At 61.6% G+C, this 114,734-nt stretch carries 97 protein-coding genes, 3 tRNA genes and 1 pseudogene (1 of these 101 running past the window's edge); 66 read left to right on the top strand and 35 right to left on the bottom strand.

Translation table 11 applies throughout. From position 1 onward, the window contains the following. The 9 genes from pstS to hutG all read left to right on the top strand — a co-directional run. A protein-coding gene (gene pstS, locus LOL23_RS13475) for a phosphate ABC transporter substrate-binding protein PstS (protein WP_237173737.1) crosses the window boundary here: on the top strand, positions 1-788 show its 3' portion. 256 nt of this gene lie to the left of the window's left edge; the window shows 788 of its 1,044 coding nt (coding positions 257-1,044); the start codon falls outside the window, past its left edge; its stop codon occupies positions 786-788. Between the two features lie 164 nt (positions 789-952). Further along, positions 953-1,891 (top strand): phosphate ABC transporter permease subunit PstC, encoded by a 939-nt coding sequence (gene pstC / locus LOL23_RS13480; protein WP_160978858.1) that lies wholly within the window; start codon positions 953-955, stop codon positions 1,889-1,891. A 14-nt stretch (positions 1,892-1,905) separates the two neighbouring features. Continuing rightward, entirely contained in the window at positions 1,906-2,766 is an 861-nt protein-coding gene (pstA, locus tag LOL23_RS13485) for a phosphate ABC transporter permease PstA (RefSeq protein ID WP_160978860.1), read from the top strand. 46 nt (positions 2,767-2,812) lie between these two features. After that, positions 2,813-3,589, top strand: coding sequence for a phosphate ABC transporter ATP-binding protein PstB (pstB, locus tag LOL23_RS13490; protein ID WP_160978862.1), 777 nt, complete (start codon positions 2,813-2,815; stop codon positions 3,587-3,589). A 566-nt stretch (positions 3,590-4,155) separates the two neighbouring features. Next, complete coding sequence (locus LOL23_RS13495) at positions 4,156-4,908, top strand: IclR family transcriptional regulator (protein WP_237173738.1); 753 nt, start codon at positions 4,156-4,158, stop codon at positions 4,906-4,908. A 47-nt stretch (positions 4,909-4,955) separates the two neighbouring features. Beyond that, positions 4,956-5,675, top strand: coding sequence for a transporter substrate-binding domain-containing protein (locus LOL23_RS13500; RefSeq protein WP_439652100.1), 720 nt, complete (start codon positions 4,956-4,958; stop codon positions 5,673-5,675). Next, a complete protein-coding gene (locus LOL23_RS13505) occupies positions 5,675-6,343 on the top strand; it encodes an amino acid ABC transporter permease (protein WP_160978868.1) in 669 nt (222 codons plus the stop codon). Before LOL23_RS13500 ends, LOL23_RS13505 begins: the two co-directional genes overlap by 1 nt. Next, complete coding sequence (locus LOL23_RS13510; RefSeq protein WP_305072133.1) at positions 6,340-7,128, top strand: amino acid ABC transporter ATP-binding protein; 789 nt, start codon at positions 6,340-6,342, stop codon at positions 7,126-7,128. The genes LOL23_RS13505 and LOL23_RS13510 overlap by 4 nt, the downstream gene beginning before the upstream one ends. Beyond that, positions 7,125-8,081: a formimidoylglutamase gene (hutG, locus tag LOL23_RS13515; protein ID WP_160978870.1), complete on the top strand. Its 957-nt coding sequence runs from the start codon at positions 7,125-7,127 to the stop codon at positions 8,079-8,081. The genes LOL23_RS13510 and hutG overlap by 4 nt, the downstream gene beginning before the upstream one ends. Before the next feature lie 75 nt (positions 8,082-8,156). Here the strand turns inward: hutG and LOL23_RS13520 are convergent, their stop codons facing one another. Continuing rightward, on the bottom strand, positions 8,157-8,567 hold the full coding sequence (locus LOL23_RS13520; RefSeq protein ID WP_160978872.1) for a DoxX family protein: 411 nt from the start codon (positions 8,565-8,567) through the stop codon (positions 8,157-8,159). 156 nt (positions 8,568-8,723) lie between these two features. Beyond that, positions 8,724-9,182 carry an AMP-binding protein gene (locus tag LOL23_RS13525; RefSeq protein ID WP_160978874.1) on the bottom strand — a complete coding sequence of 153 codons (459 nt, stop codon included), beginning with the start codon at positions 9,180-9,182 and terminating at the stop codon, positions 8,724-8,726. A 132-nt stretch (positions 9,183-9,314) separates the two neighbouring features. On the opposite strand from LOL23_RS13525, the gene LOL23_RS13530 reads away from it, so the two are divergent. Beyond that, the gene (locus LOL23_RS13530) at positions 9,315-10,085 is read left to right on the top strand and encodes a 5'-methylthioadenosine/adenosylhomocysteine nucleosidase (protein WP_160978876.1); all 771 of its coding nucleotides are present in this window, start codon (positions 9,315-9,317) and stop codon (positions 10,083-10,085) included. A gap of 110 nt (positions 10,086-10,195) precedes the next feature. Beyond that, entirely contained in the window at positions 10,196-11,842 is a 1,647-nt protein-coding gene (locus LOL23_RS13535; RefSeq protein ID WP_237173740.1) for an acyl-CoA synthetase, read from the top strand. Positions 11,843-12,011: 169 nt separating this feature from the next. Here the strand turns inward: LOL23_RS13535 and LOL23_RS13540 are convergent, their stop codons facing one another. After that, positions 12,012-13,316, bottom strand: coding sequence for an MFS transporter (locus LOL23_RS13540; RefSeq protein WP_160978880.1), 1,305 nt, complete (start codon positions 13,314-13,316; stop codon positions 12,012-12,014). A 146-nt stretch (positions 13,317-13,462) separates the two neighbouring features. Beyond that, positions 13,463-15,130, bottom strand: coding sequence for a GMC family oxidoreductase (locus LOL23_RS13545; RefSeq protein WP_160978882.1), 1,668 nt, complete (start codon positions 15,128-15,130; stop codon positions 13,463-13,465). Positions 15,131-15,351: 221 nt separating this feature from the next. Between LOL23_RS13545 and LOL23_RS13550 the strand changes: the two genes are divergently transcribed. From LOL23_RS13550 to LOL23_RS13560, 3 genes are all read left to right on the top strand, one after another. Beyond that, the gene (locus LOL23_RS13550; RefSeq protein WP_202411688.1) at positions 15,352-16,131 is read left to right on the top strand and encodes an IclR family transcriptional regulator; all 780 of its coding nucleotides are present in this window, start codon (positions 15,352-15,354) and stop codon (positions 16,129-16,131) included. Between the two features lie 123 nt (positions 16,132-16,254). Beyond that, entirely contained in the window at positions 16,255-17,442 is a 1,188-nt protein-coding gene (locus tag LOL23_RS13555; RefSeq protein WP_160978884.1) for a S8 family serine peptidase, read from the top strand. 14 nt (positions 17,443-17,456) lie between these two features. Then, positions 17,457-17,705, top strand: a complete 249-nt coding sequence (locus LOL23_RS13560) for a hypothetical protein (RefSeq protein ID WP_160978885.1) — start codon at positions 17,457-17,459, stop codon at positions 17,703-17,705. A 136-nt stretch (positions 17,706-17,841) separates the two neighbouring features. On the opposite strand, the gene LOL23_RS13565 is transcribed toward LOL23_RS13560, so the two are convergent. The 3 genes from LOL23_RS13565 to LOL23_RS13575 all read right to left on the bottom strand — a co-directional run bounded on the left by LOL23_RS13565 (position 17,842) and on the right by LOL23_RS13575 (position 21,714). Next, positions 17,842-17,918: transfer RNA gene (locus LOL23_RS13565), tRNA-Pro, on the bottom strand. Between the two features lie 168 nt (positions 17,919-18,086). Continuing rightward, positions 18,087-19,667, bottom strand: a complete 1,581-nt coding sequence (locus LOL23_RS13570; protein ID WP_160978887.1) for a TerC family protein — start codon at positions 19,665-19,667, stop codon at positions 18,087-18,089. A 163-nt stretch (positions 19,668-19,830) separates the two neighbouring features. Beyond that, on the bottom strand, positions 19,831-21,714 hold the full coding sequence (locus LOL23_RS13575) for an LTA synthase family protein (RefSeq protein WP_160978889.1): 1,884 nt from the start codon (positions 21,712-21,714) through the stop codon (positions 19,831-19,833). Positions 21,715-21,848: 134 nt separating this feature from the next. On the opposite strand from LOL23_RS13575, the gene LOL23_RS13580 reads away from it, so the two are divergent. The 3 genes from LOL23_RS13580 to LOL23_RS13590 are packed head-to-tail and all read left to right on the top strand — an operon-like array spanning position 21,849 to position 26,605. Next, positions 21,849-23,060 carry an ABC transporter substrate-binding protein gene (locus LOL23_RS13580; protein ID WP_160978891.1) on the top strand — a complete coding sequence of 404 codons (1,212 nt, stop codon included), beginning with the start codon at positions 21,849-21,851 and terminating at the stop codon, positions 23,058-23,060. A 51-nt stretch (positions 23,061-23,111) separates the two neighbouring features. Further along, entirely contained in the window at positions 23,112-24,968 is a 1,857-nt protein-coding gene (locus LOL23_RS13585) for an ABC transporter permease (protein WP_160978893.1), read from the top strand. Further along, complete coding sequence (locus LOL23_RS13590; protein ID WP_160978895.1) at positions 24,965-26,605, top strand: ATP-binding cassette domain-containing protein; 1,641 nt, start codon at positions 24,965-24,967, stop codon at positions 26,603-26,605. The genes LOL23_RS13585 and LOL23_RS13590 overlap by 4 nt, the downstream gene beginning before the upstream one ends. 208 nt (positions 26,606-26,813) lie before the next feature. Here LOL23_RS13590 and LOL23_RS13595 read toward each other — a convergent pair whose 3' ends face one another. Further along, positions 26,814-30,485, bottom strand: coding sequence for an indolepyruvate ferredoxin oxidoreductase family protein (locus LOL23_RS13595; RefSeq protein ID WP_160978897.1), 3,672 nt, complete (start codon positions 30,483-30,485; stop codon positions 26,814-26,816). A gap of 127 nt (positions 30,486-30,612) precedes the next feature. Here LOL23_RS13595 and LOL23_RS13600 point away from each other — a divergent pair, with 127 nt between their 5' ends. Further along, a complete protein-coding gene (locus tag LOL23_RS13600; RefSeq protein ID WP_160978899.1) occupies positions 30,613-31,536 on the top strand; it encodes a LysR family transcriptional regulator in 924 nt (307 codons plus the stop codon). 131 nt (positions 31,537-31,667) lie between these two features. Here LOL23_RS13600 and LOL23_RS13605 read toward each other — a convergent pair whose 3' ends face one another. Next, on the bottom strand, positions 31,668-32,975 hold the full coding sequence (locus LOL23_RS13605; RefSeq protein WP_160978901.1) for a phospholipase A: 1,308 nt from the start codon (positions 32,973-32,975) through the stop codon (positions 31,668-31,670). A 135-nt stretch (positions 32,976-33,110) separates the two neighbouring features. Here LOL23_RS13605 and LOL23_RS13610 point away from each other — a divergent pair. The 7 genes and pseudogenes from LOL23_RS13610 (at position 33,111) to LOL23_RS13640 (ending at position 37,380) form a co-directional block, all read left to right on the top strand. Next, positions 33,111-33,184: transfer RNA gene (locus tag LOL23_RS13610), tRNA-Arg, on the top strand. 246 nt (positions 33,185-33,430) lie between these two features. Continuing rightward, complete coding sequence (locus LOL23_RS13615; RefSeq protein ID WP_160978903.1) at positions 33,431-34,414, top strand: Bug family tripartite tricarboxylate transporter substrate binding protein; 984 nt, start codon at positions 33,431-33,433, stop codon at positions 34,412-34,414. A 9-nt stretch (positions 34,415-34,423) separates the two neighbouring features. Beyond that, positions 34,424-35,113 carry a 3-oxoacid CoA-transferase subunit A gene (locus LOL23_RS13620; protein WP_237173741.1) on the top strand — a complete coding sequence of 230 codons (690 nt, stop codon included), beginning with the start codon at positions 34,424-34,426 and terminating at the stop codon, positions 35,111-35,113. 2 nt (positions 35,114-35,115) lie between these two features. After that, complete coding sequence (locus LOL23_RS13625; RefSeq protein ID WP_237173742.1) at positions 35,116-35,826, top strand: 3-oxoacid CoA-transferase subunit B; 711 nt, start codon at positions 35,116-35,118, stop codon at positions 35,824-35,826. Then, positions 35,823-35,939, top strand: a pseudogene (locus LOL23_RS13630) (Zn-ribbon domain-containing OB-fold protein); the annotation flags it as partial. The gene LOL23_RS13625 and the pseudogene LOL23_RS13630, both read left to right, overlap by 4 nt. 72 nt (positions 35,940-36,011) lie before the next feature. After that, entirely contained in the window at positions 36,012-36,224 is a 213-nt protein-coding gene (locus LOL23_RS13635; RefSeq protein ID WP_237173775.1) for a PhlB family protein, read from the top strand. Then, a complete protein-coding gene (locus LOL23_RS13640; protein ID WP_160978909.1) occupies positions 36,214-37,380 on the top strand; it encodes an acetyl-CoA acetyltransferase in 1,167 nt (388 codons plus the stop codon). The genes LOL23_RS13635 and LOL23_RS13640 overlap by 11 nt, the downstream gene beginning before the upstream one ends. A 40-nt stretch (positions 37,381-37,420) precedes the next feature. Here the strand turns inward: LOL23_RS13640 and LOL23_RS13645 are convergent, their stop codons facing one another. Further along, a complete protein-coding gene (locus LOL23_RS13645; RefSeq protein ID WP_160978911.1) occupies positions 37,421-38,245 on the bottom strand; it encodes an IclR family transcriptional regulator in 825 nt (274 codons plus the stop codon). Between the two features lie 112 nt (positions 38,246-38,357). Here LOL23_RS13645 and LOL23_RS19020 point away from each other — a divergent pair, with 112 nt between their 5' ends. From LOL23_RS19020 to LOL23_RS13680, 7 genes are all read left to right on the top strand, one after another. Next, positions 38,358-38,648 (top strand): rubredoxin, encoded by a 291-nt coding sequence (locus LOL23_RS19020; RefSeq protein ID WP_305072135.1) that lies wholly within the window; start codon positions 38,358-38,360, stop codon positions 38,646-38,648. Positions 38,649-38,693: 45 nt separating this feature from the next. Next, positions 38,694-40,046: a Rieske 2Fe-2S domain-containing protein gene (locus LOL23_RS13655; RefSeq protein ID WP_160978915.1), complete on the top strand. Its 1,353-nt coding sequence runs from the start codon at positions 38,694-38,696 to the stop codon at positions 40,044-40,046. Next, positions 40,043-40,819, top strand: coding sequence for an HpcH/HpaI aldolase family protein (locus tag LOL23_RS13660; RefSeq protein ID WP_160978917.1), 777 nt, complete (start codon positions 40,043-40,045; stop codon positions 40,817-40,819). The genes LOL23_RS13655 and LOL23_RS13660 overlap by 4 nt, the downstream gene beginning before the upstream one ends. After that, entirely contained in the window at positions 40,816-41,589 is a 774-nt protein-coding gene (locus LOL23_RS13665; RefSeq protein ID WP_160978919.1) for an SDR family oxidoreductase, read from the top strand. Before LOL23_RS13660 ends, LOL23_RS13665 begins: the two co-directional genes overlap by 4 nt. Positions 41,590-41,634: 45 nt before the next feature. Next, a complete protein-coding gene (locus LOL23_RS13670; protein ID WP_160978921.1) occupies positions 41,635-42,609 on the top strand; it encodes a thiamine pyrophosphate-dependent dehydrogenase E1 component subunit alpha in 975 nt (324 codons plus the stop codon). Further along, the gene (locus LOL23_RS13675) at positions 42,602-43,612 is read left to right on the top strand and encodes an alpha-ketoacid dehydrogenase subunit beta (RefSeq protein ID WP_160978923.1); all 1,011 of its coding nucleotides are present in this window, start codon (positions 42,602-42,604) and stop codon (positions 43,610-43,612) included. Before LOL23_RS13670 ends, LOL23_RS13675 begins: the two co-directional genes overlap by 8 nt. Before the next feature lie 160 nt (positions 43,613-43,772). Then, positions 43,773-44,981 (top strand): FAD-dependent oxidoreductase, encoded by a 1,209-nt coding sequence (locus LOL23_RS13680; protein ID WP_160978925.1) that lies wholly within the window; start codon positions 43,773-43,775, stop codon positions 44,979-44,981. Here the strand turns inward: LOL23_RS13680 and LOL23_RS13685 are convergent. Both LOL23_RS13685 and LOL23_RS13690 read right to left on the bottom strand, forming a co-directional pair. Further along, positions 44,975-45,796: an HpcH/HpaI aldolase family protein gene (locus LOL23_RS13685; RefSeq protein ID WP_160978927.1), complete on the bottom strand. Its 822-nt coding sequence runs from the start codon at positions 45,794-45,796 to the stop codon at positions 44,975-44,977. The two genes, LOL23_RS13680 and LOL23_RS13685, sit on opposite strands and share 7 nt — an antisense overlap. 17 nt (positions 45,797-45,813) lie before the next feature. After that, entirely contained in the window at positions 45,814-47,361 is a 1,548-nt protein-coding gene (locus LOL23_RS13690) for a CoA-acylating methylmalonate-semialdehyde dehydrogenase (protein ID WP_160978929.1), read from the bottom strand. Positions 47,362-47,649: 288 nt separating this feature from the next. Between LOL23_RS13690 and LOL23_RS13695 the strand changes: the two genes are divergently transcribed. Next, entirely contained in the window at positions 47,650-48,588 is a 939-nt protein-coding gene (locus LOL23_RS13695; protein ID WP_160978931.1) for a LysR family transcriptional regulator, read from the top strand. Here LOL23_RS13695 and LOL23_RS13700 read toward each other — a convergent pair. Beyond that, positions 48,563-49,453: a sulfurtransferase gene (locus LOL23_RS13700; protein WP_160978933.1), complete on the bottom strand. Its 891-nt coding sequence runs from the start codon at positions 49,451-49,453 to the stop codon at positions 48,563-48,565. The genes LOL23_RS13695 and LOL23_RS13700 overlap by 26 nt on opposite strands. A gap of 188 nt (positions 49,454-49,641) precedes the next feature. On the opposite strand from LOL23_RS13700, the gene LOL23_RS13710 reads away from it, so the two are divergent. Continuing rightward, on the top strand, positions 49,642-50,829 hold the full coding sequence (locus LOL23_RS13710) for an acyltransferase (protein ID WP_305072136.1): 1,188 nt from the start codon (positions 49,642-49,644) through the stop codon (positions 50,827-50,829). A 17-nt stretch (positions 50,830-50,846) separates the two neighbouring features. On the opposite strand, the gene LOL23_RS13715 is transcribed toward LOL23_RS13710, so the two are convergent. Continuing rightward, complete coding sequence (locus LOL23_RS13715; protein WP_160978937.1) at positions 50,847-51,407, bottom strand: LuxR family transcriptional regulator; 561 nt, start codon at positions 51,405-51,407, stop codon at positions 50,847-50,849. Between the two features lie 98 nt (positions 51,408-51,505). Here LOL23_RS13715 and LOL23_RS13720 point away from each other — a divergent pair, with 98 nt between their 5' ends. The 6 genes from LOL23_RS13720 (at position 51,506) to LOL23_RS13745 (ending at position 58,298) form a co-directional block, all read left to right on the top strand. Continuing rightward, a complete protein-coding gene (locus LOL23_RS13720) occupies positions 51,506-52,684 on the top strand; it encodes a thiolase domain-containing protein (protein ID WP_160978939.1) in 1,179 nt (392 codons plus the stop codon). 3 nt (positions 52,685-52,687) lie between these two features. Next, positions 52,688-54,226 (top strand): class I adenylate-forming enzyme family protein, encoded by a 1,539-nt coding sequence (locus LOL23_RS13725; protein ID WP_160978940.1) that lies wholly within the window; start codon positions 52,688-52,690, stop codon positions 54,224-54,226. A gap of 55 nt (positions 54,227-54,281) precedes the next feature. Continuing rightward, a complete protein-coding gene (locus LOL23_RS13730; protein WP_160978942.1) occupies positions 54,282-55,373 on the top strand; it encodes a C4-dicarboxylate TRAP transporter substrate-binding protein in 1,092 nt (363 codons plus the stop codon). 144 nt (positions 55,374-55,517) lie between these two features. After that, positions 55,518-56,081, top strand: coding sequence for a TRAP transporter small permease (locus tag LOL23_RS13735; RefSeq protein ID WP_237173744.1), 564 nt, complete (start codon positions 55,518-55,520; stop codon positions 56,079-56,081). An 18-nt stretch (positions 56,082-56,099) separates the two neighbouring features. Beyond that, the gene (locus tag LOL23_RS13740) at positions 56,100-57,419 is read left to right on the top strand and encodes a TRAP transporter large permease (protein WP_160978946.1); all 1,320 of its coding nucleotides are present in this window, start codon (positions 56,100-56,102) and stop codon (positions 57,417-57,419) included. A 75-nt stretch (positions 57,420-57,494) separates the two neighbouring features. Further along, positions 57,495-58,298: an SDR family NAD(P)-dependent oxidoreductase gene (locus LOL23_RS13745; RefSeq protein WP_160978948.1), complete on the top strand. Its 804-nt coding sequence runs from the start codon at positions 57,495-57,497 to the stop codon at positions 58,296-58,298. Between the two features lie 73 nt (positions 58,299-58,371). Here the strand turns inward: LOL23_RS13745 and LOL23_RS13750 are convergent, their stop codons facing one another. Then, positions 58,372-59,619, bottom strand: coding sequence for a trans-sulfuration enzyme family protein (locus LOL23_RS13750; protein WP_237173745.1), 1,248 nt, complete (start codon positions 59,617-59,619; stop codon positions 58,372-58,374). A gap of 181 nt (positions 59,620-59,800) precedes the next feature. On the opposite strand from LOL23_RS13750, the gene LOL23_RS13755 reads away from it, so the two are divergent. The 7 genes from LOL23_RS13755 to LOL23_RS13785 all read left to right on the top strand — a co-directional run bounded on the left by LOL23_RS13755 (position 59,801) and on the right by LOL23_RS13785 (position 67,319). Beyond that, on the top strand, positions 59,801-60,505 hold the full coding sequence (locus LOL23_RS13755; protein WP_160978952.1) for a GntR family transcriptional regulator: 705 nt from the start codon (positions 59,801-59,803) through the stop codon (positions 60,503-60,505). A 66-nt stretch (positions 60,506-60,571) separates the two neighbouring features. Continuing rightward, complete coding sequence (locus tag LOL23_RS13760; RefSeq protein WP_160979322.1) at positions 60,572-61,894, top strand: malonyl-CoA decarboxylase domain-containing protein; 1,323 nt, start codon at positions 60,572-60,574, stop codon at positions 61,892-61,894. Further along, positions 61,885-62,694, top strand: a complete 810-nt coding sequence (locus tag LOL23_RS13765) for an enoyl-CoA hydratase/isomerase family protein (protein ID WP_160978954.1) — start codon at positions 61,885-61,887, stop codon at positions 62,692-62,694. The genes LOL23_RS13760 and LOL23_RS13765 overlap by 10 nt, the downstream gene beginning before the upstream one ends. 3 nt (positions 62,695-62,697) lie before the next feature. Next, positions 62,698-64,230 (top strand): malonate--CoA ligase, encoded by a 1,533-nt coding sequence (locus LOL23_RS13770; protein ID WP_237173747.1) that lies wholly within the window; start codon positions 62,698-62,700, stop codon positions 64,228-64,230. A gap of 73 nt (positions 64,231-64,303) precedes the next feature. Then, on the top strand, positions 64,304-65,299 hold the full coding sequence (locus LOL23_RS13775) for a TRAP transporter substrate-binding protein (protein ID WP_237173748.1): 996 nt from the start codon (positions 64,304-64,306) through the stop codon (positions 65,297-65,299). 218 nt (positions 65,300-65,517) lie between these two features. After that, positions 65,518-66,006, top strand: coding sequence for a TRAP transporter small permease subunit (locus LOL23_RS13780; protein ID WP_160978960.1), 489 nt, complete (start codon positions 65,518-65,520; stop codon positions 66,004-66,006). Beyond that, positions 66,003-67,319, top strand: coding sequence for a TRAP transporter large permease (locus tag LOL23_RS13785; RefSeq protein WP_160978962.1), 1,317 nt, complete (start codon positions 66,003-66,005; stop codon positions 67,317-67,319). The genes LOL23_RS13780 and LOL23_RS13785 overlap by 4 nt, the downstream gene beginning before the upstream one ends. A gap of 201 nt (positions 67,320-67,520) precedes the next feature. On the opposite strand, the gene LOL23_RS13790 is transcribed toward LOL23_RS13785, so the two are convergent. Beyond that, positions 67,521-68,987 carry a phospholipase D-like domain-containing protein gene (locus tag LOL23_RS13790; protein WP_160978964.1) on the bottom strand — a complete coding sequence of 489 codons (1,467 nt, stop codon included), beginning with the start codon at positions 68,985-68,987 and terminating at the stop codon, positions 67,521-67,523. A 388-nt stretch (positions 68,988-69,375) separates the two neighbouring features. Here LOL23_RS13790 and LOL23_RS13795 point away from each other — a divergent pair, with 388 nt between their 5' ends. After that, positions 69,376-69,786: a hypothetical protein gene (locus tag LOL23_RS13795; protein ID WP_160978966.1), complete on the top strand. Its 411-nt coding sequence runs from the start codon at positions 69,376-69,378 to the stop codon at positions 69,784-69,786. Between the two features lie 156 nt (positions 69,787-69,942). Here LOL23_RS13795 and LOL23_RS13800 read toward each other — a convergent pair. The 3 genes from LOL23_RS13800 to ypfJ form a co-directional block, all read right to left on the bottom strand. Continuing rightward, positions 69,943-70,018 (bottom strand) — tRNA-His (locus LOL23_RS13800). 487 nt (positions 70,019-70,505) lie between these two features. Continuing rightward, a complete protein-coding gene (locus LOL23_RS13805) occupies positions 70,506-70,712 on the bottom strand; it encodes a hypothetical protein (RefSeq protein ID WP_160978968.1) in 207 nt (68 codons plus the stop codon). A gap of 338 nt (positions 70,713-71,050) precedes the next feature. After that, positions 71,051-71,908, bottom strand: a complete 858-nt coding sequence (ypfJ, locus tag LOL23_RS13810; RefSeq protein ID WP_237173749.1) for a KPN_02809 family neutral zinc metallopeptidase — start codon at positions 71,906-71,908, stop codon at positions 71,051-71,053. Positions 71,909-72,030: 122 nt separating this feature from the next. Here ypfJ and LOL23_RS13815 point away from each other — a divergent pair, with 122 nt between their 5' ends. The 4 genes from LOL23_RS13815 to bamC all read left to right on the top strand — a co-directional run bounded on the left by LOL23_RS13815 (position 72,031) and on the right by bamC (position 75,533). Beyond that, entirely contained in the window at positions 72,031-72,657 is a 627-nt protein-coding gene (locus LOL23_RS13815) for an L-threonylcarbamoyladenylate synthase (protein ID WP_160978972.1), read from the top strand. A gap of 81 nt (positions 72,658-72,738) precedes the next feature. Beyond that, entirely contained in the window at positions 72,739-73,389 is a 651-nt protein-coding gene (locus tag LOL23_RS13820; RefSeq protein WP_160978974.1) for a site-2 protease family protein, read from the top strand. 114 nt (positions 73,390-73,503) lie between these two features. After that, positions 73,504-74,409, top strand: coding sequence for a 4-hydroxy-tetrahydrodipicolinate synthase (gene dapA, locus LOL23_RS13825; RefSeq protein WP_160978976.1), 906 nt, complete (start codon positions 73,504-73,506; stop codon positions 74,407-74,409). A gap of 8 nt (positions 74,410-74,417) precedes the next feature. Next, positions 74,418-75,533, top strand: coding sequence for an NlpB/DapX family lipoprotein (gene bamC, locus LOL23_RS13830; RefSeq protein ID WP_439652099.1), 1,116 nt, complete (start codon positions 74,418-74,420; stop codon positions 75,531-75,533). 111 nt (positions 75,534-75,644) lie between these two features. Here the strand turns inward: bamC and cysG are convergent, their stop codons facing one another. The 4 genes from cysG to LOL23_RS13850 all read right to left on the bottom strand — a co-directional run bounded on the left by cysG (position 75,645) and on the right by LOL23_RS13850 (position 81,789). Further along, positions 75,645-77,078 carry a siroheme synthase CysG gene (gene cysG / locus LOL23_RS13835; RefSeq protein WP_160978978.1) on the bottom strand — a complete coding sequence of 478 codons (1,434 nt, stop codon included), beginning with the start codon at positions 77,076-77,078 and terminating at the stop codon, positions 75,645-75,647. 133 nt (positions 77,079-77,211) lie between these two features. Next, complete coding sequence (gene cysI / locus LOL23_RS13840) at positions 77,212-78,957, bottom strand: assimilatory sulfite reductase (NADPH) hemoprotein subunit (RefSeq protein WP_160978980.1); 1,746 nt, start codon at positions 78,955-78,957, stop codon at positions 77,212-77,214. 23 nt (positions 78,958-78,980) lie between these two features. Then, positions 78,981-80,801: an assimilatory sulfite reductase (NADPH) flavoprotein subunit gene (locus LOL23_RS13845; protein ID WP_160978982.1), complete on the bottom strand. Its 1,821-nt coding sequence runs from the start codon at positions 80,799-80,801 to the stop codon at positions 78,981-78,983. Positions 80,802-80,892: 91 nt separating this feature from the next. Next, entirely contained in the window at positions 80,893-81,789 is an 897-nt protein-coding gene (locus LOL23_RS13850; RefSeq protein ID WP_160978984.1) for a LysR family transcriptional regulator, read from the bottom strand. A 102-nt stretch (positions 81,790-81,891) separates the two neighbouring features. On the opposite strand from LOL23_RS13850, the gene LOL23_RS13855 reads away from it, so the two are divergent. After that, the gene (locus tag LOL23_RS13855; RefSeq protein ID WP_160979326.1) at positions 81,892-83,235 is read left to right on the top strand and encodes a sulfatase-like hydrolase/transferase; all 1,344 of its coding nucleotides are present in this window, start codon (positions 81,892-81,894) and stop codon (positions 83,233-83,235) included. A 72-nt stretch (positions 83,236-83,307) separates the two neighbouring features. On the opposite strand, the gene tcuB is transcribed toward LOL23_RS13855, so the two are convergent. The 9 genes from tcuB to LOL23_RS13900 all read right to left on the bottom strand — a co-directional run bounded on the left by tcuB (position 83,308) and on the right by LOL23_RS13900 (position 94,626). Continuing rightward, a complete protein-coding gene (gene tcuB / locus LOL23_RS13860) occupies positions 83,308-84,456 on the bottom strand; it encodes a tricarballylate utilization 4Fe-4S protein TcuB (RefSeq protein WP_160978986.1) in 1,149 nt (382 codons plus the stop codon). After that, positions 84,443-85,867: an FAD-dependent tricarballylate dehydrogenase TcuA gene (gene tcuA / locus LOL23_RS13865; protein WP_237173750.1), complete on the bottom strand. Its 1,425-nt coding sequence runs from the start codon at positions 85,865-85,867 to the stop codon at positions 84,443-84,445. The genes tcuB and tcuA overlap by 14 nt, the downstream gene beginning before the upstream one ends. Before the next feature lie 136 nt (positions 85,868-86,003). Then, a complete protein-coding gene (locus LOL23_RS13870) occupies positions 86,004-86,930 on the bottom strand; it encodes a LysR family transcriptional regulator (RefSeq protein ID WP_160978990.1) in 927 nt (308 codons plus the stop codon). 64 nt (positions 86,931-86,994) lie between these two features. Further along, complete coding sequence (locus LOL23_RS13875; protein ID WP_160978992.1) at positions 86,995-88,197, bottom strand: cupin domain-containing protein; 1,203 nt, start codon at positions 88,195-88,197, stop codon at positions 86,995-86,997. Positions 88,198-88,286: 89 nt separating this feature from the next. Then, a complete protein-coding gene (gene mutS / locus LOL23_RS13880; protein ID WP_237173751.1) occupies positions 88,287-90,908 on the bottom strand; it encodes a DNA mismatch repair protein MutS in 2,622 nt (873 codons plus the stop codon). 215 nt (positions 90,909-91,123) lie between these two features. After that, complete coding sequence (locus tag LOL23_RS13885) at positions 91,124-92,524, bottom strand: heavy metal sensor histidine kinase (protein WP_160978994.1); 1,401 nt, start codon at positions 92,522-92,524, stop codon at positions 91,124-91,126. Beyond that, positions 92,521-93,192, bottom strand: a complete 672-nt coding sequence (locus LOL23_RS13890) for a heavy metal response regulator transcription factor (RefSeq protein ID WP_160978996.1) — start codon at positions 93,190-93,192, stop codon at positions 92,521-92,523. The genes LOL23_RS13885 and LOL23_RS13890 overlap by 4 nt, the downstream gene beginning before the upstream one ends. A gap of 51 nt (positions 93,193-93,243) precedes the next feature. Then, on the bottom strand, positions 93,244-93,552 hold the full coding sequence (locus LOL23_RS13895) for a high-potential iron-sulfur protein (RefSeq protein ID WP_202411689.1): 309 nt from the start codon (positions 93,550-93,552) through the stop codon (positions 93,244-93,246). 66 nt (positions 93,553-93,618) lie between these two features. Beyond that, positions 93,619-94,626 (bottom strand): YncE family protein, encoded by a 1,008-nt coding sequence (locus LOL23_RS13900; RefSeq protein ID WP_160978998.1) that lies wholly within the window; start codon positions 94,624-94,626, stop codon positions 93,619-93,621. 268 nt (positions 94,627-94,894) lie between these two features. Between LOL23_RS13900 and gorA the strand changes: the two genes are divergently transcribed. Further along, a complete protein-coding gene (gorA, locus tag LOL23_RS13905) occupies positions 94,895-96,244 on the top strand; it encodes a glutathione-disulfide reductase (protein WP_160979000.1) in 1,350 nt (449 codons plus the stop codon). Positions 96,245-96,293: 49 nt separating this feature from the next. Here gorA and LOL23_RS13910 read toward each other — a convergent pair whose 3' ends face one another. Both LOL23_RS13910 and LOL23_RS13915 read right to left on the bottom strand, forming a co-directional pair. After that, positions 96,294-97,973, bottom strand: coding sequence for a polyphosphate:AMP phosphotransferase (locus LOL23_RS13910; RefSeq protein WP_237173752.1), 1,680 nt, complete (start codon positions 97,971-97,973; stop codon positions 96,294-96,296). Between the two features lie 28 nt (positions 97,974-98,001). Further along, positions 98,002-98,391 carry an RNA-binding S4 domain-containing protein gene (locus LOL23_RS13915; RefSeq protein WP_237173753.1) on the bottom strand — a complete coding sequence of 130 codons (390 nt, stop codon included), beginning with the start codon at positions 98,389-98,391 and terminating at the stop codon, positions 98,002-98,004. A 288-nt stretch (positions 98,392-98,679) separates the two neighbouring features. On the opposite strand from LOL23_RS13915, the gene LOL23_RS13920 reads away from it, so the two are divergent. The 10 genes from LOL23_RS13920 to LOL23_RS13965 all read left to right on the top strand — a co-directional run bounded on the left by LOL23_RS13920 (position 98,680) and on the right by LOL23_RS13965 (position 111,668). Next, entirely contained in the window at positions 98,680-99,657 is a 978-nt protein-coding gene (locus LOL23_RS13920; RefSeq protein ID WP_160979002.1) for a Bug family tripartite tricarboxylate transporter substrate binding protein, read from the top strand. A gap of 298 nt (positions 99,658-99,955) precedes the next feature. Next, the gene (locus LOL23_RS13925; protein WP_160979004.1) at positions 99,956-101,188 is read left to right on the top strand and encodes a Zn-dependent hydrolase; all 1,233 of its coding nucleotides are present in this window, start codon (positions 99,956-99,958) and stop codon (positions 101,186-101,188) included. A 236-nt stretch (positions 101,189-101,424) separates the two neighbouring features. Beyond that, positions 101,425-103,014, top strand: a complete 1,590-nt coding sequence (locus tag LOL23_RS13930) for an ABC transporter substrate-binding protein (RefSeq protein WP_160979006.1) — start codon at positions 101,425-101,427, stop codon at positions 103,012-103,014. 230 nt (positions 103,015-103,244) lie between these two features. Further along, positions 103,245-104,834: an ABC transporter substrate-binding protein gene (locus LOL23_RS13935; RefSeq protein WP_237173754.1), complete on the top strand. Its 1,590-nt coding sequence runs from the start codon at positions 103,245-103,247 to the stop codon at positions 104,832-104,834. A 15-nt stretch (positions 104,835-104,849) separates the two neighbouring features. Continuing rightward, complete coding sequence (locus tag LOL23_RS13940; RefSeq protein WP_160979011.1) at positions 104,850-105,818, top strand: ABC transporter permease; 969 nt, start codon at positions 104,850-104,852, stop codon at positions 105,816-105,818. Beyond that, positions 105,815-106,762 carry an ABC transporter permease gene (locus LOL23_RS13945; protein ID WP_160979013.1) on the top strand — a complete coding sequence of 316 codons (948 nt, stop codon included), beginning with the start codon at positions 105,815-105,817 and terminating at the stop codon, positions 106,760-106,762. The genes LOL23_RS13940 and LOL23_RS13945 overlap by 4 nt, the downstream gene beginning before the upstream one ends. Continuing rightward, positions 106,759-107,787, top strand: a complete 1,029-nt coding sequence (locus LOL23_RS13950; protein ID WP_160979015.1) for an ABC transporter ATP-binding protein — start codon at positions 106,759-106,761, stop codon at positions 107,785-107,787. The genes LOL23_RS13945 and LOL23_RS13950 overlap by 4 nt, the downstream gene beginning before the upstream one ends. Continuing rightward, positions 107,784-108,881 (top strand): ABC transporter ATP-binding protein, encoded by a 1,098-nt coding sequence (locus LOL23_RS13955; RefSeq protein ID WP_160979017.1) that lies wholly within the window; start codon positions 107,784-107,786, stop codon positions 108,879-108,881. The genes LOL23_RS13950 and LOL23_RS13955 overlap by 4 nt, the downstream gene beginning before the upstream one ends. Then, a complete protein-coding gene (locus LOL23_RS13960) occupies positions 108,878-110,542 on the top strand; it encodes an amidohydrolase (protein WP_237173755.1) in 1,665 nt (554 codons plus the stop codon). The genes LOL23_RS13955 and LOL23_RS13960 overlap by 4 nt, the downstream gene beginning before the upstream one ends. A 7-nt stretch (positions 110,543-110,549) precedes the next feature. Beyond that, positions 110,550-111,668, top strand: a complete 1,119-nt coding sequence (locus LOL23_RS13965; RefSeq protein WP_237173756.1) for a CobW family GTP-binding protein — start codon at positions 110,550-110,552, stop codon at positions 111,666-111,668. Between the two features lie 8 nt (positions 111,669-111,676). Here the strand turns inward: LOL23_RS13965 and LOL23_RS13970 are convergent, their stop codons facing one another. Further along, positions 111,677-112,585 (bottom strand): LysR family transcriptional regulator, encoded by a 909-nt coding sequence (locus LOL23_RS13970; RefSeq protein ID WP_237173757.1) that lies wholly within the window; start codon positions 112,583-112,585, stop codon positions 111,677-111,679. 234 nt (positions 112,586-112,819) lie between these two features. Between LOL23_RS13970 and LOL23_RS13975 the strand changes: the two genes are divergently transcribed. Together LOL23_RS13975 and LOL23_RS13980 are read left to right on the top strand one after the other, a co-directional pair. Next, positions 112,820-113,650, top strand: coding sequence for an alpha/beta hydrolase (locus LOL23_RS13975; RefSeq protein ID WP_160979025.1), 831 nt, complete (start codon positions 112,820-112,822; stop codon positions 113,648-113,650). A gap of 103 nt (positions 113,651-113,753) precedes the next feature. Beyond that, complete coding sequence (locus LOL23_RS13980; RefSeq protein WP_237173758.1) at positions 113,754-114,728, top strand: Bug family tripartite tricarboxylate transporter substrate binding protein; 975 nt, start codon at positions 113,754-113,756, stop codon at positions 114,726-114,728. Positions 114,729-114,734: the final 6 nt, after the last annotated feature.

The raw sequence follows: 114,734 nt of genomic DNA on the forward strand, positions 1-114,734 counted from the left end.
CGCTGGAAAAGAACGCGCTGTTCCAGTTCCCGGCCATTGTTGGCGGCACGGTGCCCGTCATCAACGTCGAGGGCATCAAGCCGGGTGAACTGAAGCTGTCTGGCGAAGTGCTGGCCGACATCTTCCTGGCCAAGATCAAGAAGTGGGACGACGCCGCCATCAAGGCCCTGAACCCCGATTTGAAGCTGCCCAGTGCTTCCATCATCGTGGTGCACCGTTCGGACGGCTCGGGCACCACCTTTGGGTGGACCAACTACTTGTCCAAAGTGTCCGCTGAGTGGAAAGAAAAAGTCGGCGAAGGTAAAGCGGTAAAATGGCCCACCGGCCAGGGTGGCAAGGGTAATGAAGGCGTCGCCGCCTACGTTCGCCAGCTGAAGAATTCCATCGGTTATGTCGAGTACGCCTACGCCAAGCAAAACAACCTGGCCTGGACGCAGCTCAAGAACATGGACGGCAAGTTCGTGCAGCCTTCGCAGGAAGCCTTTGCCGCCGCAGCCGCCAACGCCGACTGGAAGAGCGCGCCGGGCATGGGCGTGGTGCTGACCAACGAGCCGGGTGCCGACTCATGGCCCGTCACCTCGGCCAGCTTCATCCTGGTGCACAAAAAGCAGGACAAGCCTGAAACCGGCCTTGAGGTCCTGAAGTTCTTCGACTGGGCGTTCAAGAACGGCGACAAGCTGGCACAGGAGCTCGACTATGTGCCGATGCCCGACAACGTCACCGAGCAGATCGCTGCTGGCTGGAAAGCGGAGATCAAGGGTGCTGATGGCGCTGCAGTCTGGAAATAACAGGCAGATCATCGCCTGAAGGTGGCAGACGGCGCCGGATGACGGCGCCGTCATTGTTATGTAAAAATGCGCCCTGGGCGGTAGCGGGCGTCTCCGCCCAGGGCATCCGCCCTTTGTTACATCGGTATTTTTGTAGTGGCCCTCAGCCAAATAAGAAAACGCACATGAAAGATAATCGCAACGCGTATATGGACTCGGTGTTCAGCGGTCTTACGCGTACCTTTGCGTTCCTGGTTTTCATCCTGCTGGGGGCTATCATGGTTTCGCTGGTCTACGGCAGCCGCGAATCCATCTCCGCGCACGGCATCTCATTTCTCTGGACCAACGAATGGGATCCGGTGCAGAACGTTTACGGCGCCCTGGTGCCCGTGGTGGGCACGCTGGCCACATCGCTCATTGCCCTGGCGATCGCGGTGCCGGTGTCCTTCGGCATCGCTATGTTCCTGACCGAGCTTGCGCCCACCTGGCTGCGCCGCCCGCTGGGCACCGCCATCGAGATGCTGGCCGCCATCCCCTCCATCATCTATGGCATGTGGGGCCTGTTCGTCTTTGTGCCGCTGTTCCAAGAATACATACAACCCCATGTCATCAATCTGTTTGATGGCATCCCTGTGCTGGGGCAAATCTTTGCCGGCCCGCCGTTCGGTATCGGCGTGTTCACCGCGGGGCTGATTCTCTCCATCATGGTGATTCCCTTCATCGCCGCCGTAATGCGCGACGTTTTCGAGCTTGTGCCGCCCATGCTCAAAGAATCCGCCTACGGTCTGGGCAGCACCACCTGGGAAGTGGTCTGGAAGGTTGTGCTGCCGTACACCAAGTCGGGTGTGATCGGCGGCATCATGCTGGGGCTCGGCCGGGCGCTGGGTGAAACCATGGCGGTCACCTTCGTGATCGGCAACGCGTTCAACCTGCCCGAATCCATTTTCTCGCCGTCCAATTCGATCGCCTCGGCGTTGGCCAACGAATTCAACGAAGCGGGCGGGATACAAAAAGCAGCCCTGCTCGAACTGGGCCTGATTCTATTCATGATCACCACTGTTGTGCTTGCGTTCTCGAAGCTTTTGCTGCTTCGCCTGGGCAAGAACGAGGGTACCTCCCACTAGCCGGGCGTTTATTCATGTTCAATACCGAATCCGTCGTCAACACCCGCAATCCGCTGTACAGGCGCCGCCAGCGTTTTAACCGCTTCATGCTTTTCCTGTCCGGCGTCATGGTACTCACAGGCCTGTTCTGGCTGTTCTGGATCATCCTGACTTTATTGTTCAAGGGCGCCGATGCACTGTCGCTGTCGCTGGTGATCGAATCCACGCCGGCGCCTGGTGTAAGCGGCGGCCTGCTCAACGCCATCATCGGAAGCGTACTGATGGCGGCGGTCGCCACAGCCATCGGCACGCCCATCGGTGTGCTGGCGGGTACCTATCTGGCCGAATACGGCCAGCGCGGCTGGCTTGCACCCGCTACCCGCTTCCTGAACGATGTGCTGCTGTCCGCGCCATCCATCATTATTGGCCTGTTTATCTACGCTGTTTATGTGGCACAGGTCGGTCACTATTCCGGCTGGGCGGGCGCCTTCGCGCTGGCCATCCTGGTGATCCCGGTGGTGGTGCGCTCTACCGACAACATGTTGCAGCTGGTGCCCAACAGCCTGCGCGAAGCCGCTGCGGCGCTGGGTTGCCCGAAATGGCGGGTGATCATGTTCGTGTGCTACCGCGCGGCGCGATCCGGCATCATCACCGGGGTGCTGTTGGCCATCGCCCGTATTTCGGGCGAAACCGCGCCGCTGCTGTTCACCGCGCTCAACAACCAGTTTATGTCCTGGAACATGAACGCTCCCATGGCCAACCTGCCGGTCGTAATCTTCCAGTATGCGGCGAGCCCGTTCGAAGACTGGAACCGCCTCGCCTGGGCGGGTGCGGTCATGATCACGCTGCTGGTGCTGGGCATCAATATCGCTGCCCGCAGCCTGTTCCGCAAGTAATATAAACACGCTTCGGCCGGGGCATTGCGCCGGCCAGGATTTCACCATGCAAACGACCCAACACGCTGAACGTACGAAGATCGAGGTGCGCAACCTCAACTTTTACTACGGCAATTTTCACGCCATCAAAGACGTCAACCTGAAAATTGCCGAAAACAAGGTCACTGCCTTCATTGGCCCGTCGGGCTGCGGCAAGTCCACCTTGTTGCGCACGTTCAACCGCATGTACGAGCTATACCCGGGCCAGCGCGCCGAGGGTGAGATCAACCTCGACGGTGAAAACCTGCTCACTTCGCGCATGGATATCTCGCTGATCCGCGCCAAGGTCGGCATGGTGTTCCAGAAGCCTACGCCATTCCCCATGAGCATCTACGACAACATTGCTTTTGGCGTACGCCTGTTCGAAAGGCTCAGCAAGGGTGAAATGGACGAGCGCGTCGAATGGGCATTGACCAAGGCCGCGCTATGGAACGAAGTAAAAGACAAGCTGGGCCAGAGCGGCAACGGCCTGTCGGGTGGCCAGCAGCAGCGCCTTTGCATCGCACGAGGGGTGGCCATCAAACCCGAGGTACTGTTGCTCGACGAGCCCTGTTCGGCACTGGATCCGATCTCCACGGCCAAGATCGAAGAGCTGATCGCCGAACTCAAGTCTGAATACACCGTCGTTATCGTGACGCACAACATGCAGCAGGCCGCGCGCTGCTCCGACTACACGGCCTATATGTACTTGGGCCAGCTCATGGAATTTGGCGAAACCGACCAGATCTTCGTCAAGCCCGCTCGCAAAGAAACCGAAGACTACATCACCGGCCGCTTCGGCTGAGCACCGGCCGTCTGGCCGGGCAAGCGCAGTCGCCCCCGCGGCTGTGATCGCCCCCGCGCAGTCGGTCGCCAGCACGCAATCCTCCTGTCAGGCGGCCGCCAACGGCGTCTGCATCAGCTGTTGCACGTCATCGTAGTGACGTGAGACACGCTGTCCGCCGTGTCGTAGCCCACCGCGACGGTCACGCCACTGGCGTAGCCCGTGCAAAATCATGGCCTTGTCTCAGAAGGTGCGCTCGGGTGTCACGGTGATTACGCTCGTCACAGTCAAGTCCAGGTCGGGCAGATCCCGTATGACGTACGGCGTGACGGAAGCCGCGACATGCGGATCAAGTGCCGATTTGGCACCGGCCACGCCCTTGAACCATGACCGCCCAACTGTGCAAAGTTGGTTAATACCCAAACTTGTCCGAGTTCAGCCGCTTCAATCAGCGCAGAGATGTGGGGTTTGAGCCGGAGCCACTGCTTAGGGTTTTTCCTGTTTTTCCCGTATTTTGGGAATTGAATTCCTTGATTGTGGGAAAAAATATTACAGTGTGCGCGTGATCTGTTTGATGGTTGTTTTCCATGTCCGACGAACGTTCGCCCAAGGGGGGCGCTGACCGCGTACTGTTTGTGCTGGCAACGCTTGCCAGGCTCGAACGGTCCGTCACGCCTGCCGAGCTGATGGCCGAGACGGGGTTGAGCAAAAGCACGCTTTATAGGCAGCTTGCACTGCTAAAGCGCTGGGGCTTCATCATGGAAAGCAATGGCGTGTACCTGCCTGGGCCGATGTGCCTGCCGCTGGCATGGGGGTTCGATCAGTCGTCGTACCTGATCCAGCAAGCCCATGGTGAGCTTGAGGCGCTGTCCCGCAACTCGGGCGAATCCGTGGGGCTGTTGACAGCGGTGAACAATCAGGCGGTTTGCCTGGATATGGTCGAGAGCCCCAGTTCTTTGCGCTGTTCGTTCGTAAAAGGGCGGGGGCTTCCCTTATGCAAGGGCGCGTCCGCCAAAACACTGCTGGCCTTCATGGAGGCCGACAAGCAGGCGTTGGTGCTGCGCAATCTTGAGCGCGACCGCCTGATCGCGCCGCCGGAGCTACCGGCGCTCAAGGATGTGCTGCGGCAGATACGTGCACAGGGGTACTGCATCACAGACAGCGAAGTGGATGAAGGGGTATGGGGTATCAGCGCCCCCGTGTTCCAGCAATTCAACCATGCGGCGGCGGTTATCACGCTCATGGCGCCTACCACCAGAGTTCACAATCGCGAGCGGCAGTTCGTCGATATGACAACCGCAATTGCCGCGCGTGTTTCTTCTCGGCTGCAAAGCCTTTGAATCGTTATCTAACGAAGGAGTATGTCATGGCGTCACGCAAAACTCTCATGGCGGTGCTTCTCGCGATTTCCGCGAGCGGTTTTGCCGCATCCAGCCTTGCAGCGGACACGGTACGCATCGTGACCGACCCCACCTTTCCACCTATGGAATTCACCCGGGACGGCAAGCGCACTGGCTTTGATATCGAGCTGACGGAAGCCTTGATGAAGGAAATGGGCAAGCAGATCGCCTGGACGGATATCGATTTCAAGGGCCTCATCCCTGCGATCATCTCCGGCCGTGCCGATGCGGCGGTATCGGCGATTTACATCACCGACGCGCGCAAGCAAGTCGTGGACTTCACCGACCCGTATTACGCCGGCGGCTTGGTTGTGCTCACCCGCAAGGACGGCCCGATCAAGACACTGAAAGACCTGGACGGCAAGCGTGTGTCGGTGCAGGTGGGTACCAAGTCGGTGGGCTATCTGCAGGAGCATTATCCCAAGGTGCAGCGCGTCGAGGTCGAGAAGAACGAAGAAATGTTCAACCTGGTGGGTGTGGGTCGGGCCGACGCAGCCGTCACCGGCAAGCCGGCGGCCAAGCTCTACGCCCAAGCCCATCCAGCCCTCGTTGTGCTGGACGAGCAGATCACGACGGAGGCCTACGGTATTGCGGTCGACAAGCGCAAGCCCGAGCTCGTCAGCGCATTCAATGCGGCGATCAAGCGCCTGAAGGAAAACGGCGAGTACCAGAAGATCGTCGATAAATGGTTTGAAGGCAAGAAATAATGAACTTTGATTTCACGCCCGCGTATGCGGATTGGCGGGCGCTGCTCAGCGGTGCCACCGTGACCGTCGAGGTAACGGTGAGCGCACTGGTTCTCTCCTGTCTGCTGGGGCTGCTGATTGGCATAGGCCGTCTCAATCCCGAGCGCAAGCTGGCGTATGGCCTGAGCAGCGTGTATTTGTCGGCCTTTCGCGGCACCCCGCTGCTGGTGCAGCTGTTCATCTGGTTCTTCGGCCTGCCGCGCTTTGGCATTTTGCTGCCGGCCTTTGCCTGCGGGATGCTGGGCCTGGGCATGTATTCGGCCTCGTATGTATCCGAGATTGTGCGCGGGGCAATACAGTCGGTGGATCGCGGCCAGATGGAGGCTGCGCGTTCGCTGGGCATGTCCTCGCGGCAAGCCATGTTCAAGATTATTTTGCCGCAGGCGTTTGTGCGCATGATTCCGCCTCTGGGCAACGAGTTCATTTCGCTGATCAAGAACTCGGCGCTGGTGTCGCTGCTGACCATCCACGACCTCATGCACGAAGGGCAGAAGATTATCAGTGTTTCCTACCGCTCGCTGGAAATCTATTTGGTGATTGCGGTCATTTATTGGCTGATGACGACGTTCGTGACAATCGTGCTGCGCAATGTAGAGCTGCGCATGAAGGCGGGAGGGATGGTGCAATGAGTAATACGGCGACGAACGGCCAGGCCATGATTCTGATCAAGGGGCTGCACAAGGCCTATGGCAACCATGAGGTGCTGAAGGGGGTAGACCTCGAGATCGACAAGTCAAAAGTGGTGGTGGTGATCGGCCCAAGCGGTTCGGGCAAAAGCACCTTGCTGCGCTGCTGCAATGGGCTCGAGGTCGCCCAGCGCGGCACTATCGACATCTGCGGCCAGCGACTGCTCGACGAGGGAAGGATGCTGGGCGAGCGCGATCTGAATGCGCTGCGTATGCAGGTGGGCATGGTGTTCCAGTCTTTTAACCTGTTTCCGCACCTCTCAGTGCTGGATAACATCACGGTCGGGCCCCGCACGCTCAAAGGGCTTAGCGCGTCCGCGGCGCGCGAGCAGGCCATGGCGCTGCTGGACAAAGTGGGGCTGTCGGCCAAGGCCGAGGCCATGCCGGCCAGCCTCTCCGGCGGGCAGAAGCAGCGCGTGGCGATTGCGCGGGCGTTAGCCATGGCGCCCCAGGTCATGCTGTTCGATGAGCCCACATCGGCGCTTGATCCCGAACTGGTCGGCGAGGTGCTGAGCGTCATGAAGCTGCTCGCCAAAGAAGGGATGACGATGATGGTGGTGACGCACGAAATGGGCTTCGCCCGCGAGATGGCTGATACGGTGGTTGTCATGGATGGCGGCGGCATTATCGAGGCCGGCCCGCCCGACGTTATCTTCACCAACCCCGCGCAGGCGCGTACGCGCAGCTTTCTGCAGGCTGTGCTCAAGCAGGAGACACAGGACGTATGAGTACGGTGGATACAGTATGGCGGGGCCGCGACGACGCTGCGGAGCAGGGCGACACGCGTAGGCTATTTCAGGTCGTCCGTCCGCGCAGCGCCAGTTTTGGCGCTGACGATCCCGTGCTGCTGGGTTTTGCCAGCGATGCAGGCGTAAGCCGAAACAAAGGCCGTGTCGGCGCGCGCAAAGGGCCGCAGGCAATCCGGGCCATGATGGCCGGCCTGCCGGCGCACGACCTCAGTGTGTTGTGGGACGCTGGCGATGTGCATTGCGAAGGCGATGCGCTGGAGGCCGCGCAGGCTGAGCTGGGTCGCCGCGTGGCCGGCGTGTTGGCTGCCGGCGCCCGCCCGCTGATCCTGGGCGGCGGGCACGAAACCGCGTGGGGCACGTTTCAGGGGCTGGACGCATTCCTGGCTGAACGGGCGGCGAATCAGCGCGGCGACGATAGCAAGCCGCTGTTGATTGTGAACCTGGATGCGCACTTTGATCTGCGAAGCAGCCGTCCAGGCAGTTCGGGCACACCCTTTGATCAAATCCTGGAGGCATGCCGGCAGCGGGGCTTGCCCGTGACATATGCCTGCTTTGGTGTGTCGCGGCTGGGCAATACTGCAGGCCTGTTTGCCCACGCCCGCGAACTGGGAACCGTGTTCTTCGAAGACACCGTGCTGCAGGAGCGGCATCTTGCCGACCGGCTGGCCGACCTCGACACGCTGCTTGCGCGGGCCGGCGATGTCTACCTGAGTATAGACCTCGACGTGTTGCCGGCGTCGGTGGCGCCGGGCGTATCGGCGCCGGCGGCGTTCGGCGTCCCGTTCAGTGTGATCGAGGCGTTGGCCTGCCGCGTGAAACAAAGTGGAAAAATGCGGGTTGCCGATATTGTGGAGATCAACCCCGACTTCGATATCGACAACCACACCGCTCGCGTTGCCGCGAGGCTGGCCTGGCAACTGCTGGCGCCGTAAGGGCGCCAGCGTGGCGGCTGCTTATGAGGCCCGGAGCGTGTTGCCGGACCTTGCCGCTGTGGGCTGCTGCGCCGTTCAGTTCCAGCGGCCGCCTTGCCCGCCCAGGCTGAAGCGCCCGGCTCCCATCAGCGAGATTGCCAGGGCCCCGAACAGGAACAGAGCCTGCAGCTCAAGGCGCCAGCCGCCGTTGGCGGTAAATTCGGCCAGGTGGCCCGTGTGTGCAAGGGCGACGGCGAACAGCATGTTGATGGCGATCAGCAGGGCGCCCAGGCGGGTATAGAAGCCCAGGATGACCAGGATCGGGCCAATGACTTCACCGAGATAGACGCCCCACGCCACGAAGGCAGGCAGGCCGTTGGCCACCACCATACTTTCGATGCCGCTGACCCCCTTGGTGAGTTTGGCGAAACCGTGAAACAGAAACAGAATGCCGACGGTGAGGCGCAGCAGCAACTTTCCGAGGTCGTCCTGTGTATTGCCCGACATAGTGACTCCGTATAAGGGTATGAGGTTTCAGGGCTTGCCATTATAGGGGGGGAAAGGGGGGGCGTTGACGATCACGGTGTGATGACATCGAGGCGACGATCATGTCAAGGTGACACTCATGTCAAGGCGATGATCATGCACGCGGGGTGATCGTGGTCACGTCAGGGCGGGCGCCTCTGGCGCCTCTGGCGCTTGCAGAGTGCGGTCGCGGTAGGTGCGGACCAAGCCTTCGAACTGCGAGAACAGAATCATGTAGTCGTCATCAGCGTTGATGCGAGCTTGGCCGTTATCGTCGGTGATGAGCATGGCGGGCACGGACGCATTGAGCAGGTCGTGCAGGGTGTCGGTATCCGCTTGAGGGTCCAGGGGCAGCAGGGTTTTGCCTGCGGCCTGTATGGCCAGTACGCTCAGCAGGTATTCCAGGCCTGGTGTTGCGCACAGGGCAACGGGCGACCCCGGGGTTGGATCTTTGGTCTGGATGGCCACCGCCAAGGCGCGTACGGCCGTCGCCAATTCGCCGTAGGTGACATCGGTATGGTCGTCGCGCAGGGCGATGACCTCGCCATGGTCGTTTGAAAACGCCTGCAGAAAATCGAGCGTTTGTGTGCTTGCCATAGTGGGCGGTCTCCCGTTTGCCTGTTTATCCCGTCAAGTATAAAGACCCCGCATGCTCGACGGCTTGTTGCGCACGCTAGGGTTTGCCCGATATGGTTAAATCCGCTTCATTGAAAAAGCGGGAGTATTTGAATGATGAAGCCGTTAGGGATCATCGCTGCGATGCATGGCGAACTGGCGGAACTGCTGGCTGTGATGGGGCCCGATTCGCGTATGCTGACCATAGGCGGGCGCGACTATTACCTGGGCCGGCTCGATGGGCATGATTGTGTGGCCGTGCTGGCTCGGGTCGGCAAGGTGGCGGCTGCGGCCACCACCGTTACGATGATTCGCGAACTTGGCGTTGGCGCGCTGGTGTTCACCGGCCTGGCGGGTGCTGTGGCCTCGCACCTGAATGTCGGTGATGTGGTGGTGGCGGACAGCCTGCTGCAGCATGACATGGACGCGCGGCCGCTCTTCCCGCGCTTTGAAATCCCTTTGCTTGGGTGCAGCCGGTTCAATGCCGATGCGGGTATGTCGGCGCTGCTGGCAGCCAGCGCGCAGACCTATCTGGACGACGACTTCATGGTACATGCCGGGCCGCGTGTGTGTACGCAGTTCAGGCTGCGGCGTCCGCGGGTGCATCGGGGCATGATCGTCAGCGGCGACCGCTTTGTCAGCGATTCGGGCGAGGTGGCCACCTTGCGCGCCATGCTGCCCGATGCCTTGTGTGTGGAAATGGAAGGCGCCGCAGTGGCGCAGATATGCCACGAATACGACATGCCCTTTGCAGTGATCCGTACGATTTCAGACCGCGCCGACGACGAGGCCGGACTGGATTTCAACGCCTTCCTGGAGCAGGTCGCCAGCGTGTATTCAGTGGGTATCATGCGCCGGTTCCTGGCCGTGCGCGCACGGGCGTAGGCGAGGCGTATACAGGGAAATCGCCGACGCACGCGGTGCGGGCTGCGGCAAAAACGGCGGGCGTATACTGGGCAACATAACGATCTATACATCAGTGAGGAGTCCCGACTATGCTGCCCTCCAACCCCGCCACGTATCAGGATACCTGTGAGCGCTTCAGGTGGGACATCCCGCCACGCTACAACATGGGGCACGATGCCTGTGGCAAATGGGCCGAACGCGACCACGGGCGTCTAGCCCTGGTGTTCATCGATGCCCAGGGCGCCGCGCACAACTATTCTTTCGGCCAGATCAACGAGCAGGCCAACCGTTTCGGCAATCTGCTGATGGCAAACGGCGTGCGGCCGGGCGACCGGGTCGGCATCCTGCTGCCCCAGGCGCCTGAAACTGCTTTCGCTCATATTGGCTGCTACAAAACAGGGTGTATTGCGATCCCGCTGTTTTCGTTGTTTGGTGCCGAGGCCCTGCAATACCGGGTGGGCGACAGCGGCGCGCGCGCGGTGATCACCAACGCGGAAGGCGCTGCAAAGCTCGCCGGCATCCGCGATCAACTGCCCGAATTGGGTGTGATCTTCACGATTGACGGTGCGCAGGCAGGCACGCAGGATCTGCATCGCGAACTCGCGCGCCAGTCCGACGACCTGACGTTGGCTGCAACGACACCGGACGATCCCGCGTTGATCATCTATACGTCGGGCACGACGGGGCAGCCCAAAGGAGCCCTGCATGCGCAACGTGTATTGCTTGGGCATCTGCCCGGCGTGGAAATCTCGCACAATCTGTTTCCCCATGAAGGCGACCGCATGTGGACACCGGCAGACTGGGCCTGGATAGGCGGGCTGCTGGACGTGTTGATGCCGGCCTGGCATCACGGCATACCGGTGGTGGCGCACCGGTTCCAGAAATTCACGCCAGAAGCTGCGTTCCAGCTGTTGCAGGACTACGGCGTGCGCAATACATTTTTGCCGCCCACAGCGCTCAAGATGATGCGCAGCGTGGCCAATCCTGAGACGCGCTGGTCGTACCGCTTGCGTTCAGTGGCCAGCGGCGGCGAATCACTGGGTGCCGAGCTGCTGGATTGGGGGCGGCGCACGTTCGGGCTGACCATCAATGAGTTCTATGGCCAGACCGAATGCAATATGACGGTGTCGTCGTGTGCAGACCTGATGCCGGTGCGCCCTGGCGCGATCGGGCGGGCGGTGCCGGGGCACCGGCTTGCCATCATCGACGATGCGGGGCAGGTGCTGCCGACGGGTGAGAGCGGCCATATCGCGGTGCAGCGTCCCGATCCCGTCATGTTCTTGCGCTACTGGAACAATGAGAAGGCCACGGCTGGCAAGTTTATTGGCGACTGGCTGGTAACTGGCGACACGGGTCAGATCGACGCCGACGGCTACGTGCATTTCGTGGGTCGCGCTGACGATGTGATCACCTCAGCGGGCTACCGCATCGGCCCTGGGGAGATCGAAGACTGCATCCTGCAGCACGCGGCCGTGAAGATGGTGGCAGTGGTAGGCGCGCCCGATGCGCAGCGCACCGAGGTCGTGGTGGCGATCGTTGTGCCGCAGGATGGGGTGCGCGGCAATGCTGCATTGCGCGAAGAGATCCAGAATCACGTCAAGACGCGCCTTGCTGCACACGAGTACCCGCGCGAAGTGTACTTTGTGGAAGAGCTGCCCATGACGACCACCGGCAAGGTGGTGCGGCGCGAACTGCGTCAGCTTGTCGCGCGATGGCGCGAACAGGCCGCAAAATAAGGTTTGAGCTGAAGCGGCCTTTCGGGTGCCTGTGCGGCAGCCCGAAAGGCCCTTTTTTTGTTTGCAGCCAACACGCCTGGCTGTACCAGCAGTGGCACCGGGCGTAACGCCCTTTGCGAAGGCGAAGGCGAAGGCGAAGCGGGCGCGGGCTTTGCCGCGCCTGCGTGTCTTACAGCGTTTGCAGCCTTGTCTTGCCGTACGGCGTCTTGCGGTTCATGGCTGCCGCGCTGATTGCCGAGATGACCCCGACAATCACGGTGTACGCCGCGACGAGCCAGGGCTGGCCGTCGTTGGCGTGCATGAGCGCAGTGGCAATCATCGGCGTGATGCCCGAGGCGAAGATGCCCGAAAACTGGTACACGAACGAAATGCCGGTGTAGCGCACATCGGTGTCGAACAACTCGCAGAACAACGCAGCCTCAGGGCCGTACACCGATGCGTACAGGATACCGAACGGGATGATGATGGACAGCCAGATCACCATCATGTTGTCACTGTGCGTGGTGATGAGCCAGAACGCGGGCAGCGACGACAGCCCTGTGATCAGCGAGCCCCAGAAGTACACGCGAGTGCGGCCCAGGCGGTCTGACAGTGCGCCGAAGAAAGGGATGGTGAAGCACATGACGATCGCCGCCGCCATCACGCCCGTCAACGCCTCGGTGCGGGTCAGATGCAGTGTAGACGTCAGGTAGCTGATGATGAACACGCCGAAGATATTGAAGAACACGCCGTCGATATAGCGCGCGCCCATGCCTTTGAGGATGTTGGCGGGATAGCGCTTGATCATGTCGACGAAGGGGATCTTGCTTTCGGCATTCTTCTGCTTCACTTTCTCGAACTCGGGGCTTTCCTTGATTGTCAGGCGGATATACATGCCGACGAATACCAGCAGGGCGGAGAGCAGGAACGCCAGGCGCCAGCCCCAGGATAGGAACTGTTCGTCAGTGAGTGTGGCCGACAACAGCGCTACCACGCCCGAGGCCAGGCACAGGCCTGTGGCCAGGCCAACCTGCGGCCACGATGCAAAAAAGCCGCGCTTTTCCTTGGGGGCGTATTCGTAGGCCATCAGCACGGCACCGCCCCATTCGCCGCCCAGCCCGATGCCTTGCAGGATGCGAGCCAGCAACAGCAGGATGGGTGCCCAGATGCCAATGCTGTCGTAAGAGGGGATGAGGCCGATCGCTACCGTGGACGCGCCCATGATGATCAGCGTGAGCACCAGCATGCTCTTGCGCCCGATCTTGTCGCCGAAATGGCCGAAGATTACGCCGCCCAGCGGCCGCGCAACGAAGCCGACTGCGAAGGTGGCGTAGGCGAGCAGCGTGCCGACATAGGCGTCGTCACTCGGAAAGAAGAGGTGGTTGAAGACCAGGCCGGCAACGACCCCGTATAGAAAAAAATCGTACCATTCGATGGTCGCCCCGATAACGGAGGCGGTGACTACTCTTCTGACTGTTTTCGCATCTGCGCTCATAATGTGTCTCCTGGAGTATGAGTTGGGGTCTTCGCCCCGTGTCTGAGATGGGGTATCCCGCCGCTGCGCGCTCATGTCGTCATGGCGCCCGGCATGCGGCGAGCGTGTGGCGCGGCCCGCCAAAAAGGCCGCGCGGCGCAGCGTTGTCAGGCGGCCAGCTTCGAGGGTGGCTGCTTGGTGCGTACCACGGAAAGCGGGCGCACGACGTCTTGTTGCGCATCGTTGAGGATGAACTCGCTGGCGCGCTCGGCCACCATGACCACGGGCACGTTGGTGTTGCCCGACACCAGCGTGGGCATGACCGACGCATCGACCACGCGCAGCCCCGGCACGCCATGCACGCGCAGGCGTTCGTCCACCACGGCCAGGGGGTCGTTGGCCCTGCCCATGCGGGCGGTGCCGGTGGGGTGGAAAATCGTGGCGCCGAACTCGCGGCAGAAGTGCAGGATTTCGTCGTCGGTGTTTACGTCATGACCGGGGCGGAACTCACGCTTCATCAACGTGGCCATGGGTTCAGTGGCGGCGATGCGGCGGGCGAACTTCACGCCCGCCACAGCGGTGCGGCGGTCCAGTTCGGTGGACAGGTAATTGGGCTGCATCGAAGGCGCTTCGAAAGGATCACGCGACTTGATGCGCACATAGCCGCGGGATTCGGGGCGCAACTGGCACACGGAATATGTGCAGCCCGAGAAGTCGTGCACCTTGCCGCCCGCCAGGTCGGCCGACAGCGTGCCGAAGTGGAACTGGATATCCGGGGTTTCCGACTCGGGCAGGGCGCGGCAGAATGCGGCGCCCTGGTTGATGCCGATGGCCATGGGGCCGCCGCGGAAGAGCAGCCAGTGCAGGCCCATGCGCGCCTTGCCCCACATGGTGCGCAACTGGTCGTTGTTGGTGATGGGCTTGGTCACTTCGTAGATAAGCCGGTGCTGCAGGTGATCCTGAAGGTTCTCGCCGACGCCAGCCAAGTCGCGCACGACAGGGATACCGAACTGGCGCAACAGGTTGGCGGGGCCGATGCCCGACAGCTGCATAAGCTGCGGCGACTGCAGCGCGCCCGCGGCGAGGATGACCTCGCGATTGGCGCGCAGGGTGCGCAGTGTGCCACCCTGGCGGAAGGTGACACCGACGGCGCGGCCTCCTTCCATCAGGATGTGGCTGGCTTGCGCCTCGGTTTCGATGCGCAGGTTGGGGCGATTGCGCGCCGGGTTCAGATAGGCGACGGCCGTGGAGCAGCGCTTGCCGTTGTGCGTGGTGAGCTGGTAATAGCCCGCGCCCTCTTGGTCGCCCGTGTTGAAATCGGACACGCGGCGCACGCCGTTGTTGCCTGCCGAGCCAATGAAGGCGTCCACCAGTTCGTGGCGTGTCTTGATTGAGGTTGCATGCAGCGGGCCTTCGGTGCCGCGGGTGGGGCCGGCGCCCAGGTCATTGGTTTCAAGCTTGCGAAAATACGGCAGGCACTCGTCCCAGCTCCAGCCTTTGTTGCCCAGCTCAGCCCAACGGTCGTAGTCTTGCTTCTGGCCGCGTACGTAGATCAGGCCATTGATGGAGCTGCAGCCGCCCAAGGTTTTGCCACGCGGCCAATAGATCTCGCGGTTGAGCATGTTGGGATCGGGGTCGGTGTAAAAGCCCCAGTTCAACTTCTCGTTGAACATCGTTTTGCCGTAGCCGATGGGGATATGTATCCACATGTTCTTGTCGGCTGGGCCTGCCTCGAGCAGGCAAACTGTATGCTTGCCGTTTTCGCTCAGGCGGTTGGCCAGCACACATCCTGCCGAACCCGCGCCAACCACGATATAGTCTACTGTCTCTGCCATGATGCGCCACACTCCGATATTATGGGCCGCGCAGGCTGGCCGCCTTGCGTGGGCCCCGCTTTGCATGGCGCCTGTCTGTCGCGCCGTGCCGGTTTCTTTTGCAGGCAGTGTGTGCGTTTTGTGATGCTTCAACTATAGGGTTAACGCTAAAAAGTTCAGGTGTGGAACGGAAAATATGATTTTCATTTCAATGGCGGCTCACGGCGCAGGAGATACCCATCATGGATGATGATGGCGCACGGCCGCTGCGTGTGCTGACGGTGCTGGAGCAGCTTGCCAACACGCAGTATCCGCAGACTTTGGCCCAACTGACTCAGCGCACCGGGCTGCCCAAGACCACGCTGATGCGTATGCTGCATTCGTTGGAAAAGGCGGCATACGTTGCGCGCATGCCCGGCGATATGGGCTATGCGCCGGGGCCGCGCATCAACCACCTTGCCGCCAGCGTTCTGCGGGCGCCGCATTTCCTGCGGGCCTGCCGGCATGTATTGGGCCGGCTGGTGGCGATCATCGGCGAGTCCTGTAACCTGACCGCGCCGATGGGCGACGCTGTGCACTACCTGGCCCGGGTTGAAAGCGCCGAGCCGCTGCGCCTGCAGCTGCACATGGAAATTGGCTCGCATGTGCCGCTGCACTGCACGGCCAGCGGCAAGCTTTTTCTTGCGCTTGCGCCTGAGCTTCAGCGGCGCCAGATCCTTGACCGCATCGAACTGCCGCGCTATACGCCCAAAACCTTGTGCGATCGCCAGGCCCTTGAACGGGAACTGCGCCGCATACGCGGGCAGGGCATCGGTGTGGACGACGAAGAGTTCGTACGCGGCATGGTGGCCATCGCAGTGCCGGTGTACGACGACAATGACCAGGTGCTGGCGGCAATCGCTTGCCATGCGCCCACCGCGCAGCGCACGATGGCCGAACTGCTCGGCTACATCGCGCCGATGCGCGAGGCGGCGCACGAGATGTCGGCGGTGTTTCGCACCACCGCGCAGGTACGCGATTGAGAGGTTGGCGTTGACGAGGCATAGTGGTCGAGGTTAGGCTGGAAATTGAATGTGAACTGGCGGTCGAGCCAGGCGCCGTAAGGCATCCGCTAAGCGATTGTCACGATCTCACATGGGAAGCCTATGCCGAACATATCCCAGACCGGTCGTTATCTCGTGCTCTTGCACCAAGACCATCCTCAGGAGGGCATCCAGGCGCTCGCTGATACGACTGGCGTGCGCGTTACCGAGGCAGCGGCGCACAAGGCAGGCGCAACCGTGCTTCCACCCGAGTGTGCCCTTGTCTTTTCCCGGATAGGTGTAGTGCTGGTACGGTGCGCGCAAGATCGACAGCCGGCGCTGGCTGGGTTGGCCGCGGCAGGCAGCAACATTCTGGCGATCGAAGCCGAACGCTTTGTGCATGCGTTGCCTGCCAGGTACCGGCCTGCAAAAGCCGCGCCCTCGTCCACGACTGCGGCTGACACGTGGGGCGTCCAGGCTGTCGGGGCGGGGCAGTCATCCTATACGGGAAAAGGCATTCGCATTGCCATCCTAGACACTGGATTCGACTTCTCGCACCCCGACTTTGCGGGCCGCGAAATTGTGTCGCGTTCGTTCGTGCAAGGTGAAGATGCGCAGGACGGCAATGGCCACGGTACACACTGCGCGGGCATCGCCGCCGGCCCGCGTGTGCCCATAAGTGGCCCGCGCTATGGCGTGGCGGGCGAAGCGCAGCTATACATCGGCAAGGTGCTGGGCAATGAGGGTGGCGGTGGCGACGGCGGCGTACTCGAAGGCATCAACTGGGCCATTGAGAACAACTGCCAGGTCATCTCGATGTCGCTTGGTAGCGTGACTACGCCCGATCAACCCTATTCGCGTGTGTTCGAAGAAGTGGCGCGGCGCGCCATGGCGGCGGGCGCAGTGATTATCGCCGCTGCCGGAAACGACAGCGAGCGGCCCGACCACATCGCGCCGGTTGCGCACCCAGCCAACTGCCCCTCCATCATTGGGGTGGGCGCCATCGACGAGCTGCGCCGTGTGGCGCCATTTTCCAATGGCGGGCTGGTATCCGACGGCGGCAAGGTGGACATTGCCGCTCCGGGGGTCGCTGTGTTGTCCGCCTGGCCCGGGCCCCAAGGCTATAACAGCATCAGCGGCACCAGCATGGCCACACCGTTCGTGGCTGGCGTAGCAGCCCTCTATGCCCAGGCCGGTGCCGCCAACCGCGGCAAAGCCCTGGTTGATGTACTCAAAAACAATGCCACCAAGCTTGACCTCCCACCGCGCGACGTCGGCGCCGGTCTGGTGGCCGCACCTCACAAGGCCTGAGCGAACCCGCCATCATGTCTCGCGTCCACATCAACATCATCGTGCAGGAAGCCTGGCGTCCGCGTTTTCCTCAAGTTGTGGAAAACTGCCGCCGCGCGGGCATAGAGATAGAACACGAGCTGGTCGCCGTCGGCGTCATCACGGGCTCCATCGACAGCGGCAGGCTGGCTACACTCGCCGTGATCGAAGGCGTTGCCGCCATCGAGCCTGAACGGGATGTTACGGGGTTGCATGGCATCGGAAGCCCGAGGCGCCCTGTTTGAGGGCATGGGCGAGAATGCGGTTGATTTGATGCCGTCTGTGCTGCGTGCACACAGCCGGATGTGATTTTTGGGAGAAGCCGTTTCCGTCAATAAAAAACGGCTTTACGCAAGCTGCGGAAAGCCGTTTTTGAATCAATGGTCGGGGCGAAAGGATTCGAACCTTCGACCCTCTGGTCCCAAACCAGATGCGCTACCAGGCTGCGCTACGCCCCGACTGAATAAGCGAAGAACTATAACACAGAACGAGAAAGCCTGAGTGCGGTATGCGTATGCTGCACGTGGCATGCGGTATGCGGCAATTGCGCGCCCCCTATGTAGATAAAGCGGGGCTTTGCGACCCGTCTGGTTTGGGACCAGAGGGTCGCCTGCGCGCATGTGCCGTTATTCGTGCAATCCGTCCGCGTCCTCGTATTCATCGGGTGGGCTCAGTTCGACAAGGATCTTGGCGATCCGGCGGCCATCGCGTTTGAGGATCTCGAAACGGAACTCGCCCCTCGGGGTAGAGACAGTAATGTGGTCGCCGCTGTCGGGCAGGCGGCCGAATTGACTCAGCAGGTAGCCGGCCACAGTGCTGTATTCGTCGGAGTCGTCCATGAAGCCTTCGAACTGCACGGTTTGCTCGAATTGGTGCATGTCGGCGGCGCCTTCAACGATCCAGCGGTTTTCTTCGTCCACGATGATGTCGGGTGTTTCGTCTTCGTCGGGGAAGTCTCCGGCAATGGCCTCGAAGATGTCGATAGGGGTCACCAGGCCTTCGACGGCGCCGAATTCGTTGATGACGATCACCAACTGCCCGCGTGCGCCCTTCAGCGTCTGCATCAGGTCGAGGATAGGGATGGTTTCATGCACGATGATGGGGCGGCGCAGGTGATCTTCGCGCAGCCGGTTTTCTGTGAGCAGGTCGGCGATCAGGTCTTTGGCGCGTCCGATGCCGACGATGTCGTCCAGCGAGCCGCGGCATACGGGAAAGAAGCCGTGCGGCGAGCCAGCGATTTCCCGGCGGACATCGTCGGGCGAGTCGTCCAGGTTGATCCAGGTGATATCGGTGCGCGGCGTCATGATCGAATGCACACTGCGATCGGCCAGACGCAGCACGCCGCTGACCATGTTGCGCTCTTCCTCGCCAAAGGGAATTTCAGCTTGGGAGGGCTCCATGGCGGGCTCGGGCTGCTCGGTATTCATGGGCCGCTTGCCCAGCATGCGCAGAATGCCTTCGGCGGTGCGTTCACGCATTGGGCGAGTGTTTTCCATGCTGAGCAGGTTGCGCCGCGCGAGCTGGTTCAGGGTCTCGATGGTGACAGCAAAGCCAATGGCCGCGTACAGATAGCCTTTGGGCACCTTGAAGCCGAAGCCTTCAGCCACCAAGGCGAAGCCAATCATGAGCAGGAAGCCCAGGCAAAGAATGACGACGGTGGGGTGCCGTCCCACAAAGGCCGTCAACGGTTTGGAGGCGACCAGCATAAGGGCAATGGCAATCACCACCGCAGTCATCATCACGGCGATATGGTCCACCATACCGACCGCTGTGATGACAGCATCGAGCGAGAACACTGCATCAAGCACGACGATCTGGGTGACCACCACCCAGAAGCTGGCATAGGCGGGCGAGCCGGATGAGGAGTGTGTCTTGCCTTCTACGCGCTCATGCATTTCCATGGTGCCCTTGAACACCAGGAAGAACCCGCCCAGGATCAGGATCAGGTCTCGCCCCGAGAAGGAGGCGTCGGCCACAGTGAACAGCGGCGCGGTCAACTGGAACATCCACGAGATGGCTGCGAGTAGGCCCAGACGCATCAGCAGGGCCAGCCCCAGCCCAATCACGCGTGCGCGGTCGCGTTGCGCGGGCGGCAGCTTGTCGGCCAGAATGGCAATAAAAATCAGGTTATCGATGCCCAGCACAATCTCCAGCACGACCAGCGTCAGCAGGCCGATCCAGGCGGCGGGGTCAGTCAGCAGTTCCATCAGGCCTTCCATCAGGCCATTCTCCTTTCAGGGTTGTAAAAAACAGTGGGGTGCGCCGCGCCATAGCCGCGGGTGCGGCCGGCGGGGCGGTGCGGCTGCAGCCAAGCCGCAGTGCGGTCGACGCAGTGTTGTGTGGGGCGACTGGCCCCTTCGGGGTCGTCGTTCATCGACGCAGGTGAGGCAAGGTATATGCCTGCTTGCCATAGGCCCAATGTGGCCATAGCACGTGCGCCAAGGCTTCGCGTGCGAGTGCAGCGTCGACAGGCATCGGGTCATAGGTTTGCGGCGCGGTATAGCGCAGCTGGGTGGCGGGGCGATTAGGTTCCAGTACGAGCAGTTGGTCGCCCTTCATATAGCCGTAGTTGTCTTGGTATTGCATCATTACGCGGCCGCCACCCTGGCCGGTGAGGTCGTGGCCGATCATGGGGTGTTCGCTGTCGATGCCCATGAGCGAGAGCAGCGTGACGGGCAGGTCGATCTGGCTGATCAGGCGATCGTCGCGCCGGGGCTCGATGCTGCCGCCCAGAATGACTGCCGGGATATGGAAATGGCGCATGGGTACCAGTGTGGCGCCCCCCACCCGCGAGTCGTGATCGGCCACGATGAGAAAAACGGTGTTGTCCCAGTAGGGTGACTGCTTGGCCTGCTCGAAGAACTGCCCGATGGCCCAGTCGGCATAGCGCACGGTGTTTTCAACGGTGCGTGGATCGCCCACGGGTTGGATGCGGCCGTCGGGGTATTCCCAGGGCGAATGGTTGCTGACCGAGAATGCGAGCGTGAAGGTGGGTTGGCTGGCATTGTCGAGCAATAACTGGTGCAGCTTGTCGAACATGTCTTCATCGCTGGCGCCCCAGGTGCCCACGAACTTCGGGCTCTGGAACGACGGCAGGTCGTGCACCATATCGAAGCCATTGCCCAGAAAGAAGTTTTTCATGTTGTCGAAGTGGGCTTCGCCGCCATAGATGAAATGCGAACGGAAGCCCTGCGGCTTGAGCAACTGTGCCAGGGTGAAGAAATCGCGCTGGGCCCCCGAGAGCCGCAGCACGGCATCCGAGATGGTGGGCGGGAAACCGGCCGAGACGGCTTCCAGGCCGCGCACCGACCGCGTACCCGTGGCATAGCAGCGCGTGAAATTCCAGCTTTGCGCGGCCAAGGTGTCCAGGCGCGGCGTATAGCCGGCGCCGCCGAGGTTGGCCACGTATTGGGCGCCCAGGCTTTCTTCGACGATCATTACCAGGTTGAGGGGGCGTTCGGTGCGCCGGAAGGCGGTCTGGCGATGCAGCGTCGGGATGTCGGCCGGCCCTTGCGGCAGGCCCGCGCCGGCACGGACAATGCTGATAATCTCGGTTTCGTCCATACTGCCGTACACACGCGTGGCCGAGCGCTCGTTCTTCATGCTGTAGATGGCGTACGCGACGCTATACAGCGAATTGAGCGGCAGCGTATTGAGCATGCTGTCGTTGCAATATGCCACGGTCGAGGGATTGATGGGGCGGTGCTTGAGCGTGCCGCGTATCGCCAGGAACACCACAACCGCGGCCACCAGACTGAACAGGATGCCCTGCCACCAAACCATTGGCACGTCGGGTGCCGTAGGCGCGAGCAGCCATTTGATCAACCAGGTGAGGGCAATAATGCCCAGGATGCCGCCCAGCAACGCGGCCTTGTAGCCCTTCCAGAGCATGCCGAAGACTTCGCGCGGATGCTTCAGGTATTCGACATACAGCCGGTTGGGCCGTGTATCGTATTCGTCGATGAACTGCGGGGTGGAGACTTCAGGCACGATGATCAGCAGCCAGGCCAGAATAAACCACGCTTCGGCGATATTGATCGCCGGCTGGTAACCGCCCAACCAGGGGGATAGCATCAGGGGTATGCCGGCCAGCGTGGCGATCAAGTTGGCGTCGATGCGCAGGCCGCCCAGCATGATGGGCCGCAAACCGCCCGCTTGTTTGACGCGTTCCCATTGCCAAAGCGCCAGAAGCAGGCGGCTCGCGGTAAGCAGGGTAAAGCAGACGACAATGAAAGTAAGGGTGAGGTCGCGCATGGGGCGATTGCAGGATTTTCGAACTGACTAGTGTATATGGTTTGCACGTCTGCTTACTGAAAGTCATGCGAGGCCAGCGCTTGACGGCTAATTATGCTCACGGTTAGCATAATTAAAACTGCTGCGAGACTGCCATGATTTTGTCTTCATTTTTCATCCGAATTGCCGCGGCGGCGGCTTGCTCCGCGGCGGCTTTCTGCGCCAGTGCGCAGGACGTCATCCGCATCGGCGAATTGAATAGCTACAAGGCCCAGCCTGCCTTCCTGGGCCCGTACAAACAGGGTATGGCGCTGGCGGTCGAGCAGATCAATCAGGCCGGCGGCGTCAATGGCAAGAAACTCGAACTTGTCATTCGGGACGATAACGCCAACCCGGGCGACGCCGTGCGCGCAGCCCAGGAGTTGATCGCGCGTGAACAGGTCGATGTGCTCACAGGCACGTTTCTCTCACACGTCGGCTTGGCGGTGTCCGATTTTGCCGCTCACAACAAGCGTTTCTTTTTGGCCAGCGAGCCGTTGACCGACAAAATCGTCTGGGCCGAAGGCAACCACTATACCTACCGCCTGCGCAATTCCACGTATATGCAGGTGGCTATGCTGATACCGGCCGCAGTGAAGATGAACAAAAAGCGCTGGGCGCTGGTGTACCCCAATTACGAATACGGCCAGTCAGCCGTGGCTACCTTCAAGACTTTGCTGCGCCAGGCGCAGCCAGATGTGGAGTTTGTTGTTGAGCAGGCCGCGCCACTGGGCAAGATCGACGCAGGCAACGTCGTGCAAGCCTTGGCCGATGCGCGCCCCGAGGCTATGTTCAATGTGCTGTTCGCCACTGACCTCACCAAATTCGTGCGCGCGGGCACGCAGCGCAACCTTTTTGCGGGTCTGCCGGTGGTCAGCATGCTCACCGGCGAGCCCGAGTACCTGGACGCACTGGGCGCTGAAACGCCCACGGGCTGGGTGGTGACCGGCTATCCGTGGTATGCCATCGATACGCCGGAGCATCAAGCCTTCCTGACTGCCTACCAGAAGCGTTTCAACGACTATCCCCGTCTGGGCACCGTCGTGGGCTACAGCACCATCAAGTCGCTGGCTGCGGGTATCGTCAAGGCGGGTTCCACTGACAGCGAGGCGTTGGTGCAGGCGTTCAAGGGGTTGCAGGTCGATACGCCGTTCGGCCCAGTCACCTATCGCGGCCTGGATCATCAATCGACCATGGGCGCGTACGTGGGCACGCTGGCCGTCAAGGACGGCAAGGGCATCATGACCGATATCAAGTACGTGGACGGCGCCACGGTTCAACCAACCGACGAGCAGGTGCGCACGTGGCGGCCAGCGTCGGCCGACTAAAGGCTGCGAGCGCTCCGCGCGGCGGCCAGGCGGACGGATGAGTAGTTGGGCATGAGTATCACGGGCCTGATCGTCCAGCTTCTGAACGGGCTGGCCGAGGCGTCGTCGCTGTTTTTGGTAGCGGCGGGGCTTTCGCTTATTTTCGGGGTGAGCCGCATCGTCAATTTTGCGCACGGCTCGCTGTATATGTTGGGCCTGTATCTGGCATACAGCCTGGTGCAGGCCTGGGGCGCGGGCGCGGCGGGGTTTTGGGGCGGCGTGCTTGTTGCGGCGCTGCTGGTCGGGGCGCTGGGTGCTGTGGTCGAGGTATTGTTGCTGCGGCGTATCTATGCGGCGCCTGAGCTCTTTCAATTGCTTGCCACCTTTGCGCTGGTACTGGTGCTCAGCGACCTTGTGCTGTGGCTGTGGGGGCCTGACGATCTACTTGGTCCGCTTGCGCCTGGCATGGGCGGGGCGGTGCGGATATTCGGCCGCTACCTCCCGATCTATGACGTGTTTCTGATTGCCGTGGGCCCGCTGGTGCTGCTTATGCTGTGGCTAGCCTTGACGCGTACGCGCGCCGGTATGTTGGTGCGTGCCGCCACACAGGACAGGGAAATGCTGTCTGCGCTGGGCGTCAACCAAGCCTGGCTGTTCACGGCCGTGTTCGCCTTCGGCGCTTTCCTGGCGGGGTTGGGCGGGGCGCTGCAACTGCCGCGCCAGCCCGCCACGCTGGGGCTGGATCTAGGCATCATCGGTGATGTGTTCGTGGTGGTTGTGGTGGGCGGCATGGGTTCGCTGCCGGGCGCTTTTGTGGCGGCGCTGGCGATCGCCGAACTCAAGGCGTTGTGCATTGCGCTGGGCACGGTGGACATCGGTGGCGTTGCCATCGCCTTTCCCCGCCTGACGCTGGCGATCGAGTTCATTTTTATGGCGGTGGTGCTGATCTGGCGTCCGTGGGGCTTGTTCGGCAGGCCCATGGCCGTTGTGCGCCAGGGGGCGGGCCACGCCGTGCCGCTGCGGCCGATGCCCGTCGCGCGCGGCGCCGTGGCGCTGCTGGCTTGCCTGGGCATGGCGGCTTTGCCGCTGCTGGCGGGTGCATTTCCCTATGCAGCCATTCTGGCGCATGATGCGCTGATCGCCATTATCTTCGCCGTGGGCCTGCATTTCATGATGGGCCTTGGCGGCATGCCTTCTTTCGGTCATGCCGCATATTTCGGGCTGGGCGCTTACGGGGCCGCTTTGTTGTTCCAGTCGGCTGGGTTCGGCATGCTGCCGGCACTGGCGGTCGCGCCCCTGGCGGCCGCCCTGGCTGCGATGCTGTTCGGTTGGCTGGGCGCGCGTCTGAGTGGCGTCTATCTGGCCATGCTGACGCTGGCGTTCGCCCAGATCATCTGGTCCATCGCCTTTCAGTGGGATGCGGTCACGGGCGGATCCAATGGTTTGTTCGGTATCTGGCCGGCCGACTGGCTGGCGGGTGATCGTTTCTACTATGCCACGCTGGCCGTGACGATTGCGGTGGTGCTTTTCGCGCGTCGGGTGGCGTTCTCGCCCTTTGGGCTGGCGTTGCGCGCTACGCGTGATTCGGCGCTGCGCGCGGATGCGGCGGGCGTCAACGTGCGGCGCGTGCAATGGACGGCGTTTGTGGCGGCGGGTACGGCCGCCGGCCTTGCGGGCGCGCTGTATGTATTTGCCAAGGGTGGGGTCTCGCCCGAAGCGCTGGCGATCGGTAAATCTGTGGATGTCCTGATTATGGTGCTGCTGGGGGGCGTGCAGACCCTTGCAGGTCCGGTGGCGGGTGCGGCGGCCTTCACTGGCTTGCATGATCTATTCCTGGGTGTCACAGAATACTGGCGCGCCTTGTTCGGCATGGTAATTCTGCTGATCGTGCTGGTGTTTCCACGTGGGCTGGCGGGGGTGGCGCGATGAGCTTGCTGCAAGTGCGTCATCTGGTGCGCGATTTCGGCGGCAATCGGGCGGTTGACGATGTTTCCTTCGATCTTGCGCCCGGAGAGTTGCTGGCCATGATCGGACCCAACGGGGCGGGCAAGTCGACGGTGTTCAATATGCTGGGTGGGCAGTTGCAACCCACATCAGGTTCGGTGGTGTTCGATGGCAAGACCCTGCGCGGGCTGGCGTCGCACCGTATCGCCCGCCTGGGTGTGGGCCGCAGCTTTCAGGTGGCGGCCACGTTCGGGTCCATGACGGTGCTGGACAATGTGCGGGTGGCGCTGCTGGCGGCTCGACGACGCACCAGGGTGTTCTGGCGGCCGGCCAGCGCACTGTACGAGGCAGATGCCTTGGTGCTGCTGCGTGAAGTGGGCATGGTGGAGCAGGCAGGGCGACTGTGCAGCGAATTGGCCTATGGCGATGTGAAGCGGCTGGAGCTGGCGGTCAGCCTGGCTGGCGAGCCCCGGTTGTTGTTGATGGATGAGCCGACTGCCGGCATGGGGTCGGCGGAGCGCTATGCGTTGATGGCACTGGTCAAGCGCTTGGTGATGGAGCGCGGTATGGCGGTGCTGTTTACCGAGCATAGTATGGATGTGGTGTTCGAGTACGCCGGCCGTGTGCTAGTGCTGGCGCGCGGCAAAGTGATTGCCGAAGGCGCGCCGCAGGCCGTGCGCGACGATGCGCGGGTGCGGGAGGTGTACTTTGGTACCGGCGCCACCTTTGAAGGAAGGGATGCGGTGGCGCATACCCCTGCGCCGCCGGACGCGTTGCACACGGTGCGCGCCGATCCGCAGCAGCGGCAGCCCTTGCTCACCGTGCGCGGCATGAACGCCTGGTATGGCGATGCGCATATTCTGCGCGATGTGTCGCTGCAGGCGAGGCGAGGCGAGGTAGTAGCGCTGATGGGGCGCAACGGTGCGGGCAAGTCGACGACGTTCAAGGCACTGATGGGCTTGCTGGCGCGCCGCGATGGCTTTGCCGAATTCATGGGCCGCGGCCTGGAGGGGTTGGCGCCGTATGAGATCGCGCGCCTGGGCATGGGCTATGTGCCGGAAGACCGGCGTATTTTTACCGACCTGACGGTCACCGAAAACCTGCTCGCCGGCCGGCGCCCTGCGCGCTCCTGGCCTGTGCGGTATGCGGGAGGGGATGCTACGAGCGGGGGCGCGGATGCGGGTGATGCCATGTCCTCTCGTACGGGCTCAGTGTTGCATGCGCGCGCGGATGCGGATGGGGCCCTGAACTGGACGGTGGACGCGATCTTCGACGCTTTCCCGCATCTGGCGAGCTTGCGTAACCGGCCCGCCGGCGCGATGAGCGGGGGCGAGCAGCAGATGCTGGCTGTAGCGAGGGCTTTGATGGGCAACCCTTATCTGCTGCTGCTGGACGAGCCTTCGGAAGGTGTGGCACCGGTGGTGGTGGAGCAGCTTGCGGCCATGATTCTGGCGCTCAAGCGGCGTGGCGCAAGTGTGCTGCTGTCTGAGCAGAATATTCATTTCGCTCGTCTGGTGGCGGATCGCGCTTATGTGCTGGAAAGGGGGGTGATCCGCTACGAGGGCGCGATGGATGATCTGGCGGCAGACGACGCGGTGCATCGGAAGTTTCTGGCGATTTAGGGGGGCTGGGCCGCGCACGGGCCAGGGCACGTTCGGCAAGCCGCAAAATGCTTGCCAGGCGTTGGCCCCGCAGGGTACCTCATGCCGCCAGGCCAGTGCCCCGTCGGCGGGCAGCCCCACAGGAATCAGCGGGTCCGTCCCGTGCGCGGCGACAGCGACGGGACGGATGGGCTGGTGGAGGCCCGTCTGGGGTGACGTTTGGGCTTTGTCAGGCTACGGCGCCTTTGGGTTGGCGGCCATGGCGGTAGTCCTCCAGCAGTTCGGCGCGGCGGGCCTGGGCGGTCGCGATGCTCCTGTCTTTGACGTGGCCGTAGCCGCGGATGTCGTCGGGCAGGTTGGCCAGCGCCAGTGCGGCATCCATGTTGCGCTCGTTGAGGCTGGCTGCAAGCTCTTCGACCAAGTTTAAGTAGTCTTGCACCAATTGCCGTTCCATGCGGCGTTCCGCCGTATGGCCGAATATGTCGAGGGCGGTGCCGCGAAGGCCTTTCATGCGGGCCAATACGCCGAAGGCGCGCATCATCCACGGTCCATAGCTGCGTTTGACCAGCTCGCCGCGCGTGTTGCGACGCGCGAGCAGGGGCGGAGCGAGGTGGAAGCGCAGGGTGTAGTCGCGCCCGGGTTCGCCTTCGAATTGTTCGCGCAACTGGGCCAGGAAGGCAGGGTCGGTGTACAGGCGCGCGACTTCGTATTCGTCTTTGTAGGCCATGAGCTTGGCCAGGTGCGTGGCCACCGCGCGCGTCACGCGGCCGGCGTGCCCGTTGGCCAGCCGGGATTCGCATTCGCGTATGCGTGCGACCGCGCTTTGGTAGCGCGCCGCGTAGCGGCTGTTCTGATAGTTTTCGAGCCATTGGGTATTGCGGGCGACCAGTGCGTCCAGGCTTTCGGGCATGGCGATGACGCGTGCGGTGGCAAGAGTTTCCACCTTGGCTAGCGCCGCCCGTGGCTCGGCCTGCGCCAATTGAGGCGCGATAGCCGCAACGCCCAGGTGCGCAGCGGCACGGCCCCATTCAAAGGCGGTGGCGTTCTTGTCCACGGCCACGCCATTAAGCTTCATGGCCTGCAGCAGGCTTTCTTGCGAGAGCGGGACCCAGCTCTTTTGCCAGGCATAGCCCAGCAGCAGCGGGTTGGCGTAGATGGCGTCGCCCAGCAGGGCAAGCGCCAGTGCGATGGCGTCTATGTATTCGCAGCCATCGCCCATCGCTTCGTTCAAGCGCGCGCTGGCCGCATCGCCCGGGAAGCGCCATTTTGGGTTGTGGATGATTTCGGCGGTGGGCACCGGGGCGCTGTTGACCACCGCCTTGGTGCGCCCTTTGAGCGCTTTGCCCAGCACATCGGGCATGGCCGTCACGATGGTGTCACAGCCGATAATCAGCCGCGCTTCGCCGGTGGCGATGCGGGTGGCGTGAAGGTCGTCGGCCCGCGGTGCAAGCTGAACGTGGCTGAGCACGGCGCCGCCTTTCTGCGCCAGGCCGGCCATGTCGAGTACGCTGACCCCGCGCTGCTCGATGTGGGCCGCCATACCCAGCAGGCTGCCGATGGTGACCACGCCGGTGCCGCCGATGCCGGTGACCAGAATGCCGTAGGGTGCGGCCAGCGCGGGGACGTCTGGGGCGGGGACGTGCGGCGGCGCAGCGGGCGAGGTAGGCACTGTGGCTGTGGCGCTGGGGGCAGTGACGGAACCGGGATGCCCGCCAGCCGCACCCGCACCGGATGTGACAGCCCCCGCAGGCCGCGGTTTTTTCATCTGGGCGCCTTCGGCCGTGACAAAGCTGGGGCAGAAGCCATTGATACAGGAGAAATCTTTATTGCACGACGATTGGTTGATGCGCCGCTTGGTGCCGCGCGGTGTGTCCACGGGCTCGACTGACAGGCAGTTGGACTTGGTGGAGCAGTCGCCACAGCCCTCGCAGACAGCTTCGTTGATGAAGACGCGCCGGGCGGGATCGGGATAGGTGCCGCGCTTGCGGCGGCGGCGCTTTTCGGTGGCGCAGGTTTGGTCGTACACCAGCACCGTGGTGCCCTGGATCTCGCGCAGCATGCGCTGCACGTCGTCCAGTTCGTCTCGGTGATGGACAGCGGCGCCGCCCGCCAGAGCGACACCCTTGTATTTTTCGGGCTCGTCCGTCACCACGACGATCTTGCGCGCGCCCTCTGCATGCACTTGCGCGATCACATCGGTGACTTTGAGTACGCCATCCACGGGCTGCCCGCCCGTCATGGCAACGGCGTCGTTGTAGAGGATTTTGTAGGTGATATTGGCGCCTGAGGCGATGGCGGCCCGTATCGCAAGGATGCCGGAGTGGAAATACGTGCCATCGCCCAGATTGGCGAAGATATGTTTTTCGTTGGTGAAATGATGCTGGCCTATCCAGGCCGCGCCTTCGCCGCCCATATGACTGAAGGTGGCCGTGTCGCGGTCCATCCAGATCGCCATGTAGTGGCAGCCGATACCTGCCAGCGCACGCGAGCCTTCGGGCACGCGCGTTGACGTGTTGTGTGGGCAGCCCGAACAGAACCATGGCTTGCGCTCTGGCCCGCCGGCGGTGCCGGCCTGGTCGCGCTCTTTGGCATCGAGGATGGCCATGCGCGCGGCGATGCGCGCGCGCAGCCCTTCGGGCATGTTGGATTTGTCGAGGCGGCGGGCCAGGGCGCGCGCAATCAGGGCAGGCGACAGCTCGCCCTGCGCCGGCAGCAGCCAGGGGCCGCGCGGCACAGACCACTCGCCGCCCGCATTGTCTTTTTCGTCGAACTTGCCGAAGACGCGCGGGCGTACGTCCTCACGCCAGTTGTAGAGTTCTTCCTTGAGTGTGTACTCGAGAATTTGGCGCTTTTCTTCCACCACCAGGATCTCTTCGAGACCAGTGGCGAACTCGCGTGCGTCTTGCGCATTCAGCGGCCAGACACAACCGATTTTCATCAGACGTATGCCCAATTGCGCACAAGCCTCGTCGTCCAGCCCCAGCTCGACCAGTGCCTGGCGCGTATCCAGGTACGCCTTGCCGGCCGCCATAATGCCAAAGCGTGGCTGGGGTGAATCGATGACAATGCGGTTCAGGCGATTGGCGCGCACATAGGCCAGCGCCGCATACCACTTGTAGTTGAATAGCCGCGCCTCTTGGTCCAGCGGGGGGTCGGGCCAGCGTATGCCGAGCCCGCCGGCCGGCAGGATGAAGTTGTCGGGCAAAATGATGCGGACGCGATCAGGGTCGATGTCCACCGAGGCCGTGGACTCGACCACCTCGGTTACGCACTTCATGGCCACCCATAGGCCGGCGTAGCGACTCATGGCCCATCCGTGCAGGCCGTAGTCCAGGTATTCCTGGACATTGGCAGGGTAGAGCACGGGGATGCCGGCGGAGATCAGGTCGTGCTCGGACTGGTGTGCCACGGTAGAGGACTTGGCACCGTGGTCGTCGCCCGCCAGCACCAGCACGCCGCCATGCGGCGAGGTGCCGGCGGAATTTGCGTGCTTGAACACGTCCATGGAGCGGTCTACGCCCGGCCCTTTGCCGTACCACATGGCGAACACGCCGTCGCGGTTTGCGTGCGGGGTGAGCGCAATCTGCTGGGTGCCCCAGACCGAAGTGGCCGCGAGGTCTTCATTCAGGCCCGGCTGGAAGACGATGTCGTGCGCGGCCAGATGTGGCTTTGCCTTCCAGATGGCTTGGTCGATTGCGCCCAGCGGCGAACCGCGGTAGCCGGAAATGAAGCCGGCGGTGTTCAAGCCCGCGGCGCGGTCTTGCGCCTTTTGCAGCATGGGCAGGCGCACCAGCGCCTGCGTGCCGCTCATGTAGGCGCGGCCCTTTTCCAGTGTGTATTTATCGTCCAGACTGACAGTGGCAAGCGCCGAAAGCGCCGCCTGATCAAGGGGGGCATTCATTGCGGGGGAGTCTCCTGTGTTATGTGTATGGCGGCCGGGGTGTGGCCGCTTCCCTGCATTCCTAGTGTATGAGGCCTTCCCGGTATCGTAAAATTACATTTTCAGTTACCAGATATCAGCAAAACAGATGAAGAGCGAAGTCACGCTGCGCCAGTTCCGGTATTTCATTGCGGCGGCGACAACAGGGCAGTTTTCGGCCGCAGCGGTGCAGGAACATGTCTCCCAGTCGGCAGTTACGAGCGCAGTGCAAAACCTTGAGCATCAGCTAAAGGTCAAGTTGTTCGATCGCCTGCCGCATGGCGTGGCCCTTACACCAGAGGGGCAGGTGTTCTTCCACCATGCGCGGCATGTCATGGACTCCGTTAACGATGCCATGCGGCACGCCAGCCTTGTGCCGCAAAGTGCGCAGGGAACGATACGCGTTGCGGCGACGTATACCGTACTAGGTTATTTTCTACCCGACTTGCTCAGCCGGTTCAAGCGAAGCTATCCGCAGGTGGAGATTGATCTGGTCGACATGGACAGGCGCGAACTTGAGGTTGCGCTGGACAGCGGCACCATCGATCTTGGCGTCGGGCTGTTGTCGAACATCAATGTTGCGTCGCGCCATGGGCGGCGGTTGTTGATTAGTTCACGGCGGCGCGTATGGGTAGGGGCGGAGCATCCCCTGGCGGGTGAATCTGTGGTGACGCTTGCTGATATCGCACGCCATCCTTATATCCTGCTCACGGTGGACGATGCCGACACGGCGGCCATGCGGCATTGGCGCAAGGCCGCGCCGCTCACGATCGCCATGCGCACCAGCTCGCTGGAAGCGGTGCGCGGGCTGGTGGCATACGGGTTTGGCGTGTCCATTCTTTCCGACCTGGTGTACAGGCCATGGTCACTGGAAGGAAAAAAGATTGTCGCGATACCCATCGCCGATCCGATAGCGCCCATGGATGTGGGCCTGTTGTGGCCCGCGCGGCGCGAACCGGCCGGGTTGGCGGATGCCTTCCGGCAATTCCTGGTGCAGGCATGCGAGGCTCGCAGCGAAGGCGCGGCTGCCTAGGCGTGGCAGTCCTGCGCGAGGTTCACGCGCAGGAGCTTGGTCGCGGCTGCCGGTGCCGCAGTGTGCAATCAAGAGGAGTGGTGATGCGCCGTTGATGAACGGCCGTCGTGTGGCCCGCCGTACCCGATGCCTCACGGGATCAGCGCCAGCCCCACCCGTACCTGCGACCCTGATTTCTGGTTGTAGTCCAGCAGAGTGGCGCCATACCCTTTGGTGTATTGCGCGTACAGATACCCATTCATGTTCAGGAAGGTGCGCTGCAGCGGCCATGCCGCCTCGAGTTGCGTAAAGTAGCGGCTTTCGGTGCCGCGCCTGTACAGGCCACTGAGTACCAGGCCGTTGTCCTGTGCCCAGCGCAGCTTCCAGTCGACGTAACCGAAGTGGTCGGCGTAGTCGCTGTTTTCTTTGACGGCGAAGTAATTCTTGAAACGGGGTGCAAAAGTGAGCGTGCTGCCGCCGCCGAAGCGATAGTTGAATTCGGGCTGCACGTAATAGAAATTGAGGGAACGCGATTCGTCGTCGCTTTTCCCGTTGGATTCATGCTCCACGCCGGCCTGCAGGCCCACGAACCAAGGCTCGCGCGCATCGCGCCACAAGGCATCCTTGCGCCAGAACACGCTGGGCTTGAAGGAGGTATCGACGAAAGGTGATGAATCGGAGGATAAATCCCATAGCGCTGTTTGCGTATAACCGACGTAGAAGTGGTCTACGAAATCGGGCCGGGCGGGATCTTTCGGACGGAACAGGCGGTATTTCAGGCTGATCTGGTAGCGCGCGTAGCGCCCATTGTTGTCGCCCACGGCGAAGTACACCGGTTCGTAGGGTTGCAGCGCGTTGCGGAAATTTTCGAAGCCCGAAGCCAGCGTATTGGTTTGCGACGATACCGAGGTGGGGGCGGGCCCCACAACGGGTGACGCACCCGCCTCAAGCACCACACGGCTGGGCAGGGCAGGGTCTTGTACGCCGGGTGTGCCCGACTTGCCGGCATCCACCACCGGGCCCATGGCGGGTGCGGCGGCAATTGCTGTATCGCCGGGCAGGCGTGCGTCAAAAGCCAGCAGCGTTGCGTCGCCTTCCACGTTCACGGCCTGCAGGCCGCGCACGTTGCTGGGCACGATTGCCTTCCAGGAAATCTGGACGAAATTATTGACTGGCACGCTGTATGCGCCCTGGCCCTCGGTAAGGTAGGCAATGCTGCGCGTGGCCTGGCCATCTGGCCCGCGCCACTGAATGACCAGCTTGCGCGGCGCCGTCCAGTCTAGTGCGGAGGTGGTGTCGTTGAAGAGAATGCCGGTAATGTTGATCGTGTCGCCGGGCGCCGCCTGCGTTTGGGCAAGTTTATACGTGATGCCCGCAAGCGCGGCGGAACTGGCGAGCGCACTGCCCGCCAGCACCGCAACGCCCAGCAGGCGAACCGAAGAATATGTTGAAAAAGCCATGGGAAATCTGAATGGAAAGACCCAAGGCAATGTAACACCGCACGATGAAACCAGGGCAACCGGATGTAAAGAAACCTTTTTCCCTCATTGGTCGTGCGGGATATAATGGGCCGCCTCGCCGATTGGCGGGCCTATGCGGCGGTAGCTCAATTGGATAGAGCACAGGCCTTCTAAGCCTGGGGTTGTGAGTTCGATCCTCGCCCGCCGCGCACTTCATATGTCGCACTAAAAAGCCTGCTTTCAAGTCTCCTTGGCCTGGCCCGCTGCGTATGGGTGGCACCGCCCGACCGTACCTTGCCATAGCCGCATCCCTCTGTCTTGAAAGGCCGCAACGCGTTTTATCTTCATGCCATTATTTCGATTTATGTATCGAATATCGAAACATAGATTGATCGTGCGGCCAGTAAGTATAGATTAGGCGATGCAGCATACTTATTACATGGAGACGCTTTTCTATGCGTGTTTTATTTTCGGCCCTTCTCGGCTGTACCCTGTCGCTGTCGTTCGCTTCATACGCAATAGCGAATACCGCCGACTATCCCAATAAGCCCATTCGTTTCGTCGTGCCGTATCCTCCTGGCGGCTTGGGAGACACTTTCTCCCGCGCGCTGGGGCGGGGCCTGGCTGAACAGTTGGGGCAGCCAGTCATCGTGGAAAACAAACCCGGCGCGAGCCAGGTCATCGGCGCGGAACAGGTTCTCCGGGCCCCTGCGGATGGCTATACCCTGTTTTTGTCGTCGATGACGAGTTTGGCGACCAATCTGGGTTCGCATAGCCAGCTTTCCTACGATCCGATCAAAGACTTCGCCCCTGTCAGCAAGCTGTTTTCGTCAGCGTTGTATCTGGCCGTGAAGTCGGATTTGCCCATTAAAAGCGTGGCGGATCTGGTGAAGGAGGCCAAAGCGCAGCCAGGTACGCTGTCTTACGCGTCGCTGGGGCTGGGCGGTAGTCTGCATTTGGCGGGCGAGCTGTTTTCCCAAGCTGCCGGCATTAATATGCTGCACGTTCCTTATAAGGGGAGTGTGCCTGCGCTTACTGATGTCATGGGCGGTGTCGTCACGATGATTTTTGATGGCGGATCGACAGTTGCTCCACAGGTAAAGGCAGGCAAACTGCGGGTGTTGGCCGTAACCGGCAAGCAGCGTTCGTCGATCGATGGGCTAGAGAATGTGCCCACCATGGCTGAGGAAGGTTTCCCAACTGTGGACGTTGGCGTGTGGTGGGGCCTGTCAGTGCGCGGCGGCACGTCCGACGCCATTGTTGAACGTCTGTCTAAAGCGGTGAATGTCGTCATCAACGAGCCGCAGTTCCGCAGTTCTCTGAGCGGCACCGGGATGGACATCCAGGGGAGCACACCCAAGGAATATGGCGAGTTCATCGAGAGCGAGGCCGTGCGCTGGCCGGCATTCATGAAGCAGATAGGTGTCGTGCCGCAATAAGGGGCAGTCATGCTAAACAAAGTACGCCAGTCGGTTCGGGAAGCGCTGGACGGGATCTTTGATGGTGCCACGATTCTGGTTGGCGGCTTTGGCGGTGCGGGCCTTCCGTACGAGCTTGTGCATGCGCTGATTGACCAGGGTGCCAGCGACCTCACCATTGTGAACAACAATTCGGGTACGGGCACCGATGGCCTCACGGCGCTGGTGGCTGCGGGCCGGGTCAGGAAAATGATTTGCTCCTTCCCCCGCGCCGCCGATCCTAGAAGTGATCCGAATATCTTTCAGTCGTGGTATCGGGCGGGAAAGGTGCAGCTCGAGGTTGTGCCGCAAGGCACCATCGTAGAGCGCCTGCGCGCCGCTGGCGCGGGGATAGGCGGGTTCTACACGAAGGTCGGTGCTGGAACCGTGATGGCCGAAGGCAAGGAAACCCGTGAGATCGATGGGTGTGAGCATGTGCTGGAGTACCCCCTGCACGGGGACTTCGCACTGATCAAGGGCGACATGGCTGATCGGTGGGGCAATGTCACGTACCGCAAGGCCGCAAGAAACTTTAATCCCGTGATGGCCATGGCTGCGACAACGACGATTGCGCAGGTGAGTGAAATCGTCGAGCTGGGAGAATTGAACCCAGAGCACGTTGCGACACCCGGTATTTTTGTACAGCGCGTGGTGAGACTAATTCCTGAAGCAAGGGGCTGATAATGTCGTCCACACCTATTATGTCTTCCGTGCCAATCGCAGGCCTGGGCCGGGACCAGATTGCGGCCCGTGTAGCCCGCGATATTCAGGACGGCTGGTACGTCAATCTTGGGATTGGCGCACCGGAACGCGTGGCCAACTACATTCCGCACGACAAGGATGTCATTCTGCATAGCGAGAACGGCATTCTTGGCATGGGGGAAACCGTGCCGTCCGCTGAGGCCGACTGGGATTTGATCAATGCGGGCAAGCGTCCGATCAGCCTGTTGAACGGCGGTGCATTTTTTGATCATGTGGTTTCGTTCACCATGATGCGTGGCGGGCATCTCGACTTGTGTCTGCTCGGCGCGTACCAGGTGTCGCAGTGCGGCGATCTGGCAAATTGGTGGACGGGTGGTGAAGAGATGCCTGCTGTGGGCGGTGCAATGGATCTTGTGACTGGCGCGCGGCGCCTTTTCGTCATGATGGATCATGTCAGCAAGGCGGGTGAGCCCAAGATTGTCGGTGCGTGCACGTATCCCTTGACCGGCCGTAAGGTTGTTGACCGCATATACACCAATCTGGCCGTGATCGATGTGACCGATGAGGGGCTGTTGGTTCGCGAAATGGTGGAGTCCCTGACATTCGATGCGTTGCAGGCATTGACCGGTGCGCCGATACATCCGGCGGCCGATATGGGCGTCTTGTCGATGACAGAGGAGGCTGCGCGATGAATGGTGCACACTCGTCCAGCCCTGAGGCGGGCGCGGAGCAACAGTATTTTGCGTTCATACGCGCCGGACAATGGAAAATCCAGCGCTGCCTATCCTGTAGCCGTCATGTTTTTTATCCCCGGCAGTATTGCCCTCACTGTCACAAAGATTCCTTCGAGTGGGTCGCGCCCAAGGGCGGCGGCACTGTGTACTCTCTGACCCAGGTGGCATCTCGCGATGGCGATGGCCCTGTGGTCCTACTGGTGGATCTTGATGAAGGCGTTCGTGTCATGGGTGGTGCATGCGTCGATGATATGGCGCACATCCGCATAGGCTCACGCGTCACGGGCGGGCTTGCCGCCGGCGATGAACAGGGATACATCATGTTTGAACCGGAGCATCCAGCGCATGACATCTAGCAAAATCAGGGGCTCTGTTGCCGTATGCGGCGTGGGAACCGCAGGGCTTGGCGAAGCGGCCGGGTATACGGAATTGGAGATTCTTGCGCAGGCCGCGCACCGGGCGGTCGAAGACGCTGGCCTCGAAATGGATGAGATTGATGGCTTGATGACGGCAAGCTTCAGCCGTTTCCTGCCAGGCCTCGCCGTAGCAGAGTACTTGGGCATCCGGCCGGCATTCATGGATAGCAGTAACGTGGGCGGGGCCTCCTACGTCAACTACTTGCTCAGTGCGGCGCTCGCGCTCAACGCGGGGCTTTGCAATGCTGTGCTCGTCTGTTACGGAAGCACCGCACGCACCCAACACGATTTTCGGGAGCATATTCAGGCCCGGGCGAAGCTCGAGCCTCAACCCTATGAGGCGCCTTACCGGCCATATAATCCGCCCTCATCATATGCGCTGGCGGCCGCGCGGCATATGCATGAGTTCGGCACCACGCGTGAAGACCTTGCTCACGTGGCGGTTGCGGCGCGCAAGTGGGCACAGATCAATCCCGATGCGTTCATGCAGGACCCGCTTTCGCTCAACGATGTGCTTGCATCACGCATGGTCAGCACGCCCCTGTCCGTTCGGGATTGCTGCCTGTTGACCGATGGGGCCGGTGCTTTCGTCATGATGCGCGCTGATCGGGCCCGATCAGCGCCTCGGGCACCCGCTTACTTGCTGGGTGCGGGGGCGTCGCAGTCTCACAGGCAAATATCAGCCATGGCCGACCTGACCACGACCTCGGCGGTCGAGTCGGGGCGCCAAGCCTACGCCATGGCTGGCCTGCGGCCTTCGGACATCGACATGCTGCAGCTTTACGATGCATTCACCATCAACGTGATTCTGTTTCTGGAGGATCTGGGGTTTTGCAAGAAGGGTGAGGGCGGCGCGCTGGTGAGCAGCGGCGCCATTGCCCCCGGCGGCAGTCTGCCAGTCAATACCAATGGCGGAGGATTGTCTTGCGTGCATCCAGGGATGTATGGTGTTTTCACGGTCATTGAAGCCGTGCGACAGATGCGTTCGGAGGCGGGGCAGCGGCAGGTACCGGGCGTGGAAACGGTTCTGTGCCATGGCAACGGCGGCGTATTAGCCAGCCAGGTGACCGCTATCCTGGGGGTTGCCCCCGACTGAAATCGGGCGTGCCTTGCGGCGGCAAGGCACCCGGCACTGCCTAGAAACGCTGGAACGGCGCCATGAATGCCTCGAGGTTTTTTACCAGCGAGAGCAGGCGTGGCCCGATGTCATTCTGGAGCGTGCCCTCCTGGCATTGAAAGGCGTGCACAACGCAGTTGAACACAATCAGTTCATCGCGTTTGCCGTGGAACGGCACGCCCACACCATATACATCGGGCAGGATTTCACCCTCTGACATGCAGAAGCCATAGCGGCGGTAGTCCTCAATGCTTTTCAGCACTGCTTTGTGGTGTTGTTCCCACTCCTTGGGCTGCTGGACTTTAAGCGTGTTGAGCAATGTCTCACGTGCGGGCGCCTGCAGGCCGCATAGATAAGCCCTGCCGATGGCGCTGCCAGCAAGTGAAACCGATAGCCCGATATCTGACATCCTGGTATTGAAAATGGAACGGTGGCGGCTGGTTTCGATATAGGTAATTCGCAAGCGATCCAAAACACCCATTGAAACCGACCCCTGAATGGCCTCGGCCAGTTCGCTCATCATCGGGCGGGCAAATTGGCGTATCGCTATGTTTGCCAACAGGGGATAGCCAATTGACAAGACGGCTGTTCCCAATTGGAACTTGCCCGAGTGTTTATCGGCGGCCATGTAGCCAAGGCGCGTCAGCGTGTACGTGAACCTGGATACCGTCGATTTGGACATGCCCAGCATGTCTGAAAGTTCTTTGTTGCTGAGGACGGGCCGATCGGGTGTGAAGGCAGACAACAGCTCCAGCCCCTTTGCGAGTGTCATGGCGAACTGAGGATCCCCGTCATAGTCTTCCAGCCGTTGGCTGCTTTGTTCTATCGCGGAAAGATAAGTCATATATGTTGTACAGCGTTTTGATATTCGAAACAAAGATAGATGTTTAAACCGACTATCGGTAGATTATCACGTATTCGAGCTTTAAAAAATATTCACTTGAACGATAGACGCCATGCAGCCTACCGCCACCACAGCCACCATCGCCACCGCAGCCGCAACCCCAGCCGCGACGGCAACCGCCACCGCAACCGCAACGATAGAGGCAGGTGTTATCGCCGGCACATCTCAGGGGACGGCCACGGTTACGTGGATGTGCGTTTTGTGCGGTTGGATATATGACGAAGCGTACGGTGATCCGGCTGGTGGAGTGTCTGCGGGCACGCGCTGGGAAGATGTGCCCGATTCATGGGTGTGCCCTGATTGTGGTGTGGGCAAAGACGAATTCATCATGGTTCAAGTCTGACGCCCGGCACCGGACGCGGATATTTTGACGCAAGGAAAAATCACAATGCTAAGCAAGGAAGACAACGAGATCCTGACGCGCACGGGCGCATCAACCCCTATGGGCGAGTTGTTTCGCCGTTTCTGGATGCCGGTTATGTTGTCGCAGGAACTGGATGTTCCCGGCGGCACCCAGAAAAGGGTCACAGTATTGGGAGAGGATCTGCTCGCGTTTCGAGACACGACTGGCCGGGTCGGCCTGGTGGAGCCGGTTTGCCCACATCGTGGCGCAAACCTGTATTACGGGCGCAACGAAGAGGGCGGTCTGCGCTGCGTGTTCCACGGCTGGAAGTTCGACGTCGATGGCAACTGCGTAGACCTGCCCACCGCTCCCTGTAATTCGTCGTACAAAGATCGCATCAAGATCAAGTCATATCCCACGCGTGAGGCGGGCGGCTTCGTCTGGGCATATCTGGGTTCGGCGGAAATACCGCCTGAGCTTCCGCAGATGGAGTTCACCCTTTTGCCCGCGTCGCATGTTTTCGTGTCCAAAAAGTGGCAGGATTGCAACTGGGCCCAGTGTCTGGAAGGCGCTATTGATACCGCCCACTTCTCATTTCTGCACATGGTGGTTCCGCAAGTCGGCGAAGATGCGGCCAGCCTCATGGCGCATGCCGCGATCGGTTCGCAGAGCGTGAAGAATGATCGGATCCGCTGGGTGCAGGAAGACCCGCGGCCTAGGTTTGAGATCAATGAATTTCCCGCAGGGCTGACAATCGGCGGAGCGCGCCTGGCGGGAGAACAGGATCGCTACTGGCGCATCGCACAGTTTCTGGCCCCCAACCACGCCCTTGTTCCAAGCGCCTTTCCAGGCGAGAACTACCATGGCCAGACATGGGTGCCAGCGAGCGACACGTCGTGCTGGATCTACAACTACACATGGAATCCCGATCGGCCGCTCACTGAAGAAGAGCGCGAGGCATGTCGCAAGGGCTTGACCGTGCATGCCGAAGTTGATGAAAACTATATCCCGCTGCGTGGGCCCCATAACGATTACTTGCTCGATCGTGAAGCGCAGAGGCTTAACAGCTACACCGGCATCCAGGGTGTGTCCGAACAGGATGCGGCTATTCAGAATAGCCAGGGCCCCATCGTGGATCGCTCGCGCGAAAATCTGGGCGCCACGGATGTCGGGCTGCTGCGTTTTCGCGAATACATGCTCAAGCGAGCCAAAGCGCTGGCGAATGAGGGCAAAGAGCCTAATGAGCCTGCTTGTTCCGAATACTATGCCGTGCGTTCGGGCGGCTGGGTCGCCCACGACAGTAAAAAGCTCGAACAGGTTATGGTTGAGCGGTTTGGCCACAAGTTTGGTCATGTCAATGCCCAGAGGCTGAAGGAAAATCAGGAGGCGTCGGCATGAGGCTGGACAGGTTGCGTGCCAGTATGACGGAAAAAAGCCGGCTGTTTGGGCTGTTCTGCTGTTCGTATAGCGTGCAGGCTGTAGAGGCGATCGCAGACAGCGGGTATGAGTTTCTGATCTTCGATACAGAACATTGCCCCAACGACTTCATCAATTTGCATGCACAGCTTCTGGCGCTTGCAGCCAGCCAGACTGCCGCAGTCGTGAGGACAAATGGCGTTGACAGCGCTCAGATCAAAAAGCTGCTGGATCTGGGCGTCCATGCCTTGATGGTGCCCAATATCGAGACGGCCGATCAGGCTCAAGCCGTGGTTGACTGCTGTCGCTATGCACCCGCCGGACGCCGTGGTGTTGCAGGCAGTGTACGCGCGTTGAGTTACGGCCGCGACAAGCTGTTGCCGGGGCAGGCGCCGGCAGGCCCAGTCATTATGGTTCAAGCCGAGAGCCGCAGTGCGCTGCGAGCTATCGATGCCATCGCGGAAGTCGACGGTGTTGATGTCGTATTCTTCGGCCCCAATGATTTGGCGGCCGATATGGGGTTGCTGGGCCAACCCGGTCACCCGGACGTAGTGAGCGCGATCACCAAAGGCATTTCGCAGGTGCGTTCCGCAGGCAAGTACGCGGGTGTGCTGGCAAGCGAACATGCTTGCGGCCCGTATTTTGAGGCGGGCGCGAATATGGTCGCGCTGGGTTCTGAAATAGGGTTGCTAGTGGCAGGTGCAGACAGTTTGCGGCAACGCGTGACGCGCTACGACGCGCTGTGCCTGTCATGACCGCAGCTCGGCGTCATGCGTTGGTGTTGGCTTCCAGCACCGGTATTGGTCATGCCTGTGCGGCTTCGCTCGCGCAGGCGGGCCATTCCGTATGCCTGAATGGCCGCGATCCAGTGCGTCTCCTGGCGGCCGCGGATCAGATCAGACTCCGGTGTGCGGAGGCTGCCGTTTCGTATTGTGCGGCGGATCTGAACACGTGTGAAGATCGCGACAAGGTCGTGCAGCAGGCGGGGCACGCGGACATCCTGGTTCTGAATATGGGTGGACCGCCAGTAGGCAATCAGACGCTTTCGCTCGCCGAGTGGCAGGCGGCGTTCGATTCGATATTCATGCCGATGACTGACATTCTCGACCGGATTCTGCCCGGCATGATTGCGCGCAGCTGGGGCCGGGTCGTCATGATATCTTCCGCCGCTGTGCGGCAGCCCATACCGAATCTCGTTGTGTCGGGCGTGTTTCGTACCGGGCTTGCCAGCCTGCTGTCAGTGCGGGCCGTCCAGGTGGCGCGCTATGGTGTCACCATCAATTCGCTGCTGCCCGGACGCATTCTGACGGACCGGCAGAACCGGGCCCTGGAGCGCGAGGCAGCGCAGGCGGGTATCACCAAAGATGCGCAGCTGGCAAAAGTATCGGAATCCATCCCTATGGGCCGGCTGGGTACGCCCGAAGAAATGGGTAATGTCTGTGCATTCCTGTGCAGCGAGGGCGCCAGTTACGTGACCGGCCAAAACATCCTTGTCGATGGTGGCGCGTTCCGCGGCGTGTTCTGAAGCGGGCGCGCAATAGTTCAACAGTTTTTCGAGAAAGAGGTCGCTATGACTGTCAGTGATTTACCTATTGAAGATATCGAGTCCGCAATTGCAGGGCTCGAAATGATGTACAGCATTCGATTCCTGGAGGAGAAGATTACGGAGCTGCGCAAGCAGCAAATCATCCAGGGTTCGGTGCATCTTTGCATTGGCCAGGAGTCGATCTATACCGGTGCGCTGCAAGCCTTGCGGCAGGGCGATCAGGTATTTTCAACATACCGCGGCCATGGCTGGGCCATGGCTTGCGGCGTGCCTGCCAGCGCCATCCTGGCGGAGCTTCTCGGACGCCAGACGGGCGTCAATCAAGGCCGTGGCGGATCCGCATACTTCAGTGCGGCGGATTGGGGATTCTATGGTGAAAACTCGATCGTCGGCGCTGGTGCTCCGATTGCCTGTGGCGCGGGCCTGACCAACAAACTGCGCGGCAGCGGCGCAGTTGCGCTGACTGCTTTTGGCGATGGCGCCATGAACCAGGGTGGGATTCATGAGGCAATGAACTTTGCCGCATACCTGAACCTGCCGGTGATATTCGTATGCGAAAACAACATCTATTCGGAACTGACGCCGATTGCCGACATGACGCGAGACGCCAATCTGTATAAGCGCGCAGCCGCCTACGGGATTCCGGGCGTGCGTATTGACGGAAATGATCTTCAGGCTGTGCGCAATTGCGTATCGGAGCATGCGCAGGCCGCTCGCGAAGGAAAGGGCCCGGTGCTGATAGAAATGATGACGCAGCGGTTGGTTGGGCATTACTACGGGGACATGCAAAGTTACCGCCCCCGCGGCGAGCTGACCGAAGCCAAAAAGCGCGAACCCATTTTGCGCCTTCGCGAAAAGCTTGCGTCGGCCGGCATCCCCGTGGAGCGCCTGGCGAAAATCGAAGCCGATGCCCGTGAGGCTATAGAATCCGCCGCCCGCACCGCGCTTGACGCGCCGCTGGCCGACACCAATACCGTTCTGGAGCACCTTTATGCGTAACGATATTCAGAATTCCGTCGTTGAACTGAACTATGGCAAGGCAATCAACGCAGCGCTGCGTCGCGCCATGTCCGAGTTTCCCGACACGGTGCTTTTCGGCGAAGATGCGGGCAAGCCCGGCGGTGTATTCGGCATCACGAAAGACCTTCAGGCTGCATTCGGTCAGGATCGTGTGTTCGATACGCCGATCTCCGAGACGGCGATGCTGGGCACAGCGGTTGGCGCTGCCATGACGGGCCTGCGGCCCATTGTGGAAATCATGTGGATCGACTTCAGCCTCGTTGCGATGGATCAGATCGTCAATCAAGCGGCCAACGTCCGGTACGTCTCCGCTGGAAGGCTTGGGGCGCCGCTCACGATCCGTACGCAACAGGGTGCGCTTCCGGGCTCATGTGCCCAGCATTCCCAGAACCTCGAAGCCTTCTACGCGCATGTGCCAGGATTGCGCGTTGGCATTCCAGCCACCGCTCAGGACGCTTACTCGATGACGCTCGCCGCCATCAAGAGTGATGATCCAACGTTGGTGATAGAGAACCGGGGGCTATACCATGGCGCCAGCCAAACGGTTGAAATTGATGGTGATATCGAAGCTGCGGAAGGCGCCCGCATTGCGCGCGAGGGTAGCGACATCACCATTGTGACGTGGGGCGCCATGCTCGGGCAGGCGCTGGCCGCCGCCGAGGAGCTGGCGGCTACCCACGGGATTTCCGCGGAAGTCGTAAATGCCCGTTGGGTTGCGCCTTTCGACTGGCAGGCGCTGGACAAGAGTGTGGCGAAAACTCATCGCCTGCTGATTGTCCACGAGGCCAATGTGACGGGCGGATTTGGCGCCGAGATCGCGGCGCGTGTCCAGGAGAAGCACTTCCGCAATCTGTCGGTGCCAGTGCGCCGTCTGGGTGCGCCCGATGTGCGTATGCCGGCCGCGCCGCATTTGCAGCAAGTGCTCATTCCGGGTGCTGCGCAGATTCGCGACGCCGCGGTCAGTATGACGCAACCTGAGTAACAGCGTAGTTCGCCCGCGCTCGGCCAGTGGCCCTTGGCCATTGACGAGTGGCCATTGACCATTGACTATTGAGCATTGACAATTGGCCGCTGAGCGCGGGTTGTCGGGGCATCCATTGTTGGATGCCTTGCATGGAGCATGTATCCACATAAGGCATATTATGAGCGTCGCACCTGTCGCAATAGTGGGAACGGGACTCGCAGGCTATACCATCGCGCGGGAGCTGCGTCGCCTGGATAGCCAGGTTCCCATTTCCCTGTTCACGCTGGACGAGGGGCATTTTTATTCGAAGCCCATGCTGTCTAACGGTATATCAGCGGGCAAGGACGCTGCCTCGTTGCTCGGCAAGGTTGTCGGAAACATGCGTGAACAATTGGGGGTGCAGGTTCATGCCCGCTCTGTCGTGCAGTCCATTCGGCCTGACAAACACGAACTCGTCGTCAACGATGCGGTGTTCTCCTACAGCAAATTGGTGCTGGCGGTTGGCGCGGATCCAGTGCGGCTTTCGCTGGGTGGCGACGCATGCGACCGCATTGTGTCCATCAACAATCTGACGGATTACGGCCAGTTGCATGCGCAGTTGAATCAGGCGCGACGCGTCGTTATCCTTGGCGCGGGGTTGATAGGCTGCGAATTTGCCAATGACCTGGCACGCGCAGGCCACCATATAACGCTTGTTGAGCCCGCTTCCTGGCCACTCAATCGGCTGCTGCCCGCCGACATTGGCGCTCAATTGAAGGCAGCGCTCACGAGCGCTGGCGTTGATGTGCGCTGCGGCGCATCCTGCGATTCGGTGGACAGCGTAGACACGGCATTGCTCGTGCGCCTGTCGGATGGCTGCCAATTGCAGGCGGATGTTGTCATTAGTGCCGTGGGCTTGCGCCCCAACGTCGCGCTTGCGCAGGCGGCCGGCCTTGCGGTGGACAAAGGCATTGTTGCAGACCGCTTTCTCCAGACCAGTGCACCTGATATCTACGCGCTGGGTGATTGCGCACAAGTCGATGGCGCATTGTTGCCGTACGTTATGCCGATCATGCAGTGCGCTCGGGCACTTGCCGCGACACTGGCCGGAAATCCGACGGCCGTTAATTACCCTGCGATGCCCATTGTCGTGAAAACGCCCGCACTCCCCTTGGCCATCGCGCCGCCCATGGTGAATGATGGCCAGTGGAAGACGGAAGCGGTCGGCGAAGGCGCGATCAGGGCAACATATCTGAATGCCAAAGGACAGCCCACGGGATTCATTGTGGGCGGAAACATGCTGGCTGAGTATCGCAAGCTGGCTCCAACAGTGCCGCACTGGCTGGAGCCCTTGGAACCAGGTATGGATAACCAGCGGGCGGCAGTTCAGCCGGTGTTGGCTCAGTAGCCGCCACCTTGTGTCTCGGGGGCCGGCTGTGTGTTGTTTTGCCCGGTCATCCGCCGGAAGTCTTTTACGCTGGCGGCCGCTGCGGTCGCCAGTAATCGCACGTCGTTCGATACGGTGACGATGTCAAACCCCCATTCGACAGCCTTGGCGGCATAGGTGGGCGATCCACAGTGCAAGCCTGCGCGGATGCCCGCCTTGTGGGCGGTTGCCAGGATGCGCTGAATAACCTCGACCATCTCTGGCTCGGTGCGGTCAAAACCGACGGGCAAGCGTTTGCCCGCCAGCGCGAGGGTGAGGTCGACCGGCCCGATATAGACACCGTCCAGGCCGGGGGTGGCAACGATTTCTTCCAGGTTCTCGACAGCTTCGCGGGTTTCGATCATGGCCAGGCAGATGAGCTGCTCGTCGGCTTCGGCACCGTAGTTGGCGCCCGACACCACGCCCGCGCGCGTAGGGCCGGAGCTGCGCGCGCCCTGGGGCGGATAACGCATGTACGAGACCAACGCCTCGGCCTGTTCACGGTTGCTGATCATGGGGCAGATGATGCCATAGGCGCCAGCATCGAGCGCCTTCATGATGTGGGCGGGATCCAGCCAAGGCACGCGCACAAGCGGCACGACCTGGCTGGCACGCATCGCCTGCAGCATGTGGAGCGAATCCGCATAGCCGATCAGGCCGTGCTGCATGTCTATGCAGAGGGAATCGTAGCCTTGCTCTGCCATGAGTTCGGCGGTGAAGGGGCTGGCAGTGGACAGCCAGCCGTTCAGGGCAGGCTTGCCGTTGTTCCACAACTGCTTCAGGCGGTTTGCGTGCATGGATGCTCCGTGGTTGCTTACTTGGCGGTGGGCATGGCGAACTCGGCACCTTTGCCTATGCTGGAAGACCAGCGCTGCATGATGCTTTTCTGTTTGGTATAGAAGCGTACACCTTCTTCGCCATACGCATGCATATCGCCGAACATGGAGTTCTTCCAGCCGCCGAAGCCATGCCAGGCCATGGGGACGGGGATGGGCACGTTGATGCCCACCATGCCAACCTGGATGCGGCGGCTGAATTCGCGCGCGATGTTGCCGTCGTTGGTAAAGCAGCTTACGCCATTGCCGAACTCGTGTGCGTTGATCAGATCGACGGCTGCGCCGAAGTCGGCTACGCGGACACAACTCAGCACGGGGCCGAAGATTTCTTCCTTGTAGATGCGCATGTCAGGGGTGACATGGTCGAACAGCGTACCGCCCAGCCAGAAGCCTTGCTCGCAGCCCGAACCGGCGCTGGCGGGGTCGAACTGGCGGCCATCCACCAACAGTTGCGCGCCTTCCTGCTCGCCAATACCGATGTAGCCGGTGATGCGCTCGCGCGCGGCGGCATGGACGATGGGGCCCATTTCTGCTTCGCTGTCCAGGCCATTTCGTACGCGCACGGCGCGCGTGCGCTCGGCCAACATGGGCACCAGCCGCTCGGCCACATTACCCACCAGCACGGCCACCGAAACTGCCATGCAGCGCTCGCCGGCGGAACCGTAGCCAGCGCCGATCAGCGCATCGACGGCGCGATCCAGATCGGCATCGGGCATGACCACCATGTGATTTTTGGCCCCGCCCAGCGCCTGCACGCGCTTGCCATGGCGAGCGCCGGTTTCATAGATCTTGCGCGCAATGGGTGTGGAACCTACAAAAGAGATGGCGGCAACGCCGGGGTGTGTCACCAGCGCCTCCACAGCTTCTTGATCGCCCTGGATGACGTTAAAGACGCCGTCGGGCAGGCCGGCCTGCTTGAGCAGCTCGGCGATCAGCAGCGAGGCACTGGGATCGATGGGGCTGGGCTTGAGGATGAAGGAGTTGCCCGCCGCGATTGCGACCGGGAACATCCACATGGGCACCATGGCGGGAAAGTTGAACGGAGTGATGCCGGCGACAACACCCAGCGGCTGGCGCATGGTCCAGTTGTCCATGCCGCTCGATACTTGGTCGGTGTACTGGCTCTTGAGCAGCTGGGGGATGCCGCAGGCGAACTCAACGATATCGATGCCGCGCTCAACTTCGCCCTGAGCGTCGCTCAGCACTTTGCCGTGCTCGGCGGTGATGGCGCGCGCCAAGTCTGTCTTGTGGAGGTTCAGCAGTTCCAGGAAGCGGAACATGACGCGTGCGCGCCGGATGGGGGGCGTGTCGGCCCAGGCGGGGAAGGCGGCGGCGGCGGCCGCTACAGCGCGGTCTACGTCTTCGGCAGTGCCCAGCGTCACTTGGCGCGCCACAGCGCCCGTGGCGGGGTTGTAGACGGGCGCTAGCCGGCGGCCTTCGGCGGCGGCCGGTGCGCCGTCGATCCAATGCTGGACGAGGGCGTCAGAGAGTGTGTCGAAGGTGGAAGCGGGAACCGGGCCGGTCATGGAAGTCTCCTGGTGGATGAGAGGGTTGGCAGTAGTGTGGATACCGGTTCTTGATCAGGCGGTGCACTGTTGTGCAGCAGCGCTGGTCGAACGAGGAAGAGGCACCCACAGGCCTTGTATCGATGCAGTAAGTCTAGGCTGATCCCGCGCGTTGGATAAGCCGGGTAAAATCAATAAGAGTGTTCAGAATAATGAACAATCCGAGGCTGCTTCGATCGTAGCGATGCATAGGGTGTGGCCATATACCGTAAAGGGCCTGTTTTTTTTTACCGATGCCAGGAGTACCAGATGTCCGCTGATGACATCGCGCCGTTGATGGCCGACATCTACCTGCTGACCGTGCTGTCACAGACACACAGCTTCACACAGGCCGCGCGCCGGATGGGCGTCTCCAAGGCCTCGGTCAGCATGCGCATCACCGCCCTCGAAAAAGCCGCGGGCCTGCCGCTGGTACGGCGCACCACGCGTGCGGTGCACCTGACAGAGGCTGGGCAGGCGCTCGTTTCCAGCGCAGGGCCCGCATTCGAGCGTATCGGCGCGGGTTTCACCTCGGTCAAGGATCTTACCGGTGAGCCGCGCGGCACGGTAAGGGTGACGGCGCCCGTCGCGCTCGGGCGCCAGCACGTGGCGCCCGCGCTATCGCTTTTTCTGCGCAAATTTCCGGATATCACTGTCCATCTGGCGCTGACCGATCGTTTCGTCAACCTCGCGCACGAGGGCTTCGACCTGGCTATACGTCACACTTCGGTGGCGCCCGACAGCTATGTGGCGTGGCCGCTGTGCACCACGCGGTCGGTGCTGGTGGCTTCGCCGGCCTATCTCCGGCGCCGCGGCATGCCCGCGCATCCTCGGGATCTGGCCGGCCACGATTGCCTGCTTTACTTGGGCGACAGCAGCAACGATACGTGGTCGTTCATGCCCGTCGACGGCGATGACGAAGCGGATGCCGTATCCGTTCCAGTGAATGGGCAACTCAAGGCTAACAACAGCGAGGTGCTCAGGCAGGCCGCCATCGATGGCTTGGGTATCGGCCTGCTGCCCGATTTCAGTGCAAGCGCCCCGCCGCGTGCGCGGCTGGCCCCCGTGCTGCCGGGCTGGCGCGTTCGAGGCTTCTTTGGCGATCAGGTCTATGCATTGCGGCCTTGGGCCCCGCACGTGCCCAGGGCCGTTCAGTGCTTCGTGGACCACCTGCGCGCCACCTTCAGCGGCGGTTTTCAGGTGCGGTAAAGTTGGCGTCGCCCGTTGCGACAGGCGCGTTGTCCTGCTGGCTCCATTCGCTCCATGACCCAGGATAGAGCGCGCTGCCGCTCAACCCCGCCAACTCCATGGCCAGCAGGTTATGGCACGCGGTGACGCCCGATCCGCATTGGTTGACGACGTTTTCAGGCTTGACGTCACCGAGTAAAGCCGAATATTCCTCGTGCAATATGCCAGGCTGCTTGTAGCGTCCGTCGGCCTGCAGGTTCTGCATGAAGAAACGATTGCGCGCGCCCGGGATATGGCCAGCCTTCTTGTCCAGGGTTTCGTTCTGCCCTCGAAAGCGTTCATTATTGCGGGCGTCGATCAACTGGCGTTCGCCCCGCGTCAGGTTGGCCTGAACGGTGGCGTAATCAACCATGGTGTGCAGCGCGGGGCGTAAGCTGAAACTGCCTGCGGATTTCTTGGGCGAGGGGCCGCTGGCCAGCGGCAGGTGCGCCGCTTTCCAGGCGTTCAGATTGCCATCGAGCACCCGGCGCCGGCTGTGGCCGGCCCAGCCCAGCATCCACCACAGGCGCGCGGCATACATGCCGCTGGCGTTGTCATACGCCACGATCAGCGTGTCATCGCTGGCGCCAAGCTGTGCCATGCGGGCGGCGAACCATTGTGCATCGGGAAGTGGATGGCGCCCATTTTTCCCGGTACGCGGCGCGCTCAAGTCCTCTTCCAGGCCCACATAAACCGCTCCGGGGATGTGTTCCGCCTCGTGGGCACGCCGTCCCGCCGCGGGATCGGCAAGGTCGAAACTGCAGTCGCACACCAGAATGTCGCCGTTTTTCTCGCTGGCCAGCAAGGCATTCAGTTCAGCGGCTTGTACAAGAATGGGTTCGCTCATTGATGCTCCGTATGGGTAAATGCCGGGGCGGCCCGGCGCGGATGACTATCTGTGCAGTGTACCCAACCGCCCCAGCTCGTTCGCAGAGCCATTAACGTTTCGCTACACCTGGACATCCGGCGTGAGGCACGCTCAGGCGTCCACATGTTACGACTATACGTGCAACCACACAGCCTCGGAGTTTTCGTATGCGGGAGGGCGATACCTCTTTGTTCACCAGCGCCAGCGCCGGCACCAACACCCACACCAGCACCAACACCAACACCGGCAATAGCGCTCATACCGGCACCAGTATCGACGCCGTCCCGAGCCCGCTGGAGGGCTGCCCGGCGACGGCACGGGTGGGCGCGCGTCTGCGCTTCAGCGCCGCGATGGACACCGCTCGCGTGGCGGCCTGTTTTATGGTGGTGCTGTTGCACGTCGCAGCGCGTAATTTCAGTGTGTTCGACGATAGGTGGTGGGCCAGCAATTTCTATGATTCGATCACCCGCAGCTGCGTGCCGCTCTTTCTGATGCTGACGGGCGTGCTGCTGCTGAACAAGCAGGAAGCCTTGCGTGACTTCTTCCGCAAGCGATTTGTGCGCGTGCTGCCACCGCTGCTGTTCTGGTCGCTGTTCTATATGGCGTGGAATGCATGGCATGGCGAAGGCTACGGGCCGTGGTACGGGTGGCTGCGCGCCGTGGCCAATGGGCCGGTTACTTTCCACCTCTGGTATCTCTATGCCATTGTCGGTATCTATTTGTTTGTGCCGTTCCTGCGCAAGATCTGGCACGCTACCGGGCCAGCCGAGAAGAAGATCTACCTGGGCTTGTGGGTGGCCGTGTCGTGCTGGCCTACCGTGCGTACGCTGCTGGGGATCGAGACAGACCTGCTCGAGGTATACGGAGCTGGCAATTTCTTTGGCTTGGCCGGCTACCTGTTTCTAGGTGCGTATGTGTATGAATGCTTCCAGCGCCAGAGCGACAAACGTCGCTACGTGCTGGTCAACGCCGGCCTGTTCGCCGTGTTTGCCGTGCTGACCATGTTGGCAACCTACGCGTACTCGCTGCGCGAAGGCGCTCCCGATCCGCTGTTCTACGATTATCTTTCACCGTTTGTATTGGCGTCGTCGGTCTGCGCCTTCAACGTCCTGTACGGGTTGGGCTCGAAAAGCGTCAGCCTGGCCGTGCCGCTGCGGCGCGCGTCCGCCTGCACCTTGGGCGTCTACTGCATCCACATCTTCGTCCTGCAACGCATGGATGATGCGACGAGCCTGCTGTCGGGCGCCCGCTCGCAATGGTGGTCCATCCCCTTCATGGCGGCCTGTGTGTTTGGCCTTTCGATGCTGGCCATCATGGCATTGCGCCGCTTCAGGCCGTTTACCTATGTGACTTAGACTGCAGGGGGCTCCGCTTAGCTGCCGTGGGTGACCTGGATGATCCGAGAAACGAGCTCGGCCGTGTTCTTGGCGTTGAGCTTGCGCATCAGGCGTCCGCGGTGCACTTCGACAGTGCGGTGTGAAATGCCGAGTTCGGCGGCGGTTTCTTTGCACGTGAGGCCGTTGACGATGAAGCCGGCGATTTCTTGTTCGCGCGGGGTGAGTGATGCGGTTTTGCTGGGACGGTGCTGGATGCGTTCGAAATTCCACACCATCAGGCTGAATGGGTCTTGCGGGGTAAGCGTGATGCCGCGCGCGCGGGCCCAGAAAATTTCTTTGCTGCGATGCTGCATGAAGCGTTCGTCTTCATACGTGGTGTTGTGCCGCAGCGCCTGAAGGCAGCGCTCGCCGATTTCGTAGTAATCGGCACTGCATGGATAGAGCTTGAGAATGAGCTCATCTGCCAGCTCTTCGACCGAATAACCGAACAAAGAAGCGAATGCCTTGTTGCAACGCAATATGCGCCGATGTTCAGTGATGATCAGCGGTGAGGGCGATTCGCGAAAAGCGAGTTCTTCCAACTGCGTGTCGGTCATATTCGTAAAACTACGTACGTAGATAAGTGGGTGCACGTATAGACCTACGTATCTTAAGCCTCCATCATTAGAAAAACAACATTCAGTGGAGGCGCATCATGCAAACGCACACGGTCTCGCTTGTAGGCAGCGGGCATACCAAATTCGGCCGGCTTGACGCATTGCGGCTGGAGGATCTCATCGTATCGGCCGCGCGCGAAGCGCTGGAAGATGCCGCAGTGCCGGCCAGCGAGGTCGATGCGGTATTCCTGGGCCATTTCAATTCGGGCATGGTCAGTGATGGCTTCGCGTCGTCGCTGATTCACCAGGCTTCGCCCGATCTGCGCTTCACGCCGGCAACGCGCTGCGAGAATGCGTGTGCGTCGGGTGCCGCGGCCATTGCCGCCGGTGTGGCGGCGATACAGGCGGGGCAGGCCGAGGTTGTGCTGGTTGTGGGTGCAGAGAAGATGACGCACAACAGCACTGCCGATGTCACGCGCGCGCTGGCCGGTGCGGGCTACCAGAACGACGCGAAGGAAGCCGCGCTCAGCTTTCCGCAGGTGTTCGGCCTTGCAGCGCAGACATACACCCGCCGCTATCAGGATCCGCTGGCTGCCATGGCAGCCATCGCAGCCAAGAATCACGCCAATGCCATGCGCAACCCATTGGCGCAAATGCACAGAGAGCTTGATGTAGAGGCATGCAACACAGTGTCGGATCGCAACCCGCTGATTGCGCCGCCGCTGCGGCTTACCGATTGCTCGCTGGTTTCCGATGGCGCGGCCGCAGTGGTGCTGGTCAGCGCCCAGCGCGCTCATGAATTCCCGCGCGAGGTGGCCTTGCGCAGCATGGTGCATGTCAGCGATCTGCTGCCGATGTCGTCGCGCGATTTTCTGGCGTTCGAAGGCCCGCGCAAGGCGATCGGCGATGCGCTGAATCTTGCCGGCATCCAACTTGGCGACTTGAATTTCGCGGAAGTGCACGATTGTTTCACGATAGCTGAGCTGCTGATCTATGAAGCGATGGGGCTGGCGCCCGCGGGCCAGGGGCACCGGGCGCTGGATGAGGGGACGGTGTTTCGCGGCGGGTCGCTTCCCGTGAATTTATCTGGCGGCCTCAAGGCCAAGGGCCACCCAGTGGGCGCCACCGGCGTGTCCATGCACGCCATCGCATTCCGGCAACTGACGGGGCAGGCCGGAGACATGCAGATTGACAGCCCCTCGTTGGGCCTGGTGTTCAATATGGGCGGTGCGGCGGTCGCCAACTATGCGTCGGTGCTCGAGGCAAAGCGGGTGTGACGCATGAACATCGCCAATTGGCTTTATCAGCGGGCGCGGCAAACACCAGAAGCCCCCGCGCTGTTCGCGGGTGCCGAATGCCGCGCCGATTACCGCGCGTTCGCCGCGCATGCGGCCGCACTGTCTGCAGTGCTGTCGGGCGATTACGGCATTCGCGCCGGCGACCGCATTGCACTGTATATGCCCAACCGCATCGAATATCTGGTGATGCTGTATGCGGCATGGTGGATAGGTGCGGTGGTGGTGCCAATCAATTACAAGCTGCATCTCAAAGAAGCTGCATGGATCGCAGCCAATGCCGAGGCCGGTGTGCTGGTCACGGATACCGGCGAGCAGTTCGAGGCGGCCGCGCTGCCTGCGGGCTGCCGGGAGCTGGGTGTCGATGCCGCTGTGTACGCGCAGGCCGTGGCGAACGCGGATGAGGACAGCTTCCCCGCGCCGTGCGTCGCAGCGCCGGAAGCGTTGGCCTGGCTGTTCTACACCTCGGGCACTACGGGTCGCCCCAAGGGTGTGATGCTCAGTCACGGCAATCTTATGGCGATGGCACTCTGCTATCCCTACGATGTGGATAGCGTGTCGGCCAGCGACGCCTGGCTGTATGCGGCACCGATGTCGCATGGGGCGGGCCTGTACAACTTCATGTCGGTGCGGGCAGGAGGGCGCCATGTGGTGCCAGTGTCTCGCGGTTTCGACGGTGCCGAGATCTTCGCACTGGCGCGCGAACTGGGCGGTATCTGCATGTTTGCTGCGCCAACTATGGTCAAGCGTATGGTCCGGGAGGCGCCTGACTGCGTGGAGGGGTTGCGCACGATTGTGTGTGGGGGCGCGCCCATGTATGCCGCCGATATGATTGAGGCGCTCGATGTGCTGGGCCCCGTTGTGGCGCAGATATATGGCCAGGGTGAAAGCCCCATGACGATCACAGCCATGCGAAGGGAGACGATCGCCGATCGCGGTCAGCCGCGCTGGGAAGCGCGCATCGCATCCGTGGGCACCGCGCAGTCCTGCATGGAAGTGCGGGTGGTGGATGACGCATACAACGATGTGCCGCCGGGAGAATGTGGTGAAGTGTTGGCGCGCGGCCCGGCGGTCATGAGCGGATATTGGCGCAACGAGGAGGCTACCCGGCAGACGCTGGTGGACGGCTGGCTGCGCACGGGCGATATCGGCTTTCTGAGCGCGGACGGGTTTCTGACGCTTACTGATCGCTCGAAAGATGTGATTATTTCTGGCGGCACCAATATCTATCCGCGCGAAGTTGAGGAGGTGATTGCCCGCCATCCTGATGTATTCGAGGTGGCGGTGGTCGGCGCACCGCATCCAGAATGGGGCGAAGAGGTCGTGGCCTTTGTGGTGCTGCGCGCGGGCGCCGCGCATGTTGACGCGACGGTGCTCGAGGCCTGGTGCCGCGCCGAGATGGCCTCGTTCAAAAAGCCGCGGCGCTATGTGTTCCGCGTCGAGCTGCCCAAGAACAGCTACGGCAAGATCCTGAAGACAGAACTGCGGAGCCTTGCCAGGCAGCCGGGAGGCATCCCGGATTAGACCGGCCCGTGGGGCCATATATAGCGCATCACCGCGCACATAATGAGGAGGAGTCATGAAACGTCGTGAGTTCATCAGGGCTACTGGCTTGTTGGCCGGGGCCGGCGCATTGGGCGGCTTGTCGCTGCCGCTTTCCGCGAAAGAAAAGATCTCGTTCAAGTTCGACAGTTATGTATCGGAGACCGCAGGTCCATCGTGGCTGGATCGGTGGTTCCTGAGCGAGCTGGAGAAACGCTCGGGCGGTATAGTCAAAGTGCGGCGCTATTGGTCTGCATCCCTGAATAAAGTGGGTGAGCATCTGCCTGCTGTACGCGACAAGACATCGGAGATGAGTCTGATCTCACCGGGGTACTATCAGGCCGATCTGCCCGTCACGCGCGGGCTGGAGTGGTACTTCCGCATGAACCGCGCCGATGCACTGCTGCAGGTATGCCGGGATGTGTACGGGCAGTTCGAGCCGCTGCGCGATGAGTGGGAGAAACGCCACCGCGCCAAGGTAATGTACTGGACCAACTGGAACTACGCGCCGCTGATCACGCGCACGCCCATCAAGTCGCTGGAAGACATCAAGGGCAAACGTATCCGCGGCTATGGCGTGGCCACGGATGTGATTGAGAGGCTTGGCGGAACGGCGGTGCCGATGGCCGCACCCGAGGTCTACACGGCGCTTGAACGCGGTGTGCTGGACGGTGTGTATGGTTTCGACTTCATCACAGCAGTTGCCTACAAGCTGCATGAGATTGCCCCGCACTTTACCGATATCGGTGATGGCCCCCATGCACCGGCGGCGACGGTTATCAATATCGACACCTGGCAATCGTTTCCCGCCGGGATCCAGGCGGCATGCAATGAAATTGTCGATGAAATATATGGCGGCCAGTACTCCAGCATCATGAACAAGGTGTTGCACGATTATGTGCAGAAGGCGCGCAAGGAAGGCGTCAAGTTCCATGTGCTGGATGACGCGCAGAAGAAGACCGCCAAGGCGTTAATTCAGCCAGCTCAGGTGAATAAGTGGTCGGAGACCGTGGCCAAGCCAGCGGGGATTGATGCCGCACGCATGCAAGCCCTGATCGATCAGGCGATTGCCAAGCATGACCCCAAGGGCACCTTGCTACGGCCTTCGGAGATCGCGGCACAGGCGTAATCCCGGCGGTGTGGGCATCGGGTTTAACCGAAGCCGAAACCGCAGCGCACAGGCGCGGCGGTTTCGGCCGCGTCGGCGTTCGCAGGCTGTCGGGGCCTTGAAGGCTCGTCGAGCGGGTCATGCGAAATTCTGAAGGAGGGCCCTATGCGGCTACTCGAAAATTTCTTCAAAGCGGTATCGGATTTCCTGGGGGCAATCGCCCTGGTTTTTCTGATGTTTCTGATGTTGGGCACGACAGCGGATGCTGTGTTCAGAAGCATATGGGGGCGCTCGCTTTCAGGCGTCTTTGAGCTCGCAGAACTGAGCATGGTGCTGGTGGTGTTTCTGGGGTTGGGGTGGACCCGTCTGGACAACGCGCACATACGCGTCACCATGCTGGTGGATCGCGCGTCACCGCGCATGGCGCGGGTGGCCGAGACCCTCTCCTGGGCATTCGCCGCGCTGCTGCTGCTCTTCCTGGCTGTACCGTCCACGCAAGAGGCTGCCCACTCCTTCTCCATCCGCGAGTTTCGTTGGGGCTATATCGAGTTTCCGATCTGGTGGGCCAAGATCGTTCTGGCGGTGGGCCTTTGGTTCGGTTTCCTACAGATGGCTTTTCATGCTGTGTATGTCGCGGTGCGGGGCGTCCCGGGGCGGTCCGTCTCTCACGCCAGCGCTGCGCCATCCTGCGATGACGCGCAGGCCGGTCGTGCGCATGCCAATCCCTGACAAAGAACAGGAAATATCATGGATGATTTCGTCGTGGCGACGACCGTCGCAACCTGCCTGATCTTTTTGTTGATGGCGATTGGTACGCCAGTGTTCGCTGCGCTCGGCCTGGCAGGCGTGGCTGGCATCGTGATGATCGAGGATCTGGATTTCGTGCTGAATCGCCTCAAGGCGTTTTCCTATCATCAGTCGGCGTCCTATCTTCTGACCGTGATCCCTTTGTTTATCCTCATGGGGGCGTTTGCACATCATGCGGGCGTGGGGCAGAAGCTGTTCGGTGTGGCGCGCAAGTGGGTGGGGCACCGTCCCGGTGGCCTTGCCATGGCCAGTATTCTCACCTGTGCCGGTTTCGCCGCAACCTCGGGCTCGAGTGTGGCCACGGCCGCCACAGTGGGCGCCGTAGCGATCCCCGAGATGCGCAAGGCGGGTTACGATCCGCGCCTCTCGGCGGGCGCCGTAGCGGCGGGCGGCGTGCTGGGCGTTCTTATACCGCCCAGCGTACTGCTTATATTCTATGCGGCGCTGACTGAAGTCTCCGCCGGAAAAATGCTGGTGGCGGGCGTTTTGCCAGGCATTCTCTCCACGGCTGTGTTCATCGCGGGCATTTGGGTCATTACGCACAAAGCAGGCGCCTCCGGCGATCTGCCACAGCCTGAAAGCTGGGGCAGGCGCGTGGGGGCGTTGGGCGATGCGTGGCAGATTCTGGTGTTGTTTGCGGCAGTGCTGGGCGGCATCTACCTGGGGTTCGTCACGCCAACCGAGGCGGGCGCGGTTGGGGCGTTCATGGCCTTTTTGATGCTGCTTTTTTCGCGCCAGACGCACGCCACACTCAAGACACGCCTGTTGGAAAGCTGCCGGTCTTCGATCACCACGACGGTGATGATCTTGCTGACCATGATAGGCGCAGGCATCTTCAGTTACTTCCTGAGTTTGGCGCAGATTCCGCAGATGATTGCGAGCTCGGTGGTGGAAGCGGACGTTCCGCCGTTGGCTGTGATTTTCCTGCTGCTGGCAATCTATTTTCCGCTGGGCATGTTTCTGGATGCCTTCTCGATGCTGGTCATTACCTTGCCCATCATGTTTCCGACCGTCGTGTCGCTGGGTTATGACCCGATCTGGTTCGGCATCCTGGCCGTGAAGATGTGCGAGATCGGCTTGATTACCCCGCCGATGGGTCTGAACGTATATGTGATCGCGGGCATCGACCGCGACACCCCCTTGACGCAGATTTTTCGTGGTGCGTGGTGGTTCGTGGTGATGGAAATCGTGACCACGCTGATACTGTTCTTTTTTCCCATCATCGTCACCTGGCTGCCCGACAACATGCTGGGCAAGTAGCGCCCGCGCCGCCGCGGCGCGATGTACGCAGCACGCAGTGTATGCGTGCATTGAAACAAAGATGAGGAGGCTGGTATGGCAGGGCGTCTGGAAGGTAAAACAGCCGTAGTAATGGGCGCCGGCTCCGCCGGCCCCGGCTGGGGCAATGGCAAAGCCGCCGCCGTATTATTCGCACGCGAGGGAGCGCACGTTGTATGCGCAGACCGCAACGTGGATGCGGCGGCGGAAACTGCACGTATTATTGTCGGCGAGGGCGGGCATGCGTTCGCGGTGCAGGCGGATGTCACGCGGCTGGACGATATTGCCGCAGTGCAGCGGCAGGCGTTTGCTCGTTTCGGCAAGGTCGATATCTTGAACAACAACGTCGGTATTGTGAGCGTTGGTGGTGTGGTTGAGCTCGATGAAAGCGAGTGGGATCGCGTGTACGCGATCAACCTGAAAAGCTGTTATCTGGCCATGAAACAGTTTATCCCCGCCATGCGGGAGCAGGGTGGGGGCTCTATCATCAATATTTCATCTATCGCATCGTTGCGCTATACCGGCGTATCGTATGTCACATATTCGACTACAAAAGCGGCAATGAATCACATGACTCGTATGACAGCCGTCGAGTACGCCAAAGACAAGGTGCGCGTCAACGCGATTCTGCCTGGCCTCATGAAGACGCCTATGGTCGAGAATGCAGCCAGCCTTGCCGTCGAATACGCGGGGGGCGACGTGGCGAAAATGTGGCGCGAGCGGGATAACCAGGTACCAATGGGGCATATGGGCGATGCCTGGGATGTTGCCCATGCAGCCGTGTTCCTGGCCTCCGACGAGTCCAGGTATGTGACAGGCATCGAGTTAGTGGTGGACGGCGGCATTACGCTCAAATACTGACATCGCATCATCGTCGATACCGCTTTCATGCGCTCGGGCGCCGCGGGTCTCGCAACGTCCTGCATTGATGCTGTTATGCCGTGCCAGCCGTCCCAGCGGCTCGCAGCGCCTGATGCAGGTCGGTTTTCAGGTCGTCGATATGCTCGATGCCCACCGACATGCGTACGAAGTTGGGTTCTATGCCCGCGGTTCGCATCTGCGCCTCGGTCATGGTGCTGGCCCACATGGCTGCCGTATGTACAGCCAAGGTTTCGACGCCGCCCAAGCTTACCGCGTGGGTGGCCAGGCGCAGCGCCGACACGAAGCGTTGTGTGGCGCAATACCCGCCTTTCAGCGCGAAAGCAATCACCGCGCCATAGCCCTTCATCTGCCGTGTAGCCAGTTCGTGCTGGGGGTGGCTCTGCAGGCCGGGGTAGTACACGTGCTCAATCTGTGGTTGCTGTTCAAGCCATTGGGCGACTCCCAGCGCATTGGCGTTGATCCGCTCCATGCGCAGCGGCAGCGTGCGCAGGCCGCGCAATAGCAGCCAGCTATCCATGGGCGATAGTACAGCGCCCAGCGTGATGTGCATGGCCCAGATTCTTTCGGCCAGCTCGTCGCTGCAACACACTGCGCCGGCGGTGATATCGTGATGGCCGCCAAAATACTTGGTGGCGCTATGCACGACGATGTCGATGCCCAGATCGTGCGGCCGTTGATTCAATGGCGTGGCGAAGGTGTTGTCAGCCACCGTCAGGATGCCGCGCGGGCGCGCGAGCGCGGCAACGGCCTCCAGGTCTGTGAGCGACAAAGTGGGGTTGACCGGCGTCTCCACCATAATGAGACGCGTATTGGGGCGAATCGCGGCGGCCAGTGCCGCTGTATCCGTCTGGTCGACCAGTGTCGATTCGACGCCGAAGCGGGGCAGCACTTCCTCGAACAACTTGGCAGTGCTCATGTAGTGCTTGCGCTGTGCAATCACATGATCGCCCTTGCCAACCAGTGCCAGCACAGTGGTGCTGACCGCGCCCATGCCTGACGCCATCAGCAATGCTGTTTCGGTACCCTCCAGGCTGGCCAGAATGGTCTCGACATGTTTGTAGCCGGGGTTGCCGTAGCGCGAATAGAACGCCGGATGGCGGGGCGTGGTTGTCATGTCGGCGAACTCCTCGGGCGAGTCCGCGCGGTACGTGGCGCTGTAATAGATGGGCGGTACGACAGCAGAGCTGCCCGACAGGCCGGCATCGGCGTGCAACACGGCGGTTCCATCGTGCCAGGCGGGCCCCTCGCAGCCGAGGGATTGAGGATTGTCGGAGGGAAGGGGCGCGTCGGCGGATGTCATGCAAGGGCTCCAGAGTGCGTGAAGAATGACGGGCCAGGCAGGCAATGCGGGGCGGGAAAAGCGGGTGGGAAAACCCTGGTGCCTCACGCTGGTTGTCTCCATAATTATGAATTATTATCGACCTATGCATTGGTGACGGCAAATAGCCGCACCTTGCAATTCCGGTCTGATGGAGGCGGCGATGGCTTCTCGCATCATCCAGCAAGTGCTCTACCAAGAGGTCGCAGATCGCCTGCGGGCAATGATCCAGGCCGGCGAATTGCAGGCCGGCGAATGGATAGATGAGGTGCGCCTCACTGCGTCGCTAGGCATCTCTCGTACGCCGCTGCGCGAAGCGCTCAAAGTACTGGTGGCCGAGGGTCTGTTGCGGTTGGAGCCGCGCCGAGGCTGTTTCGTCAACCAGTTGTCCGCCCGTGACCTGGATCATATTTTTCCGCTGATGGCGATGCTGGAAGGGCGCTGCGCCTTCGAGGCCGCGCGCACGCTCACCGACGATGATCTGGCCCGCCTAGAACCGCTGCATCAGCGGCTGTGCGAGATGGCGGCGGCGGGAGACATTGACCAGTACTACGCCGCCAATGCGGTGATCCATGAGGCTGTGCAGGCCCTGGCTGACAATCCCTGGCTATCGGACCTGATCGACAATCTGCGCAAGGTGCTGAGTCTGTCGCGTCACAAAAGCCTGGCTTGGCCGGGCCGCATCAATGAGTCCTGCGCAGAGCATATGGCGATATTCGCCGCGCTCAAGGCGCGCGACCCGGAAGGAGCCGAAGCGCTGACGCGCAAACATCTTATGCGCCAGCTCGATGTGCTGCACTGCCTTGCCCGACGGGATGGTGAGCGGGCTGCGGATGGGGCGTTGGCGCCCCTGGAAACCGGAGGATGAGCCATGGTTTTGCAAGACAAGGATAAGCCCGGCACCATACCTGCCGAACCCGGCGCCCTGGTGCCGATGGCGGCAGCCCAGCCTGAAAACGCGGCGTCCAACGGCACGGCGGATGCGGAAGCGGCGGCAGCGACGACTGGCGTACTGGGCAAGACGGAGAAGGCCGCCCAGAATCTGTTGGCGCGCCTGGGCCGTTGGTTCGACCGCGATCATGCGCCTGCGCCCGAAGATCTGGCGCCGCTGTTCACCGCCCGATTGACTGATGGTGCCGCCAACAAGTTGGCCAAGCAATGGGCGGCTCGCTATGCGGTCGCCGACGGCAAGGTGCGCCGCGCGCTGCTGGCGGCGTTGGCTCAGGCGAGCGCCACACTCGAACCGCGCGATGATTTGGGGCAGCGCCTGTTCAAGCGTCTGTATGCGCAAGCCGAAAACCTGCGGCTGCTGGTTGAGTTGCGGGCCGATATGCTGCGCTGGCGCAATCAGGTGGCGGGGTTGGCTGTCATGGAGCGCGAGCTGGAGAGCCTGCTGTCCAGTTGGTTCGATGTCGGCATGCTGGAACTGCGGCCCATCACTTGGGATTCGCCGGCGTCCCTGCTTGAAAAACTGATCCAGTATGAGGCCGTGCATGAGATCCATTCATGGGACGAGCTCAAGCATCGCGTAGCCGCTGACCGCCGATGCTACGCCTTCTTCCATCCCCGCATGAACGACGTGCCGTTGATTTTTGTTGAAGTGGCGTTCGCCCCCCATATGGCTGGCAACGTACAGTTGCTGCTGGATCCGCACGTACCGGCCGATAGCCCCGATAAGGCGCGCTGGGCGATTTTCTATTCGATTTCAAATACACAGCCGGGCTTGCGCGGCATTAGTTTTGGCAATTTTTTGCTTAAGCGTGTCATCGAGGCGCTGGTGGCAGAGCTGCCGCGCCTGAAAAACTTTGCCACGCTGTCACCCATACCGGGCTTCGTAGACTGGCTGAGCAAGCTGGATGGCAAGGCTATGCAGGCTTTGCTGAACGACAAGGCCGAAAAGCTGCGCGCCCAGGATGATCCGCAGGCGGGTGCGACTTGGGTGCAGCGTCTGCAGGCGGCTGCCGCAGCGGGCCAGGGCAGCGACGGCAGCCTGCAGAAAGCGGGCATGCGGTTGGCGGCGCATTACCTCAAAACCATGAAGAACGGCCAACCGATTGACCCAGTGGCGCGCTTCCATTTGGGCAACGGCGCCCGTATCGAGCGCATCAACTGGGCGGCCGACTGCTCCGCCAAAGGCATGTCGCAGTCGTGCGGGCTGATGGTCAACTACCAATACGTGCCGGACGAGCTGGACGAAAACCTCGCCCAGTTGGCTGCCGGAAAACCCAGAACCGGGATGAACCTGCGATGGCTGTAGAGACTCATCCCGCATCGCCGTCAGGTCGAGTTCTGCTTGAGCGCGAGGGCGCGGTTGCTACCGTGACGCTTAGCCATCCGGGCCGTCTCAATGCTATTACCGTGGCCATGTGGCACGCCGTGCGCGATGTGTTCACCCGCCTGGATGCCGACGAGTCGCTGCGCTGCGTCGTGCTGCGCGGCGCCGACGGACAATTTGCAGCGGGCGCGGACATCAGCGAATTTCCACGCGAACGCGGCACCCTGGCTGGTGTGATGCATTATCACGAAGGCATCCTCGCCCCCGCCCTGCACGCCGTCGCCGCCTGCCGGCACCCCGTTCTGGCCCAGATTGAGGGCGTGTGCGTGGGCGGCGGGCTGGAGCTCGCCAGCCAGTGCGACATGCGTTACGCTGCGGCATCGTCGCGCTTCGGTGTGCCGATCAATCGCCTGGGTTTCCCCATGGCGCCCGGCGAGATGCGCGGCCTGCTGGCGCTGGTCGGGCGTGCGGTCACCCTGGAAATTCTGCTCGAAGGCAGGGTGTTTGGCGCAGAGGAGGCCAAGGACAAGGGCTTGGTCAATCGCATTATGGCTGACGGCGAGGTGGCCACCGAAACACTGCGTGTGGCGCACCGTATTGCACGCGGCGCGCCGTTGGCGGCCCGCATCAACAAGCGTACTGCGGCGAGGCTGTCGAGCTCGGCCGAGGCGTTGGGCCGTGCGGAGCTTGAACAATTTTTTATGTATGCCGAAAGCCACGATCATCGTGAAGGCGTGGCGGCATTTCTGGCCGGTCGCGAGCCGGTCTTTACAGGAGAATAAACGTTGGAAGGCAACGCCAATTTGTACGCACTGCTGGCTTCGGGGTTCCCGGCGGATCGCACGGCGGTCGCGATCGAAACACCCGACCGCGTCTATACCTGGCACGATATCGATGACATCAGCGGGCGGTTGGCGGCATTGTTGCATGCACTGCATCTGCCGGCTGGCGCGCGCGTGGCCGTGCAGGTCGAAAAATCGCCGGAAGCGCTGATGCTGTATCTGGCCACGCTGCGGGCCGGCCTGGTTTATCTGCCGCTCAATACGGCATATCGGGCTGCCGAGGTCGAGTACTTTCTGACAGACGCCGAACCATCGGTAGTGGTGTGCGACAGCGCCAGCCACGTGTGGATCAGCGAGCTGGCCGCCAAGGCTGGTACGCCGCATGTGTATACGCTGGACGCCGACGGCAGCGGCAGCCTGGCCGTGGCCGCCGCAAGCCAAGCGCCTGGTTTTGAAACCGTGCACCGCGCGCCGGATGACTTGGCGGCCATTCTGTACACATCGGGTACCACCGGGCGCAGCAAGGGTGCCATGCTGTCGCATGCCAACCTGGCCTCCAACGCCCAGGTACTGCATCAGTACTGGGGCTGGCGATCTGATGACGTTTTGCTGCATATGCTGCCCATCTTCCATGTGCATGGCCTGTTCGTGGCGTCGCACGGCGCACTGCTGGCGGGGGCGCGCATGATCTGGTTGCCCAAACTGGACGTCGCCAAGGCGCTGGAGTACCTGCCGCGCAGCACCGTGCTGATGGGTGTGCCCACGTATTATGTGCGCCTGCTGGCCGACCCGCGTTTCGGCAAAGATGTGTGCGCCAATATGCGACTGTTCATTTCCGGTTCGGCGCCACTCCTGGCTGAAACCTTCACCCAGTTCCAGCAGCGCACCGGCCACACGATCCTTGAACGCTATGGCATGAGCGAGACCGTTATGCTGACGTCCAACCCCTACGAGCGTGCCCAAGGGCCGCGCATTGCGGGCACCGTCGGCAAGCCCTTGCCGGGCGTATCGGTGCGCGTTGTGGACGACGCGCTCCAGCCCCTGCCCGCGGGCGAGATTGGCAACGTACAGGTCCGCGGGCCCAATGTGTTCTCGGGCTACTGGCGCATGCCCGAAAAGACCCGCGAAGAATTCACCCCGGATGGCTGGTTCAAGACGGGTGATGTGGGGCAGTGGGGCGGCAAAGACGTCCCTGTCGACTACCTCAGCATCGTGGGGCGCAGCAAAGACTTGATTATTTCCGGCGGCTACAACGTCTACCCCAAGGAGATCGAGTTGTTGATTGACACCTTGCCGGGTGTCAATGAATCGGCTGTCATCGGCGTTCCTCACCCTGATTTCGGCGAGGCGGTGGTGGCGGTCATCGTGCCGCGTCCCGGCGAAACACCGGATGCGGAAGTTATATGGGCGGGGCTCAAGCAAAACCTGGCCAACTTTAAAGTGCCCAAGCGTATCCACTTCATCGACCAGCTTCCACGCAATACCATGGGCAAGGTGCAGAAGAACGTACTCAGGGAGCAATTCAAGGCGCTTTAGGAGGGCGCCGGCGGCTTTACCACGCGCAGTACCTCAATCACGTGGCAACAACCATAATTCGAGGAGACAAATCATGCACACGGTATTTCGCTATGCAGCCACAGCTGCGATCCTGGCCGCCGCCACCGGCGTGGCGTCGGCCGAAACCACATTGCGGGCATCGCACCAGTTTCCCGGCGGGCAGGGTGATCCTCGCGACGAGATGGTGCAGATCATCGCCCGTGAGGTGGGCAATGCCAACGTGGGGCTGAAGATACAGGTATTCCCTTCTTCATCGCTCTACAAGGCCACCGAGCAGTGGGGCGCGCTCACGCGAGGCCAGCTCGATATGTCGTCCTTCCCGCTTGACTATGCCTCGGGGCGCGTACCACAGTTCTCAGCCACACTCATGCCTGGCCTGGTGCGCAACTACGACCACGCGCAGCGGCTGAACAAGTCGGATTTCATGAAGGAAATCAAAGATATCATCGAAGAGAAAGGCGCGGTGGTGATTGCGGATGCCTGGCTGGCGGGTGGTTTTGCCTCCAAGAAAACGTGTATCACCAGTCCCGATACCATCAAGGGGCAGGTGGTGCGCGCGGCCGGCCCTGCATTTGAGCAGATGCTGGCCGCCGCCGGCGCCAGCATCTCATCCATGCCCTCCTCGGAAATCTACACCGCCATGCAGACCGGCGTGCTGGATGCCACCAATACTTCCAACGACAGTTTTGTGTCGTACCGCATCTACGAGCAAGTGAAGTGCTTGACCGCGCCCGGCGAGAACGCGCTGTGGTTCATGTACGAACCGGTCATCATGTCCAAGAAAGTGTTCGACAAGCTTACCCCGCAGCAGCGCGATGTCATCCTGGCGGCCGGCAAGAAAGCCGAGACCTACTTTGTCGGCGAGTCCCGCAAGGGCGAGCAGAAGATGGTCGACACCTTCAAAAAGGCGGGCGTGGAGGTGGTGACAATGTCGCCGCAAGACTATGACGCGTGGATGAAGATCGCCAAGGAGTCTTCCTACAAAAATTTCGCAGAGAAAGTGAAGGGCGGCAAGGAGTTGCTGGACAAGGCGCTGGCCGTGAAGTGAGCCGCATCGGCGGCCGCTGAGCGCCTCCAGCAGCAACGGTAGTCAAAGCAGCCAAGCAGCCAAAGTGGCCACGGCGCCTACGGCGGCAACGGGGCAGCATCGGCCGCTGGCAGATGCTGGGGGCTGGGCGGCCGCGCGGTGCGGTCTGGTTGGGGCCACCAGCGCAGCCGCCTGCGGACGTCGCCTTTCGTTTCTTGAACAGTGGAAGAACCCTCTCTATGTCTCAGACCTTTATCGCGGTCATCGAGCGTATCTCCCGCCTGTGCGGTGTTTTGTCGGCCCTGCTGCTGACCTTCGCCATGCTGGTGGTTTGCGAGATGATCGTCATCCGTTATTTCCTTCGCGCGGCGACTGTGTGGCAGACCGAAGCCGTCGTCTTCAGCGCGACTGCGGCAATTTTCCTTGGCGCGCCGTATGTGCTGCTTACCCGCGGCCACGTTGGCGTCGACGTCATCCAATTGTTGGTCAAGCCACCCGTGCGCCGTCGTATGGAGCAGGGCGGCGCACTGTGCGGGCTGGTGTTCTGCCTTGTCATGGCAGCCGCCACCGGCCTGCATCTATACGAGGCTGTAGAAGGCGGATGGACTACCCCCAGCGTCGCGGCCGTGCCGCTGTGGATGCCGCTGGCGCCTATGTTTGCGGGCTTTATGCTGCTGTGCCTGCAGTACATCGCTGAACTCATCAAGCTGGCCGGAGATCAAGCATGACGCCTACCCTCGCTGGAATTCTGCTCGTTGCCTTTCTATGCGTGCTGCTATGCTCGGGCATGCCCATCGCCTTCGCGCTCGGGCTGGCGGCCATCGCCGGCTTGTTCTTCGACATGGGGCCGGATGTCATCTATGTCATTACTGAAACCATGTTTGCAGGCATTGCCAACCTGGCTTACGTGGCGATACCGATGTTCGTATTGATGGGGGCCATTGTTGCAGGCACCCCTGCGGGAGGCGACCTTTACAAGGCGCTGGACCGCTGGCTCTACAAAGTGCCCGGCGGACTGGTGCTCTCCAATATCGGTGCCTGCGCGATCTTTTCAGGCATGACGGGGTCAAGCCCCGCCACCTGTGCCGCGATTGGAAAAATGGGCATTCCTGAAATGCGAAAACGCGGTTATCCCAATTCCGTTGCCACGGGTTCCATCGCCGCAGGCGGCACACTTGGCATATTGATCCCGCCTTCCGTCACCATGATTGTCTATGGCATTGCCACCCAGACATCGATCGGCAGGCTGTTTTTGGCGGGCGTGATGCCGGGCCTGCTGCTTACCGCGATGTTCATGGCCTGGGCCTTGATCGACGCGCGCAACAAGGGCTTTCATTTCCGACTGGAGAATGTGCGGTATTCGCTGCGTGAGCGCCTGGAAACCGTGCCGCGCGTATTGCCCATATTGGTCATCATCGCTGGCATGATGTTCGTGCTGTATGGCGGCGTGGCAACGCCCTCCGAAGCCGCCGGGGCGGGCGCCATGCTGACGCTGGTGGTTGTGGTGGTGACCTACCGGCTGTTCCGCATGCGCGATTTCACGGGGATTTTCGGTTCAGCGATGCGCGAAAGCGTCATGATCATGATGATCATGGCGTCGGCCGAGCTGTTCGCATTTGCCCTGTCCTCGCTGTACATCACGCAATCGCTGGCAGCCACGATCGCAGCGCTGGAAATCAATCGCTGGGCGCTGATGGCGATCATCAACGTGTTCCTGCTTGTATCGGGCATGTTTCTGCCGCCAGTTGCCATTATCGTGATGTCGGCGCCGCTGCTGTTTCCCATCATCACTCAGGCGGGCTTCGATCCTTATTGGTTTGCGGTGGTGTTGACCATCAATATGGAAATTGGCCTGATTTCGCCGCCTGTGGGGTTGAACCTGTTTGTACTCAACGCAATTGCGCCCGACGTGCCCACCCGCGACATTCTCTGGGGCGCGCTGCCTTACGTGCTGGTGATGATGCTGGCTATCGTCATTCTGTGCATCTTTCCGGGCATCGTAACGTGGTTGCCCGATACCCTGATGGGGCCAGCGTTGTAGGCTGCGGGCCTGGGCGCGGCGACCGTGTGCAGGCGGGCTGGCGCTCCCATGCATGCTGCATGACGCGTGTCGGCCTGCTTTCGGTACCAGGCCTCATTCGTGCTTCCATGCGCGCGACGGTGAAGTACCGCCTCTCGCGCCGTGGAAACTGACGCAGCCGCGCGTGCCGTGCCGCCTTCCGCGAAGGCTCAGAGAGAAGGCTCAGAGATATGGGCTGGCCAGCCAGATGATGCGGTTGCGCAACTGCTTGCGAAAAGGGATCTGCGCCAGCGATGGCAGCGTTACCTCGTCGGCGTGCGCAATCTCTTGATCGATGATGTGTTCGATGCGCGCAGCCATCTCGCGGCTGTAGATTTCCATGTCGAGTTCAAAGTTGAGCCGCAGGCTGCGCGGATCCAGATTTGACGACCCGACATACGACCAGGCGCCGTCGATGGTGATCAGCTTCGAGTGATCGAAATTACCCCGGGCGCGCCACACCCGCGCGCCGCTGCGTATCACCTGGTCGAGCTGCGCCGTCATTGCATAATTGACCAGGCGCAGGTTATTGCGGCCCGGAATCACAATATCCACGGTAATGCCGCGCCGGGCTGCGGTATTGATCGCGCCCAGCAGCACCTGGTCGGGCAGAAAGTAGGGCGACTGGATGCGGATATGGTGTTGCGCGGCCGAGAACGCGGCCAACAGCATATTGTGCGTGCGGACAATGTAGCGGTCGGGCCCAGAGCGGATGCAGCGCGCCGCCATCATCTGGCCGTTTGTCGGCCAAACACTGCACGACCACAGCTCAAGCGGGAGCTCTTCCCGGGTCGTGAATGCCCAGTCGTGCGCAAACACTGACATCAGCTGCAGCACAACCGGCCCCTCGATGCGAAAGTGCGTATCCATGCACACCTCTGCGCCCGCCGCTTCGGTGGCGAATTCATTGCGGATATTCATGCCGCCAGTAAACGCGGTACAACCGTCGATCACCAGAATTTTTCGGTGGCTGCGCAAATTGGCGTAGGGCATGCGCATGCCCCAGGGGTTGGTCATGAACAGCGCGCAGGGCACGTCCATGCGGCGCAGCAGGCGGATGATGGGCGGGCGCGAATAACGCGACCCCACTGCATCGATCAGTACCCGCACTTTGACGCCGCGTGCATGGGCGCGCGCCAGCGCCTCAGCAATCTTGCGGCCCTCGGTGTCGTTATCGAATATATATGTCTGCAGAGCAATGGATCGCTGTGCTGCATCGATGGCCGCGGTCATGGCCGGATACGTCTCATCGCCGCCGCGCAGCAGTGTGATCTGATTACCGGCACGCAAGGGAAATTGGCTGATGCGGTCGCCCGCCACCCGCAGCGATTCGAGTTGCGGCGCATCCAGCTCGTCGGTTCGCGCAATGGGCAGTACAGGGTTGCTGGCCCAATCCTTCAGATAGCGATTTTGCTGGTCAGAGATATGCTCCTGGCGCACCCGATTGATGCCTGCAATCAGATAAAGCAAGGGCCCCAGCAGGGGCGACATAATGATGACCCCCACCCAGGCGATCGCTGCCCGCACATCGTTCTTGGTCATTGCAGCGTGCACCGCCGCCGTGCCGCCCACCACAAGGCTCAGCAGGAACACGGCATGAGGCCAGTACTCATTGAACAGGTATTGGAGCGTAACCCAGCTGATGACCATGGCAGTGGAAGAGGGCGTGCGGGCGGCAGCGGCCGTGCCGCCGCCACGCGGGATTAGGAGTCAACGCTGAGTATATCGGGTATCCCGCGCTTGAGTGGTTGGAACGTCTGGCAGCAGCCCGAAAGCACGCCCGGGATCACTGCGCATGGGCGCGCACGTGCATCGGCATGCAATAGCGGATTGGGCCTGAAATCTGCCTTAATTCAACGGCTTGAAACAGCGCAAGCATGCTACAAGCTATAACGATCACCGGTGCCGCACTGGCCCTCGTGCAAATCATACAAGTGGATATCGCGCTGGATATGATTCTGGGTGGTGTCGAGGCTGACGGGGCCGGGCACTGAATGTTGCCATTCATGTAACAAAAATAACTTAAAAGATACTTTGTATGGACGGAGCACAAACGAATTTAGAGAAGAGCTGCCCGTACTGTCGGGAAACGATTGATGCGGACGCCATGCGGTGCCGTTTCTGTTTCTCGAGCCTGGACGACGACGTGTCGGACGGATTGGCCGCGTCGGGCAATGCCAACGTCAAGGCGAGGTCTTTGTCCGCGCTCTTGAAAATCTCGATCGCGCTTGTTGGCTTAGCCGCGTTTTTGGCCTGGCGCTTCGGCCTGCTCAATGAATCCAGCAGCAATGAAATGGCGCAACACCGCGCGGCGATCGAAGTATGCTGGAAGGACTTTAACCTCAGGTCTGCTGCAGTGAGCGAGAACGCACCCAACGCCGCTGCGTGCAATGAGATGGAAATGCGCTTTAAGGCCAAATGGGGCAGGGAGGCGTATAGCGCCAGGTGAGTGTGCGTATTTGAGCGCCGCAATACTGTGCCTTTACAGTATTTGAAACACAAAAAAGCCCGCAATTATGGCGGGCTTTTTACTGGTGTTGTCACCAAGTTGATGACTTTTCACCATTTGCGGATTTCATGAAACTACCGAAACCCGCATGAATTCTGGGGTGACCGATGGGGCTCGAACCCACGACAACCGGAATCACAATCCGGGACTCTACCAACTGAGCTACGGTCACCATTGCGGTTTGTAGGTGTGGCCAATAAAGCAGGCCGGATGACAGACAAACCGTAAGAGAATCGAGATTCTAGCACGAATTCAGCTGTATGCAAGCCGCGCGATGAGACTGATCGGGCGCGCATTGGGTTCGGGTGTGACGCCGTGCAATATTGAGCGGTGGCAGGGTGTGCCGCGGCGATCCGGCTCGTCAGGCATGTCATTTGCTTGCGCAGTCATTGCCCGATGCCGCCGTCACATCGGTCGATGTTACGCGAGTGGTGAAGCGGATGCGGGCACCGATATATAACTTATGTGGGATTTCGTTTTCAAGGAGCAGCTACTGTGAAGAAAATGCACAAGACGCTTTTGATTGCCGCCCTGATGGCGGTGCCGTTTGCGGCCGCCAACGCGCACGATGATTCGGCTCGGCATCGGGCGTGGATCGAGGCGCAGAAAATCGACATTAAGCCCACGCTTACCATTAAAGAAACCACTGTCCCGGCGGATCAGGTTGGCAACAGCACCAGTACGCCCGCCACGGGAACGCCCTCGGGCGCGATGCCGTCCTCGAACATGCCCTCGTCCAATATGCCGTCTTCGAACATGCCTTCAGGCCAAATGCCTTCGGGCCAGATGCCTTCGGGCCAGATGCCTTCAGGCCAGATGCCTTCGGGGGGCGGGTATGGCGGCTCATCATCCAGCCAGCCGGGCATGAAGTAGCATGCTGCCGCGGTGCAGCCGGTGTAATGCAGGCGGTATTGCAGGCGGTGCGGCCGGGCGTGTTTGCCCGCGGCGTATCGTGAAATCCGCACTGGCCACCTATCGGTAGCCGGAACGCTCGCGCGTACCGGAGATGCCTTCGGGGGGCGGGTATGGCGGCTCATCATCCAGCCAGCCGGGCATGAAGTAGCATGCTGCCGCGGTGCAGCCGGTGTAATGCAGGCGGTATTGCAGGCGGTGCGGCCGGGCGTGTTTGCCCGCGGCGTATCGTGAAATCCGCACTGGCCACCTATCGGTAGCCGGAACGCTCGCGCGTACCGGTGCAGCCCGCTTATAGGGCAGAGGCGTTGAAGGTATCGCACACGTCTGGGTCACCCGACTTGAATCCGCGTGTGAACCACCGCACACGCTGGGCCGAGCTGCCGTGCGTGAAAGAATCAGGCACAACATAACCCTGGCCCCTCCTTTGCAGACCGTCGTCGCCGATCTGGCTGGCTGCGTTCAGCGCTTCTTCGATGTCGCCTTCTTCGAGCGTATTGCGTTGGGTGGCGCTATGCCGCCCCCATACACCCGCGAGGCAATCAGCCTGCAGTTCGGTGCGTACCGACATCTGGTTGGCGGTTTCGGGGTTGCGGTGGCGCGCGAGCTCGACCTGGCTGCTGATGCCGAGTTGATTCTGCACATGGTGCGCGACTTCATGCGCGATCACGTAGGCTTGCGCGAAATCGCCCGCTGCGCCGAGTTCTTGTTCCATCTGGCTGAAGAAGGAAAGATCGAGGTAAACCTTGCTGTCAGCGGGGCAATAGAATGGCCCCATGGCGGCCTGGCCGGTGCCGCAGGCGGTGGGCGTGGCACCCGAAAACAGCACGAGCGTCGGTTCGCGATAAGTGCCCCAGCCCTGCTGCTGGAACAGCGCGCCCCAGGTGTCTTCCGTGTCGGCCAGCACGCGCGACACAAACAGGGTTTGCGGGGTGGGCGCCGGGGTAGAGCCAGGCTGCATGTCGTAGGTGGATTCCTCAGGCGCACCGGCATTTTGCAGGACGACACCGGGATCGATGCCGAAGTACATGGCGATCAGCGCCAGCACGATCGTGCCGATGCCGATTTTGCCACCGCGCCCCCCAAGCCGGATGCGCTGCCCGCGGCGGTCTTCTATGTTTTCGCTTTGGCGTGAGTTGTCCAGACGCATGGCGGAGCTTCCCGATAATGGAGCCGCGGCGCGGCTCCGGTATACTGGCTGTGGGTTGATTTTATTGCCCGCAGCGACGTTGATCACTACACTCACTCTTCGAGAGTGTTAGGATAAGTTAAATGGCACAATTATTCGTCGTTCACCCAGAAAATCCACAATCCCGCCTGCTTAAACAGGCTGGCGATCTTCTCGCAAAAGGCGGCCTCGTCGCTGTCCCCACCGATTCCAGTTATGCCGTTGTCGCCCGGCTTGACGACCCCCAGGCTGCCCAGGCCTTACGGCGGCTGCGGGGGCTTGACGAACGCCACCATCTTACGCTGCTATGCCGCGATCTGGCCGAGATCAGCCACTTTGCGCGCGTCGACAACAAACAGTACCGCTTTCTTAAAATGGCCACGCCCGGCCCCTGGACGTTCATCCTCGAAGCCACGCGCGAAGTGCCGCGCCGGGTATCGCATCCATCGCGCAAAACCATCGGCATCCGCGTGCCCGATCATCGGATCACATTGGCGCTTGTCGAGGCAGCCGGCTCTGCACTGATGTCCACGACGCTGATTCCAGAGGGCGAAACCGAGCCCCTTAACGACGCCCAGATCATTTTTGACCGCTACGGCAACCAGCTTGCCGCGGTCATCGATGGCGGCGCCTGCCCGCTGTCCCACACTACTGTGATTGATCTGAGCGGTCCCGCGCCCGAGGTGACACGCCAGGGGCGGGGCGATCCCGCCACCCTGGGGCTGGCCTGAAAGCCGGGCGAACTTTTTCCTTTTTCTCATGCCATACTCCGGTAGGCCGCCGGCCTGTACGGCGGCACACTCCCGGACTCCATGGATTCCCTGATACAGATCATTACGGTTTACGCCTTGCCGGTGCTGTTCGGCATCACCTTGCACGAGGCGGCCCACGGCTACGTCGCGCGCTTGTTCGGCGACCCTACCGCCTGGCAGATGGGGCGGGTCACGCTCAATCCCATCAAGCACATCGATCCGGTCGGCACCATTATTGTGCCGCTCGTGCTGTTATTCACCACCAAGTTGTTGGGCGGTGGCGGGCTATTGTTCGGCTGGGCCAAGCCCGTGCCGGTAGACTGGGGCAAGCTGCGCCGCCCCAAGCGCGACATGCTCTGGGTGGCGCTGGCGGGCCCCGCATCCAACCTCGTCATGGCGGTCGTCTGGGCAATCAGCTTGCGCTTGTTGGCCGAATCAGGCGCCACGCACGACAACTTCTGGGTGCAGATGTGTATTGCAGGCATACAGGTGAACCTGGTGCTAATGGCTCTGAACCTGTTTCCCCTTCCGCCGCTGGATGGGGGGCGCATCCTGTTCAGCCTGCTGCCGTCCAAAGCTGCATGGCACTACTCGCGCATCGAGCCCTATGGTTTGCTGATTGTCGTTATCCTGATGTTCACCGGTATTCTGTGGGCGCTGCTCCAGCCGTTTCTGGCCCTTGGGCAGGCGATCGTCAGCTGGTTTTTGTAGATTTGCGGCGCCAATCCGGTAAACTTGTCGATTTAGGGCTGCGATAGCGTCCCATTCGTTTTTCGTTACAGGCACATGCCCGCTTTGGCGGGCCCCAAGGAGATACTTCCTATCATGGCAACAAGCACGGATTCGCCGGCCCCCCTGTTCGGGGGCAGCATGGTGGCACTGATTACGCCCATGCATCCTGACGGCAGTCTCGATTTCGACGCCTATCGAAAACTGATCGACTGGCATATCGCTGAAGGCACCGATGCGCTGGTCGTTGTGGGTACGTCCGGCGAATCACCTACGGTCGACGTCGACGAACACGCAGAACTGATCAGCGCTGCGGTTGCGCACTCGGCCGGGCGCATTCCCGTCATTGCGGGCACCGGCGGCAACTCCACCTCCGAAGGTGTCGAACTGTCGCGCCACGCTGCCAAGGTAGGCGCGCAGGCTGGCCTGTCCGTGGTGCCTTACTACAACAAGCCCAGCCAGGAAGGGCTCTACCAGCACTTCCGCACCATTGCCGAAGCGGTTGATCTGCCAATGGTGCTGTATAACGTCCCCGGCCGTACGGTAGCCGATCTGGCTCACGAAACCGTGGTGCGTCTGGCGCAGGTGCCAGGTATTATCGGCATCAAAGACGCCACGGGCGATATCGGCCGCGGCGCCTTGCTGCTGCGCGACGTCCCCGCGTCATTTCAGGTGTTCAGCGGCGACGACGCCACAGCTGCCGCCCTGATGCTGCTGGGCGGCCATGGCAACATCTCCGTGACGGCCAACGTGGCGCCGCGCCTGATGCACGAACTTTGCATGGCGGCCATCGCGGGTGACGGCATCCGTACACGCGAGCTTAACGGCGTCCTGGCACGGCTCAACAAAGTGTTGTTTGTCGAAGCCAACCCCATCCCCGTCAAATGGGCGGTGGCACAGCTTGGGCTCACCCAGCTCGGCTACCGCTTGCCCATGACTCCCCTGAATGCCCAGCATCACGATGTTGTGCGCAATGCAATGAAAGAAGCGGGCCTGATTTAATGATGAACATGCGTATCAGCAAACGCGCCGGGCTTGCGGTTGGCCTTAGCGCCATCCTGCTTGCCGGCTGCTCTGCCGTCAACCAGCTTACCGGCGCCGAAGAGCCGGTGGATTACAAAAGCACAGTGCGGGGTGAGCCGCTAAGCATTCCGCCCGATCTCACCCAGGCCAATGCTGAAGCGCGCTACCGCGCGCCCGAAGGCACAGCCTCCTTCAGCCAATACGCGACAGCGCAGCAGGCGCAGCAGGCGGCGGGTGCGCAAAATCGTGTTCTGCCGCAGGCCGAAGGCATTCGTGTCATGCGCGATGGCGACTTGCGCTGGCTCGAAGTCGATCGTCCGCCTGAAGACGTTTATTCCCATGTGGTCGAATTCTGGGGCGATCAGGGCTTTACGCTCAACACGCAAGATCCCAAAGCTGGCCTGATGCAAACCGACTGGGCCGAAAACCGTGCCAAGATCCCCGAGGGCTGGATCCGTTCCGCGCTCGGTGCCATCCTCGATACGGTGTACGACAGCGGCGAGCGCGAACGCTTTCGCACCCGTCTCGAGCGTGTCAATGGCAAAACCGAGATCTACATCAGCCACGAGCACATGGAAGAAACCCAAACTTCCGACGGTTCCGGCTGGAAATGGGTATACGGCAAGGAAGATCCAGGCTTGAACGCTGCTATGCTGGCGCGGCTTATGGTCTACCTGGGTACCGATGTCGAGCGTGCCCGGCAGATGGTTGCGCAGGCTGAGCGGGATCCCGAGGCGGTGCAGGTTGCGCAGATGCAAGAGGGAAACACCTCAATACTGCTGAACGAAAGCTTCGATCGCGCCTGGCGCCGTGTGGGTGTGGGCATTGATTCGGCCGGTTTCCAGGTTTCGGATCGCGATCGTTCCACAGGCGATTATTTCATCCGCTATCTTGACAGCGACACGGGCGAGAAGATCGAGCAGCAGAACTTCATTGGCCGGTTGTTCGGCGGCAAGAATACCGCCGAGGCGGCAAGCCTGCGCATTCACGTGGCCGGTCAGGGCGGAAGCTCGGTCGTCACGGTGCGCGACGCTGCCGGCCAGCCGCAACAGACAGACACGGCACGCCGCATCCTGTCAGTGTTGTCCAAGCACATGAAATAGCCTTTGGGCCGGCTCGCTGGCCCATTGCTGTAGACGATGTAAAAAAGAGGGGCTGCAGTTCACTGCAGCCCCTTTTTTTACATCCTCAAGCCGGAAGTTGCCTGAAAGCGGTCAGGCGGGCTCGGCCATGGCAGCGGTGTTGGTGTTGGCGTTGGTGTTGGCTGTGGCGCCGAACCATTGCAATTCGGCGGCCAAGGCAGTTACTTCGCCCACCAGCAGCAGCGCTGGCGAGGCCACGCTGTGTTCGGCCGCCATGGCCTGCAACGTGGCCAGTGTGCCCTGGACGACGCGCTGTGAGGGGCGAGTGCCGTTTTCCACGAGTGCAAACGGCGTATCGCCCCCGCGCCCGTACGCAATCAGCTGGGCCGCCAGCCAATCCAACTGGCTGACCGGCATGTAAAAGGCTAATGTCTGGCCATTGCGCGCCAGCGATGCCCAGTCTTCCACCATGCTTCCTTCCCGACAGTGCGCGGTAACCAGCGTTACCGACTGCGCGTGATCGCGATGAGTAAGGGGGATGCCCGCGTAGGCCGCACAGGCAAGGGCGGCCGTGATGCCTGGCACCACTTCATAGGGCACGTTGTGCGCGCGCAAAAACTGCAGCTCTTCGCCGCCGCGCCCGAACACAAAGGCATCGCCGCCCTTGAGCCGCACCACCAGGCTGCCCTGGCGCGCGTGTTCGAGCATCAGGGCATGGATACGTGCCTGAGTGGCGTCGTGGTTTTCGCCAGGCCGTTTGCCCACTGCGATCTGGATGGCGTCGCGACGCGCGAGCGCCAGCACCTCGGGCGAGACCAAGCGGTCGTACAGGATGACGTCGGCTTCATTCAGTGCGCGCAAGGCCTTGAGTGTGAGCAGGCCCGGATCGCCCGGCCCTGCACCGACCAACACCACTTTGCCCTGCGGCGCGGCAACGGCGCCGGCCAATGCCTGATCCATCAGCGATTGGGCTTCCTCAGGCCGTTCATGGCGCAGCGCGTCCCACACCGGTCCGTCCATCATCCAGTCGTAGAAGGCGCGGCGCTGACGCATATCGGGGCGCGCCTTGCGGATAGCCGGCCGGTAGCGCGCGGCCAAGGCACCGAGTGCGCCCAGGCTGTGGTCGAACAGGCTTTCCAGCCGTTCGCGCACGCGGCGCGCCAGCACGGGTGCATGGCCCGCCGATGAGATGGCAATGGTCAGCGGCGCGCGGTCGACGATGGCGGGGACGTGAAAGGAAGACAGCTCGGGGTCATCGACCACATTGATGAACTGACGGCGCTCATCGGCAAGGTCGGCGATCCGCCGATTCAGCGCGCGATCGTCGGTTGCGGCGATGACCAGCCAAGCCCCCTTCAGCCAGGCGGGCTCAAAAGCGCCTTCCAGATGCTGGATGCGGCCGTGACGCACCAAGATCCGAAGCGCGTCCGTGAGATCGGGCGATCCGACAGTCACCTGGGCATCCGAGGCCATCAGGCTGTTGATTTTGCGCTCGGCGACAATGCCGCCGCCAATGACCAGCACCGGCCGTCGGGCAAGGTCGGCGAAAAGAGGGAACAGACGCATGAGAACTCTATAGCGATGAAGGCAGTGAGAAGCAGTGGAGGCGGCCGTGCGCGCTAGGTGCATCGGCTTATGGCGCCATGCCGGAAGCGCCATGCCCGAAGCGCCGCAGCCGAAGCACCCCTGCCGAAGATGCTTACGGCCGTACTGATGACGCGTTCAGCATAATGGGACGCAAATTCTGGCCGGGTTCCGGCAGCACGGCGGTGCGGACAAGGAAATCTCCGAATTTTTCATCGAGCTGACGTTCCCGCGCATAACGGCCGAACAACTCGTCCAGCGCCTGCAGTATCTCCGGTTCGGCGATATTTTCACGGTATACCACGTTGAGCCGCTCGCCGGTAAAGTCTGATCCCAGACGCAGGTCGTAACGCCCCAGCGCCCGGCCCACCAAGGCTATCTCGGCCAGATAGGGCCGCGCGCAGCCGTTGGGACAGCCAGAAATTCGCAGCAGTATGGGCGCGTCGAGCAGGCCGTGGCGATCCAGCAGGGCCTCCAGCCGGGGCAGCAATTCGGGGGCATAACGTTCGCTTTCAGCCATGGCCAGGCCACAGGTGGGCAGGGCTACACAGGCAATGCTGTGGCGGCGGATACCGCTCTGGTTTTTGTAGCCGTCCAGGCCATATTGGTCGACCAGTGCATCGATCTGCGCCCGGTCTGCCTCAGCGACATTCGCAATCACCAAGTTCTGGTTACAGGTCATGCGGAGCTCGCCGTCGAGTACCTTGGCGATCTCGCGTACGCCCGTCTGCAGGCGTTGCGCTCCCTGGTCCCAAAGGCGACCCGATTCGATGTATAGGCCCAGATGCCAGCGGCCGTCCTCGCCCCGCTCCCAGCCGTAGCGGTCGCCATTGCGAAGGAAGCGATAGGGGCGTGCCGGTGCCAGCGTGATGCCTGCGCGCTCCTGTACTTGCTTGGCGAACCATTCCAGGCCATTGTGATCGATGGTGTACTTCAGGCGCGCATGCTGGCGTTCGACGCGATTGCCGAAATCGCGCTGCGTGGTGATAACGGCTTCGGCGATAGCAATCAACTGCTCGGGTGTCGCAAAGCCGATCAGGCTGCCCAGCCGCGGGTAAGTGGTGGCGTCGCCATGCGTGGCGCCCATGCCGCCGCCCACGGCCACATTGAAGCCCTGCAATACACCGTTTTCAATGATGGCAATCAAGCCCAAGTCCTGGGCGAAGACGTCGACGTCATTGGTGGGCGGTATTGCCAGGCCGATCTTGAATTTGCGCGGCAGGTAGGTATCGCCGTAGATGGGCTCTTCTTCGGGCTCACCGGTGAGCTTTTCGCCGTTGAGCCAAATCTCGTGATAGGCGCGTGTACGGGGAATAAAGTAGTCCGACAGCTTGCAGGCCCATTCCCATGCCAGGGCATGCTGGCTGGACAAATGCGGGTTGACCGAGCAGACCACTTGGCGATTGACGTCGCCGCAGGCGGCGATGGTAGTGGCCATGGCGTCGTGAATGGCCTGCATTGTGGGCTTGAGCTTGTTTTTGATGATGCCGTGCCACTGAAAGGTCTGGCGTGTTGTGATGCGCAGGCCGCGCGTCGCGTAATCGCGAGCAATGTCGTCAAAGGCCAGCCATTGCGCGGGTGTGACGACGCCTCCCGGCAGGCGTGCACGCACCATGAAGGAATAGGCCGGCTCCAGCTTCTGGCGCCGCCGCTCGTCGCGGATGTCGCGGTCGTCCTGCTGGTAGCTGCCGTGGAACTTGAGCAGCTTGTTGTCGTCATCGCTGATGGCGCCAGTGAGCGGATCGTCCAATCCCTCTTGTATTGTGCCGCGCAGATGGCGGCTGCGGATCTTGATTTCTTCCAGGTGAGAGAGCGGGGCGTCTGGGGCCGGGGTGCCCGGCTCCTTGCTGAGGGTGTCCATGTTTATCCTGATCTGCTGCGGGTTCAATAAACGTCGCGGGCGTAGCGGCCCTGTGCGGCAAGGTTGTCCAGCCACGCGCGGGCGGCATCGTCATCCAGTGCGCCTTCCTGCCGGGCAATCCGCAGCAGCGCATCCTGCACATCACGCGCCATACGTGTCGCATCGCCGCACACATAAACATGCGCGCCGTTCTCGATCCATTCGTACAACTCGGCGGCATGCTCCAGCATGCGATCCTGAACGTACACCTTCCCGGCTTGATCACGAGAGAAAGCGACGTCCATCCGGTGGAGCTCACCATCGGCCAGGGCTCGCTGCCATTCGAGCTGGTAAAGAAAATCCGACGCAAAATGGGGGTTGCCGAAGAACAGCCAGTTGCGGCCTGCGGCGCCTGCGGCGGCGCGTTCCTGCACAAACGCACGGAAGGGCGCAACGCCAGTACCGGGCCCAATCATGATGACATCGCGGTTGCCGTCTTCGGGCAGGCGGAAGCGCGAATTCTCTTCCACAAACACGGGTACCTGGCTGCCTTCTTCCAAGGTGGACAGGAAGTGGGAGGCAACCCCCCAGCGCTGTTCACCGTCCTGTTCATACGCGACATGGGCCAGCGTCAGGTGCACCTCATCGTCCACCGCTGACTGGCTGGACGCAATGGAATACATGCGGGGCGCCAGGGGGCGCAGCGCCTGTACAAGCTCTTCAGCCGTCCATGCAGCAGGCCAGGCACGCAATACATCGATCAGCTGGCGCGATTCGAACAAGGCGCGCAGTTCCTGCGCCCCTTCCGGGCGCAGCAGGGCGTCCAGGCTGTCGCTGCCGGCGCGCGCTGCCAGCGCGACCAGGAAGGGCCGTGTGATCTGCGTGAGCTCGCGATGACCCTGCAACCATTCGCGCAGCGTGCGGCGCGCACCGTTGATCGCAACGTCTTCGGCGCCATCGAGGGCTAGCGTTTGCAGCACACGCTCCACCAGTTCGTCCGACTGCTTGGGCCATACGCCCAACGCATCGCCGGGCTGGTAACTGAGATGACTGCCCGCCAGTGAGATCTCGATATGGCGGATGTCTTTATCGCTGTCGCGGCCAGTAATGGGCTGGTTCAACAGTACTTCAGCCAGAAAGGGCTGCTCGCGCGTGACCGTCGGTGCCTTGGGCCGCAGCGGTGTAACCGTGCCGGCGCGGGCTTGCCGGGCCGCCCCGTTGCGGTCCAGTTCTTTGCGGGCATACGCCAGAACGTCTTCGCGCCAGGGCGCCGCAACGGTATCGATGTCCAGATCGGCCGCTCCCGCCTCGCGTATGCGTTGCGCACCCAGTGCCTCCAGGCGCGCGTCGATACGCTGCGAGATGCCGCAGAAATCGGGGTAGCTGGAATCGCCCAGCCCCAGCACCGCATATTTCAGTTGGGGCAGCTTGGGCGCGCGGCGACTGTTCAGGAACTCGACGAATGCCAAGGAATCGTCAGGCGGCTCGCCATCGCCCTGCGTGCTCATGACCACGTACAGGTAATGCTCGTCCTTGAGTTCGCGGGTGGCGTAGCGGTCGGCCCGTACCAGGCGCGCTGATAGGTTTTCTGCGTGCAGACGCTGCAACAGCGCTTCGGCCACGCGTTTAGCGTTGCCGGTTTGGCTGCCATACAGAATGGTGATTTGACGATCGCCGGCGGCCTCCGCCACCGGTGCAACGGGAGGCTGCGCGGCTGTGGATATGGCTGCCGCTGGCTGCGTGCGCGCCCGGGCGACGCCGGCAAAATAACCGGACAGCCAGGTCAGCGCGTCGGTATCCAGCCCTTGGGCGAGATCCGCAACGGCAAGTTGCGTGGATTCATTGAGTAGGGTTGGTGCAAGCATGGGCGTTCCCGGTTTTGAAGGCATTTCGTCATTCTAGGGAGCGCGTCAAATGCACGGAACAACGCGTTTTTTATTTCCATATAGCTCAGGCTTATGGCGGATGCGTGGCGCTCAATGCTTCATCCAATTCCTGCATAAGCGGTGTCCAGCGGCAGTTTTGCCGAGTCAGGACACAGATCTGGCGTTCGAGCTTGAAATCAATGGGCAGTACCGTGAAGTGTTCCCGCAGGGGGCCATCCACGATCGAGTCAGGTGCAAGGATCACGAGGTCGGTGGTGGCGATGGCATTGAGCGTGCCTGTGGACAGAAAGGGCAGTTCCAGTGCCGCCTTGGGGTCAGGCAGTCCGCGGGCAGCGAAGTACTGCGACAATTGATCGCGGATCCAGGCTGAGGGCAAAGGTAGAACCCAAGGGTAAGCGAGCAATTGTTCGGGTTTGAGCGTGCCGCAGCCAGCCAGAGCGTGCGTGCGTCGCACAATAATGACCAATTGGTCCCGCAGCAGGACACGACAGTTCAGACTGGCGGTGTACTGGCCATAAATGGGCACAACCGCAAGATCCAGATCTCCGTGAGTGAGACGCTCCAGCAAATCGTCTGACAGCCCCACGGTGAGCGTGGCTCTCATGGCGGGTCGGCGTGGCTGAAGCGACGCCAGGGCCGGTGCCACCAAAGTGTCCAGCGTGGCGCCGGTAGCGCCGATGCGCAACAGCCCTGCCTGCCCGGCTTGCAGGGCGCTGGTGTGCTGGATGGTTTCCTGGTAATGCGCATGCAGCCGCTGGGCGTGTTCCAGAAACGCCAGCCCCGCCGCGTTGAGCACAATGCGGCGCGTCGCGCGATCGAACAGCGTGAGGCCTGTTTCGGCTTCAAGGCGGCTGAGCGACCTGGACAGTGCCGGCTGTGTAACGCCATGCATTTCGGCCGCCCGCCCCATGTGCCCCACTGCGGCAAGCGTCAGGAAATACTCCAGATCTCGAAAAGTCAAATTCATGAATAAAAAATATCGATAAATCCGGATGTGTTATCGAAGCGTGCCGCAATGGCTTATACACTCGGTGCATCAGTAACTTACAGCGATATCGTTCTTTTGTATATGCGCCACGCGAGCCCCAACATCATTTTAATTATTGCAGGCAATCTGGGGTGGGGGGAGCTTGGCTGTTATGGGGGCGGCGTTTTGTGCGGTGCACCCACTCCCAATATCGACCGCCTCGCATCCCAAGGCCTGCGCTTGCTCAATTTCAATGTCGAGTACGACCGGGCGCCGACACGCGCCGCGTTGATGTCGGGGCGGCATCCTGTGCGTACCGGTTGCGTGCATGTGGTTCCCCAGGGCTTGCCGGTTGGTCTGAACAGAAACGAGATAACGCTGGCGCAACTGCTCGCCGGTCGCGGTTATGCAACAGCCCATTTTGGCCATTGGTATCTGGGCGATATTCCAGGCCGGCTGCCGATCGATCGCGGCTTCGACGAGTGGTACGGCATTGCGGGCCAGGCGGCCGAACAGGCGCATGCCCAAGCGAGCATCATGGCTGCGCCGCATATCCTGCGGGGCCGCAAGGGCAAGCCTTCACATAGCGTCAAGCCCTACACGCGGCATGCGCATCGCTGGCTCCAGGCATCGGTGGTTGAACGTTCCATCGATTTTATCCGCCGTGAGCAGGCACGCGGGCAGCCCTTTTTTTTATATGCGTCTCTGGCGCATTTGGGCATTTCCGCACTGCCGCATCCCGATTTCGAAGGCCGCAGCGGAGTCGGCGACGTTGCCGACTGCCGGATGGAGCTGGATCACCGTGTCGGCCAGATCGTGGACGCGGTCGATTCGCTCGGCATGGCGCAGGATACGGTGATCGTTTTCTGTAGCGACAGCGGGCCCGAATATCGCTTGCCGCATCGCGGCACAGCCGGGCCATGGTCGGGCTCATACAGAACGGCGCTGGAGGGTGGGCTTCGTGTGCCTTTCATCGCCCGCTGGCCAGGCCGCATCGCCCCCAGCCAATGCAGCAACGAGATCGTGCATGTCACAGACCTGTTTACGACCTTGGCATCAATGGGTGGGGTATTACCGCCGGGCGACCGGCCTATAGACGGGCGTGACCAGACAGCTTTTCTGACGGGGGCGGCGCAGCGTTCGGCCCGCGACGGCTTTCTGCATTATGCGGGCAACGCCTTGCGAGCGGTGAAATGGCGCGACTGGAAACTGCATTTCAATTGGAAGCCCAAGCCAGAGGCCGACGCGGCCGAACTTGCCTCACCTTATCTGTTCAACCTGCTGAGCGATCCCAAAGAAGAAAGCGATGTGTTGATGTTCAATACCTGGATCATGAGCCCAATGCTCAGGATGATCAGCGCATTCGGGGATACGGTCAGGCAGCATCCGCATACAGTGCCAGGCGCGCCGGATGTGGACAGCATTGCAGCGCTGCTGCAGCGGTGACCGAAGCCGGCGCCGCGTCCGCACTTGTACATCCCGGCACTGTTGCTGACGTGGCAGGTTTTCAGCGCATAGTCAGCGTGCCGCGCGCCGGTCTACCGCATTCTTGAGCAGCGCGGCGCTGCGAAAAATGCCATGTGCAAACTTGCCATAAGGCATGGTCAAGAACAGTGCCATCACACAGCCCAAGTGCACGGCCAGCAGCAACCCCATGGCAGATGTGTCTCGCCACGCCAGCAGTGCCAGGCCGGTCAGGCTGATCATAAAGAGCAAGGCGATGAAGCCCAGATCCATAGGCCGCTGCTTGACGTCGCCATGCAGCGGATGGCGGCCCAGATGGAGCCAGAACAGCCCGGCCGGCCCGATCAGCAGGCCGATGCCACCCCACAGTCCCAGTTGTACCGGCAGGCTTAACAGCGGGTAGGGCGCTTCGTCGTTCAGCACGTAGTGGTAGAGCGTTGCCACCGACGTGGCAGCGAAGCACAGCATGAAGCCGTAGAAGGTGAGGTGATGGAATATCCGGCGGCGCTGGGTGTAGCGGTCGTCTTCGTCGTTGCAGCCATCGCCGTGCCCGCCGTCCAGGTATTTGAGTGTCAGCGCGTTGCGCGTCGCTTCGACCGCCGCGCTGCGCGGGATCGCGGGGCCCGCGGGTGAAATATCCCGCCAAAAGCGCCGCACGCCCATGCCCAGGGCAAACACTGCAAACAGAAAGACTGCGCCAAACAGCGCCGCCAGCAGATTGTGCGGAAAAATGGCATAGAAGTTTCCTGCCAGCGGTTCGTGCAAGAGTGAGCCGGTCAATGCAACGGCCAGCGCCAGAAACAGCGCCAGGCCGGCAGCCAGCGCCAGCGCTACCGTCAGGCCTGCGCGCCGGTACAGCCCGCCGAGCGCGCGCGGCCAGGCGTATTCGGTGTAGGTTTGCGCGCGTGCGCGCGCCAGTGCCTGCGGTACGTTCAGCATGAACTCATGGGGCGGTGCATACTGGCAGGCATGCAGGCAGGCGCCACAGTTGTGGCAGGCATTGGCAAGGTGATGGATATCGGCCTTGCCGAACTTCAGCAGCCGGGTCATGGCCGGAAACACCGCACAGAAGCCTTCGCAATATCGGCAGGCGTTGCAAATCGTCATGACGCGGTCAACCTCGGCTTCCTCGGGGGTGAGTGCGGCCGCCTCGTGCGGCATGAAACGGATGGCCTGTTCGGTAAGGGTTTCAAGCTGCTGCATGATGCTGTCCTGCATGTGAAGTCGTGTGTTGCTGGCGGGCGGCCTGCGCGGCCTGGGTGCCCGCGATACGGCCGAAGGCGGTGCCGATGCTCATGCCCACCCCTGCTGTGTAGCCTTTGCCGAGCACATTGCCGGCCATGATTTCACCGGCAGCAAACAGATTGCCGCTGGGCTGTCCGCCGAAGTGCACAGCGGCCTGGTCGTTCACTTTCACACCCAGGTAGGTAAAGGTGATGCCGGGGCGCAGTGCAAAGGCATAGTAGGGGGGCGTATCCAGGGGGCGGGCCCAATGCGTCTTGGCGGGGGTCAGGCCTTCGGTGCGGCAGTCGTCCAGCGCCTGGTGATTGAAGGTGCCCACGCGGCAGGCGGTATTGAAGTCGTTGACGGTCTTCATGAAGGTGGCGACGTCCAGCCCCAGTTTTCCGGCCAGATCTTCCAGCGTATCAGCTTGTTCACCCGGAAAGACCGGCGGCATGAACAGCCCCCACGGCTTGGCGTCGATAATGGAGTAGCCGATCTGGTTCTTCTGTTGCGCCACGAGGCGGCCCCAGATTGCGTAGCGCTTGGGCCAGAAGTCTTCGCCTTCGTCGTAGAAGCGCTGCGCGTCGCTGTTGACAACCACGCCCAGCGAGAGGCAGTCCACACGCGTGCAGATGCCGCCGTCGTACAGGGGGGCGCGTGCGTCGATGGCCACGCAGTGCGACTGAGTGGGATCGCCGATGGCGTCTGCGCCCGCATCGATCAGGTACTTGAGCAGCACACCCATATTGAAGCGTGTGCCGCGGATGCGGAAGTTGTCCGCCGGCCATTCTTCGTTTTCGTTCTGGCCCCAGGCCTCGCGCAGCCACTCGCGATTGGATTCGAAGCCGCCGCTGGCCACCACACAGGCGCGCGCAGGGATGCGTTCGTCGCCGATGCGGGCCGCCACGAAATGGCCGTCGTCCAGTTCAAGTGCATCGACTGTTGCGTTGTAGCGGATCTGCACGCCCAGTTTCTCTGCGCTGAGGTAATAGGCGTTGACCAAGGCCTTGCCGCCGCCCATGAAGAAGGCATTGGTGCGGGCAACGTGCAGCGTCCCCGACAAGGAAGGCTGGAAGCGCACGCCATGCTTGCGCATCCAGTCTCGACAGGATGAGGATGCACGGATCACCAGCCGGGCCAGGTGTTCGTCGGTTTGGCCACCAGTGACCTTGAGCAAATCTTGCCAGAACTCTTCTTCAGGATAGGCATCGACCAGCACATCCTGCGGCGCATCGTGCATGCAGCGCAGGTTGCGGGTGTGCTGCGAGTTCCCGCCCCGCCATTCCTTGGGCGCGGATTCCAGCAGCATGACGCTGGCCCCCGCTTCGCGCGCCATCAGGGCCGCGCACAGGGCGGCATTGCCGCCGCCTATGACGAGTACGTCAATCATGGTTTCTCTTCATGTGCAAACTTAAAGCGCGGTGCGCACGGCACGGTTTGCCGCCATGCCGTGCGCACCGCATCGGGTTAGCCGCAGAATAGAGAAGTTGAGCGGGCCGCGCCAGCCCTGGGCCGCCAATAGGGCTTCAGGGTTCGTGAAGAGTGGCGCCCTGCCAGTTGCCCAGGCGAACCTGCGCCAGCGCGACGTCGCGCATGACGACGCGCGTGGCGAGTGCGGCGGGGGAAAGTTCTTCGTCCGACAGGCTGGCCAGCAGATTGCGGCGTATCAGGCCTTCGTCGATCAGTTCAGCCATTTGGAAGGCGTGGGCGCGTGGCCGCGCCATGGCGGCGCCGGGTTGTATGGTGGCCACGATGCCCGCACGCACTGCATCCATCAGCATGGCCAGCGAGTCGATTTCGAGGGCGATGTCCAGTTCGAGGCCCTGCTGGCGGCAGGCGGTGACCAGCGACGCGCGCAGACCATGCAGATTGGTTGGCATCGCCAGAGGCAGGTGTGCAATATCCGCAAGCGCTGCGTGGTCTTGCTCTGGAAAGCCAGGGAAGTTTTGAGCGGCAATGATGAATAGCCGCTCGTCCAGCAGTGGCTGTGTGGACCAACGGCGCCCGGTTTCCGCGTTGAACAAAATGGCTAGATCCAGTTGGCGGGCGTTCAGCATGGCTGCCAAATGGCCCGACAGTGCTTCCACCGCATGAAACCGCACCTCGGGGTAGCGTTCGCGCATGGCTTGTATCAGCGGCAGGCCCATGACGGATGCGGTGGTAGGAGCCAGGCCGATGCTGACATGGCCCGACAGCCGCGCCTGCTGTGCGGCGCGCGCGGCCTCGTCCACATGCCTGAGTGCCAACTGAGCCTGCCGGAAGAAGGCAATGCCCGCATCAGTGGGGATGACGCCGGTGGAGGTGCGCTGCAGCAGGCGGGTGGATAGTTCGGATTCCAACCGGCTGATCTGCTGGCTCAGTGCCGAGGTGACCACGCCCAGATCCTGCGCCGCCTTGCCCATGCTGCCCAGTTCGACGACGCGGATGAAGTAGCGAAGTTGGCGGATTTCCATGGCTGCGATACGTTATTGTGTAATGAAGGGCGTTATGCAGGGCTTGCGCAAGGCCTTTGCGGCATCAGCGTGTGGGGCTGGTTGCATTGCGAAAATGCAGCCAGCCGTCCTCCAGCCACTCATCCAGCATTTCGCGCTCAGCCACCGAGAGGCGGCGCGCCAGCGGGCTGGCGCATTCAAGCGTGCGCTGGTCCGCGAGGCGGCGCAGGGCGGCACTGGCGGCGACAGGCGCCACTTCACCATTGATGAAAAGCTGCTTGTCACGGTACATCATGCGTGTGCAGCGGTCCAGCGCCAGCGCGCCGTCCGCAGGCAGGCCGTCGGCCAGCGACATACTGCTGTCGCCGGGTTCGAACAGGGCATTGGGCGAGGGGTCGGTCAGCCAGACGCCCAGGAAGCGTGTCGCCAGGCGCTCGTCGAATCGAATCTTACTGGCGGCGTCCAGGGCTGCGCCAATCAGCCTGGCAGGCAGTTCGGCCGGCTGAGCGGTGGCCGGCTCACCTGCGTCTTTGTAGGCGGCTGAAAGCACCGGGCCGGGCAGCGCGGGGCTGGCGTACAGGCCGCCCGATTCGCCCAGGCTGGCCATAATGCGGTCGTTGGCCGCTTCCAGCATGCCACAGGCCAGCGCTGCCTGCGTGGCGGCGCGAAACCCGATCGAAATCGTCATGCACTCGTCCAGCGCCACACCGTCGTGGGCAACGTGCGGGGGCAGGTAAAGCATGTCGCCCGGCTCCAGCACGTACTCTTCTTCCGCCTCGAAGTGGCGCAGAATCTTGAGCGGAAGGCCAGGCTCCAGCGTCAGGTCGCGTTGACGGCTGATGCGCCAGCGGCGCCGGCCGTGCGCCTGCAGCAGGAAAACGTCATAGCTGTCGAAGTGCGGCCCCACACCGCCGCCAGGGCCGGCGATACTGACCATGGCGTCGTCCAGTCGCGCGTCCGAGATGAACCTGAATTGGTGCATCAGTTCGGCCGTGGCGTCATCGTGCAGGTCCACGCTTTGCGCCAGAGCGGTCCAGTCGGGCTTGCCCGCGGCGGGCAGGCGTGCGAGGGGGCCGTGCTTCATGTTCCAGCCTTTTTGATCCCGCCAGATCAGGCGCGACTCGACCTCTTCGCGTCGAACCAATTGGCGGATATCGGCCATGGAGAGCGAGGGCTTGAAACCCGGAATCGCCTGGCGGATCAGCAACGGCTGGCGCTGCCAGTAGCGGCGCATGAATGCCTCGGGTGCAAGCCCGCCAAGCAGATCCAGGGGCTGGTTGGTGTTCATGGTGGTGCTCCGGAACCCCGGCGCGTCAGCCGGGGATGAATAGGTTGGAGAAAGTATGGGCTAGCGCAAAGGCTATACCGTGCGTGCGCTCACTGAACGTGTTCGTTGCGTAGCCGATAAAGCACGTCCAGCGCCTCGCGAGGCGTGAGCTGGTCGGGGTCGATCGCAGCCAGTGCGGCTCGTAATGCGTCGTCCGCCTGTGGGATGTCTGCTGGCGTATCGCTGGCGTCGGGCGCCGCTGCGGCAGCGAACAGATCCAACTGCGGCGTGGGCGCGCCGCCGGCCTCCAGCCGGGCGAGTTCGCGCGCGGCGTGTCGGATCACGGCCTGCGGGATGCCGGCGCGCTGCGCGACCTGGATACCATAGCTGCGGCTGGCGGGGCCGGATCGCACCTCGTGCAGGAAAATAATGCCCGTGGGCGATTCGGCGGCGGCCAGGTGTACATTGGCGGCCCCGGGTGACTCGGATGGCAGGCGTGTAATCTCGAAGTAGTGCGTGGCGAACAGCGTCAGCGCCTGGTTGTGCGTGAGCAGGCGATGCGCGATGGCCCACGCCAGTGCCAGCCCGTCGTAGGTGGATGTGCCGCGCCCGATTTCGTCCATCAGCACCAGGCTCTGAGGCGTGCTGGCCGATAGAATCGCGGCGGCCTCGGTCATTTCCATCATGAAGGTGGAACGACCGCCCGCAAGGTCATCGGCCGCGCCGATGCGCGTGAAAATGCGGTCGATCTGGCCGATGCGTGCCGTGCGCGCCGGCACGAAACTGCCTATCCGCGCCAGCAGGGCGATCAGGGCGACTTGACGCATGTACGTCGATTTACCACCCATGTTGGGCCCTGTGATCAGCAGCATGCGCCGCTGTGGGCCAAGCTCGCAGTCGTTTGGGGTGAACTGCTCAATGGTGTGTTCCACCACGGGATGTCGGCCCGCCTCGATGATGATGTCGCCGCCCTCGGATAGCGCCGGTGCGACCCAGTCATTTTGCTGAGCGTGTTCGGCCAGCGAGGCCAGTGCATCGATGGCGGCCAGCGCCGCCGCGCAGTCTGACAGCGCATGCGCCTCGCCGGCAAGCTGCGCCAGCACTTGGTCGAACAGCCACTTCTCGCGGCTCAGGCTTCGGTCTTTGGCGGACAAGACCTTGTCTTCCCAGGCTTTCAGTTCTGGCGTGATGTAGCGTTCGGCATTCTTGAGCGTCTGGCGGCGTCGATATTCGGCAGGCACTTTGTCGGCCTGCGCGCGCGATACCTCGATATAGAAGCCGTGCACGCGGTTGTATTCCACCTTCAGCGTGGTAATGCCGGTGCGCTCACGCTCGCGGGCTTCGAGCTCCATCAGGAAGGCGCCGCTGTCGCTCGCCAGCCGGCGAAGCTCGTCCAGCTCTTGGTCGAAGCCTGCGGCAATCACGCCGCCTTCGCGCACCAGCAGCGCGGGCTCAGGGTCGATCGCGCGGTGCAGCAGATCGGCCAGCGCCGGGTTGAGTGCGACGCGCTGCGCATAGGCAAGGATGCCGGGCTCGAAGCCAAAGGATTCGGTTAGCCGCGCGGCCAGTTCGGGCAGCAGGCCCAGCGCTTCACGCAGGCTGGCCAGCTCGCGCGGGCGCACCGAGCCTAGCGAGATGCGCGTGGCAATGCGTTCGATATCGGGGTAGCGGTCCAGCAGCCGGCGCAGGGCGTCCAGCGGAGGCGCAGCGTCAAGGCTGTCGCTGCCCGGGGCGGAGAGCAGGGCGGCAATGGCCCGCTGGCGCTGCAGCGCGGGCGTATTGTCGCGCAAGGGGTGATGGAGCCAGCGCCGCAGCAGGCGGCTGCCCATCGGCGTCTGGCAATGATCGAGCGTTGAGAATAGCGTGGGCGATGCCTCCCCCGATATGGTTTCCGTCAGCTCAAGGTTCTTGCGGGTGACTGGATCAAGCACCACATATTCGCCCGGCTGGTCGACGCGTATCGTTTGTACATGCGCCAGCGATTGGGACTGCGTGCGCACCACATAGCGCAGCAGCGCCCCGGCCGCGCAAGCGGCCACCGGCAGGCCGTCCAGCCCGAAACTGGCCAGTGAGTCGAGTTGGAAATGCTCGCGCAGCACATGCAGGGCGCCATCAGCCTCGAAATGCCAGTCGGGGATGGCGCTCACCGCCATGCCGTCGTGCGCGGCAATGCGGCGGGATTCGGCGCACACCAGCTCAGCCGGGTCGATGCGGTGCAGCTCGGTGTCCAGCATCTCGGGTAAGCACTCGCTGACGCGGAAGTCGCCGTTCGCCAGGTTCATCCATGCCAGCCCCGCGCGTTCCGCCCGATTAGCGCGTGCCGTCCACAGCGCCGCAATGATGCGATCAGCCTTGGCAGGGAGCAGCGCGTCGTCAGTGAGTGTGCCCGGCGTCACGATGCGCACGATTTTGCGCTCTACCGGCCCCTTGGCTGCGGCCGGATCGCCAATCTGCTCGCAGATAGCCACCGATTCGCCCATGGCAACCAGCCGGGCCAGATAGCCTTCCATGGAATGAAACGGCACCCCCGCCATGGGTATTGGCGCGCCATTGGACGTGCCCCGCTTGGTCAGCGTGAGATTGAGCAAACGCGCCCCGCGCTCGGCATCCTCATAGAACATCTCATAGAAGTCGCCCATGCGGTAAAACAGCAGATGCGAACCCGCCTCGGCCTTCAGGGCAAGGTATTGCCGCATCATGGGGGTGTGCGAAGAAATGTCTATGCTGTTCATATAAATCATGCTCGCACGAGCATGGTGTAATCGTTATGGCCAATCTGATTGGCGATGAAAACCAGGTTGCCGCGAGCCGCCAGACTCCAGCACGGATAGGTGCGTCGCGCCTAGTTGCCCGGGAAGCAGGCCTTGGCTGCTGCGTCGGCTGCCATCAAGGTGCGTGTCGCTGTCGATTGTAATTGATCAGCATCCGTTGACTTGGCTGACACCATTCATTCATCCGGAAACTCAAGACGGAATTGAATCCGCCCGTCACCGCAAGCTTCAACCTGTGCACTGCCGCCATGGATGTCCATGATGGCGGCAACAATGGCCAGGCCCAGGCCATTGGATTCGGTAGGGAGGCTGCGTGAGGCGTCCCCGCGATAGAAGCGTCTGAACATGCGTTTGGCTTCCTCCTGCGTCACGGGGGGACAGTGGTTTTCGACAGTGACCGTGAGTCCCGTCGGGCCGGTGTGTGCCGCCAGATGTATTGGGGTGCCCGCGTCTCCGTAGCGGATCGCGTTGATGACCAGGTTGTTGACAGCACGCCGGTACATGACGGTGTTTGCGCAACCGGTACCCGTTGCCTCAACCGTGAAGGACATGCCGCGCTCGTCGGCCAGGTCTTCAAAGTACTCTGCAATTTTTTCCATTTCTTGTGAAAGCGCGATGGGCTGGCGTGTCACCGTGATTGCATTATGGTCGGCACGCGACAGGAAAAGGATGTTTTCCACAATGTGTGTGATGCGTGTCAATTCTTCAAGATTGGAGGCGAGCACCGCTTCGTAGTCAGTTGTGCTCCGTGGCTGCGCCAGCGCCACCTGGGTTTGCCCCATCAGGATATTAACGGGGGTGCGTATCTCGTGGGCGAGGTCGGACGAGAATTGGGACAGGTGTTCATAGCTTGATTGAATGCGGTCCAGCATGGCGTTGCATGTGCGGGCGAGCTGGCGGAGTTCAGAGGGCATGCCTTCTTCTGGCAAGCGCACGGCAAGGTTGGCTGATGACACCTGTCGGGCGCGTTTTCTCATCGCTTCCAGCGGGCCCAGGCCCCGCTTCAGGAGTAAAAAGCCCAGCACTGAGCTCAAAAGCGCGGCAAGCGCGATCGCGCCCATGACGCGTAGCCGATAGGCTGTGAGTATTTGCGACTCTTGCGTCATGACATACGCGGCCGTGATTTTGACCGTACCTGCCTCGCCCCCTACCTTGGCCAGGGCTGAAACCCAGCGCACACCGACGCCGTCGGCGCGGGTTCCGGCACGCAGCGCATCGATACCCACGTCCTGGTCTACCGGGACGGCCGTCAAGGCAGGGACGGCCATGCGCCCCGGATTCACATCGATGAACGGTTTTTCTCCCACACGCTGGAAGATGCGCACATCCTGCTCGTTACCCAGCATACTTTCGAAAAGGTCGGGGCGCTCTTCCATCTGCCGGATGTTGTAGAGATCCTGGAGCAGGGTGCGAAAACGCTCCACGCGGCCGACGAGTGTGTAGTCCGCACGGTTCTCGAGTGCCCGTTTTGCCGCGGTGTACAGATAAAGCCCCAGGCTCGAAACGACCAGACAGGAGATGATGGCGAAAAGCAGGGCTGTACGCGCCGTGAGTGATGGCGGCAATGGATGCTTCACGGCTGCTCCGCAAGCATGTAGCCGATACTGCGCACTGTGTGAATCAACTTTTGATCGAAAGGGGCATCGACCTTTGCGCGCAGGCGCTTGATCGCGACATCGACCACATTGGTGTCGCTGTCAAAATTCATGTCCCAGACTTGAGAAGCGATGACAGAGCGCGGCAGCGCTTCCCCCTGCCGACGCAGTAGAAGGTGCAAAAGCATGAATTCCTTATTCGTCAGTACGACGGTGACGCCGCCTCGCGTGACTTTGCGTCGAATGGGGTCCAGCACCAGATCTGCCAGCCGTAGCGTCGTGGGCTCATGCGTGACGCCGCGCCGCAGCAGGGTCTGCACCCGTAAAACCAGCTCGGTAAAGGAAAATGGTTTGACCAGATAGTCATCGGCACCGAGCCGCAGGCCGCGGATGCGGTCCTCGACCTGGTCTCGCGCGGTGAGGAATATGACCGGCACGTCCGAAGACCGCCGTATCTCCGCCATGACCTGCCAGCCATCTCTTCCAGGCAGCATCACGTCCAGGATCAGCAGCTCATAGTGTTGCTCCCGGGCGAGATGCAGGCCGTCGATGCCGTTACGCGCCAGATCCACGTGGTGACCTGCCTCGGACAGGCCTTTCTGAAGATAGTTTCCCGTTTTTATATCGTCTTCAATGACGAGAATGGCCATTTATAAGCCTCTGTCGCAAAAGGCTTATTTTATCAATCACGGGCTTGATCCCTAGCCGGCGGCATAGGCGAGGCACCATCCCTTGGGGCTAATCTCGCCCTCCACGACAAGACAGGTGCCGGGCGCGTCGGGTGTGGATCCCTGCGTGAAGTTGGCGCAGTTGGCGCAGAAGGATGAGCCGTCAGGGTGATCCTGATACTTCACTGCGGCTTTGCTGGCTTTGCCCGAAGACGCTGCTGCGGATGAGCGGGAGGCGCCCAGCAGCCCTGCGAGCGGGAGCGCCGCCATGGTGCCAGCGGTCAGGGCGAGTTTGCGCAAGGCCTGGCGTCGAGGGATGACGCGTGAGTGAGCACTTTTCATGAAGTGTTTCCTGTGTGCCGGCAGCAAGGTGACGCTGCGACGCTTCACCTTGGCGATCCGGGATGGTTAATCATTTCCCACAACGGAGATCCAGAAGGGCACGTCGCCCTTGGTGGGGACTTGCTTGACGACGTCCAGTGTGTTGGCGTCGATGACGGCGACCTCGTTGGTTCCGGTGATGGATGCGTATATCCATCGTCCATCGGCGCTGGCTCGCACGCCGTGCGGCCCCTGGCCGACATCGACACGTTTGATGACTTTCATGGTTGTTGGATCGATGACATCAACGAGGTGGTCCGCGATCGCGCCGGTGACCACATACTTGTTGCCAGGTGTGACGTCGATGCCACCGTGGCCACGGCCGACCGGTATGACCGCTTTCACGTGTTGCGATGCAATGTCCACGGCAGCCACTTTACCGACGAAGTCGCGTACCCAGAGCGTCTTTTCATCTGACGAGAGATCAAGGTTGTGCGGGCCCTTGATGCCGGGTACGGGGATCTCGTTCACCTTCTTCAGTGAGGACATGTCCACCACCGCTACGCCAGTGCCTCCTTGCAGCGTGACATAAGCAGTTTGGCTGTCGCGTGTGAACCGAACATTGTGGGGTGTTTTACCAACTGTGATCGTCTTGACCAGCTTTCTGGTTTTCAAGTCAATGACCGACACGGTATCTTCCCCGGCCGCCACAGCCATACCCCAGCGTTGATCGGGGCTGATTGCGACGCCCTGAGGCACTTTGCCGATCTTGTAGGTTGCAAGCGTCTTGCCGGTCTGTGTGTCCACCAGATAAGACTCGGGCTGCTCCTTGCTGCTTACCATCAGCAGTTTGCCGTCGGCTGAAACAGCATCGTAATGCGCTTTAGGCAGACCATCCAGATTCCTGGAGGCGGCCATTTCTTCGACGGCATCGGCTTTGGTGAGGGTGGTATAGACGGGCTGCGGGAAAAGGTCGGCGGGTGTTGCAGCTTGCACGCACGACATGCCAGCAGAGAGCGCAAAGGCAAGGGCGAGGCGATACGCCGATTGGTGGTGGAAAACGGATATGGCTTGATGGTGCGTGTTCAATGTCATCGTGGCTCCTGAGAATGATTGAGCGCGACGCGTTCAACTGGATCAGTCGTGAGTCGTGCCTGGTATCCTAGGGTTCGGGTTCTGTCGGCAGCATGGCATTCCCATGACAAAATTGTCATGAAAGTGTGGCCATCGCAGCCAGTTGCCTGTTTCCCAGGTGGTAGGTAGCAACATCCTCGCGCCGCAAAGGTAGAGGCATAGGCTCGCGCTGCGGGGATCGAGCCTGTGCGGTAAAGTGCTAGCTGATCTCGCATTAAGGTAAACCTCGATGAAACATTACGATTACATCGCCATCGGCGGCGGCAGCGGCGGCATTGCCTCGGTAAATCGCGCGGCCATGTACGGCAAGCGTTGCGCGTTGATTGAAGCGGGGGAGATCGGCGGCACCTGTGTCAACGTGGGCTGTGTGCCTAAGAAGGTGATGTGGCATGCCGCGCAGGTGGCCGAAGCTATCCGCCACTACGGCCCCGACTACGGTTTCGACACAACGGTGAATCGCTTCGACTGGGCCACACTGGTGCGGAACCGCAGCGCCTATATCGACCGCATCCACACCTCGTATGAAACAGGGCTGGACAAAAACAAGGTGGACGTGATCCGCGGCTTTGCTCGCTTTGTGGATGCACACACCCTTGACGTGGACGGCCAGCGGATGACGGCCGACCATATTCTCGTCGCCACGGGCGGCCGTCCTGTACGCCCTGATATCCCCGGCGCGGAGCACGGGTTGGATTCCGACGGCTTTTTCGCGCTGCAGGAAATGCCCCGGCGCGTGGCCGTGGTGGGCGCAGGTTATATCGCTGTCGAACTGGCCGGCGTATTGAGTGCGCTGGGCGCGCAAACGCATCTGTTCGTGCGCAAACACGCGCCGCTGCGCAACTTCGACCCGCTGGTGCGCGACACGTTGGTGGAGATCATGCAGGCCGAGGGGCTTACGCTGCACACCCAGGCGACGCCCAAGGCCGTCACCAAGAACACGGATGGCAGCCTGACGCTGCAGTTCGAGGACGGCGAGCGCCATACTACGGACAGTATCATCTGGGCGATCGGCCGCGCACCGCATACCGCCGACCTGAACCTCGCGGCGGCCGGCGTCGTGACGAATGATCGCGGCTATATAACGGTGGATAAATACCAGAACACCGGCGTGTCCGGCATCTACGCCGTGGGTGATGTCACTGGTCAGGCTGAGCTCACGCCTGTGGCCGTGGCCGCCGGGCGGCGGCTATCGGAGCGCCTGTTCAACAACAAGCCCGATGAGCACCTCGACTACGGCAACATCCCTACCGTGGTGTTCAGCCATCCGCCCATCGGCACCGTGGGCCTTACCGAACCCGAGGCGCGCGAACAACACGGCGATGCCGCGGTCAAGGTTTATCAGTCGTCGTTCACCGCCATGTATACGGCCGTGACGCAGCACCGCCAGCCAGCGCGCATGAAGCTCGTCTGTGTGGGGCCCGAGGAAAAAATCGTTGGCATCCATGGCATCGGCTACGGCATGGATGAAATCCTGCAGGGCTTTGCCGTTGCGCTGAAAATGGGGGCCACCAAGCGCGACTTCGACAACACTGTGGCCATCCACCCCACGGCAGCAGAAGAGTTCGTAACGATGCGATAGGCGGTGCTCCTGGCGCGGTTTTGCCTGGCGACCAGCGCGTATGCCGGTTTCAGCGCAAGCCCTGGAGCGCCTCCGCAATCACCGCCAGCACCTGCAGGCGCGCCGCCTTCTTGTCGTCGGACTGGATCACATGCCAGGGCGCATGCTCGGTGCAGGTGCGCACGAGCATGTCGCGGCGGGCGTTCTGGTAGGCGTTCCATTTGGCGCGGTTGCGCCAGTCGTCGGGGGTGATCTTGAACGACTTGAAGGGGGATTTTTCGCGCTCGTGGAAACGCTGAAGCTGTACGTCTTTGGAAACGTCGAGCCAAAACTTGAGCACCAGGGCGCCGCTTTCGGCTAGCTGAAGCTCGAAGTCGTTTATTTCATCGTAGGCGCGATCGATCGCGTGCGCGGTGGCGAGTTTTTCGACGCGTTCGACCAGGACTCGGCCGTACCAGGAACGATCGAAGATGGCGGCCTTGCCCACGGCGGGCAGATGGCGCCAGAAGCGCCACAGATAGGGGCGGGCCCGTTCTTCATCCGTGGGTGCTGAAATGGGATGCACGTCGTAATCGCGTACGTCCAGCGCCGCCGTGACGCGCCGGATGGTGCCGCCTTTTCCGGCGGCGTCCTGGCCTTCGAAGACCAGAACCATAGAATGATGCGCGAATGCCTTGCGGCGTGTGGCGCGGGCGATGCTGGCCTGCAGCGCGGCGAGCCGCTTGTCGTAGTCATTATTCTTGCCGTTAGTGCCCCTTTCTCCGTTGCCATCCTCGCTGGTGCTGGCCTTGGTGGTTGTGTTGTCGTTCTTGCCGGCATCGCGGCTTTCGTTCTTGCCGCTTCCCTTGCCGCCGCGCCTTGCCCCATTATGCGCTTTCGCCTTGATGGTTGCTTTGGCCTTGTGGGTGGCCGCCGCTCGGCCAACTACCGCGCGGGCGCCCACCGCTTTCTCTTCATTGCCGATGCCGGTGTCGTTCATGCCTTCATCGGGGGACACCGGCAGCAGCAGGGCGGGTAATGGCGCATCCGCGTGCACATTGCTGGCCAGCCCCTGCTCCATGGCGGCAAGAATCGCCTTGGCAGTGCAGTGCGTGCGCATATTGGGGTCGGCACTCGGGATGATGATCCAGGGGGCGTGCTGACGGTGTGTTTGCGTAATCACCAGTTCACCCGCATTGCGCAGCCGCTTGAATAGTTTGTGCACACGCAGGTCCGCCTTGCTGACGCGCCAGGCGGTTTCCGGATCGCGGAGCATGTTTTCCGCGCGTGTTTGCTGCGCATCACGCGACAGGTGGAACCACAGCTTGAGTACCTGCACCTGTTCGGCCGCAAGCATGGCCTCAAAGCGGTTGACCAGCCGGGCATATGCAGCGATGGACCCCGAGTCTGGATTTTTGCCTGCGGCTTCTTTCAGCAACGCGTAATACCATGAGCCGAAGACCACGCCAGTCTGCCCGTGGCCCGGCAGGTCGCGCCAATAGCGCCAGAGGCTGGGCCGCATAGCGTCTTGCGCCGTGGGGCCATCGTAGGCAAGTGTATGGACATGGCGCGGATCCAGCCAGGTGTTGAGCAGGTTAATGGTGGAACCTTTGCCTGCGCCGTCTATGCCCGCGAGTACCACCAGCAGCGTCTGCCGTCCTTCCTTCAGGCGCCGGTATTGTTGCTGCAGCAGGGCAATCCGCAGTTCGGTTTCCTGGGGCGCTGCCACATCATCCGCAAGCGTCGGGTCGGTTTCCGCGTACTGGAACATGGATGTGCCTCTATATTGTTTTCAGGCTTCAGTATTCGCCTCGGCGCACGCGGTCGATATCGCGACGATCGCGTTTAGTGGGCCGGCCGCTGGCAAGCGCCTGCGCTGGCTCCGGCGCAAGCCGGCGGTTTTCCGCCGCCTTCTCGCGCAAGGCGATGCTTTCGGGGGTTTCGCGATAGAGCTGCTGCGCGACAGGCGCCGGGCCGCGCACCTGGCTGAGCGCGGCCACCTGAACGGTAGTCGTGACATCGCCGCGCCGCACGCTGACGATATCGCCGGGCCGGATTTCGCGGGCAGGCTTGGCAAGCTGCTGGTTGACCTGCACCCGTCCCTTGCCGATTTCGTGGGCGCCCAGGCTGCGCGTTTTGTAGAAACGGGCAGCCCAGAGCCATTTATCGAGGCGCATCTGCTCTGGCATGGTCTGTATGGCTTCCGTAAAGCATTGAAGCGGCTGTGCGCGCCATGGCGGCGTGTTTGTGGGCGCACACACCATCACGCGCGTCATGGTCGCGGGTATGCAAAGCATCATAGCACCGGCCCGCGCGTGGCGACCGTGCGTTCATTTTTATTGAACACCTATGGAGTGATGGCTCATGGCGCGGGGGCCGCGTGTGCACTTATAGTCGCCCCCTGAGCGCCGGGTGGGCGATTCGCGCCTGCTCGCGATCCGTTTCAGTGCGACCTGTATGGGTTGAGGAGCTATTCAATGAGAACGATAAACCACATCGGCGGCGCATTGCTCGCCGCCTGTGTCATGCTGTCCGCCGGGTCGGCCGCCGCGCAGTCTTTTCCCGCCGACAAACCCATCAGCGTAGTGGTCGGCTTCGTGGCGGGCGGTGCAGCCGATTCTGCCACGCGGCTCATCGCCAGCAAGCTGGCCGAGAACACCGGCCTGAACATTGCTGTGCTTAACAAGCCCGGTGCAGGCGGCAACATTGCTCACCAGTACGTTGCAGGCCAACCAGCGGACGGCACCACCTTGCTGCTGGGCTCTGTGGGGCCGCTCACCATCTCCCCGCACCTGATGAACCTGCCCTATGATCCATTCAGGGATTTGGCGCCGGTATCGGGCGGCGTGCATTTTCCTAATGTGTTGGTGGTTCATAAAGCCGCCGGCGTCAAGACATTCAAAGAATTCATTGAGCTGGCGAAAGGCAGCCCGGAGAAAGCGGATTTCGCCTCCTCTGGTTTTGGCTCTGCGTCCCATATGGCCGGCGAATTGCTCAACCTTTATGCAAAGGTGAATATGGTGCACGTACCCTACAAGGGTGGTGCCCAGGCTATGCAGGACCTGATCGGCGAGCGCGTTACTTCATATTTTTCCGCCCCGCCCACTGCCATGCCTTATGTGGACTCCGGCAAGCTGGTTCCGTTGGCCACGACCGGGCTGAAGCGCCCGTCGTACCTTCCGGATGTCCCGACGGTTGCGGAATCGGGCTATCCGGGTTTCGAGGCCCTGAACTGGTACTCCTTCATGGCGCCCGGTAAAACGCCGGAGCCTATTCTCGACCGGTGGAATGCTGAGATCGTCAAGGTGTTGAACGACGCTCAGGTCAAGCAGTCGCTGGACAAGCTGGGCCTGACCCCGCACCCCACCACCCGCAAGGAATTCGCCGAGTTCATGCACGCCGAATATGGCAAATGGGGCAAGATCATCAAAGAGCGCAAAATCACCAAGGAATAAGCCTCGCAGGCCCGGCATTCCGCATGACGTACACGCCCCGCACGCTGGATGGCAAGCCAGCCTGCAGGGCGTTTTGCCGTACGGCGCCAGCGGTGGCTGCGGGCCTGCCATGCAAGCCTAACGGATGCGAACGGCAGCGGTACTGCTGGTCGCCGCGCCGCAGCGTGGACTCATGGACAGGCATGTTTTGGCACTAGAGCCCAGTGCCTCCGGGGATTAGCATGCGTGCAACAGGGTGAATAGCATGCATGGCGTGAACAATCATAACTGGCGCGCCATACGGACCAGGGGGAGGGTGATGGTGGAGACATTGCAGATCAATGGTGAGCGCCTATGGCGCAGTCTGATGGACTTGGCCGAAATCGGCGCCACACCTGTTGGTGGTGTGAATAGGCAGGCGTTGACAGCAGAAGACGCGCGCGGCCGCCGGTTGTTCTCCGATTGGTGTCGCACGGCAGGCTGCACCATGCACACCGATGCCATCGGCAATCTGGTCGCCCGTTTGCCGGGGCGGCAGCCCGGATTGCCGGCCATCATGATAGGCAGCCACCTGGATACCCAGCCTACAGGCGGCAAGTTCGACGGTGCCTACGGCGTGATGGCGGGGCTTGAAGTGTTGCGCACCCTGGCCGATGCCGGCGTGCGCCCGCTGCGCACCATTGAGTTGGCCGCGTGGACGAATGAAGAGGGTACTCGTTTTACGCCATCCATGATGGGGTCGGCTGTTTATGCGGGCTTGATGCCGCTGGCGGCGGCCCTGGCAACACAGGATGCTGATGGTGTCAGCGTTGCACAGGCGCTTGCCGGCCTGGATGATGGTTTGTCCGCGCAATGCCTGCCGCGCCCAGCCGCTTATTTCGAGGCCCATATCGAACAGGGGCCAGTGCTTGAGGCGGCGGATTGTGTCATTGGCATTGTCACTGCCGCGCAAGGGCAGTGCTGGTACAGGCTGACCTTTACCGGCAAAGCCGCGCACGCCGGCAGTACGCCGATGGGCATGCGTGCGGATGCCCTTGCCGCGGCTGCTCTGGCTATCACGGCCTTGAACCGCATCGGGCGTGATCACCCTCCGGGCGTTGCCACGGCGGGTCGTATGGTTGTGCACCCCAACAGTCCCAATGTCATTCCTGATTCGGTGGTTATGACGGCCGAGATGCGCCATCCCGATGACCGAGTCAGGGCTGCGATGGAGGAAGCCTTCCTCGCGGCAGTCCGAGAGGCGGCGCGGGTGCACGGTGTGCAGGTGGATGTAGGCAAGGTGCTGGATCAGCCCGCGGCGCCTTTCGACGCCGGATGCGTTAATGCTGTAGCCGAGGCCGCGCGGGCCGCTGGCTATGCCAGTATGGAGATTGTCAGCGGTGCTGCCCACGATGCGGTTGCCATGTCCCGCATCGTCCCGGCCGGCATGATTTTCGTGCCATGCGCCGGCGGCGTCAGCCACAACGAGCTGGAAAGCGCCGAACCGGCCGATCTGGCGGCAGGCTGCCAGGTGTTGCTGGACTGTGTGCGTGTCTACGCGGAGAAACCCTAAAATCCAGCTTGATGGGGCTACCACCGAACCCTAGGCATTTACCCTGACCGTTGTCCTCGCTCTCCCTCTTGCGGGCAAAACTGGCCTCATCGAAAGGCGGGGCCTGGACCTATTGAGGGCAAATTCTCCGATGCTAATGTCGTTCGCACACGCAAGGCGCCGCGTATCCCAAGCGGCAGGCGTCGTGTGGTGATGCTGATGAACTCGTTCATTCTATTTATTCAAAGAGGAGCAGCATGCATAGCACTCGGAAACTCTTATCGTTGGCTGCCGCTGTGGGGCTGGTGTATTCAATCAGTTCGGGGGTGGCGCTTGCGCAGTCACAGCCCAAACACGGCGGCACGCTTGTAATCGGCTCGTTCCAGGCGCCGCGGCATCTGAACGGCGCGGTGCAGTCGGGCATGGCCACGGCGCTGCCCAGCACCCAGTTGTTTGCCAGCCTGGTTCGCTTCGACGACAAGTGGAACCCACAGCCTTATCTGGCCGAATCCTGGAAGTGGTCCGAGGATGGCAAAGCGCTGACCGTCAATTTGCGCAAGGATGCGGTGTTCCACGACGGCAAGCCTGTCACCTCGGCTGACGTGGCGTTCTCCCTCATGGCCATCAAGGCCAATCACCCCTTCCAGACCATGCTTGCGCCTGTGGAGAAGGTGGAGACGCCTGATCCTTACACCGCGATCATCCGCTTGTCGCAGCCGCATCCGGCCTTGCTGGTGGCCCTGTCGCCAGCCCTGTCGCCCATCCTGCCCAAGCATATCTACGACGACGGCACCGATCTGAAGGCCAACCCCCGCAACTCCAAAAATGTGGTGGGGTCGGGGCCCTTCAAGCTCAAGGAATTCGTGCCCGGCAAAGAGGTGGTGCTGGAGCGTTTCGACAAGTTCTTCTTGAAAGGTAAACCTTACCTGGACCGTGTGGTGATCCAGATCAGCCAGGATCAGACGACGCTGCTCATCGGCCTGGAGCGCGGCGATCTGCAGATGCTGCCTTTCATGGGCGACCCGACGCAGTTGCGGCGCGCCAAGACGAACAAAGACATCGTCATGCTCGACAAGGGCTATGAGGGGATAGGCTCGGAAGGCTGGTTGGCATTGAATACAGCCAAGAAGCCGCTGGATGACAAGCGCGTGCGCCAGGCGATTGCCTACTCGCTGGACAAGAAGTTCATCATCAAGGCGCTGACGGCGGGCTTTGCCAAGCCGTCCAACGGCCCCATCATCAGCTCCAGCCCCTATGCCTCGGCCGATGTGCACATGTATGCGCAAAACCTCGAGAAAGCCAAGCAGTTGCTGGATGAGGCGGGCCTGAAGCCGGACGCCAATGGTGAGCGCTTCAAGATGACAATAGACGCCGCGCCGGGCTCTGAAGCGCTCGCGAAGAATTTGGCTGAATACGCACGGGCCCAGCTCAAGAAGATAGGCGTAACTGCAGAACTTCGCACCTCGGCGGATTTCCCGTCCTGGGCCAAACGCATCGCCAGCCATGATTTCGACATGACGACCGACACAGTCTGGAACTGGGGTGATCCGGTGATCGGGGTGCACCGCACCTACCTGTCGTCGAACATCCGTAATATCATCTGGACCAACACACAGTCGTACAAGAACGAGAAGGTGGACGAACTGCTGCACCAGGCTGGCGTGGAAAAAGACCTGGAAAAGCGCAAAGCGCTGTATGCTGAATTTCAGCGCATTGTGACTGAAGACGCTCCTATCATTTACATCGCGGAATCACCCTATCACACGCTGGTGTCCAAGAAAGTGGGCAATGCGCCGACCAGCATCTGGGGGCCGCTGTCACCACTGGATGACGTGTACCTGAAGTAAGTCAGGGTTAGCCCTGATCAAGGCCAGAGGGTGGATAGGCATTTACCCTCGTGTTTCCGACCGCGCCCCTGCGGGCGGTCGGATCTGGCCTCAATGAAAGGCGGTGCGTGGCCCTATGGATGTGACAGGGCCAATGCTACCTTCTTCCCTCCCTATTCGTCGGGGCATTGCGATTCAGCGTAAGCAATCTGCACAGGATGCCACCGTTTATTTTCAGCACGAGAGCAACTATGCGTAACATTCGAAAAATCTTCACATGTGCCGCGATGGCGGGCTTGTCGTCCGCCCTTGCGGTGAGCGCGGCCGTAGCTCAGGAACAGCCCAAGCACGGCGGCACGCTGGTGCTGGGCACTTATCAGGCGCCGCGCCACCTGAACGGTGCGGTGCAGTCGGGCATGGCCACGGCGCTGCCCAGCACCCAGTTGTTTGCCAGCCTGGTTCGCTTCGACGACAAGTGGAACCCACAGCCTTATCTGGCCGAATCCTGGAAGTGGTCCGAGGATGGCAAAGCGCTGACCGTCAATTTGCGCAAGGATGCGGTGTTCCACGACGGCAAGCCTGTCACCTCGGCTGACGTGGCGTTCTCCCTCATGGCCATCAAGGCCAATCACCCCTTCCAGACCATGCTTGCGCCTGTGGAGAAGGTGGAGACGCCTGATCCTTACACCGCGATCATCCGCTTGTCGCAGCCGCATCCGGCCTTGCTGGTGGCCCTGTCGCCAGCCCTGTCGCCCATCCTGCCCAAGCATATCTACGACGACGGCACCGATCTGAAGGCCAACCCCCGCAACTCCAAAAATGTGGTGGGGTCGGGGCCCTTCAAGCTCAAGGAATTCGTGCCCGGCAAAGAGGTGGTGCTGGAGCGTTTCGACAAGTTCTTCTTGAAAGGTAAACCTTACCTGGACCGTGTGGTGATCCAGATCAGCCAGGATCAGACGACGCTGCTCATCGGCCTGGAGCGCGGCGATCTGCAGATGCTGCCTTTCATGGGCGACCCGACGCAGTTGCGGCGCGCCAAGACGAACAAAGACATCGTCATGCTCGACAAGGGCTATGAGGGGATAGGCTCGGAAGGCTGGTTGGCATTGAATACAGCCAAGAAGCCGCTGGATGACAAGCGCGTGCGCCAGGCGATTGCCTACTCGCTGGACAAGAAGTTCATCATCAAGGCGCTGACGGCGGGCTTTGCCAAGCCGTCCAACGGCCCCATCATCAGCTCCAGCCCCTATGCCTCGGCCGATGTGCACATGTATGCGCAAAACCTCGAGAAAGCCAAGCAGTTGCTGGATGAGGCGGGCCTGAAGCCAAATGCCAATGGTGAGCGCTTCAAGATGACGATTGACATGCTGCCGGGCACGGACTCGCTGAGCAAGAACGTGGCCGAGTATGCGCGCACACAGCTCAAGAAGATAGGCGTAACTGCCGAACTTCGCACCTCGGCGGATTTCCCGTCCTGGGCCAAGACGATCGCCAATCATGATTTTGACATGTCCACTGATATTGTCTGGAACTGGGGTGATCCGGTGATCGGGGTGCATCGCACCTACCTGTCGTCGAACATCCGCAACATCGTCTGGACCAACACACAGTCGTACAAGAACGAGAAGGTGGACGAGCTACTGCACCAGGCTGGCATGGAAAAAGACCTGGAAAAGCGCAAAGCGCTGTATGCTGAATTTCAGCGCATTGTGACTGACGACGCGCCCATCATCTACATCGCCGAAATGCCTTACCACACGCTGGTAACCAAGAAAGTAGGCAATCCGCCGACCAGTATCTGGGGGCCGCTGTCGCCGCTGGATGATGTGTACCTGAAATAAACCGCGGGGCGACCGATGCTACAGTATTTGATCAAGAGGCTGACCTATGCGGTGATTCTGCTGCTGGCGGTCCTCACGCTGAATTTCCTGCTGATCCATATTTCACCGGGCGATCCCGTCGAGACGATTGCCGGCGCCATGGGCGGGATGACCGATGAACTGCGGCAGGAACTGACCCAGAAGTTTGGCCTGGACAAGCCCTTCATCGTCCAGCTTGGCATCTATCTCGGCAAAATCGCGCAGGGCGACCTGGGCCAGTCGTACTACTTCAACGCGTCGGTTGCGTCGCTGATCTGGGAGCGTGTGCCAGCCACCCTGTTGCTGGTGGTGGTGTCAGTGCTGCTGGCGTTCTTTATCGGCACGCTGCTCGGCTCGCTGGCCGCGCGGCGTCCCAACGGCATGCTGTCCCAAGTGGTCACGATGCTGTCCATCGTGGGCTATTCGGCCCCCGTGTTCTGGACCGGTATCGTGCTGATCATTCTGTTTGCCTCGGTATGGCCGATCTTTCCCGTATCGGACATGCGGACGGCGGGCATGGATGACGGCGGCTTGGCGGGCGTGCTGGACGTGCTTGAACATATGGTGCTACCAGCCTTCACTTTGGCGTTCGTCTATCTTGCGCAGTACAGCCGCTTGGCCCGTGCCAGCATGATGGAGGCCTTGTCGGCCGATTACATCCGCACCGCTCGCGCCAAGGGCCTGCCCGAAAGCGTAGTGCTGTACAAGCATGCCTTGCGCAATGCCGTGCTGCCGGTCGTCACGATGCTGGGCATGCAGTTCGGCAACGTGTTGGCTGGCGCCATTCTGGTCGAAACCGTCTTCAACTGGCCGGGTCTGGGCCGTCTGGCGTTCGATTCCGTGCTCCGTCGCGATTACCCAACGATGCTGGGCATTCTGTTCTTTGCGTCGATGATGGTCATCGTGATGAACCAGCTTACCGATCTTGCCTACCGGATCATTGACCCGAGGATCAAAACATCATGACACAACCTTCTACCCTTGCTGCGCGGGCGGACGATGGTGTCGTCAGCCCGGCGGCACCCGCGGGGCAACAGGCCGTGACGCCCACTGCACCCGCCAAGCCGCCCGGCCAGTGGCGCGAAGCGCTGCGGGTCTTCTGCCGCAACCCGTCGGCCGTGTTCGGCTTTTTTCTCCTGCTCACAATCGTCTGTATTACCGTGTTCGGCCCTATGCTCATGAACGTTGATCCGTTCGAGATGGTCGGGCCGCCCATGGAGGCACCGGGTTCGGAGTTCGGTCTGCTCGGTACAGACTACCTTGGGCGTGACCTGCTCACCGGGCTGGTATACGGCGGCCGCGCCACCCTGCTGGTAGGTGTGGTGGCAGCGTTCCTTTCCGTATTCATCGGCGTGGTTGTTGGCGCGCTGGCCGGCTACTACGGCGGCTGGGTGGACGAAGTGCTGATGCGCATCACAGAGTTCTTCCAGGTGCTGCCCACGCTGCTGTTTGCGATGGTGCTGGTAACGCTGTTCTCGCCGACGCTATGGACAATCTCGATTGCCATCGGTGTGGTCAGCTGGACCCATACTGCACGCCTCGCGCGCGGGGAGTTCCTTCGCCTGAAGCAGCTTGACTACATTCTCGCGGAGCGCGTCATTGGCGCTGGCAACGGGCGCATCATATGGCGCGTTATCCTGCCCAATGCAATGGCGCCACTCATTGTTTCCGCCACCCTGTCGATTGGCACGGCGATCCTGTTCGAAGCCGGCCTGTCCTTTCTCGGGCTCGGCGACCCCAACATGATGAGCTGGGGCCTGATGATCGGCAACAACCGGCCCTATATTTTGGTGGCCTGGTGGGCAGTTACGCTGCCGGGTGTGGCCATTTTCCTGACCGTACTTGCTGTGAGCCTGATCGGCGACGGCCTGAACGATGCCTTCAATCCACGTCTGCGGGAGCGCACATGAACGCACCAGCACATAGCGCAGAAGCGGCCAGTCTCTCGGACGCGGCGCCGCTGCTGGAAGTGAGCGGCCTGAGTGTCGAGATCAGTGGGCGGTCCGGCACCGCCTACATCCTGAACGACATCAGCTTCGAGGTCGGCCACGGTGAAACCGTGTGCCTGGTGGGTGAGTCGGGCTGCGGCAAAAGCATGACGGCGCTGGCCATCATGCGCCTTATTCCTGATCCGGGCCGCATCCATTCGGGCTCGGTGAAGCTGCGCGGCACCGATCTCGCCACGATCAGTCTGCAGCAAATGCGGCACATACGCGGCAACAAGATCTCAATGATCTTCCAGGAGCCCATGACCGCGCTTAATCCCGTCTACACCGTGGGCGACCAGATCAGCGAACCGCTGCGCCGGCATCAAGGCCTTAGCCGCGAAGCGGCGCGCGCCAAGACGCTGGAGATTCTGCAATCGGTGGGCATCCCCGCACCGGAGCGCCGAATCGACAACTACCCACATGAAATGTCGGGAGGCATGCGCCAGCGCGTGATGATTGCCATGGCGCTGGCCTGTGATCCGGATGTGCTGATTGCCGACGAGCCCACCACTGCGCTGGACGTTACGGTGCAGGCGCAGATTTTCGATTTGCTGCGTGAACAGCAGGCGCGGCGCGGTACTGCCATTATCATGATTACCCATGATATGGGCGCGGTATCCGAGATGTCGGATCGCGTCGTGGTGATGTACGGCGGGCGTGTGGTGGAGGAGGGCTTGACCAGCGAGATTCTCGCCGCGCCTCGCCACCCTTATACGCAGGGTTTGATTGCCTGTCTGCCCGAGTTGGACGAAAACCCGACTGATGAGCGACCGGATCTGCCCGAGATTCCGGGCGTCGTGCCGTCGGTATGGAATCGCGGCAACGGTTGTCCGTTCGCGGACCGTTGCAGCTACGTCATGGCGCACTGTCGCGAAGCCTTTCCGCCATCCTTCCAGACCGGTCCGACGCAGAAAGTCGCGTGCTGGCTTTATGGAGAGCAGTCATGAATCAGAACAATGCACACAGCGCGGCGGTGCTGGATGCGCCGGCGGCGTCGGCGGACACGCCACTGCTTTCGGTGCGCGACCTGAAGGTGCATTTCGATATTGGCCGTCGCCACGCTGGGGGCGGGCGCGATAAGGTTCATGCGGTTGATGGCGTAAGCTTCGACATCCCGCGCGGCCGCGCGCTGGCCATCGTGGGCGAGTCAGGGTCGGGCAAGACGACGACGGCGCTCTCCGTAATGCGGCTGGCGCCTGTCACGTCGGGCAAAGTCGTGTTCAACGGCGTGGACCTTACCACGATGGAAGGCGAGGCGCTGCGCCGCCAGCGCCGCAATTTTCAGTTGGTCTTCCAGGATCCCTATTCGTCATTGAATCCGCGCCAGCGCGCCGGCGAGATCGTGCGCATGCCGCTCATGCTGCTGGGTATGGGTACGCCCGCCGAGCAGCGTGACAAGGTCAGCGAGCTGTTTCGGCTTGTGGGCCTGCGCGACGACCAGCAAGTGCTGTTTCCGCACCAGTTCTCGGGTGGACAGCGCCAGCGCCTGAATATCGCGCGCGCCCTTGCTACGGATCCGCAACTGGTGGTGTGCGATGAGCCCGTCTCCGCGCTGGATATCGCCATTCGGGCACAGATCCTCAACCTGCTGCGGCGCATTCAGCGCGAACGCGGGCAGTCGTTCCTGTTCATCAGCCACGACATGGCGGTGGTCGAGCATATCTGCGACGATATTGCCGTGATGTACCTCGGGCAAATCGTGGAGCAGGCCTCGCGCAACACCTTTTTCTCGCGGCCGCTTCACCCTTACAGCGTGGCCTTGATGTCGGCAGTGCCGACAGTTACCGGCGGGCGCGAGAAGGCAGCCCGCCGCATCAAGCTCAGCGGGGATCCGCCCAGCCCGATCAACCCGCCCAAAGGGTGTCGTTTTGCGGGCCGCTGCCCGGCTGCGCAGCCGCTGTGCGAACAATCGCCGCCACTGTTGCGCGAAGTGGCACCCGGCCACAAGGTCGCTTGTCACCTCGTCAAGGTCGAGGGAAACCGTATCATTGCGCCGCTCGATGGGCGCATCACAACCGAGAATGGGGAGCAATTGGCATGAGTATCGAGGCAGGTCAGCAGGACGTCACCATTTACCGGGCACGCAAGATTCTGACGATGAATCCGGCGCAGCCCGAAGCCACGCACGTAGCGGTGCGCAACGGTCGTATTCTTGCGGTTGGCACGCAGGAGCAGGTGGGCGTCTGGGGTAGGGGGCGGCATGACGAGCGTTATGCTGACAAGGTGCTTATGCCCGGGCTGGTCGAAGGCCACTGTCACCTGCACGAAGGCGTTGTCTGGCTATATGTCTATGTGGGCTTCTACGACCGGCGCGGTCCGGACGGCAAGATCTGGCCGGGCCTGAAAACCATCGATGCGGTGGTGCAGCGGCTGACCGAAGCGCAGCGCGGCATGGAGCCGGGCAAGCATCTCGTGGCCTGGGGCTTTGACCCGATCTACTTTGGGTCGGCGCGGATGTCGGTTCAGGATCTGGACAAAGTATCGCGGGAGCGCGCCGTTGTTGTGATGCACGCCAGCATGCATCTGATGAACGCCAACAGCAAGGCGCTGCAAATGGCCGGCATTGATCGCGATACCGATATCGAAGGCATTTCGCGCTTTCCCAACGGCGAACCTACCGGCGAACTGTGCGAGTTCGCCGCCATGTTCCCGGTTACACGCATGATCGGCAACCCGTTCCGCATGCTCGGCCAAAGCGCCGAGTGCCTGACCATGTTCGGGCAGGTCGCGCAGGCGGCGGGGGTGACGACGGCAACCGACCTGGTCAATGAGTTGCATGATGACGGGATTGCATCGCTGGCCCGCATCACCAGCCGCGACGACTATCCACTGCGTATTGTGCCTGCGGCCTCAGGCATGTTGTTTGGCCGCGATGTGCAGGCATGCCTGGACAAGCTGGAGACGCTCAAACAGAGCAACCATGACAAGATGCAACTGGGCATCGTCAAGCTGGTGGTCGATGGCTCCATACAGGGCTTCACCGCGCGTGTGCTGTGGCCGGGCTACTACAACGGCGCGCCCAACGGCATCTGGGTCACGTCTCCCAACGATCTGCGCGACATTGTCGAGCAGTATCACCGCGCTGGCATTCAGCTGCACATCCACACCAATGGCGATGAAGCCACCGAGGTAACGCTGGACGCGATTGAGCGCGCGCTCACACTGCACCCGCGCTTCGATCATCGCCACACGCTGCAGCACTGTCAAATGGCCTCTCCGGCTCAGTTCCGCCGCATGGCCAAGCTGGGCATGTGCGCGAACCTGTTCGCCAATCACATCTTCTATTGGGGCGACGCGCATATGGAAATGACCATGGGCCCGGACCGCGCCAATCGCATGAATGCCTGTGCCACGGCCCAGCGCATGGGGGTGCCGTTCGCGGTGCACTCCGACGCGCCGATTACGCCTATCGGGCCGCTGTTCACTGCCTGGTGCGCAGTGAACCGGCGTACTGCGTCGGGCCGTGTGCTGGGTGAAAGCGAGCGCATCAGTGTTGCGGACGGCCTGCGGGCCATCACCCTGGGTGCGGCGTACACCCTCAGCATGGATGATCGCATCGGCTCGATCGAAATCGGCAAGTTCGCGGATTTCTGTGTGTTGGGCAGCGATCCGAGCACGGTCGAGCCCGAGGCGCTCAAAGATGTAGTTGTCGACGGCACTATGGTCGGCGGCCACGCATTTGAAGCGCCCGCCCGGCGCTGAGGTTGACATGGCGCGCATCCCTCTCGTTGTCTTGGGCGGCTTTCTGGGTGCCGGCAAAACCACACTGCTCAACCATGTGTTGACGCAGTCTGGTGGTGCCCGGGTGGCCGTGCTTGTCAACGATTTCGGCCCGATCAATGTCGATGCGGCGCTGATCGCCTCGCACGACGGCGATACGTTGAGCCTGACCAACGGTTGTATCTGTTGCTCGATGGGGTCGGGTCTTGAAGATGCGCTGATCAAGGTGCTGGGCCGCACGCCGGCGCCTGATCTCATCGTCATCGAGGCCAGCGGCGTATCCGATCCGGGGCGTATTGCCCAGGTCGGCCTGTCCGACCCCATGCTGCAGCTCGAAGCAGTGGTGGTTATGGTGGATGCGGCACAGGTTATCGAGCAGCTCGATGATCCGCTGATGGGCGACACGCTTGCCCGCCAGATCAGTGCGGCCAGCCTGCTGGTATTGAACAAGGCCGACTTGGTGGATGAGGACGGCATCGCGCGCGTTCGCGCGCGGCTTGATGCGCAGTTCGGCAGCCTGCCCTTGCTGCGAGCCAGTTTCGGCCGTGTGCCGCTGGCGCAACTGCTGCAGGCAGCGCAAAATGCGCGGGCTTCGGGCCCGGGCGAGCATGTGGGGCGCTGCGCGGGGCACGATCATGTGCATGACGAGCACTGCGGCCATGGCGCCGAACACCAGTTCTACGACGAGAGCCAGTCTGAAAACGGCGGCAGGCATGACCACGGGCACGCGCGTTTGCCCACCCTCGGCCAGAATGCCGCTGATACTGCCGCAGAGCCCGATCATCCTTTTGAGGGCGGGGTCTGGTCGGCACGAGGCATACTCGATGCCGATCGCCTGACGCACGCGCTCAAAAGCCTGCCGCGCGCCGTCATCCGTGTGAAAGGTTGGGTTGTCACCGACCGCCATGGCCCGGTCATGGTGCATCTGGCCGGCGGCAGAGTGCGTTTTGAACCCCTGCCCACGGGCGTACTTGAAACCCAGCGCGCCGGCGTGCTCGAAACGCCCGTCAACGAACTGGTCTACATCGGCCTCAGGGGATTGAACCCACGCGCAGCTGTCGACGCTGCGCTTGCGCCGCTTGTGGTAGGTGTGACGAACGGCGCCTGAGCTTACGGTTAAGGTTGGCGTTTAACGCGGCGCATCGGCTCGCGCACCGGCTCGCCCGCTTCGCGCATCAGCAGCTGCTCCATGATCTGCGCAGGCGGCGACAATGCCGCCTCGGCCAGTTTCATGATCCCCAGGCGGCGCTTGATGCGTGGCCTGACCAACGGCACGAAAGCCAGGTCGTCCCAGCCTGGCGGCACGCCCAGCCGCGCCAGCACCGTAACGCCCATATCGCGTGAAAGCATGGCCAGCATTGACATCATGTTCGATACATAGAAAGTCCGGCTCATCAGAAAGGCGGCAGCCTTGTGTGCCTCGAGTTGGCGATGGGCCACTGTGCCGATATGCGGCAATGACGCAATCTCCCGCCACGTTACGGACGGACGCCCGGCTAACGGATGGCTGCGGTGGCACACCAGACCGAACTCGTCTTCAAAGAGCGGGGCGAACGCCAGGCGGCGATCGCCGGTAACGACGCTGCACACGCCCAGGTCGACCTGGCCCTGCAGCACCATACGCTCCACACCTTCGGAGTTGTCGTCATAGATGTGCAGTCGCACGTCTGGATAGTCATGCCGGAAGATTTCAATGATTTGCGGCATCCAGTGCGTGGCAAAGGTGGCGACACTCGCCAGGCGGATCTGGCCGCGCTGGCTGTTTGCGAGGCTGGCCAAGGCGCCGTAGACGTCATCGGCATGGTCGACAAGCCGTCGCGCCGCATCCAGGCACGTACGCCCGTAGGGGGTGAGCGTAATGGGGTTGCCTCGTTCGAACAATTGCTGCCCCAGCTCTGATTCCATTTCCTTGATCGCGAGCGAGACCGCCGGCTGCGAACGGTGGGCGCGAACGGCGGCGGCCCGAAAGCTGCCGGTTTCGGCCACATACAGAAAACAACGGTATTGGTGTATGGAAAGCGACATGGAAGATTCGTGGCATGGTGCGCGACGCGCGACGGTCTTTACGTGGAAACCGATATGGAAAACTTATTAAGGGATATGTTTAATTAAATATTCTTATTTTTTCGAATAGCCTACCATAAGCGTTACCGAGTAGTCAGGCATATATGCGAAGCAGCGTGTAATCGTGCCCGACTCGCGGCAATTTTCATCCGCAGTCGCCAGGAGTCAGGCGGCTCGATTCATGTAAAACGCTCAATGCTTGAGTTTCAAAATTTCGATCGACGTTCCTACATAGATGCCGGTGGCTGCCGGCTGTTCATCGCCGAACCGCAAGATGCAAACGTGATGCAACCGGCGATCGTGCTGGTCCCCGGTGCCTACCACGGCGCCTGGTGCTACAGCCACTACCTGGACTTCTTCGAACAGCAGGCGGTCGATGCCTACGCGGTTGATTTGCCCGGACACGGCAGCCTGGCGGCGGGGTGCCGTTTGGATGTCGGTATCGATGCGCTTGGTCGCCATCTTGCTCAGGCGTGTGCGGCACTCGACCGTCGCGTCGTTCTGGTGGGCCACAGCATGGGCGCGCTGCCTGTCATGCTGGCTGCCGCACAGATTAGGCCCGCAGGCGTAGTGCTGCTGGCGCCATCGCCGCCGGGCAACTTGCCGGGTGCATTGGCCTTGCCGCCTGTGCCGGCCGACCGATTGCGCCCACCGCCCAGCGAGGCTGAGGTGCACAAGCGCTTTCTGGGCACCACGACGCCGGTCGACGCAAGTGAAGTGATGGCACGCATGCGAGGTGAAAGCCCCGCCGTATTGAATGATCGGTACCAGTTGCGTGTCGCTGTTGATGCGTCCGCCATCGATTGTCCTGGTGTCTGCATCGAAGCCGGCCGCGACTGCGCTGACCGTCATCCAGAAGGGCAGGATCGCGCAGTGGCCGAATTTCTGGGGTTGGAGTACCTGCTCTTGGCGGAACAGCCTCATTGCATGATGTATGGCTCGCACTGGCAGGAAAGCGCCGAGGTCCTGCTTGACTGGTATCGGCGAACCTTCTGTACGGATACCGCCAGTGCAGGCATGCCCTGAAACATCCCGCGTCTGGCTCGGCATGAAACCAGCGCGTATTTTGAACCAACATTCCATCCGGTCAATTGTGGAACCGGTGCGTGTCACACAATAGGAGACTCCCATGTATATTCATTCCATCCTCAAGTTCGGTGTCGGCACACTTGCCGTCGGCCTGTCTTTGGCGGTGTCGCCAGCGGTGGCGCAAGGCTGGCCGGCTAAGCCAGTGACGATTGTTGTGCCGTCGGCGGCCGGTGGTGCAGCCGATCTCACCGCCCGCACCTTCGCGCAGTTTCTGCAAGACAAGAAGGGCATGAATGTTGTGGTAGAAGACAAGCCAGGCGCCGGCGGCATTATCGGCACTACGGCCGTCAAGCAGGCTGCGCCCGATGGCTACACCTTCCTGCTGTCCACCAACTCCACACAATCCGCTAATCAATACCTCTATAAAAAGCTGCCTTATGACGCGGCCAAAGACTTCATCGATATCGGTATGCTCGGCAAGTTCGGCACCGTTGCGGTGGTGGCGCCCGACAGCCCGTTGAATACCCTCGATGCGCTGGTATCCAAGGCCAAGGCCGAACCCGAGAAGGTATTCTTTGGCTACTACAGTTCGTCATCGCGCGTGCCCCCTGAGTTGCTCAAGCAGTATGCTGACATTCGTGTCGAGGGTGCTGCCTACAAGAACATCACGCATATTCTCACCGATCTGCGCGGCGGCATGATTCAGTTTGCCTTCGTCGACTATCTGACCGCCAAGGCGCACATCGACAGCAAGTCGCTCAAGCCCATTGCTGTCACCGGCAATGCGGCTAATCCCGCCTGGCCTGACGTCAAGCCCACCAATGCCACCTATCCAGGTTTTGTGGTTGAGGGATGGTTGGGGATATCGGCGCCTGCCGGCACACCCTCGGATATCGTTGAGAAAATGAATGCCTACACGCGCGAAGCCGTTGCCGACGAAGCCACACGCGAAAAACTCGCGAACCTGGGCATGCAGCCCGAACGCATGGCGCTTGCGCAATTCCAGGCATTTGTGAAAGAAGATGTCCAGCGTTGGAAATCGTGGGTGGAAACGGCGAAGATCCCTGCGCAGTAACCGTAA

It is taken from the genome of Paracandidimonas lactea (assembly GCF_021653995.1).
Lineage (GTDB): Bacteria > Pseudomonadota > Gammaproteobacteria > Burkholderiales > Burkholderiaceae_B > Allopusillimonas > Allopusillimonas lactea.

Bases quoted from the DNA above. Each gene is read 5' to 3' on its own strand.
- pstC (WP_160978858.1), top strand. From the start codon at position 953: ATGAAAGATAATCGCAACGCGTATATGGACTCGGTGTTCAGCGGTCTT.
- pstA (WP_160978860.1), top strand. From the start codon at position 1,906: ATGTTCAATACCGAATCCGTCGTCAACACCCGCAATCCGCTGTACAGG.
- pstB (WP_160978862.1), top strand. From the start codon at position 2,813: ATGCAAACGACCCAACACGCTGAACGTACGAAGATCGAGGTGCGCAAC.
- LOL23_RS13495 (WP_237173738.1), top strand. From the start codon at position 4,156: ATGTCCGACGAACGTTCGCCCAAGGGGGGCGCTGACCGCGTACTGTTT.
- LOL23_RS13500 (WP_439652100.1), top strand. From the start codon at position 4,956: ATGGCGGTGCTTCTCGCGATTTCCGCGAGCGGTTTTGCCGCATCCAGC.
- LOL23_RS13505 (WP_160978868.1), top strand. From the start codon at position 5,675: ATGAACTTTGATTTCACGCCCGCGTATGCGGATTGGCGGGCGCTGCTC.
- LOL23_RS13510 (WP_305072133.1), top strand. From the start codon at position 6,340: ATGAGTAATACGGCGACGAACGGCCAGGCCATGATTCTGATCAAGGGG.
- hutG (WP_160978870.1), top strand. From the start codon at position 7,125: ATGAGTACGGTGGATACAGTATGGCGGGGCCGCGACGACGCTGCGGAG.
- LOL23_RS13520 (WP_160978872.1), bottom strand. From the start codon at position 8,567: ATGTCGGGCAATACACAGGACGACCTCGGAAAGTTGCTGCTGCGCCTC.
- LOL23_RS13525 (WP_160978874.1), bottom strand. From the start codon at position 9,182: ATGGCAAGCACACAAACGCTCGATTTTCTGCAGGCGTTTTCAAACGAC.
- LOL23_RS13530 (WP_160978876.1), top strand. From the start codon at position 9,315: ATGATGAAGCCGTTAGGGATCATCGCTGCGATGCATGGCGAACTGGCG.
- LOL23_RS13535 (WP_237173740.1), top strand. From the start codon at position 10,196: ATGCTGCCCTCCAACCCCGCCACGTATCAGGATACCTGTGAGCGCTTC.
- LOL23_RS13540 (WP_160978880.1), bottom strand. From the start codon at position 13,316: ATGAGCGCAGATGCGAAAACAGTCAGAAGAGTAGTCACCGCCTCCGTT.
- LOL23_RS13545 (WP_160978882.1), bottom strand. From the start codon at position 15,130: ATGGCAGAGACAGTAGACTATATCGTGGTTGGCGCGGGTTCGGCAGGA.
- LOL23_RS13550 (WP_202411688.1), top strand. From the start codon at position 15,352: ATGGATGATGATGGCGCACGGCCGCTGCGTGTGCTGACGGTGCTGGAG.
- LOL23_RS13555 (WP_160978884.1), top strand. From the start codon at position 16,255: ATGCCGAACATATCCCAGACCGGTCGTTATCTCGTGCTCTTGCACCAA.
- LOL23_RS13560 (WP_160978885.1), top strand. From the start codon at position 17,457: ATGTCTCGCGTCCACATCAACATCATCGTGCAGGAAGCCTGGCGTCCG.
- LOL23_RS13570 (WP_160978887.1), bottom strand. From the start codon at position 19,667: ATGGAACTGCTGACTGACCCCGCCGCCTGGATCGGCCTGCTGACGCTG.
- LOL23_RS13575 (WP_160978889.1), bottom strand. From the start codon at position 21,714: ATGCGCGACCTCACCCTTACTTTCATTGTCGTCTGCTTTACCCTGCTT.
- LOL23_RS13580 (WP_160978891.1), top strand. From the start codon at position 21,849: ATGATTTTGTCTTCATTTTTCATCCGAATTGCCGCGGCGGCGGCTTGC.
- LOL23_RS13585 (WP_160978893.1), top strand. From the start codon at position 23,112: ATGAGTATCACGGGCCTGATCGTCCAGCTTCTGAACGGGCTGGCCGAG.
- LOL23_RS13590 (WP_160978895.1), top strand. From the start codon at position 24,965: ATGAGCTTGCTGCAAGTGCGTCATCTGGTGCGCGATTTCGGCGGCAAT.
- LOL23_RS13595 (WP_160978897.1), bottom strand. From the start codon at position 30,485: ATGAATGCCCCCCTTGATCAGGCGGCGCTTTCGGCGCTTGCCACTGTC.
- LOL23_RS13600 (WP_160978899.1), top strand. From the start codon at position 30,613: ATGAAGAGCGAAGTCACGCTGCGCCAGTTCCGGTATTTCATTGCGGCG.
- LOL23_RS13605 (WP_160978901.1), bottom strand. From the start codon at position 32,975: ATGGCTTTTTCAACATATTCTTCGGTTCGCCTGCTGGGCGTTGCGGTG.
- LOL23_RS13615 (WP_160978903.1), top strand. From the start codon at position 33,431: ATGCGTGTTTTATTTTCGGCCCTTCTCGGCTGTACCCTGTCGCTGTCG.
- LOL23_RS13620 (WP_237173741.1), top strand. From the start codon at position 34,424: ATGCTAAACAAAGTACGCCAGTCGGTTCGGGAAGCGCTGGACGGGATC.
- LOL23_RS13625 (WP_237173742.1), top strand. From the start codon at position 35,116: ATGTCGTCCACACCTATTATGTCTTCCGTGCCAATCGCAGGCCTGGGC.
- LOL23_RS13640 (WP_160978909.1), top strand. From the start codon at position 36,214: ATGACATCTAGCAAAATCAGGGGCTCTGTTGCCGTATGCGGCGTGGGA.
- LOL23_RS13645 (WP_160978911.1), bottom strand. From the start codon at position 38,245: ATGACTTATCTTTCCGCGATAGAACAAAGCAGCCAACGGCTGGAAGAC.
- LOL23_RS19020 (WP_305072135.1), top strand. From the start codon at position 38,358: ATGCAGCCTACCGCCACCACAGCCACCATCGCCACCGCAGCCGCAACC.
- LOL23_RS13655 (WP_160978915.1), top strand. From the start codon at position 38,694: ATGCTAAGCAAGGAAGACAACGAGATCCTGACGCGCACGGGCGCATCA.
- LOL23_RS13660 (WP_160978917.1), top strand. From the start codon at position 40,043: ATGAGGCTGGACAGGTTGCGTGCCAGTATGACGGAAAAAAGCCGGCTG.
- LOL23_RS13665 (WP_160978919.1), top strand. From the start codon at position 40,816: ATGACCGCAGCTCGGCGTCATGCGTTGGTGTTGGCTTCCAGCACCGGT.
- LOL23_RS13670 (WP_160978921.1), top strand. From the start codon at position 41,635: ATGACTGTCAGTGATTTACCTATTGAAGATATCGAGTCCGCAATTGCA.
- LOL23_RS13675 (WP_160978923.1), top strand. From the start codon at position 42,602: ATGCGTAACGATATTCAGAATTCCGTCGTTGAACTGAACTATGGCAAG.
- LOL23_RS13680 (WP_160978925.1), top strand. From the start codon at position 43,773: ATGAGCGTCGCACCTGTCGCAATAGTGGGAACGGGACTCGCAGGCTAT.
- LOL23_RS13685 (WP_160978927.1), bottom strand. From the start codon at position 45,796: ATGCACGCAAACCGCCTGAAGCAGTTGTGGAACAACGGCAAGCCTGCC.
- LOL23_RS13690 (WP_160978929.1), bottom strand. From the start codon at position 47,361: ATGACCGGCCCGGTTCCCGCTTCCACCTTCGACACACTCTCTGACGCC.
- LOL23_RS13695 (WP_160978931.1), top strand. From the start codon at position 47,650: ATGTCCGCTGATGACATCGCGCCGTTGATGGCCGACATCTACCTGCTG.
- LOL23_RS13700 (WP_160978933.1), bottom strand. From the start codon at position 49,453: ATGAGCGAACCCATTCTTGTACAAGCCGCTGAACTGAATGCCTTGCTG.
- LOL23_RS13710 (WP_305072136.1), top strand. From the start codon at position 49,642: ATGCGGGAGGGCGATACCTCTTTGTTCACCAGCGCCAGCGCCGGCACC.
- LOL23_RS13715 (WP_160978937.1), bottom strand. From the start codon at position 51,407: ATGACCGACACGCAGTTGGAAGAACTCGCTTTTCGCGAATCGCCCTCA.
- LOL23_RS13720 (WP_160978939.1), top strand. From the start codon at position 51,506: ATGCAAACGCACACGGTCTCGCTTGTAGGCAGCGGGCATACCAAATTC.
- LOL23_RS13725 (WP_160978940.1), top strand. From the start codon at position 52,688: ATGAACATCGCCAATTGGCTTTATCAGCGGGCGCGGCAAACACCAGAA.
- LOL23_RS13730 (WP_160978942.1), top strand. From the start codon at position 54,282: ATGAAACGTCGTGAGTTCATCAGGGCTACTGGCTTGTTGGCCGGGGCC.
- LOL23_RS13735 (WP_237173744.1), top strand. From the start codon at position 55,518: ATGCGGCTACTCGAAAATTTCTTCAAAGCGGTATCGGATTTCCTGGGG.
- LOL23_RS13740 (WP_160978946.1), top strand. From the start codon at position 56,100: ATGGATGATTTCGTCGTGGCGACGACCGTCGCAACCTGCCTGATCTTT.
- LOL23_RS13745 (WP_160978948.1), top strand. From the start codon at position 57,495: ATGGCAGGGCGTCTGGAAGGTAAAACAGCCGTAGTAATGGGCGCCGGC.
- LOL23_RS13750 (WP_237173745.1), bottom strand. From the start codon at position 59,619: ATGACATCCGCCGACGCGCCCCTTCCCTCCGACAATCCTCAATCCCTC.
- LOL23_RS13755 (WP_160978952.1), top strand. From the start codon at position 59,801: ATGGCTTCTCGCATCATCCAGCAAGTGCTCTACCAAGAGGTCGCAGAT.
- LOL23_RS13760 (WP_160979322.1), top strand. From the start codon at position 60,572: ATGGCGGCAGCCCAGCCTGAAAACGCGGCGTCCAACGGCACGGCGGAT.
- LOL23_RS13765 (WP_160978954.1), top strand. From the start codon at position 61,885: ATGGCTGTAGAGACTCATCCCGCATCGCCGTCAGGTCGAGTTCTGCTT.
- LOL23_RS13775 (WP_237173748.1), top strand. From the start codon at position 64,304: ATGCACACGGTATTTCGCTATGCAGCCACAGCTGCGATCCTGGCCGCC.
- LOL23_RS13780 (WP_160978960.1), top strand. From the start codon at position 65,518: ATGTCTCAGACCTTTATCGCGGTCATCGAGCGTATCTCCCGCCTGTGC.
- LOL23_RS13785 (WP_160978962.1), top strand. From the start codon at position 66,003: ATGACGCCTACCCTCGCTGGAATTCTGCTCGTTGCCTTTCTATGCGTG.
- LOL23_RS13790 (WP_160978964.1), bottom strand. From the start codon at position 68,987: ATGGTCATCAGCTGGGTTACGCTCCAATACCTGTTCAATGAGTACTGG.
- LOL23_RS13795 (WP_160978966.1), top strand. From the start codon at position 69,376: ATGGACGGAGCACAAACGAATTTAGAGAAGAGCTGCCCGTACTGTCGG.
- LOL23_RS13805 (WP_160978968.1), bottom strand. From the start codon at position 70,712: ATGCCCGGCTGGCTGGATGATGAGCCGCCATACCCGCCCCCCGAAGGC.
- ypfJ (WP_237173749.1), bottom strand. From the start codon at position 71,908: ATGCGTCTGGACAACTCACGCCAAAGCGAAAACATAGAAGACCGCCGC.
- LOL23_RS13815 (WP_160978972.1), top strand. From the start codon at position 72,031: ATGGCACAATTATTCGTCGTTCACCCAGAAAATCCACAATCCCGCCTG.
- LOL23_RS13820 (WP_160978974.1), top strand. From the start codon at position 72,739: ATGGATTCCCTGATACAGATCATTACGGTTTACGCCTTGCCGGTGCTG.
- dapA (WP_160978976.1), top strand. From the start codon at position 73,504: ATGGCAACAAGCACGGATTCGCCGGCCCCCCTGTTCGGGGGCAGCATG.
- bamC (WP_439652099.1), top strand. From the start codon at position 74,418: ATGCGTATCAGCAAACGCGCCGGGCTTGCGGTTGGCCTTAGCGCCATC.
- cysG (WP_160978978.1), bottom strand. From the start codon at position 77,078: ATGCGTCTGTTCCCTCTTTTCGCCGACCTTGCCCGACGGCCGGTGCTG.
- cysI (WP_160978980.1), bottom strand. From the start codon at position 78,957: ATGGACACCCTCAGCAAGGAGCCGGGCACCCCGGCCCCAGACGCCCCG.
- LOL23_RS13845 (WP_160978982.1), bottom strand. From the start codon at position 80,801: ATGCTTGCACCAACCCTACTCAATGAATCCACGCAACTTGCCGTTGCG.
- LOL23_RS13850 (WP_160978984.1), bottom strand. From the start codon at position 81,789: ATGAATTTGACTTTTCGAGATCTGGAGTATTTCCTGACGCTTGCCGCA.
- LOL23_RS13855 (WP_160979326.1), top strand. From the start codon at position 81,892: ATGCGCCACGCGAGCCCCAACATCATTTTAATTATTGCAGGCAATCTG.
- tcuB (WP_160978986.1), bottom strand. From the start codon at position 84,456: ATGCAGCAGCTTGAAACCCTTACCGAACAGGCCATCCGTTTCATGCCG.
- tcuA (WP_237173750.1), bottom strand. From the start codon at position 85,867: ATGATTGACGTACTCGTCATAGGCGGCGGCAATGCCGCCCTGTGCGCG.
- LOL23_RS13870 (WP_160978990.1), bottom strand. From the start codon at position 86,930: ATGGAAATCCGCCAACTTCGCTACTTCATCCGCGTCGTCGAACTGGGC.
- LOL23_RS13875 (WP_160978992.1), bottom strand. From the start codon at position 88,197: ATGAACACCAACCAGCCCCTGGATCTGCTTGGCGGGCTTGCACCCGAG.
- mutS (WP_237173751.1), bottom strand. From the start codon at position 90,908: ATGAACAGCATAGACATTTCTTCGCACACCCCCATGATGCGGCAATAC.
- LOL23_RS13890 (WP_160978996.1), bottom strand. From the start codon at position 93,192: ATGGCCATTCTCGTCATTGAAGACGATATAAAAACGGGAAACTATCTT.
- LOL23_RS13895 (WP_202411689.1), bottom strand. From the start codon at position 93,552: ATGAAAAGTGCTCACTCACGCGTCATCCCTCGACGCCAGGCCTTGCGC.
- LOL23_RS13900 (WP_160978998.1), bottom strand. From the start codon at position 94,626: ATGACATTGAACACGCACCATCAAGCCATATCCGTTTTCCACCACCAA.
- gorA (WP_160979000.1), top strand. From the start codon at position 94,895: ATGAAACATTACGATTACATCGCCATCGGCGGCGGCAGCGGCGGCATT.
- LOL23_RS13910 (WP_237173752.1), bottom strand. From the start codon at position 97,973: ATGTTCCAGTACGCGGAAACCGACCCGACGCTTGCGGATGATGTGGCA.
- LOL23_RS13915 (WP_237173753.1), bottom strand. From the start codon at position 98,391: ATGCCAGAGCAGATGCGCCTCGATAAATGGCTCTGGGCTGCCCGTTTC.
- LOL23_RS13920 (WP_160979002.1), top strand. From the start codon at position 98,680: ATGAGAACGATAAACCACATCGGCGGCGCATTGCTCGCCGCCTGTGTC.
- LOL23_RS13925 (WP_160979004.1), top strand. From the start codon at position 99,956: ATGGTGGAGACATTGCAGATCAATGGTGAGCGCCTATGGCGCAGTCTG.
- LOL23_RS13930 (WP_160979006.1), top strand. From the start codon at position 101,425: ATGCATAGCACTCGGAAACTCTTATCGTTGGCTGCCGCTGTGGGGCTG.
- LOL23_RS13935 (WP_237173754.1), top strand. From the start codon at position 103,245: ATGCGTAACATTCGAAAAATCTTCACATGTGCCGCGATGGCGGGCTTG.
- LOL23_RS13940 (WP_160979011.1), top strand. From the start codon at position 104,850: ATGCTACAGTATTTGATCAAGAGGCTGACCTATGCGGTGATTCTGCTG.
- LOL23_RS13945 (WP_160979013.1), top strand. From the start codon at position 105,815: ATGACACAACCTTCTACCCTTGCTGCGCGGGCGGACGATGGTGTCGTC.
- LOL23_RS13950 (WP_160979015.1), top strand. From the start codon at position 106,759: ATGAACGCACCAGCACATAGCGCAGAAGCGGCCAGTCTCTCGGACGCG.
- LOL23_RS13955 (WP_160979017.1), top strand. From the start codon at position 107,784: ATGAATCAGAACAATGCACACAGCGCGGCGGTGCTGGATGCGCCGGCG.
- LOL23_RS13960 (WP_237173755.1), top strand. From the start codon at position 108,878: ATGAGTATCGAGGCAGGTCAGCAGGACGTCACCATTTACCGGGCACGC.
- LOL23_RS13965 (WP_237173756.1), top strand. From the start codon at position 110,550: ATGGCGCGCATCCCTCTCGTTGTCTTGGGCGGCTTTCTGGGTGCCGGC.
- LOL23_RS13970 (WP_237173757.1), bottom strand. From the start codon at position 112,585: ATGTCGCTTTCCATACACCAATACCGTTGTTTTCTGTATGTGGCCGAA.
- LOL23_RS13975 (WP_160979025.1), top strand. From the start codon at position 112,820: ATGCTTGAGTTTCAAAATTTCGATCGACGTTCCTACATAGATGCCGGT.
- LOL23_RS13980 (WP_237173758.1), top strand. From the start codon at position 113,754: ATGTATATTCATTCCATCCTCAAGTTCGGTGTCGGCACACTTGCCGTC.